The 115,343-nt window shown below is 36.6% G+C and carries 118 protein-coding genes, 2 pseudogenes and 1 other annotated feature (2 of these 121 cut by a window edge); of the genes and pseudogenes, 97 read left to right on the forward strand and 23 right to left on the reverse strand.

Annotated features, from left to right (window positions below; all coding sequences use genetic code 11):
• From MRBLBA3_RS02260 to MRBLBA3_RS02280, 5 genes are all read left to right on the forward strand, one after another.
• A protein-coding gene (locus tag MRBLBA3_RS02260; protein WP_002077049.1) for a LysR family transcriptional regulator crosses the window boundary here: on the forward strand, positions 1-499 show its 3' portion. The gene continues 386 nt to the left of window position 1, outside the view; the window shows 499 of its 885 coding nt (coding positions 387-885); the start codon falls outside the window, past its left edge; the stop codon is at positions 497-499.
• Positions 500-570: 71 nt separating this feature from the next.
• Positions 571-1,293 (forward strand): 2,3,4,5-tetrahydropyridine-2,6-dicarboxylate N-acetyltransferase, encoded by a 723-nt coding sequence (gene dapD / locus MRBLBA3_RS02265; RefSeq protein ID WP_000783246.1) that lies wholly within the window; start codon positions 571-573, stop codon positions 1,291-1,293.
• A gap of 62 nt (positions 1,294-1,355) precedes the next feature.
• Complete coding sequence (locus MRBLBA3_RS02270; RefSeq protein WP_000218685.1) at positions 1,356-2,486, forward strand: N-acetyldiaminopimelate deacetylase; 1,131 nt, start codon at positions 1,356-1,358, stop codon at positions 2,484-2,486.
• 272 nt (positions 2,487-2,758) lie between these two features.
• Entirely contained in the window at positions 2,759-3,625 is an 867-nt protein-coding gene (locus MRBLBA3_RS02275) for a hypothetical protein (protein ID WP_001167316.1), read from the forward strand.
• A gap of 83 nt (positions 3,626-3,708) precedes the next feature.
• The gene (locus MRBLBA3_RS02280) at positions 3,709-4,374 is read left to right on the forward strand and encodes a potassium channel family protein (RefSeq protein ID WP_002160673.1); all 666 of its coding nucleotides are present in this window, start codon (positions 3,709-3,711) and stop codon (positions 4,372-4,374) included.
• Positions 4,375-4,412: 38 nt separating this feature from the next.
• On the opposite strand, the gene rnjA is transcribed toward MRBLBA3_RS02280, so the two are convergent.
• The gene (gene rnjA / locus MRBLBA3_RS02285; RefSeq protein WP_000670372.1) at positions 4,413-6,080 is read right to left on the reverse strand and encodes a ribonuclease J1; all 1,668 of its coding nucleotides are present in this window, start codon (positions 6,078-6,080) and stop codon (positions 4,413-4,415) included.
• 4 nt (positions 6,081-6,084) lie between these two features.
• Complete coding sequence (locus MRBLBA3_RS02290; protein WP_000576437.1) at positions 6,085-6,297, reverse strand: DNA-dependent RNA polymerase subunit epsilon; 213 nt, start codon at positions 6,295-6,297, stop codon at positions 6,085-6,087.
• Between the two features lie 549 nt (positions 6,298-6,846).
• Between MRBLBA3_RS02290 and MRBLBA3_RS02295 the strand changes: the two genes are divergently transcribed.
• Positions 6,847-7,620, forward strand: coding sequence for a Cof-type HAD-IIB family hydrolase (locus MRBLBA3_RS02295; protein ID WP_000998262.1), 774 nt, complete (start codon positions 6,847-6,849; stop codon positions 7,618-7,620).
• A gap of 62 nt (positions 7,621-7,682) precedes the next feature.
• On the opposite strand, the gene def (MRBLBA3_RS02300) is transcribed toward MRBLBA3_RS02295, so the two are convergent.
• Positions 7,683-8,237 (reverse strand): peptide deformylase, encoded by a 555-nt coding sequence (gene def / locus MRBLBA3_RS02300; RefSeq protein ID WP_000957073.1) that lies wholly within the window; start codon positions 8,235-8,237, stop codon positions 7,683-7,685.
• Positions 8,238-8,400: 163 nt separating this feature from the next.
• The gene (locus MRBLBA3_RS02305; RefSeq protein WP_000274565.1) at positions 8,401-8,550 is read right to left on the reverse strand and encodes a YjcZ family sporulation protein; all 150 of its coding nucleotides are present in this window, start codon (positions 8,548-8,550) and stop codon (positions 8,401-8,403) included.
• Between the two features lie 513 nt (positions 8,551-9,063).
• Here MRBLBA3_RS02305 and pdhA point away from each other — a divergent pair.
• From pdhA to MRBLBA3_RS02330, 5 genes are all read left to right on the forward strand, one after another.
• Positions 9,064-10,179, forward strand: a complete 1,116-nt coding sequence (gene pdhA, locus MRBLBA3_RS02310; RefSeq protein WP_000536893.1) for a pyruvate dehydrogenase E1 component subunit alpha — start codon at positions 9,064-9,066, stop codon at positions 10,177-10,179.
• A 3-nt stretch (positions 10,180-10,182) separates the two neighbouring features.
• Positions 10,183-11,160, forward strand: coding sequence for a pyruvate dehydrogenase complex E1 component subunit beta (gene pdhB, locus MRBLBA3_RS02315; protein ID WP_000068162.1), 978 nt, complete (start codon positions 10,183-10,185; stop codon positions 11,158-11,160).
• Positions 11,161-11,253: 93 nt separating this feature from the next.
• On the forward strand, positions 11,254-12,543 hold the full coding sequence (pdhC, locus tag MRBLBA3_RS02320; protein WP_000863416.1) for a pyruvate dehydrogenase complex dihydrolipoyllysine-residue acetyltransferase: 1,290 nt from the start codon (positions 11,254-11,256) through the stop codon (positions 12,541-12,543).
• Between the two features lie 5 nt (positions 12,544-12,548).
• Entirely contained in the window at positions 12,549-13,961 is a 1,413-nt protein-coding gene (gene lpdA, locus MRBLBA3_RS02325; protein ID WP_000260106.1) for a dihydrolipoyl dehydrogenase, read from the forward strand.
• Between the two features lie 237 nt (positions 13,962-14,198).
• Positions 14,199-14,426: a hypothetical protein gene (locus MRBLBA3_RS02330; RefSeq protein WP_001221349.1), complete on the forward strand. Its 228-nt coding sequence runs from the start codon at positions 14,199-14,201 to the stop codon at positions 14,424-14,426.
• 1 nt (position 14,427) lies between these two features.
• On the opposite strand, the gene MRBLBA3_RS02335 is transcribed toward MRBLBA3_RS02330, so the two are convergent.
• The gene (locus MRBLBA3_RS02335) at positions 14,428-14,820 is read right to left on the reverse strand and encodes a DUF1885 family protein (RefSeq protein WP_001163314.1); all 393 of its coding nucleotides are present in this window, start codon (positions 14,818-14,820) and stop codon (positions 14,428-14,430) included.
• Between the two features lie 135 nt (positions 14,821-14,955).
• Between MRBLBA3_RS02335 and MRBLBA3_RS02340 the strand changes: the two genes are divergently transcribed.
• The 4 genes from MRBLBA3_RS02340 to MRBLBA3_RS02355 all read left to right on the forward strand — a co-directional run bounded on the left by MRBLBA3_RS02340 (position 14,956) and on the right by MRBLBA3_RS02355 (position 15,939).
• On the forward strand, positions 14,956-15,252 hold the full coding sequence (locus MRBLBA3_RS02340; RefSeq protein WP_000462036.1) for a DUF3055 domain-containing protein: 297 nt from the start codon (positions 14,956-14,958) through the stop codon (positions 15,250-15,252).
• Between the two features lie 196 nt (positions 15,253-15,448).
• Positions 15,449-15,577, forward strand: a complete 129-nt coding sequence (locus MRBLBA3_RS02345; protein ID WP_000536778.1) for a GapA-binding peptide SR1P — start codon at positions 15,449-15,451, stop codon at positions 15,575-15,577.
• A 59-nt stretch (positions 15,578-15,636) separates the two neighbouring features.
• Positions 15,637-15,765 carry a GapA-binding peptide SR1P gene (locus MRBLBA3_RS02350; RefSeq protein ID WP_000536808.1) on the forward strand — a complete coding sequence of 43 codons (129 nt, stop codon included), beginning with the start codon at positions 15,637-15,639 and terminating at the stop codon, positions 15,763-15,765.
• 45 nt (positions 15,766-15,810) lie between these two features.
• Positions 15,811-15,939, forward strand: a complete 129-nt coding sequence (locus MRBLBA3_RS02355; RefSeq protein ID WP_000536797.1) for a GapA-binding peptide SR1P — start codon at positions 15,811-15,813, stop codon at positions 15,937-15,939.
• A gap of 37 nt (positions 15,940-15,976) precedes the next feature.
• On the opposite strand, the gene MRBLBA3_RS02360 is transcribed toward MRBLBA3_RS02355, so the two are convergent.
• Together MRBLBA3_RS02360 and speA are read right to left on the reverse strand one after the other, a co-directional pair.
• On the reverse strand, positions 15,977-16,807 hold the full coding sequence (locus MRBLBA3_RS02360) for a protein-glutamine gamma-glutamyltransferase (RefSeq protein WP_000635344.1): 831 nt from the start codon (positions 16,805-16,807) through the stop codon (positions 15,977-15,979).
• 75 nt (positions 16,808-16,882) lie between these two features.
• Positions 16,883-18,355: an arginine decarboxylase gene (gene speA / locus MRBLBA3_RS02365; protein WP_000084908.1), complete on the reverse strand. Its 1,473-nt coding sequence runs from the start codon at positions 18,353-18,355 to the stop codon at positions 16,883-16,885.
• Between the two features lie 383 nt (positions 18,356-18,738).
• On the opposite strand from speA, the gene MRBLBA3_RS02370 reads away from it, so the two are divergent.
• Positions 18,739-19,008, forward strand: coding sequence for a UPF0223 family protein (locus tag MRBLBA3_RS02370; protein WP_000456545.1), 270 nt, complete (start codon positions 18,739-18,741; stop codon positions 19,006-19,008).
• An 88-nt stretch (positions 19,009-19,096) separates the two neighbouring features.
• On the opposite strand, the gene MRBLBA3_RS02375 is transcribed toward MRBLBA3_RS02370, so the two are convergent.
• Positions 19,097-19,723 (reverse strand): YktB family protein, encoded by a 627-nt coding sequence (locus MRBLBA3_RS02375; RefSeq protein ID WP_001130993.1) that lies wholly within the window; start codon positions 19,721-19,723, stop codon positions 19,097-19,099.
• Positions 19,724-19,928: 205 nt separating this feature from the next.
• On the opposite strand from MRBLBA3_RS02375, the gene MRBLBA3_RS02380 reads away from it, so the two are divergent.
• Both MRBLBA3_RS02380 and MRBLBA3_RS02385 read left to right on the forward strand, forming a co-directional pair.
• Positions 19,929-20,117: a hypothetical protein gene (locus tag MRBLBA3_RS02380; RefSeq protein WP_001250167.1), complete on the forward strand. Its 189-nt coding sequence runs from the start codon at positions 19,929-19,931 to the stop codon at positions 20,115-20,117.
• 88 nt (positions 20,118-20,205) lie between these two features.
• Entirely contained in the window at positions 20,206-20,997 is a 792-nt protein-coding gene (locus MRBLBA3_RS02385; RefSeq protein WP_000544519.1) for an inositol monophosphatase family protein, read from the forward strand.
• Positions 20,998-21,043: 46 nt separating this feature from the next.
• Here the strand turns inward: MRBLBA3_RS02385 and MRBLBA3_RS02390 are convergent, their stop codons facing one another.
• Positions 21,044-21,223 (reverse strand): DUF5325 family protein, encoded by a 180-nt coding sequence (locus MRBLBA3_RS02390; protein WP_000400129.1) that lies wholly within the window; start codon positions 21,221-21,223, stop codon positions 21,044-21,046.
• A 140-nt stretch (positions 21,224-21,363) separates the two neighbouring features.
• Between MRBLBA3_RS02390 and typA the strand changes: the two genes are divergently transcribed.
• From typA to MRBLBA3_RS02405, 3 genes are all read left to right on the forward strand, one after another.
• Entirely contained in the window at positions 21,364-23,208 is a 1,845-nt protein-coding gene (gene typA, locus MRBLBA3_RS02395; protein WP_000914767.1) for a translational GTPase TypA, read from the forward strand.
• A 159-nt stretch (positions 23,209-23,367) separates the two neighbouring features.
• The gene (locus MRBLBA3_RS02400; protein WP_000893662.1) at positions 23,368-23,670 is read left to right on the forward strand and encodes a YlaH-like family protein; all 303 of its coding nucleotides are present in this window, start codon (positions 23,368-23,370) and stop codon (positions 23,668-23,670) included.
• A gap of 14 nt (positions 23,671-23,684) precedes the next feature.
• The gene (locus MRBLBA3_RS02405) at positions 23,685-23,960 is read left to right on the forward strand and encodes a hypothetical protein (RefSeq protein ID WP_001258153.1); all 276 of its coding nucleotides are present in this window, start codon (positions 23,685-23,687) and stop codon (positions 23,958-23,960) included.
• A 35-nt stretch (positions 23,961-23,995) separates the two neighbouring features.
• On the opposite strand, the gene MRBLBA3_RS02410 is transcribed toward MRBLBA3_RS02405, so the two are convergent.
• Complete coding sequence (locus MRBLBA3_RS02410) at positions 23,996-24,196, reverse strand: YlaI family protein (protein WP_002094429.1); 201 nt, start codon at positions 24,194-24,196, stop codon at positions 23,996-23,998.
• Positions 24,197-24,341: 145 nt separating this feature from the next.
• Between MRBLBA3_RS02410 and MRBLBA3_RS02415 the strand changes: the two genes are divergently transcribed.
• Together MRBLBA3_RS02415 and MRBLBA3_RS02420 are read left to right on the forward strand one after the other, a co-directional pair.
• Positions 24,342-24,797, forward strand: coding sequence for a pyridoxamine 5'-phosphate oxidase family protein (locus MRBLBA3_RS02415; protein WP_000024572.1), 456 nt, complete (start codon positions 24,342-24,344; stop codon positions 24,795-24,797).
• 246 nt (positions 24,798-25,043) lie between these two features.
• Positions 25,044-26,372, forward strand: a complete 1,329-nt coding sequence (locus MRBLBA3_RS02420; RefSeq protein ID WP_000358078.1) for a PhoH family protein — start codon at positions 25,044-25,046, stop codon at positions 26,370-26,372.
• A gap of 49 nt (positions 26,373-26,421) precedes the next feature.
• On the opposite strand, the gene MRBLBA3_RS02425 is transcribed toward MRBLBA3_RS02420, so the two are convergent.
• Entirely contained in the window at positions 26,422-26,919 is a 498-nt protein-coding gene (locus tag MRBLBA3_RS02425; RefSeq protein ID WP_001289780.1) for a hypothetical protein, read from the reverse strand.
• Positions 26,920-27,069: 150 nt separating this feature from the next.
• Here MRBLBA3_RS02425 and MRBLBA3_RS02430 point away from each other — a divergent pair, with 150 nt between their 5' ends.
• The 3 genes from MRBLBA3_RS02430 (at position 27,070) to pyc (ending at position 32,439) form a co-directional block, all read left to right on the forward strand.
• Entirely contained in the window at positions 27,070-27,357 is a 288-nt protein-coding gene (locus tag MRBLBA3_RS02430) for a YlaN family protein (RefSeq protein WP_000135698.1), read from the forward strand.
• A 125-nt stretch (positions 27,358-27,482) separates the two neighbouring features.
• The gene (ftsW, locus tag MRBLBA3_RS02435; RefSeq protein WP_363379665.1) at positions 27,483-28,661 is read left to right on the forward strand and encodes a putative lipid II flippase FtsW; all 1,179 of its coding nucleotides are present in this window, start codon (positions 27,483-27,485) and stop codon (positions 28,659-28,661) included.
• A gap of 331 nt (positions 28,662-28,992) precedes the next feature.
• A complete protein-coding gene (gene pyc, locus MRBLBA3_RS02440) occupies positions 28,993-32,439 on the forward strand; it encodes a pyruvate carboxylase (RefSeq protein WP_363379667.1) in 3,447 nt (1,148 codons plus the stop codon).
• Between the two features lie 79 nt (positions 32,440-32,518).
• On the opposite strand, the gene ctaA is transcribed toward pyc, so the two are convergent.
• The gene (gene ctaA / locus MRBLBA3_RS02445; protein ID WP_001188748.1) at positions 32,519-33,460 is read right to left on the reverse strand and encodes a heme A synthase; all 942 of its coding nucleotides are present in this window, start codon (positions 33,458-33,460) and stop codon (positions 32,519-32,521) included.
• 496 nt (positions 33,461-33,956) lie between these two features.
• Between ctaA and ctaB the strand changes: the two genes are divergently transcribed.
• The 6 genes from ctaB (at position 33,957) to ctaG (ending at position 39,869) form a co-directional block, all read left to right on the forward strand.
• The gene (gene ctaB / locus MRBLBA3_RS02450) at positions 33,957-34,880 is read left to right on the forward strand and encodes a protoheme IX farnesyltransferase (protein WP_001015049.1); all 924 of its coding nucleotides are present in this window, start codon (positions 33,957-33,959) and stop codon (positions 34,878-34,880) included.
• Between the two features lie 93 nt (positions 34,881-34,973).
• Positions 34,974-36,023, forward strand: coding sequence for a cytochrome c oxidase subunit II (coxB, locus tag MRBLBA3_RS02455; RefSeq protein WP_000745263.1), 1,050 nt, complete (start codon positions 34,974-34,976; stop codon positions 36,021-36,023).
• A 60-nt stretch (positions 36,024-36,083) separates the two neighbouring features.
• Entirely contained in the window at positions 36,084-37,919 is a 1,836-nt protein-coding gene (gene ctaD, locus MRBLBA3_RS02460) for a cytochrome c oxidase subunit I (RefSeq protein ID WP_175472357.1), read from the forward strand.
• A complete protein-coding gene (gene ctaE, locus MRBLBA3_RS02465; protein ID WP_000557861.1) occupies positions 37,919-38,542 on the forward strand; it encodes a cytochrome c oxidase subunit III in 624 nt (207 codons plus the stop codon). The genes ctaD and ctaE overlap by 1 nt, the downstream gene beginning before the upstream one ends.
• Before the next feature lie 3 nt (positions 38,543-38,545).
• Positions 38,546-38,878: a cytochrome c oxidase subunit IVB gene (gene ctaF / locus MRBLBA3_RS02470; RefSeq protein WP_000279358.1), complete on the forward strand. Its 333-nt coding sequence runs from the start codon at positions 38,546-38,548 to the stop codon at positions 38,876-38,878.
• Positions 38,879-38,963: 85 nt separating this feature from the next.
• Positions 38,964-39,869 carry a cytochrome c oxidase assembly factor CtaG gene (gene ctaG, locus MRBLBA3_RS02475; protein ID WP_000069008.1) on the forward strand — a complete coding sequence of 302 codons (906 nt, stop codon included), beginning with the start codon at positions 38,964-38,966 and terminating at the stop codon, positions 39,867-39,869.
• Positions 39,870-39,904: 35 nt separating this feature from the next.
• On the opposite strand, the gene MRBLBA3_RS02480 is transcribed toward ctaG, so the two are convergent.
• A complete protein-coding gene (locus tag MRBLBA3_RS02480; RefSeq protein ID WP_001160931.1) occupies positions 39,905-40,270 on the reverse strand; it encodes a YugN family protein in 366 nt (121 codons plus the stop codon).
• A gap of 204 nt (positions 40,271-40,474) precedes the next feature.
• Between MRBLBA3_RS02480 and MRBLBA3_RS02485 the strand changes: the two genes are divergently transcribed.
• The 6 genes from MRBLBA3_RS02485 to MRBLBA3_RS02510 all read left to right on the forward strand — a co-directional run bounded on the left by MRBLBA3_RS02485 (position 40,475) and on the right by MRBLBA3_RS02510 (position 43,919).
• Entirely contained in the window at positions 40,475-41,509 is a 1,035-nt protein-coding gene (locus tag MRBLBA3_RS02485; protein WP_000757182.1) for a CAP domain-containing protein, read from the forward strand.
• Positions 41,510-41,596: 87 nt separating this feature from the next.
• Positions 41,597-42,049 carry a YlbD family protein gene (locus tag MRBLBA3_RS02490; RefSeq protein WP_363379669.1) on the forward strand — a complete coding sequence of 151 codons (453 nt, stop codon included), beginning with the start codon at positions 41,597-41,599 and terminating at the stop codon, positions 42,047-42,049.
• An 11-nt stretch (positions 42,050-42,060) separates the two neighbouring features.
• Positions 42,061-42,306 carry a YlbE-like family protein gene (locus MRBLBA3_RS02495; protein WP_001200915.1) on the forward strand — a complete coding sequence of 82 codons (246 nt, stop codon included), beginning with the start codon at positions 42,061-42,063 and terminating at the stop codon, positions 42,304-42,306.
• A gap of 77 nt (positions 42,307-42,383) precedes the next feature.
• A complete protein-coding gene (locus tag MRBLBA3_RS02500; protein ID WP_363379672.1) occupies positions 42,384-42,956 on the forward strand; it encodes a histidine phosphatase family protein in 573 nt (190 codons plus the stop codon).
• A gap of 116 nt (positions 42,957-43,072) precedes the next feature.
• Positions 43,073-43,525 carry a YlbF family regulator gene (locus MRBLBA3_RS02505; protein ID WP_000634367.1) on the forward strand — a complete coding sequence of 151 codons (453 nt, stop codon included), beginning with the start codon at positions 43,073-43,075 and terminating at the stop codon, positions 43,523-43,525.
• Between the two features lie 127 nt (positions 43,526-43,652).
• Positions 43,653-43,919 carry a YlbG family protein gene (locus MRBLBA3_RS02510; protein WP_002088292.1) on the forward strand — a complete coding sequence of 89 codons (267 nt, stop codon included), beginning with the start codon at positions 43,653-43,655 and terminating at the stop codon, positions 43,917-43,919.
• 55 nt (positions 43,920-43,974) lie between these two features.
• Here the strand turns inward: MRBLBA3_RS02510 and MRBLBA3_RS02515 are convergent, their stop codons facing one another.
• On the reverse strand, positions 43,975-44,364 hold the full coding sequence (locus MRBLBA3_RS02515; RefSeq protein ID WP_000616004.1) for a DUF7147 family protein: 390 nt from the start codon (positions 44,362-44,364) through the stop codon (positions 43,975-43,977).
• 515 nt (positions 44,365-44,879) lie between these two features.
• Here MRBLBA3_RS02515 and rsmD point away from each other — a divergent pair.
• Complete coding sequence (gene rsmD / locus MRBLBA3_RS02520) at positions 44,880-45,446, forward strand: 16S rRNA (guanine(966)-N(2))-methyltransferase RsmD (protein WP_001266992.1); 567 nt, start codon at positions 44,880-44,882, stop codon at positions 45,444-45,446.
• Entirely contained in the window at positions 45,443-45,934 is a 492-nt protein-coding gene (coaD, locus tag MRBLBA3_RS02525; RefSeq protein WP_000200601.1) for a pantetheine-phosphate adenylyltransferase, read from the forward strand. Before rsmD ends, coaD begins: the two co-directional genes overlap by 4 nt.
• Here coaD and ylbJ read toward each other — a convergent pair.
• Positions 45,926-47,155: a sporulation integral membrane protein YlbJ gene (gene ylbJ / locus MRBLBA3_RS02530; protein WP_000273073.1), complete on the reverse strand. Its 1,230-nt coding sequence runs from the start codon at positions 47,153-47,155 to the stop codon at positions 45,926-45,928. The genes coaD and ylbJ overlap by 9 nt on opposite strands.
• 112 nt (positions 47,156-47,267) lie before the next feature.
• Here ylbJ and MRBLBA3_RS02535 point away from each other — a divergent pair, with 112 nt between their 5' ends.
• Positions 47,268-48,059, forward strand: coding sequence for a patatin-like phospholipase family protein (locus MRBLBA3_RS02535; RefSeq protein ID WP_000662592.1), 792 nt, complete (start codon positions 47,268-47,270; stop codon positions 48,057-48,059).
• Positions 48,052-49,077, forward strand: coding sequence for a SepM family pheromone-processing serine protease (locus tag MRBLBA3_RS02540; RefSeq protein WP_000476276.1), 1,026 nt, complete (start codon positions 48,052-48,054; stop codon positions 49,075-49,077). The genes MRBLBA3_RS02535 and MRBLBA3_RS02540 overlap by 8 nt, the downstream gene beginning before the upstream one ends.
• Before the next feature lie 26 nt (positions 49,078-49,103).
• On the opposite strand, the gene MRBLBA3_RS02545 is transcribed toward MRBLBA3_RS02540, so the two are convergent.
• Positions 49,104-50,345 (reverse strand): nucleotidyltransferase, encoded by a 1,242-nt coding sequence (locus MRBLBA3_RS02545; RefSeq protein WP_353764405.1) that lies wholly within the window; start codon positions 50,343-50,345, stop codon positions 49,104-49,106.
• Positions 50,346-50,498: 153 nt separating this feature from the next.
• Here MRBLBA3_RS02545 and MRBLBA3_RS02550 point away from each other — a divergent pair, with 153 nt between their 5' ends.
• The 3 genes from MRBLBA3_RS02550 (at position 50,499) to MRBLBA3_RS02560 (ending at position 51,870) form a co-directional block, all read left to right on the forward strand.
• A complete protein-coding gene (locus tag MRBLBA3_RS02550) occupies positions 50,499-50,999 on the forward strand; it encodes a YceD family protein (RefSeq protein ID WP_000872151.1) in 501 nt (166 codons plus the stop codon).
• Positions 51,000-51,060: 61 nt separating this feature from the next.
• Positions 51,061-51,234 (forward strand): 50S ribosomal protein L32, encoded by a 174-nt coding sequence (gene rpmF / locus MRBLBA3_RS02555; protein ID WP_001984764.1) that lies wholly within the window; start codon positions 51,061-51,063, stop codon positions 51,232-51,234.
• Positions 51,235-51,363: 129 nt separating this feature from the next.
• Complete coding sequence (locus MRBLBA3_RS02560; RefSeq protein ID WP_098323152.1) at positions 51,364-51,870, forward strand: RsfA family transcriptional regulator; 507 nt, start codon at positions 51,364-51,366, stop codon at positions 51,868-51,870.
• Positions 51,871-51,905: 35 nt separating this feature from the next.
• On the opposite strand, the gene MRBLBA3_RS02565 is transcribed toward MRBLBA3_RS02560, so the two are convergent.
• Positions 51,906-52,379, reverse strand: coding sequence for an N-acetyltransferase (locus tag MRBLBA3_RS02565; protein ID WP_071746849.1), 474 nt, complete (start codon positions 52,377-52,379; stop codon positions 51,906-51,908).
• Positions 52,380-52,674: 295 nt separating this feature from the next.
• Between MRBLBA3_RS02565 and panE the strand changes: the two genes are divergently transcribed.
• The 39 genes from panE (at position 52,675) to pyrE (ending at position 96,411) form a co-directional block, all read left to right on the forward strand.
• Positions 52,675-53,562: a 2-dehydropantoate 2-reductase gene (panE, locus tag MRBLBA3_RS02570; protein WP_098323164.1), complete on the forward strand. Its 888-nt coding sequence runs from the start codon at positions 52,675-52,677 to the stop codon at positions 53,560-53,562.
• A gap of 79 nt (positions 53,563-53,641) precedes the next feature.
• A complete protein-coding gene (gene bshC, locus MRBLBA3_RS02575) occupies positions 53,642-55,258 on the forward strand; it encodes a bacillithiol biosynthesis cysteine-adding enzyme BshC (protein ID WP_000403024.1) in 1,617 nt (538 codons plus the stop codon).
• Between the two features lie 366 nt (positions 55,259-55,624).
• Positions 55,625-56,557: a 16S rRNA (cytosine(1402)-N(4))-methyltransferase RsmH gene (rsmH, locus tag MRBLBA3_RS02580; RefSeq protein ID WP_000472513.1), complete on the forward strand. Its 933-nt coding sequence runs from the start codon at positions 55,625-55,627 to the stop codon at positions 56,555-56,557.
• Between the two features lie 15 nt (positions 56,558-56,572).
• A complete protein-coding gene (gene ftsL, locus MRBLBA3_RS02585; RefSeq protein WP_000182807.1) occupies positions 56,573-56,935 on the forward strand; it encodes a cell division protein FtsL in 363 nt (120 codons plus the stop codon).
• 73 nt (positions 56,936-57,008) lie between these two features.
• On the forward strand, positions 57,009-59,108 hold the full coding sequence (locus MRBLBA3_RS02590) for a penicillin-binding protein (protein WP_000575871.1): 2,100 nt from the start codon (positions 57,009-57,011) through the stop codon (positions 59,106-59,108).
• A gap of 81 nt (positions 59,109-59,189) precedes the next feature.
• Entirely contained in the window at positions 59,190-61,106 is a 1,917-nt protein-coding gene (locus MRBLBA3_RS02595) for a stage V sporulation protein D (protein ID WP_001266222.1), read from the forward strand.
• Between the two features lie 210 nt (positions 61,107-61,316).
• Positions 61,317-62,792: a UDP-N-acetylmuramoyl-L-alanyl-D-glutamate--2,6-diaminopimelate ligase gene (gene murE / locus MRBLBA3_RS02600; RefSeq protein WP_000766281.1), complete on the forward strand. Its 1,476-nt coding sequence runs from the start codon at positions 61,317-61,319 to the stop codon at positions 62,790-62,792.
• 22 nt (positions 62,793-62,814) lie between these two features.
• The gene (gene mraY, locus MRBLBA3_RS02605) at positions 62,815-63,789 is read left to right on the forward strand and encodes a phospho-N-acetylmuramoyl-pentapeptide-transferase (protein ID WP_000893068.1); all 975 of its coding nucleotides are present in this window, start codon (positions 62,815-62,817) and stop codon (positions 63,787-63,789) included.
• Positions 63,790-65,142 carry a UDP-N-acetylmuramoyl-L-alanine--D-glutamate ligase gene (murD, locus tag MRBLBA3_RS02610; RefSeq protein ID WP_000849654.1) on the forward strand — a complete coding sequence of 451 codons (1,353 nt, stop codon included), beginning with the start codon at positions 63,790-63,792 and terminating at the stop codon, positions 65,140-65,142.
• A gap of 90 nt (positions 65,143-65,232) precedes the next feature.
• A complete protein-coding gene (gene spoVE, locus MRBLBA3_RS02615; protein ID WP_000753514.1) occupies positions 65,233-66,324 on the forward strand; it encodes a stage V sporulation protein E in 1,092 nt (363 codons plus the stop codon).
• Between the two features lie 101 nt (positions 66,325-66,425).
• Positions 66,426-67,520, forward strand: a complete 1,095-nt coding sequence (gene murG / locus MRBLBA3_RS02620; protein WP_001265412.1) for an undecaprenyldiphospho-muramoylpentapeptide beta-N-acetylglucosaminyltransferase — start codon at positions 66,426-66,428, stop codon at positions 67,518-67,520.
• A 61-nt stretch (positions 67,521-67,581) separates the two neighbouring features.
• On the forward strand, positions 67,582-68,487 hold the full coding sequence (gene murB, locus MRBLBA3_RS02625; RefSeq protein WP_000437016.1) for a UDP-N-acetylmuramate dehydrogenase: 906 nt from the start codon (positions 67,582-67,584) through the stop codon (positions 68,485-68,487).
• A 98-nt stretch (positions 68,488-68,585) separates the two neighbouring features.
• Positions 68,586-69,356 (forward strand): cell division protein DivIB, encoded by a 771-nt coding sequence (divIB, locus tag MRBLBA3_RS02630; protein WP_000798215.1) that lies wholly within the window; start codon positions 68,586-68,588, stop codon positions 69,354-69,356.
• Positions 69,357-69,756: 400 nt separating this feature from the next.
• Positions 69,757-71,058 carry a cell division protein FtsA gene (gene ftsA, locus MRBLBA3_RS02635; protein WP_001087547.1) on the forward strand — a complete coding sequence of 434 codons (1,302 nt, stop codon included), beginning with the start codon at positions 69,757-69,759 and terminating at the stop codon, positions 71,056-71,058.
• 39 nt (positions 71,059-71,097) lie between these two features.
• On the forward strand, positions 71,098-72,252 hold the full coding sequence (gene ftsZ / locus MRBLBA3_RS02640) for a cell division protein FtsZ (protein ID WP_000888980.1): 1,155 nt from the start codon (positions 71,098-71,100) through the stop codon (positions 72,250-72,252).
• 303 nt (positions 72,253-72,555) lie between these two features.
• Positions 72,556-73,473 (forward strand): sigma-E processing peptidase SpoIIGA, encoded by a 918-nt coding sequence (gene spoIIGA, locus MRBLBA3_RS02645; RefSeq protein WP_000261969.1) that lies wholly within the window; start codon positions 72,556-72,558, stop codon positions 73,471-73,473.
• Between the two features lie 19 nt (positions 73,474-73,492).
• On the forward strand, positions 73,493-74,212 hold the full coding sequence (gene sigE, locus MRBLBA3_RS02650) for an RNA polymerase sporulation sigma factor SigE (RefSeq protein WP_000976948.1): 720 nt from the start codon (positions 73,493-73,495) through the stop codon (positions 74,210-74,212).
• Positions 74,213-74,369: 157 nt separating this feature from the next.
• Positions 74,370-75,149: an RNA polymerase sporulation sigma factor SigG gene (gene sigG, locus MRBLBA3_RS02655; RefSeq protein ID WP_000197755.1), complete on the forward strand. Its 780-nt coding sequence runs from the start codon at positions 74,370-74,372 to the stop codon at positions 75,147-75,149.
• Positions 75,150-75,446: 297 nt separating this feature from the next.
• Positions 75,447-75,725, forward strand: coding sequence for a YlmC/YmxH family sporulation protein (locus tag MRBLBA3_RS02660; RefSeq protein ID WP_000619396.1), 279 nt, complete (start codon positions 75,447-75,449; stop codon positions 75,723-75,725).
• Between the two features lie 117 nt (positions 75,726-75,842).
• On the forward strand, positions 75,843-76,652 hold the full coding sequence (pgeF, locus tag MRBLBA3_RS02665) for a peptidoglycan editing factor PgeF (protein ID WP_001209024.1): 810 nt from the start codon (positions 75,843-75,845) through the stop codon (positions 76,650-76,652).
• 5 nt (positions 76,653-76,657) lie between these two features.
• Positions 76,658-77,332 carry a YggS family pyridoxal phosphate-dependent enzyme gene (locus tag MRBLBA3_RS02670; protein WP_363379719.1) on the forward strand — a complete coding sequence of 225 codons (675 nt, stop codon included), beginning with the start codon at positions 76,658-76,660 and terminating at the stop codon, positions 77,330-77,332.
• Positions 77,333-77,351: 19 nt separating this feature from the next.
• On the forward strand, positions 77,352-77,822 hold the full coding sequence (locus MRBLBA3_RS02675) for a cell division protein SepF (RefSeq protein WP_000119132.1): 471 nt from the start codon (positions 77,352-77,354) through the stop codon (positions 77,820-77,822).
• Between the two features lie 6 nt (positions 77,823-77,828).
• Positions 77,829-78,092: a YggT family protein gene (locus tag MRBLBA3_RS02680; protein ID WP_000381910.1), complete on the forward strand. Its 264-nt coding sequence runs from the start codon at positions 77,829-77,831 to the stop codon at positions 78,090-78,092.
• Positions 78,093-78,107: 15 nt separating this feature from the next.
• Complete coding sequence (locus tag MRBLBA3_RS02685; RefSeq protein ID WP_000029718.1) at positions 78,108-78,875, forward strand: RNA-binding protein; 768 nt, start codon at positions 78,108-78,110, stop codon at positions 78,873-78,875.
• 89 nt (positions 78,876-78,964) lie between these two features.
• Complete coding sequence (gene divIVA / locus MRBLBA3_RS02690) at positions 78,965-79,471, forward strand: septum site-determining protein DivIVA (protein ID WP_001131611.1); 507 nt, start codon at positions 78,965-78,967, stop codon at positions 79,469-79,471.
• Positions 79,472-79,522: 51 nt separating this feature from the next.
• Positions 79,523-79,747 (forward strand) — a binding site (T-box leader).
• 71 nt (positions 79,748-79,818) lie between these two features.
• Positions 79,819-82,584: an isoleucine--tRNA ligase gene (gene ileS2, locus MRBLBA3_RS02695; RefSeq protein ID WP_000455968.1), complete on the forward strand. Its 2,766-nt coding sequence runs from the start codon at positions 79,819-79,821 to the stop codon at positions 82,582-82,584.
• 166 nt (positions 82,585-82,750) lie between these two features.
• Complete coding sequence (locus MRBLBA3_RS02700) at positions 82,751-83,080, forward strand: hypothetical protein (RefSeq protein WP_001004662.1); 330 nt, start codon at positions 82,751-82,753, stop codon at positions 83,078-83,080.
• Between the two features lie 124 nt (positions 83,081-83,204).
• Positions 83,205-83,663, forward strand: coding sequence for a lipoprotein signal peptidase LspA (gene lspA / locus MRBLBA3_RS02705; protein ID WP_000642178.1), 459 nt, complete (start codon positions 83,205-83,207; stop codon positions 83,661-83,663).
• A gap of 4 nt (positions 83,664-83,667) precedes the next feature.
• Positions 83,668-84,576, forward strand: a complete 909-nt coding sequence (locus MRBLBA3_RS02710) for an RluA family pseudouridine synthase (RefSeq protein WP_000005850.1) — start codon at positions 83,668-83,670, stop codon at positions 84,574-84,576.
• 203 nt (positions 84,577-84,779) lie between these two features.
• The gene (gene pyrR, locus MRBLBA3_RS02715; RefSeq protein WP_001156490.1) at positions 84,780-85,322 is read left to right on the forward strand and encodes a bifunctional pyrimidine operon transcriptional regulator/uracil phosphoribosyltransferase; all 543 of its coding nucleotides are present in this window, start codon (positions 84,780-84,782) and stop codon (positions 85,320-85,322) included.
• Between the two features lie 146 nt (positions 85,323-85,468).
• Entirely contained in the window at positions 85,469-86,752 is a 1,284-nt protein-coding gene (gene uraA / locus MRBLBA3_RS02720) for a uracil permease (protein WP_000435919.1), read from the forward strand.
• 145 nt (positions 86,753-86,897) lie between these two features.
• Entirely contained in the window at positions 86,898-87,812 is a 915-nt protein-coding gene (pyrB, locus tag MRBLBA3_RS02725; protein WP_363379683.1) for an aspartate carbamoyltransferase, read from the forward strand.
• Complete coding sequence (gene pyrC / locus MRBLBA3_RS02730; protein ID WP_001108376.1) at positions 87,796-89,082, forward strand: dihydroorotase; 1,287 nt, start codon at positions 87,796-87,798, stop codon at positions 89,080-89,082. The genes pyrB and pyrC overlap by 17 nt, the downstream gene beginning before the upstream one ends.
• Positions 89,079-90,176: a carbamoyl phosphate synthase small subunit gene (locus MRBLBA3_RS02735; protein WP_000828671.1), complete on the forward strand. Its 1,098-nt coding sequence runs from the start codon at positions 89,079-89,081 to the stop codon at positions 90,174-90,176. The genes pyrC and MRBLBA3_RS02735 overlap by 4 nt, the downstream gene beginning before the upstream one ends.
• The gene (gene carB / locus MRBLBA3_RS02740; protein WP_001126132.1) at positions 90,161-93,379 is read left to right on the forward strand and encodes a carbamoyl-phosphate synthase large subunit; all 3,219 of its coding nucleotides are present in this window, start codon (positions 90,161-90,163) and stop codon (positions 93,377-93,379) included. Before MRBLBA3_RS02735 ends, carB begins: the two co-directional genes overlap by 16 nt.
• Positions 93,376-94,155, forward strand: a complete 780-nt coding sequence (pyrK, locus tag MRBLBA3_RS02745) for a dihydroorotate oxidase B electron transfer subunit (RefSeq protein WP_000983346.1) — start codon at positions 93,376-93,378, stop codon at positions 94,153-94,155. Before carB ends, pyrK begins: the two co-directional genes overlap by 4 nt.
• The gene (gene pyrD, locus MRBLBA3_RS02750; RefSeq protein WP_001081053.1) at positions 94,152-95,081 is read left to right on the forward strand and encodes a dihydroorotate oxidase B catalytic subunit; all 930 of its coding nucleotides are present in this window, start codon (positions 94,152-94,154) and stop codon (positions 95,079-95,081) included. Before pyrK ends, pyrD begins: the two co-directional genes overlap by 4 nt.
• On the forward strand, positions 95,066-95,782 hold the full coding sequence (gene pyrF, locus MRBLBA3_RS02755; RefSeq protein WP_000083488.1) for an orotidine-5'-phosphate decarboxylase: 717 nt from the start codon (positions 95,066-95,068) through the stop codon (positions 95,780-95,782). The genes pyrD and pyrF overlap by 16 nt, the downstream gene beginning before the upstream one ends.
• Positions 95,779-96,411 carry an orotate phosphoribosyltransferase gene (pyrE, locus tag MRBLBA3_RS02760; RefSeq protein ID WP_000711457.1) on the forward strand — a complete coding sequence of 211 codons (633 nt, stop codon included), beginning with the start codon at positions 95,779-95,781 and terminating at the stop codon, positions 96,409-96,411. Before pyrF ends, pyrE begins: the two co-directional genes overlap by 4 nt.
• A gap of 39 nt (positions 96,412-96,450) precedes the next feature.
• On the opposite strand, the pseudogene MRBLBA3_RS02765 reads toward pyrE, so the two are convergent.
• From MRBLBA3_RS02765 to MRBLBA3_RS02775, 3 genes and pseudogenes are all read right to left on the reverse strand, one after another.
• Positions 96,451-97,124 (reverse strand): annotated as a pseudogene (locus MRBLBA3_RS02765) (HAD family hydrolase).
• Between the two features lie 22 nt (positions 97,125-97,146).
• Positions 97,147-97,401 carry a YbeF family protein gene (locus MRBLBA3_RS02770; protein ID WP_001003931.1) on the reverse strand — a complete coding sequence of 85 codons (255 nt, stop codon included), beginning with the start codon at positions 97,399-97,401 and terminating at the stop codon, positions 97,147-97,149.
• A 166-nt stretch (positions 97,402-97,567) separates the two neighbouring features.
• Positions 97,568-98,953 carry a hypothetical protein gene (locus MRBLBA3_RS02775; RefSeq protein WP_016130191.1) on the reverse strand — a complete coding sequence of 462 codons (1,386 nt, stop codon included), beginning with the start codon at positions 98,951-98,953 and terminating at the stop codon, positions 97,568-97,570.
• Positions 98,954-99,119: 166 nt separating this feature from the next.
• Between MRBLBA3_RS02775 and MRBLBA3_RS02780 the strand changes: the two genes are divergently transcribed.
• Together MRBLBA3_RS02780 and MRBLBA3_RS02785 are read left to right on the forward strand one after the other, a co-directional pair.
• A complete protein-coding gene (locus MRBLBA3_RS02780; RefSeq protein WP_000549055.1) occupies positions 99,120-99,485 on the forward strand; it encodes a YoqO family protein in 366 nt (121 codons plus the stop codon).
• A 15-nt stretch (positions 99,486-99,500) separates the two neighbouring features.
• A pseudogene (locus MRBLBA3_RS02785) lies at positions 99,501-99,869 on the forward strand (YoqO family protein).
• Positions 99,870-99,901: 32 nt separating this feature from the next.
• Here MRBLBA3_RS02785 and MRBLBA3_RS02790 read toward each other — a convergent pair.
• From MRBLBA3_RS02790 to MRBLBA3_RS02800, 3 genes are all read right to left on the reverse strand, one after another.
• Positions 99,902-100,426, reverse strand: coding sequence for a DinB family protein (locus MRBLBA3_RS02790; RefSeq protein ID WP_001012040.1), 525 nt, complete (start codon positions 100,424-100,426; stop codon positions 99,902-99,904).
• A gap of 85 nt (positions 100,427-100,511) precedes the next feature.
• The gene (locus tag MRBLBA3_RS02795; protein ID WP_000175257.1) at positions 100,512-101,582 is read right to left on the reverse strand and encodes a M24 family metallopeptidase; all 1,071 of its coding nucleotides are present in this window, start codon (positions 101,580-101,582) and stop codon (positions 100,512-100,514) included.
• Between the two features lie 368 nt (positions 101,583-101,950).
• Complete coding sequence (locus tag MRBLBA3_RS02800) at positions 101,951-103,660, reverse strand: Rqc2 family fibronectin-binding protein (protein WP_363379688.1); 1,710 nt, start codon at positions 103,658-103,660, stop codon at positions 101,951-101,953.
• A gap of 105 nt (positions 103,661-103,765) precedes the next feature.
• Here MRBLBA3_RS02800 and MRBLBA3_RS02805 point away from each other — a divergent pair, with 105 nt between their 5' ends.
• The 11 genes from MRBLBA3_RS02805 to rlmN form a co-directional block, all read left to right on the forward strand.
• Positions 103,766-106,489 (forward strand): calcium-translocating P-type ATPase, SERCA-type, encoded by a 2,724-nt coding sequence (locus MRBLBA3_RS02805; protein WP_001104738.1) that lies wholly within the window; start codon positions 103,766-103,768, stop codon positions 106,487-106,489.
• A gap of 99 nt (positions 106,490-106,588) precedes the next feature.
• Positions 106,589-107,464, forward strand: a complete 876-nt coding sequence (locus tag MRBLBA3_RS02810) for a YicC/YloC family endoribonuclease (protein WP_000564112.1) — start codon at positions 106,589-106,591, stop codon at positions 107,462-107,464.
• Between the two features lie 68 nt (positions 107,465-107,532).
• Positions 107,533-107,796, forward strand: a complete 264-nt coding sequence (remA, locus tag MRBLBA3_RS02815) for an extracellular matrix/biofilm regulator RemA (RefSeq protein ID WP_001251456.1) — start codon at positions 107,533-107,535, stop codon at positions 107,794-107,796.
• Positions 107,797-107,809: 13 nt separating this feature from the next.
• Complete coding sequence (gene gmk / locus MRBLBA3_RS02820; RefSeq protein WP_033656620.1) at positions 107,810-108,427, forward strand: guanylate kinase; 618 nt, start codon at positions 107,810-107,812, stop codon at positions 108,425-108,427.
• Between the two features lie 2 nt (positions 108,428-108,429).
• Positions 108,430-108,642, forward strand: coding sequence for a DNA-directed RNA polymerase subunit omega (rpoZ, locus tag MRBLBA3_RS02825; protein ID WP_000933968.1), 213 nt, complete (start codon positions 108,430-108,432; stop codon positions 108,640-108,642).
• Positions 108,643-108,838: 196 nt separating this feature from the next.
• Positions 108,839-110,044: a bifunctional phosphopantothenoylcysteine decarboxylase/phosphopantothenate--cysteine ligase CoaBC gene (gene coaBC / locus MRBLBA3_RS02830; RefSeq protein ID WP_000911741.1), complete on the forward strand. Its 1,206-nt coding sequence runs from the start codon at positions 108,839-108,841 to the stop codon at positions 110,042-110,044.
• Positions 110,041-112,446, forward strand: coding sequence for a primosomal protein N' (gene priA, locus MRBLBA3_RS02835; protein ID WP_363379692.1), 2,406 nt, complete (start codon positions 110,041-110,043; stop codon positions 112,444-112,446). The genes coaBC and priA overlap by 4 nt, the downstream gene beginning before the upstream one ends.
• Positions 112,447-112,457: 11 nt before the next feature.
• Positions 112,458-112,928: a peptide deformylase gene (gene def / locus MRBLBA3_RS02840; RefSeq protein WP_000279466.1), complete on the forward strand. Its 471-nt coding sequence runs from the start codon at positions 112,458-112,460 to the stop codon at positions 112,926-112,928.
• A 23-nt stretch (positions 112,929-112,951) separates the two neighbouring features.
• Positions 112,952-113,896, forward strand: a complete 945-nt coding sequence (fmt, locus tag MRBLBA3_RS02845; RefSeq protein ID WP_000598796.1) for a methionyl-tRNA formyltransferase — start codon at positions 112,952-112,954, stop codon at positions 113,894-113,896.
• Entirely contained in the window at positions 113,893-115,227 is a 1,335-nt protein-coding gene (gene rsmB / locus MRBLBA3_RS02850) for a 16S rRNA (cytosine(967)-C(5))-methyltransferase RsmB (protein ID WP_098561574.1), read from the forward strand. Before fmt ends, rsmB begins: the two co-directional genes overlap by 4 nt.
• 4 nt (positions 115,228-115,231) lie before the next feature.
• A protein-coding gene (gene rlmN, locus MRBLBA3_RS02855; protein WP_000450535.1) for a 23S rRNA (adenine(2503)-C(2))-methyltransferase RlmN crosses the window boundary here: on the forward strand, positions 115,232-115,343 show its 5' end (the start). The gene runs 977 nt beyond the window's last position; the window shows 112 of its 1,089 coding nt (coding positions 1-112); its start codon is at positions 115,232-115,234; its stop codon lies beyond the right edge, outside the window.

Raw genomic sequence — 115,343 nt, forward strand, 5'->3', positions numbered from 1 at the left:
GAAGATATCTCTGTTTACTGGCTGGAGTAGTGAAGTGCAAAAGCAATTTTATGAAGGAGACGTTCACGTCGCCATATTAAGAGGGACACAAGAATATAAAGGTCAGAAGCAACAATTATTTGAAGATGAATTATACTTAGTTGATAAAGAAATAAAAGATATTTCAATGTTAAAGGAAACAAATAGACCTTTTATTCAATTTAAAAGTGATTCGACCTACTATGGACAAATACAAAATTGGTGGTATGGATTATTTTCCAATCCACCTAAGCGAACGATTGTAGTTGACCAAATTGAAACGTGCAAACAGCTTGTTTTAAATGGTATAGGCTATGCTCTTTTACCTTCGACTGTTTTAAAAGAAGTGCAGGAAAACATGTATAAAACACCTGTTCAATTAACGAGAGAAACATGGTTATTGACGAGTGACTCGGCAAGGCAGTTGAAGCAAGTGCAAGCATTTTTAGAAATTATAGAAGAAATTCAAATGGAAAAATAAGATTATTGTCTTGCTACTCGCCCTATCGTTTGGTAGAGTAACATTATAAATGGATTTAGGAGGCAACAAGAATGAAAATGATGGACGCTAACGAAATTATTTCGTTTATTCAAAAGAGTGAAAAGAAAACTCCTGTAAAGGTATACATAAAAGGGGATTTAAAAGAAGTAACATTCCCTGAAACAGTACAAGCATTTGTAAATAAAAAATCTGGTGTATTATTCGGAGAATGGTCTGAAATTAAGACAATTCTTGATGAAAATAGCAAGAACATTGTTGACTATGTAGTTGAGAACGATCGTCGTAATTCTGCAATTCCAATGCTTGATTTAAAAGGTATTACAGCTCGTATTGAGCCAGGCGCAATTATTCGTGACAATGTTGAAATTGGTGACAACGCTGTTATCATGATGAATGCAACAATTAATATCGGTGCTGTAATTGGCGAAGGTACTATGATAGACATGAACGCAGTGCTTGGTGGACGTGCAACAGTTGGTAAAAACTGTCACGTAGGTGCAGGTGCTGTACTTGCGGGTGTTATTGAGCCACCTTCTGCAAAACCAGTTATCGTTGAAGACGATGTTGTAATTGGTGCAAATGTAGTTGTTCTAGAAGGTGTTACAGTAGGTAAAGGTGCAGTTGTAGCAGCGGGTGCTGTTGTAACAGAAGATGTGCCTCCATATACAGTTGTTGCGGGAACTCCAGCACGTGTAATTAAAGAAATTGATGAGAAGACAAAGGCAAAAACTGAAATTAAACAAGAGCTTCGTCAATTAAACCCAGGGAAATAAAAAAACAAAAAGCGTAAGAGCATGAATGTGCTCTTACGCTTTTTATAGATGGAGGTGTAAAAATGACAGTAAGTAAGTTTGTCCAAGTTCGTAGAGATTTACATAAAATTCCGGAAATCGGATTTAAAGAGTGGAAAACACAACAGTATATTTTAAATTATATAGGAACGCTCTCTAATGAATATTTGGAAGTGAAAACATGGAAAACAGGTGTAATTGTTAAAGTAAATGGGAAAAATCCGGAAAAAATAATAGGTTATCGTGCAGATATAGACGGTCTACCAATTACAGAGGAAACGGAATATGACTTCTCTTCTATCCATGAAGGAATGATGCATGCGTGTGGGCATGATTTGCATACAACAATTGGTTTAGGCCTTCTAACAGCGGCTGTAAGCGAAAGAATAGACGATGATCTTGTGTTTATATTCCAACCAGCTGAAGAGGGTCCAGGTGGTGCACTTCCTATGTTAGAAAGTGAAGAGTTAAAAGAATGGAAGCCGAATATGATTCTTGGGCTTCATATTGCGCCTGAATACCCTGTGGGAACAATTGCTACAAAAGAAGGTTTATTATTTGCGAATACATCAGAGTTATACGTTGATTTAAAAGGAAAAGGTGGACATGCTGCATATCCGCATACAGCAAATGATATGATTGTTGCAGCGAGTCATCTCGTTACACAACTACAATCAGTTATTAGTCGTAATGTGAACCCTCTTGACAGTGCGGTAATTACAATTGGGAAAATCACTGGTGGCACAGTCCAAAACATCATCGCAGAAAAGTCTCGTTTAGAAGGAACGATTCGAACGTTATCAGTGGATTCAATGAAACGTGTTAAAAGCCGAATTGAGGCAATTGTTGCGGGAATAGAAGCTGCTTTTCAATGTGAAGCTGTTATTGACTACGGAGCGATGTATCATCAAGTGTATAACCATGAAGAGTTAACGAGAGAGTTTATGCAATTTACTCGTGAACAAACGAATATAGATGTAATTACATGTACGGAGGCAATGACAGGTGAAGACTTTGGTTATATGCTTCGAGAGATACCTGGATTTATGTTTTGGCTGGGAGTAAATTCAGAATATGGTTTACATCATGCGAAATTAAAACCAGACGAAGAGGCTATTGAGAAAGCGATTGTATTTTTAGACCAATATGTGAAGTGGAAGGGAAATCGAAAGTGAACTTCCACGCTAATTGTGCAACAGTTTAGAGTGGGAACTTCTTAGTTCCGAGACTAAAATATCTTTCATATTTGTTAGTGTTAGACATTTTCATACAAATGAGTAAAGTTACATTTGGCGTTTTAATAATGAGCAGGGGGTTTTTAGCCACTGCTCATTATTAATTATTGCTAATAGAAAAGATAATTATTTAACTACCTATATATGTTTACTTTTAGTATGAAAAGTGTGTAAAATCAATGTGATACATAGAAAAAAGGGTGGGGAATTACGTGCAAATTAGCAGTGCGATTTTATGTTTCGTCTTATATGCATATGTTATTATTGCGGCGGTTTATTTTGGGATAAGTTTTTACGCCTATCGTTTAGCAAATAATAGTGAATATGAAGAAACATACAAATGGGTGAAAAGATATTTGTCACCTGTACTAGAAATTATGAATGGATTTGTTCTTTTTTTATTTATTGGATTAATTGCTTTCTCAACGAGCTTAGTAGGGAATAAGACTACATTATTTGTGCTAGGTATCATTATTTTTATGCTATTAGGAATTCGGATTGGTAATACGGTATTTTGGAATGAAAGAAAAGTAGATGGTTGGACGGGAATGCTAATTCCATGTATGTTAGCTGCAATCGTGACGAATATAGAACATGAATATTATCAATTACATTTTTGGCTTATCATTGTTTTAACAATCCTTTCTGTTTTGTATATAAGTACTGTCGTGCTAACATACATTGCAAATGAAAAAGGCGATGCAAAAGGTACGCGCTTCTTTAGAGGACGTGCATTATTATGGAGTGTGCCGACGATGGCAGTTATAGGAATTATTGCGATATTAGTAAATGGATATCAATTTACTAATTGGCAACTGTATTTAGAAACTTGGTGGATTTTTATTGTTTCGTTTATAGCTTTTTTAGGCGCAACACATTATTTATTCCATCAACATCATTATATATTGGCATTGTTATTCGCATTTACACAACTATTATTTGCTTTTTTCGGACAAGAAACGTTATTGTTCGTTTTTGAAACATTTAGTTCATTTGGAAATATATTTGTATTCGGTATGTTAATTTTCGGTATCGCATTTTATTTACAACAGTATTTTTATATGCAAAAACAAAAATAAGAATTATATACAGGTTTTTGTAGCGAATCTAAAGTATGTTACAATAAAAGTACATAGTATTTGATGTTATTGGAGGAATTCCTGTGGGCGAAAAAGAGAAAGAATTTGCTGTTATTGGGCTTGGGCGTTTTGGTGGAAGTATTTGCCGAGAACTCGCTCAATTAGGTATGGAAGTAATGGCAATTGATTCAGATGAGGATAAAATTAATGAGTTTGCAAATATAGCTTCGCATGCCGTAATTGCAGATTCAACAGATGAGATGGTATTAAAAAGTCTTGGTATTCGCAATTTTGATCATGTAGTCGTTGCTATTGGAGATAATTTAAATTCAAGTATTTTAACAACGTTAATTTTGAAAGAATTAGGTGTGAAAAATATTACTGTGAAAGCTCAAAATGACTATCATGAAAAAGTGTTAAGTAAAATAGGGGCCGATCATATTGTGCATCCAGAACGGGATATGGGAAAAAGGATTGCAAATAATATTGCATCAAGTAATGTGTTAGATTACCTAGAGCTTTCAGATGAGCATAGTATTGTAGAGATTATTGCAAATAAAAAAATTGATGGGCACTCTTTAATTGAATTAGATATTCGTGCGAAGTTTGGGTTGAACATTGTAGCAATTAAACGTGGAAAAGAAGTTATCGTATCTCCTCGAGCTACAGAAAACATTCAAGTGGGAGATATATTAATTGTAATTGGTCATGACGATGAAGTAGATCGTTTTAAGCATTTTTTAAGATAAGAGAAAAGGACAATGCCGAGGAGGCATTGTCCTTTTTCTTATATTTCCATAATGATTGGTAAAATCATTGGACGGCGTTTCGTTTTTTCGTATAGGAATGGTGCTAATGTGTCTGTAATCTCATTTTTAATTTCAGACCATTGTGTTGTTTTTCGCTCCATTACTTTTTCTAAATGTGTTGTAATTAATGTTTGAGCATCGTTGATTAAATCGCTGCTTTCACGCATATAAACGAAACCACGCGAGATGATATCAGGTCCTGCTGCAACTTTAAATTCTTTCATATCAATGCTTACAACTACAATAACAAGTCCTTCTTCAGAAAGAATGCGACGATCACGTAATACGATATTCCCGATATCTCCAATACCATTTCCATCGATATAGACAGAGCCAGATGGGATTTTCCCAGCTACGCTTGCTTCATCAGAACGTAAAGCAAGAACATCTCCATTATCCATAATGAAACAATTTTCTTCTGGAATACCACAATCATTAGCTAATTTCATATGCATACGCTGCATACGATACTCACCATGAATTGGCATGAAATATTTCGGCTTAATAAGACGTAACATTAACTTTTGTTCTTCTTGTCCACCGTGTCCACTCGTATGAATATTTGAGAGTTTACCATGGATTACATCAGCGCCAGCACGGTACAACATGTTAATTGTACGACTTACACTAATTGTATTGCCTGGGATTGGTGAAGAAGAGAAAACAACTGTATCGCCAGGGATAATTTGAATTTGACGATGTGTACCATTGGCAATACGTGAAAGTGCTGCCATAGGCTCCCCTTGACTACCTGTACATAAAATAACAACTTTATTAGCTGGTAGGCGGTTTAGCTGAGATGTGTCTATGAATGTATCCTTTGGACATCGGATATAACCAAGGTTTTGTCCGATTTCAATAGCTGCTTCCATACTTCGACCAAATACAGCTACTTTACGATTATTTTCAACAGCGGCCTCAACAACTTGTTGTAAGCGATGGATATTCGATGCAAAGGTTGCGAAGATAATACGACCTTCTACTTTGCGGAATATATCTTGAATACTATCACCAACACGGCGCTCAGACATCGTAAAGTTTGGTACTTCACTGTTTGTACTATCAGATAAGAGACAAAGTACACCGTCTTTTCCGATTTCAGCCATTTTTGTTAAATCTGCTGGCTCACCGACTGGTGTGAAATCGAATTTGAAATCACCTGTATGAACGACTTGTCCTTGAGGTGTTTTCACAACAACTCCGTATGAATCTGGAATACTGTGAGTTGTACGGAAGAAGGAAACAGATGTCTTTTTAAATTTAATAACATCATCTTCTTGAATTTCATAAAGTTTTGCTTTACGAAGTAATCCGTGCTCTTCTAATTTGTTTTTTATTAGGGCAATTGCTAATTTTCCGCCGTAAATTGGAATGTTTACTTGACGTAATAGATAAGGAATTCCACCAATATGATCTTCGTGACCATGTGTAATGAATAACCCTTTAATTTTATCTTCGTTTCGCACAAAATAAGTGTAATCTGGTATTACATAATCGATCCCGAGGAGTTCGTCTTCTGGAAATTTAATTCCAGCGTCAATTATAATAATTTCATCTTGAAATTGAACAGCATATGTATTTTTACCGATTTCACCAAGACCACCAAGGGCAAAAACGGCAGCTTGATCATTTTTTAGAAATTTCATATGACTATACGATCTCCGCTAATATTAAATCAGCGTTTTGTTTTTCATATTCAAGATGAGCACCAGTAACAGACTGAACGAACTCGATATTATATGCGAACTTTTGTAATTTTTTACGAACATCCTTTTGAGACGTAGCCTCTAAATATAAAACTTTTGTATTTTCACGTACTGGGACCTCAGTTAATTTTTCTTGATAAAATACTTTAAAAATCATTGGGAAAACCTCTCCTTGTCTATGTTTTGCATTATCTGTTACTTATTATAAAGCAAACAGTCATGATTTTCATGTTTTTTCGAATGAGAATGAAGAAAAAGCCCGAAATGGGCACAATTTAAGCGATTGTCTTCTTACGGACTAAATCGTTTAAATAACGCTTGAGCTTTTTCTTCAGCTTCTTCAGCATGATTACTCCTTCCTTTCCTTATTTTAAACATGCATGTTACTAATGATAACTCCGTCTCCCGTACAAGAAAGAAGATTAGAAGTGAATAGTGAATCTTGTTCTTTTTAGTATAGTGTAAGTTATCCTGTAGTAACGATTAGTAGCCGTTAGTTATAGATATAGTATGAGGAAGAATAGAAAAGAAAATTCATCCGAACAAGTATCCACATTTATTTTCCTAATATTATATGCATATTTCATAAATAAGGTCAGAAAGTGAACGCTTTCTTCACAGATGTTTAATATGTTATACTTTTTTTTGAAATTTGAAAAGTGATAATCAAAATAGGAATATAGAGTGCCAGAAAGGATTTTGACAAATGAACGATAAAATTGTCTTTTTTGATATTGATGGAACATTATTAGATCATGATAAAAAAATTCCGCAATCTACACGTGATGCAGTAAAAGATTTACAAGAAAAAGGTGTGCACGTAGCAATTGCGACAGGGCGTGCGCCATTTATGTTTGAAGATATTCGTAAGGAACTCAATATACATAATTATGTTAGTTTTAATGGACAGTACGTTGTATTTGAAGGTGAGACAATATTTAATAATCCGTTACACCCAGCGGCTCTACATAAGTTTACCCAGTTTGCAAAACAAGAAGGATATCCACTTGTATATCTTGACCATCAAGAGATGAGAGCGTCAGTGGAATATCATGATTATGTAAAAGAAGGTTTTGGAAGCTTACAATTTGATCATCCGGCATATGAACCTGATTTTTATGAGAAACGTGATATTTATCAAACGCTTCTTTTCTGTGAAGTAAATGAAGAGGAAAAGTTTATTAATCAGTATCCAGATTTTCATTTTATTCGTTGGCATGCGTATTCAATGGACATCATTCCAAATGGTGGTTCTAAGGCAAAAGGGATTGAGAAGTTCATTGAAAAATTAGGATTTAACCGTGAACAAGTGTATGCATTTGGGGATGGCTTAAACGATTTAGAAATGATTGAAGCAGTAGGCACAGGTATTGTGATGGGAAATGGTCATGATGACTTGAAAAAGCTTGCAAATCATGTGACAAACGATGTAAGTGAAGACGGTATATATCATGGATTAAAATGGGCTGGATTGTTATAAGTGAATATGGAACCCATTTCAGATAATAAAAAGGCGGAAGGTTAACTTCCGCCTTTTTACTATTATCGCTCTAGAGGTTTTGAATCATCGGGAGCCGCAAATGGATTGTCTTTATTAATATGGTCATAGAACATAACACCGTTTAAATGGTCTATTTCATGTTGGAATACAATTGCTGGTAAACCTTTTAATCGCAGTTTTACGTCTTCACCGTTAATAGTTGTTGCTTTTACTGTAATTCTTGTGTAACGAGGGACATAACCAGGTACTTCACGGTCTACAGATAGACAACCTTCACCATTTTGTAAATATGTACGTTCAACAGAATGACTAATGATTTTTGGATTAAATAATGCGTAGCTATATAACGTACCGTTCGTATCAGTTACATGAACCGCAATCATTTTCTTTGAAATACCGATTTGCGGAGCTGCTAATCCGATTCCGGGGCGTAAATTATATTTTTCAGCCATTTCAGGGTCCTGGCTATTTATTACAAACTCAATCATTTCTTTAAGAGTATTTGTATCTTCCTCGCTAGCAGGTAAGGAGACCTCTTCTGCGACGTCACGCAAAATCGGATTTCCTTCACGAATTACCTCATTCATTGTAAGCATATGTAATCTCTCCTTTCTTCTTTAGTCTACCAAAGGAGATAAAAAAAGTCATCGGCAAGTAAGGAAGAGCTACGTGGAAACAAATCTTCTATAGATAAGTTATATAATAAAAAGAAAAGACGGCAAAGCCGTCCGTTTCTTTCCATAGTTGTTTCATTTTACATTAGCGAATGCAAGCAGCACCAACAATAATTAAAAGGATAAACAACACAACGATTAATGCAAATCCGCGCCCAGATCCGCCACAAGAACCGCCATAACCGTAGGAAGGATATGAGCAAGTTGTTGGATAGCAATATGAGTATCCGTACATGAGATGACCTCCTTTATCATTTCCCGCTAATACTGCGGTTACAATAATGTATGGAAGAATGGTCAGAAATGTATAGGTATTTACCTATAAAAGGAAGAAGTGTTTGTATAATTTTATTGAGAAGAGAGAAAAACTAAAGAGAATTAAATCGTTTACATATTATTCTAAGAGAAAAAATAAGTTAAAAAGGGAATAATATAACAGTAGGTTAATGCCTACTAATACAGATGTGAAAAATAAAAACACGTTTGTGTGGAGGAAACCTGCATATTATTTATAAAAAAACGTATTCAAAGTAATTGACATCGTAATTAGAATAGTTGTAAACTAAAAAACGTGATCAAGATTGTATTAATATGTTTTTGAAAAAACATTAGTACAGATTGTTAGGTACACAAAATTATTCTCAACCGACAGACAAATTTGTTGGTTTACATTGTTGCGTTTTCAGTCTAGCTAATAGATAGTGAAAGCGTTTCAGAATATGGTTCAAGAGAGGAAGAGGTGAACGGAATGGGTACTAAAACAAAAAAGACCCTATTTAATGTTGATGAGCAAATGAAAGCTATCGCAGCTCAATTTGAAACATTACAAATTTTAAATGAAAAAGGCGAAGTTGTGAATGAAGCAGCTATGCCTGAATTATCTGATGATCAATTAAAAGAATTAATGCGCCGTATGGTGTATACTCGCGTACTAGATCAACGTTCTATTTCTTTAAACCGTCAAGGACGTCTAGGTTTCTACGCACCAACTGCTGGACAAGAGGCTTCTCAATTAGCAAGTCATTTCGCACTTGAAGCAGAAGATTTCATCTTACCAGGATATCGTGACGTTCCACAATTAGTGTGGCACGGTCTACCATTATACCAAGCATTCTTATTCTCTCGTGGACATTTCATGGGTAACCAAATGCCTGAGAATGTAAATGCACTTGCTCCACAAATCATTATCGGTGCGCAAATCATCCAAACTGCTGGTGTTGCGTTAGGTATGAAATTACGTGGTAAAAAATCTGTTGCAATTACTTACACTGGTGACGGTGGTGCTTCACAAGGTGACTTCTACGAAGGTATGAACTTTGCGGGTGCATTCAAAGCTCCAGCAATCTTCGTTGTACAAAACAACCGTTATGCAATCTCTACTCCAGTAGAAAAGCAATCTGCAGCTAAAACTGTAGCACAAAAAGCAGTAGCAGCAGGTATTTACGGAATTCAAGTAGACGGTATGGATCCATTAGCTGTATACGCAGCAACTGCTTTCGCTCGTGAGCGTGCAGTAAACGGCGAAGGCCCTACTTTAATCGAGACTTTAACATTCCGTTACGGTCCACATACAATGGCTGGTGATGACCCAACTCGTTACCGTACAAAAGATATCGAGAACGAATGGGAACAAAAAGATCCAATCGTACGCTTCCGTGCATTCTTAGAAAACAAAGGCCTATGGTCTCAAGAAGTTGAAGAGAAAGTAATCGAAGAAGCAAAAGAAGATATCAAACAAGCAATTGCTAAGGCTGACCAAGCTCCAAAACAAAAAGTTACTGATTTAATGGAAATCATGTACGAAAAAATGCCTTACAACTTAGCTGAACAATATGAAATTTACAAAGAAAAGGAGTCGAAGTAAGCCATGGCTCAAATGACAATGATTCAAGCAATCACTGATGCTTTACGCGTTGAAATGAAAAATGACCCTAACGTACTTGTGTTTGGTGAAGATGTTGGTGTAAACGGCGGTGTATTCCGTGCTACTGAAGGTTTACAAGCTGAATTCGGTGAAGATCGTGTAATGGATACTCCACTTGCAGAGTCTGGTATTGGTGGACTTGCAGTTGGACTTGCATTAGAAGGTTTCCGTCCAGTTCCAGAAATCCAATTCTTCGGTTTCATTTATGAAGTAATGGATTCAGTTTCTGGTCAATTAGCTCGTATGCGTTACCGTTCTGGTGGACGTTGGACTGCTCCAGTAACAATTCGTTCTCCATTCGGTGGTGGCGTTCATACTCCTGAACTACATGCTGATAGCTTAGAAGGATTAGTGGCTCAACAACCTGGTCTAAAAGTTGTTATTCCATCTACTCCATACGATGCAAAAGGTCTTTTAATCTCTGCGATTCGTGACAACGATCCAGTTATCTACTTAGAGCATATGAAATTGTACCGTTCATTCCGTCAAGATGTACCAGAAGGCGATTACACAATTGATTTAGGTAAAGCTGATATCAAACGTGAAGGTACAGATGTATCTGTTATCGCTTACGGTGCTATGGTTCATGCTGCATTAAAAGCTGCTGAAGAACTTGAAAAAGAAGGTATCTCTTTAGAGGTTGTTGACTTACGTACAGTTCAACCATTAGATATCGAAACAATCATCGCTTCTGTTGAAAAAACAGGCCGCGTAGTTGTAGTTCAAGAAGCTCAAAAACAAGCTGGTATTGCAGCTAACGTTGTAGCGGAAATTAACGACCGTGCAATCTTAAACTTAGAAGCTCCAGTTGTACGTGTTGCAGCTGCTGATACAGTATTCCCATTCTCTCAAGCTGAGAGCGTATGGTTACCAAACCATAAAGATATTGTTGAAGCTGTTAACAAAGTAATGAACTTCTAATTTTTAGTTTTTCATGTGCAAAAGAAATCAGCACATGCTGGTTTCTTTTGTACATATTCCATAATAATGAAATGAATCAGGGGGCTGAATTCCGTGGCATTTGAATTTAAACTACCAGATATCGGTGAAGGTATCCACGAAGGTGAAATCGTAAAATGGTTTATTAAACCAGGTGACGAAGTAAACGAAGACGATGTACTTCTTGAAGTACAAAATGATAAAGCAGTAGTAGAAATCCCTTCTCCTGTTAAAGGTAAAGTACTTGAAGTACTTGTAGAAGAAGGAACAGTTGCAATTGTAGGAGATACATTAATTAAATTTGATGCTCCTGGATACGAAAACCTTAAATTTAAAGGTGACGATCATGATGAAGCTCCAAAAGCTGAAGAAGCAGCAGTAGAAGCTCCAGCAGCGGAAGCTACTCCAGCAGCAACTGCAGAAGTAGTAAATGAGCGTGTAATCGCTATGCCATCTGTTCGTAAATATGCTCGTGAAAAAGGTGTAGATATTCATAAAGTAGCTGGTTCTGGTAAGAACGGCCGCGTTGTGAAAACTGACATCGATGCATTTGCAAATGGTGGACAAACTGTAGCAGCAACTGAGGCTCCAGCAGCAGTAGAAGCTACTCCAGCAGCAGCGAAAGAAGAAGCACCAAAAGCACAACCAATCCCAGCTGGTGAATATCCAGAAACTCGTGAGAAAATGAGTGGTATCCGTAAAGCGATTGCGAAAGCAATGGTTAACTCTAAGCATACAGCTCCTCACGTAACATTAATGGACGAAGTAGATGTAACAGAACTTGTTGCTCACCGTAAGAAGTTCAAAGCTGTTGCAGCTGACAAAGGTATTAAATTAACTTACCTTCCATACGTTGTAAAAGCTTTAACATCTGCATTACGTGAATTCCCAATGTTGAATACTGCTTTAGACGATGCTTCTCAAGAAATCGTTCATAAACATTACTTCAACATCGGTATCGCAGCTGATACAGACAAAGGTCTATTAGTACCAGTTGTTAAAGATACAGATCGTAAATCTATCTTTACTATCTCTAACGAGATCAATGAACTTGCTGGTAAAGCACGTGACGGTCGTTTAGCTCCAGCTGAAATGAAAGGTGCTTCTTGCACAATTACAAACATTGGTTCTGCAGGTGGACAATGGTTCACTCCAGTTATCAATCACCCAGAAGTAGCAATCCTTGGTATCGGCCGTATCGCTGAGAAACCAGTTGTGAAAAATGGTGAAATCGTTGCAGCTCCAGTATTAGCATTATCTCTAAGCTTTGACCATCGTTTAATTGACGGCGCAACTGCTCAAAAAGCATTAAACCAAATTAAACGTCTATTGAATGACCCACAATTATTAGTAATGGAGGCGTAATAACAATGGTAGTAGGAGATTTCCCAATTGAATTAGATACAGTCGTTGTTGGTGCAGGTCCTGGTGGATACGTTGCGGCAATTCGTGCAGCACAATTAGGTCAAAAGGTAGCAATCATTGAAAAAGCTAACCTTGGTGGCGTATGCTTAAACGTTGGATGTATTCCTTCAAAAGCGTTAATCAATGCAGGTCACCGTTATGAGAATGCAATGCATTCTGATGACATGGGTATCACTGCAGAGAACGTAAAAGTTGACTTTACAAAAGTTCAAGAATGGAAAAACGGCGTAGTTAAGAAATTAACTGGCGGTGTTGAAGGCCTTCTTAAAGGTAACAAAGTTGAAATCATTCGCGGTGAAGCTTACTTCGTAGATGCTAACACATTACGCGTAATGACTGAAGATGCAGCACAAACTTATACGTTTAAAAATGCTGTTCTTGCAACTGGTTCTACACCAATCGAAATTCCTGGATTCAAATACTCTAAACGTGTTATCAACTCTACAGGCGCTTTAAGCTTACCTGAAATTCCTAAAAAACTTGTTGTAATCGGCGGCGGTTACATCGGTATGGAATTAGGTACTGCATATGCTAACTTCGGTACAGAAGTTACTGTAGTAGAAGCTGGCGACGAAATCTTAGCTGGTTTCGAAAAAGCAATGAGCTCTGTTGTTAAACGTGCTCTTCAAAAGAAAGGTAACGTAAATATCCATACAAAAGCTATGGCTAAAGGCGTTGAAGAAACAGAAACTGGCGTAAAAGTTAGCTTCGAAGTTAAAGGTGAAATCCAAACTGTAGAAGCAGATTACGTATTAGTAACTGTAGGTCGTCGTCCAAACACTCAAGAAATCGGTCTTGAGCAAGTTGGAGTTAAAATGACTGACCGTGGCATCATCGAAATCGATGAGCAATGTCGTACAAACGTATCAAACATCTATGCAATCGGTGATATCGTTCCTGGACCTCCATTAGCTCACAAAGCTTCTTACGAAGGTAAAGTAGCTGTTGAAGCAATTAGTGGCCATGCATCAGCAATCGATTACATCGGAATTCCTGCAGTATGCTTCACTGATCCAGAATTAGCATCTGTTGGTTACACTAAGAAACAAGCTGAAGAAGCAGGAATGACAGTAGCTGTATCTAAGTTCCCATTCGCTGCAAACGGTCGTGCGTTATCATTAAACAGCACTGACGGTTTCTTACAACTTGTAACACGTAAAGAAGATGGTCTTCTTGTAGGTGCACAAGTTGCAGGTGCAGGCGCTTCTGATATTATCTCTGAGATTGGTTTAGCTATCGAAGCTGGAATGACAGCAGAAGATATCGCTCAAACAATCCATGCTCACCCAACATTAGGTGAAATCACAATGGAAGCAGCTGAAGTTGCTCTTGGAATGCCAATTCACATTGTAAAATAATTTAAGTAATGTAAATAACCCATCTCTTATTTAAAGAGATGGGTTATTTTTATTTTAATATAATGGCGTGCAAGGTCTTTATATGTACTTGTCGAATGAATATATATAATACTTTAAATGAATCGTTAGAACATACGTTAATCCAAAAGCAGCATATATACTTTCATATAATATGTAATTGATTCAAACTTAATCCCATATATTAATAAAATAGAGCATGTCAAAGGAGAAGGTTCCATGAGAATATTACATGTTATATTTTATCATTTTCTATTATGGAGTGGTTTTTCCATTGTATTAACATTATCGAATGGTGATAAGTTTCATTATAAAGTAATTCTCTTTTTCGTATTTCTTTATTTGGCATATGTAATTGCATGTTTTGTATTACACGCAAGGAAGCAGGCATTATTCCTTACGTGTTCAAATTGCATACTTTTTTTAATCATATTCTCAATTTTTTAAATTAACGTTTATAGAAATACATTGTTCTTCCATTAAATAATTGTAACTCTCCTTCCAATTTCTTCGCTAGAAAACGGCTAAATTCATTTGCTTTTCCTTTATCGCCGAATGTTGCTGTGGTGGGTAAAGAAATCTGTATGAAAGATTGATTCTTTTCTATTCCAATCCCCACATAAATAGAATTATATCGGTCGTGACTCGATTGGAGTTTTAATGTTGTTGCTGATGTATCTAATATTTCATAAGGAAAAGCTGTATTTGTATAGGCGTAATTAATTTGATCACCAGTCTTGGAAGTAACGGTTTTATAGTTATGAAAAAGGTGTTTGACATCCTCTATTGAAACAGATTGTTGATTGGATTTAGGTACAAGTGTGATAAAGGCGTGTTGCATACAAATTTCCCCCCTAGTTTAGTAGAATAATATCATTCTACATCCTACTGAATTTTTTGACAATTAAAAGGAGTATTACTTTTTTTGTTTAATATATTATTGAGTAGGAAGTGTTATTGAGAAAGGTGGAAACTGATGTTTGAAAAATTGTATGATGAGCATGAAAGTGTGAAGGTACGATTTTTAGGATTTATGACGCATGATACACGTTATGATTTTGGAGTTATTTATACAAATATGTTTTTTGGAAAGCCACTTATTGTTTGTATGCAAACAGGGAGATCTACTTTGCTTGGACGAGATGATGTGGAAAATGTTCCTTATATACAAGAAATTTTTAAGTTAGGGTCGGAAGAGGAGGCAGAGGAGTTAGCTCAGTTTTTTAAATTTCTTGTTCCGTCTACTTCTTTGCATGCGGAGTATGAAGAATAATTAACAAGAAACAGTCGTACGTATGATATATGACTGTTTTTTTGTGTTAATATCGCATACTAATTTAATTTTAAAATATTTAATGTGTTATACTAAAAACCTATTGACGTAAAAAGTATAACATATTAAAATAAAGACAGAAAGTTAAGCGGTTACAAAAAGTTTTTGGGATTATAAACTTAGGGGGAAATGAAAAATGGGAACAATCGTATGTCAAGATTGTGAAGGTACAATTGCACACTTCGAAGATGAGAAAGTAACGGTACTTTACGGGAAATGTGGATCTTGCGGATGTGATCACACAGAGCATACAAAAGCCCAATAATTGATAGGAAATGGACAGCTAAAAGTTTTTAGGACCATAAACTTAGGGGGAAATGAAAAATGGGAACAATCGTATGCCAAGTATGTGAAGGAACAATCGGACATTTTGAAGATGAAAAAACGACAGTGCTTTACGGGAAATGTGGTACAAATTGTGAATGTGCTAATAGAGATAATGCGAAAGCTTAATTATAAATAAGTAGATTATTATTAAAACTCAGGGGGAAATGAAAAATGGGAACAATCGTATGCCAAGTATGTGAAGGAACAATCGGACATTTTGAAGATGAAAAATCAACAGTACTTTACGGGAAATGTGGATCTCATTGCGAATGTGACCAAAAGGAACACTCAAAAGCTTAATAATGAAGAAAAAACGCCTACACATGTAGGCGTTTTTTTAATAGATTGTAGTTGTATGTCCGACTGTTGCAACGATTGCATCATCTCTAATTGGAATAAATCCTATTGAGGTTTGTGGTGTGCTAGGCGAACTGTAGTGGCTCATAATACGACTATCGATACGAGTAATAGTATCAGTCAAGAAAGCCGAAATAAATGCATAAGGGACTCGTCGTTCATTTAACGCATATATAATTTCTTCTTTTGTTTTTACACCTACGCCATGTCCGTAAAAAAAGAAATTTCCTAAATAGATTGTGTTTTCTCCTTGCCACTCGATTGTAGCTGGATTCACTTGTGGATTTTTAAAGTAAACGAGATCGCCTGGAACAAGATCGCCACCTGTTTTTGTTATGAGCTTTAAATCATGATCATAGTCCCATGTATAAAGTAAAAGGTTTGCAAATAGCCGGTTGAAAGTTTTTTCCTCATACAATGATAGTAATGCTTTGTAAAAAATAATTATCATAGCGGTTGCGCATTCAGTTCCATATAGTTTTCCATTTTTGAAAATATCTTGGATGGCAATGGAAGGCGGTATGTTTGGAAGTAGTTTAAATCCGCCAAGTGATGTTCTTTCCCAAAACTGAGGGTTGCAAAAAGATTGTTGAAATGTACGAAACTGAAATCCACTTTGAAAAAGTTCTAGCGCGGAAGTAATAATATTAACTCGTAAATTAAGATCAAAGCTGAGTTCATCAGCTGTTCGGAAGGAATAAACTTCTTGATTTCCTGCCATAATGGATAAAATTTGTTGTTTCTCAGCTGCAAATGGCTCATATTCATTTGTGATATAAGGATGTACAATAGAACGGCCTATTACAATCATAATAGTATCCCCACCTATACGTTACATTCTTTAATATCGTATGAGAAAAGGAAAAAAAGGTGAAAGAAAAGCCTATCAACTGATAGGCTTGTACTCTTTAATAACACGTAATGTTTGTAACGTCATATCTTCGGGTCCTTGTACAGGTAACCCTGCTTCTAAATTTTTACGAATATACTCTAAGTTTTCTTGTGTAATAATTTCCCCCGGAGTAAAGATTGGAATCCCTGGCGGATAAACCATAACAAAATCAGCTATTATGCGACCTGCTGCGTTTTCAAACGGAATGACTTCCGTCTCTGAATAAAAAGCATCTCTAGGAGAAAGTGCTAGCACAGGTATTTCTGGAATGTCTACTTGTACTTGAACACCTGTATCTACTCTATTTCTGTATGTTGTTGCTAAATCTTGTAATGCTGTGATAAGTGTATCAGTTTCACTTTCGGTATCTCCAAAAGTGATAAGACAAAGTATGTTATATAGATCAGAGAGTTCTACTTCAATGTTGTAATGTTCTCTAAGCCATACTTCAGCCTCATGGCCAGTAATACCTAAATCTTTTACAGATACAATTATCTTTGTAGGATCATAGTTAAAAGTAGCATCTGTTCCTAGCATTTCTTTTCCAGGACAATAAAGATGCTCAATAGCATTAATAGCATCACGAACATGTTCAGCTAATTGTATTGTTTGTTCTATGAGAACTTTTCCTTCGGTAGCAAGACGTTTTCTAGCAACATCAAGGGATGCTAACAAAATGTAAGAAGTTGATGTTGTCGTAAGCATGCTAATAATGGATTGGACATGCTTTACGTTCACAAGACCTTCTTTTACATTAAGAATAGAGCTTTGGGTTAAAGACCCTCCTAATTTGTGAACACTTGTTGCTGCCATATCTGCACCTGCTTGCATAGCCGAGATTGGTAGTTCATCATGAAAATGGATATGAACACCGTGAGCCTCATCAACAAGTACAGGAATATCATAAGAATGAGCTAATTTTACAATCTGCTCTAAATCTGCAGCAAACCCAAAGTATGTTGGATTAATAACAAGTAAGCCTTTCGCATCTGAGTGCTCTTCGAGAGCTTTTTTGACAGACTGCATTGTGATCCCGTGTGAAATACCAAGCTTCGGATCAATCTCAGGATGCATGAAAATCGGTTTTGCACCTGAGAAAATAATAGCTGACATTACAGATTTATGCACGTTTCGTGGCACGAGGATTTTATCACCAGGGCCGCAAACGCTCATCACCATTGTCATAATTGCACCACTTGTACCTTGAATAGAAAAGAAAGTATGATCTGCACCGAAAGCAGCGGCGGCTAAATCCTGAGCTTCTTTAATCATACCTTTTGGATGATGTAAATCATCGAGCGGCGCAATGTTAATTAAATCAATTGCTAATGCATTATGCCCAATAAATTCGCGAAATGTTGGATCCATGCCCTGTCCTTTTTTATGACCTGGAATATGGAATTGAACTGGATTTCGCTTACTGTGCTCAACTAAAGCGGTAAACAATGGTGTTTCGTATTGGGACAATCTATACACCCCTTCTTCTTCGTAATATTTATTAGAATTTGTTTTATATGATTTCATCTCATTCTAAAAGGAATTTAAGATGACTAACTTTTAGAACATGACTTGTTTTCCTGCCATTCACAAAAGCTTTTTTGGGGATGGTAGTCTCACTTTACTTTCTATAAAACAAAAGCATTATATCACCAATAATTATAGATGTATAGAAAAATCTCATTCTCAAGGTGAGTATGTTTAATAGTTGGATTTTAAATACCACAAAGAGGAAGACAATTCCATTGAAATGGGTAAATGGTGTATAATGCAAAGTGGCTATAGTGAAGAATAAAAGGTTCTTTTAAAGGTAGCATAATGGAAAAAGAAAGAATACTGAATGAGGTGCAAAAATGGAATATCAATATCCACTTGATTACGATTGGTCAAATGAAGAAATGGTAGCAATTGTAAAGTTTTATGAAGCGATTGAAAAGGTATATGAAAAAGGAGTTTTGAGAGAAGACTTGATGGAATTATATCGTCGTTTTAAAGAGATTGTCCCATCGAAGGCAGCGGAGAAAAAAATTGATAAAGAATTTCAAGAAGTAAGTGGATATTCTATATATCGTGCGATTCAAAAGGCAAAAGAAGTAGCAGAAAAAAAGATTGTAAAAATGTAAAAATATTTTGAAAAATAAAATACAAAGTGCTATAATGTGATAACAACTAAAAACGGACAATATAAATTGTCCGTTTTCTACTATCGATTTATCGATTAGAAATCGCATATAAAGGAAGGAGTGATTGCATCGTAGATTCAATCTTAGCAAGGAATTGTTCGTTGGTCATTGCTGAAAACTCCTCTGGTGATATATGAATACCGACTAATAATTCTGCTTTTTTCACAGTAGCTAAACGTTCAATCATCTTTTGTAAGTCTTCCGTTTCAAGCGTTTCATGCAATTTTACACCTGGTTTAGTATGGTCAATGGACCAAACGAAGTCATTTGGAATATTCGTTTTTAAATCATTTAAATGTTCTAAGAAGGCGTGAGCCGTCTCCACTTTTTGTGGACACTCATAGATTAAACCAAAGTATATGAAAGCGTGAGTACCCCATAAACCAATTTGAAAATGTGGTAACATTTTATATCCACGTTTATTTGTTGAAAAAGCAACCCAAGTATCGTTTGGTGGATTGACTTTGCGGCGTGCGTGTTTGGCTACATGGTAGAAAAAGTTTTCATCGGTTTGTTTCGATAAGTATTCTGCAAACTGTTCCCCTAAAGCTTCTAGCTTAGGATGAATATTCGTTTTAATTGCGCTCATTCGTTCTTCAAGACCATCAACAGTAAAAACTTCAAAATCAGTTGATGTGAATGTTTGTAGTGGCATGATTGTTCCTCCAACTCCTATTTTGTTTTATTTTAGCATAGCTTGTACTATTCATAAAAAAAACAGCACAAAAAAATTTTAATAAAAAAATATAATTTTGTTGCATAGATGATTTATCCAACATAGTATAGTATAAAACAAAAAATCAGAAAATTGAATCAATTCTAGTCCGAGGGCAAACGAATATTGGGAGGAGGCAAATAATATGAGACAGGTGATTAATGCGTTAAAGAGAACAGATGCTGAAAAAAGAATTCCGGTGCTACGTTTGGAGCTAGATTATGAATTAGCAACTTTATATGATGCAATGATGGAGAATGACAAACAGAAAAAAGAAGAGTGCGTAGAAAAATTAGAAGTGTTAAGACTTGAAATGATTCGTTTAGAAGCGTAATAATAGTATATGAATAAAAAATTAGTTGGTGCGAACCTTATAAAGGGTTCGTTTTTTCTGTGAACAGTATAGATCGGAGTGTTTAAACATGCACGAGATATGGAAAGATATCGATACACACGCAAAACAGTGGATTCGAGAAGCGGGAGAACGTTTAATGGGATCGCTGAAAAAAGCACTTATTATAGAAACAAAATCTAATGCAGCGGATTTAGTAACAAACATGGATCGAGAGACGGAGCGGTTTTTAATTGGGAGAATTAAAGAAACATTCCCAGCCCATAATATTTTAGGAGAAGAAGGCTATGGAGATGAAATCACTTCTTCTAATGGGGTTGTTTGGTTAATTGATCCAATTGACGGCACGATGAACTTTGTTCACCAAAAAAGAAATTTCGCAATCTCAATTGGAATTTATGAGAACGGTATCGGAAAAATTGGCCTTATTTATGATCCAGTTCATGATGAATTATATCATGCGATAAAGGGAGAAGGGGCCTTTTGTAATGATTTACCTATTCCCATGCTAGAAGAAGGAACAATAGAACAGGGAATTATAGCTCTAAATGCGATATGGCTTACTGATAATCCATTGCTGAATACGAAAAAAATGATGAGGCTTGTTAAGAAAGCGAGAGGAACAAGGTCTTATGGTTGTGCTGCGCTAGAAATGGTATATGTTGCAACGGGAAGATTAGATGCGTATGTAACACCGCGTTTATCGCCATGGGACTTTGGCGGGGGACAGATTATTGTAGAAGAAGTTGGCGGGAGAGTGACAACCTTCTCTGGAACTCCTCTTTCTATCATAGAGAAGAGCAGTGTGTTAGTTGCAAAACCAGGAGTATACGAAGAGGTATTCCTATTTGTATCGCAGTAACAAAAAAAGTAAGAGGCTATATAAAGAAGCTTCTTACTTTTTAACGTTATTGCGATTTACGCATTTTTCTTTTTGTTACAAAACCGTATCCAACTGTAACAAATGTGCCGATAATGCAAATAATAATACCAATGGGACTATTTTCAGCAACCATAATGCCGATACCGATTAAGAAAATAACACCGATAATTGCAGTTAATAAAAAGCGATATTGAATGTGTTCCATTTCTTCACCCTCCAATCTCATTTTACTTTCACAAAAGTAAGAATACAACTATATTTTCATTCTTGATTTTATTTTGATTGCCATAGTATCCCCTTCGCTCTTATAATAGAGAAGGATTAAAAAGACATTAGGAGTTGGACATGTTGAAAAAACGACAAGATTTACGAAATATAGCAATTATTGCCCACGTTGACCATGGTAAAACAACACTTGTTGACCAGTTATTACGTCAAGCGGGGACTTTCCGTGCAAACGAACACGTTGAAGAACGTGCAATGGATTCGAATGATCTAGAAAGAGAACGCGGTATTACAATTTTAGCAAAAAATACAGCGATTCACTATGAAGATAAACGAATTAACATTTTAGATACACCTGGTCACGCTGACTTCGGTGGAGAAGTAGAACGTATCATGAAAATGGTTGATGGTGTTCTACTTGTTGTTGATGCATATGAAGGTTGTATGCCACAAACACGATTTGTTTTAAAGAAAGCTCTTGAGCAAAACTTAACGCCAATCGTTGTTGTAAACAAAATTGACCGTGACTTCGCTCGCCCTGATGAAGTAGTTGATGAAGTAGTTGACTTATTCATCGAACTTGGTGCAAACGAAGATCAATTAGAGTTCCCGGTTGTATTTGCATCAGCAATGAACGGAACAGCAAGCTTAGATTCAAATCCAGCAAACCAAGAAGAGAATATGAAATCATTGTTTGACACAATCATTGAACATATTCCAGCACCAGTTGATAACAGCGAAGAGCCACTTCAATTCCAAGTAGCACTTCTTGATTACAATGACTATGTTGGTCGTATCGGGGTTGGACGTATATTCCGTGGTACAATGAAAGTAGGACAACAAGTTGCATTAATGAAGGTTGACGGAAGTGTGAAACAATTCCGTGTAACTAAATTATTTGGTTATATTGGATTAAAACGTCAAGAAATTGAAGAAGCAAAAGCTGGAGATTTAGTAGCTGTTTCAGGTATGGAAGACATTAACGTAGGTGAAACGGTATGTCCGGTTGAGCATGAAGAGGCTTTACCGTTATTACGTATCGATGAGCCAACATTACAAATGACATTCCTTGTAAATAACAGCCCATTTGCAGGTCGTGAAGGTAAATTCATTACATCTCGTAAAATTGAAGAGCGTCTTCGTTCACAATTAGAAACAGATGTAAGTTTACGTGTAGATAATACAGATTCTCCTGATGCATGGATCGTATCTGGACGCGGAGAATTACATTTATCTATCTTAATTGAAAACATGCGTCGTGAAGGTTATGAACTACAAGTATCTAAGCCTGAAGTAATTATTAAAGAAGTTGATGGCGTAAGATGTGAGCCTGTAGAGCGCGTGCAAATCGATGTACCTGAAGAATACACAGGTTCTATTATGGAATCTATGGGTGCACGTAAAGGTGAAATGTTAGATATGGTGAATAACGGAAACGGTCAAGTTCGCCTTACTTTCATGGTTCCAGCACGTGGTTTAATTGGTTACACAACAGAATTCTTAACATTAACTCGTGGTTACGGTATTTTAAATCACACATTCGATTGCTACCAACCAGTACATGCTGGACAAGTGGGTGGACGTCGTCAAGGTGTTCTAGTTTCACTTGAAGCAGGAAAAGCATCACAATACGGTATTATGCAAGTTGAAGACCGTGGTGTAATCTTCGTTGAACCAGGTACAGAAGTATATGCTGGTATGATTGTCGGAGAACACACTCGTGAGAATGATTTAACAGTTAACGTTGTAAAAATGAAACAACAAACTAACATTCGTTCTGCGACAAAAGATCAAACTTCAACAATGAAAAAACCACGCTTAATGACTTTAGAAGAGTCATTAGAGTACTTAAATGATGATGAGTTCTGTGAAGTAACTCCAGAATCAATTCGTCTACGTAAAAAGATTCTTGATAAGAGCGAGCGCGAAAGAGCTGCTAAGAAAAAGAAATCTGTTGAAGCGTAAAACAGTAAAAGCAGCTACCTTTTATAAAGGTAGCTGTTTTTTTATTTTGTTTATTTTTTAGAATATTTACTCTTTTTTGTGGACAGTATTTTTTTTGCGAGTTACTCTTGTATTAAGTACATAAAGAAAATTTGTTTTTATGAGAAGGGAGGAAAGATAGTGTTAGAAAGAATGTCATTTTTCGCGAAATTGTGCAAAGTTGATGAAAATCCAGAACTAGGGATGTGGTTACTTTATGGGACAATTATTATACTGAGTGCACTTGTATATAATTTAGGATTTGCAAGGAAGCTATCAGTGCTAAAAAATATAGTAATATACATATCTTTAGCAATTGGATGCACGGTATTAACTTTCTTTGCAGTTTTTTTACCAGTTGGAGAGGGGCTCGTTGTAGCGGCGATTGTACTTGGAATTTATAGATTACGTTTACGTCAAGCGAAACAACAAAAAGCAGGATGAAAAGGGGGAGTTTCATGCGCTCGGTACAAGATGCACTATATAATTGGTTAACAATTAAAACTGTTGCGGAAGCGCGTCCAGATGATAGCGCTGCACAAGAAACGTATGTATTATTTCGAAATATGATATATGAAGAGCATAAATTACGAAATGTAGAAGTGGAAAAGAACGAGGAAATGTATTTAATTACATATGAAATTGATGGAGAAATAAGGAGTGCAAGATTTCCAGTAGAAGCAATTGATTGTTTTTTGGATCAGATGAATCGTGAACCAGAAAAATACAAATAAGTCCTTATCTATATGATTAAGGACTTATTTACGGTTTACCAATCGTCTTCTACTTTTTTATCACGATATAATCGGAAATTACCACTTGCATGGCGTTCCATAGTACGCTCTGCAATGCGTTCCGTACATTCCATGCACATATATGTATGAATAGGGCGATTACGCAATTTTTTTGCCATAGGATTTTCGTCATCTAACATATCTTTTTTATCACAAATCATACATCTGACTCTCATTTCGTCACCTCAATACGAATTCTATCAGTATAAGTATATCATGGAAGCATAATGTTTTTGAATAATAGCGGGAAAAAATAATATTTTCGCAATTCGAAAAATAAGTTATGATAGGGGTATAGAAAGATTATTTGGAGGTGGAGATATGGCGAATGTAGTAGAGCCTACATTGACAGATGATTTAGTACAATCGTTACGTAAAGAGTGTATCGTTATGGTAGCAACGACAGATTTCGAAAAACAAATTCCTAACGTAAGTGCTATTTCTTGGGTATATGCAGTGAGTGAAACTAGTATTCGATTTGCGGTAGATCAACGCTCACGTATTGTGGAAAATATACGGCATAGTGCAGGGGTAGTATTGACTATAATGGCGAATGAATCCGTATTTTCCATATGTGGTGAAGGTCAAATTTTAACAGATAGAATGGAAGGGATTCCACTAAAATTAGCTGTAATAGAAGTGAGTGTGCAAGAAGTTCGTGATGTTATGTTTTATGGAGCTAAACTTGCTACAGAACCAGTATATGAAAAAACATATGATCTTCGAGCTGCGAAAAAGCTGGATAATCAAGTGTTGGTAGGAATGAAAGAATTATAAATGGGATGAATAGGAAAGTCGTTCATTAAATTTTGTAATTGAGTATTGTGATTTAATGTGAAAAATAATAATTAAAAGTAATATATTGAATAGAAATGAATAAAAAATAAAGAAAAGGTTTAATTTCTATGAATTTCGATTCTACCTCGTTTATACGTTACATATAATTATAACAATGGTTCGTCCATATTTTATGGATGAAACCCTTGTTCTACAAATTTAAAAGTGGAGTCAGGGGGTAACAGGTTGGATAAAATTTATGTGTTAGATACGAATGTACTTTTGCAGGATCCTTTATCTATTTTTTCATTTGCAACAAATGAAGTAGTGATTCCAGCAGTTGTATTAGAAGAGGTTGATTCGAAAAAACGTTATATGGATGAAGTAGGACGAAATGCTCGTTATGTGTCTAAGTTAATAGATAAATTTCGCGAAATAGGAAAGCTGCATGAAAGTATTCCGCTAGAAAACGGCGGTACATTTCGTATTGAATTAAATCATCGCTCATTTGTTCAACTGCAAGATATTTTTGTAGAAAAAACAAATGATAATCGAATTTTAGCGGTAGCGAAAAACCTATCTTTAGAAGAACAAGAAAAAGAGGACGGGAAGTCTGTTATTTTAGTAAGTAAAGACGTGCTCGTAAGGGTAAAAGCTGACGCAATTGGTTTGAAGGCTGAAGATTATTTAAGTGACCGCGTAATTGAAGTAGACAATATATATTCAGGATTTTTAGAAGGATATATATCAAAAGAACAATTGGATTATTTTTATGAAAAAGGTGAACTGCCTTTATCTGAAATCGCAAATCATCCTTTTTATCCAAATCAGTTTGTTGTAATGAAAGATGCACTAGGGGGCTCTAGTTCAGCACTTGGGATTGTGGATCATTTAGGTAAGAAGGTAAAGAAACTTATTTTTCACAATGAACAAGTATGGGGGATACGCCCACGAAACGTGCAGCAAATTATGGGATTAGAATTGTTGCTTCGTGAAGATATTCCGCTAGTAACGTTAACGGGGAAAGCTGGTACAGGAAAAACATTACTAGCGTTGGCTTCGGGGCTCATGCAAACGGAAGATTTAGGGTTATATAAAAAGCTACTTGTTGCGAGACCAATCGTTCCAGTCGGAAAAGATATCGGTTATTTACCAGGAGAAAAAGAAGAAAAATTAAGACCGTGGATGCAACCGATCTTTGATAATCTAGAGTATTTATTTAATACGAAAAAGCCTGGAGAGCTAGATGCTATTTTAGCTGGAATGGGTTCGATTGAAGTAGAGGCGCTTACCTATATACGTGGGAGAAGTATTCCAGACCAGTTCATTATAATTGATGAGGCACAAAATTTAACGAAGCATGAAGTAAAGACGATATTAACAAGAGTAGGCGAAAAAAGTAAAATTGTATTAATGGGAGATCCTCAGCAAATTGATCACCCGTATTTGGATGAATATAATAACGGTTTAACATATGTTGTAGAGAAGTTTAAAGAGCAACGTATTAGTGGTCATGTAAAGTTTGTTAAAGGGGAGCGGTCTAATTTAGCTCAACTAGCAGCGGATTTATTATAAAAAGGAGTGAGCTTCAGCTCACTCCTTTTTTGTCTTTTAATTATATAATTTAAATGATTGTGAATTTACGGATGTTACGAATCGGATTTTGTCTATTAGATCCATCGTGGAAATATAGATGAACAGGTCCGTCTTCTCTTAATGGTTTACCTTCTTTTGAAAAACCGAGAATTGCTTGATTAGCTGTTTCTAACGGAAGTGTAATCGAATTGTCTGTGGTTTCAATTTCGACTTGAGTAGCACCTTCTAAAATTTCAGCATTTTTAAGAAATGGCTGAAGTGGTATGCCAAATGTTCCGTTAATAAGCTGTTCTTTTTTATATTTCTTTACGCTTTGTTGGATTGGCGGGAAGGCAGCGCCATCACGGATTTCGCGATCCCAATGCTCTGAAGTATGTTTTAAATATGTTTCTAATTCGGATGATTCTTCTCTTGTTTCATCAAAGTAAGTTGTCAAATCTAATTTTCGATCATCAAAAATCCAAACAGTTGGATCGATAGTGATTGGAAAACGTACTTTTCCATTAATAAATAAAATTTCGCTCATTGTTGTTCCCCCATTTGTGTTATACTCCCACTTTTCAGTATAATAGTATTAGACACTGTTGTCACAAAAAATGTTTCTATTGCAATTTATTAAAACTATCGCTAATATTAATAGATAGGAGAGAGTAGGACGGAAACGGAGGGAATCAATTTGGCGTCTGAGACAGTATCAAATCATCAGGAAAAGGCACTAGCCCTTCTACAAGCGGATGCGGAGAAGATTTTAAGACTTATTAAGGTGCAAATGGACAATCTTACAATGCCGCAATGTCCATTATATGAAGAAGTGTTAGACACACAAATGTTTGGACTATCCCGCGAGGTCGATTTTGCAGTTCGCCTTGGTCTTATTGCAGAAGAACAAGGGAAAGCGATGCTAGGAGAGCTCGAACGTGAGTTATCTGCACTTCATGAAGCATTTACAAACAAACAACAATAACGGGTTCAAATAGGAGGGCTCAAACTGAAATAGTTTGGGCTTTTTATTTGTATGATAAAGCAGGAAGAATCTGTATACATATGGAATACAACAATAATTAAATTGAAACAGAAAGAGGAAATGAAATGAAAAAAGTATGGAAATCGATGGATTATTCATTATTACTTCCTCTTATTATTTTATGTGTGTTGGGAGTAATAATGGTATATAGTTCTAGTTCCATTGTTGCGATTTCAAAGCATAACTGGCCAGCAAATTACTTTTTTAAAAAACAATTAGTTGCTCTAGCAATTGGAACGATAATGTTAGCGATTATCGTTGCTATTCCCTATAAGATTTGGAGAAAGCGAATAGTTTTGATTGCAATGGGAACAGGGAGTATTGCTTTATTACTTGCAGCCTTCCTTTTCGGTAAGGAAGTGAATGGTGCAAAAGGATGGATATTAGGTATACAACCAGCTGAGTTTGTGAAAATAACGGTTATTATTACGCTAGCAAACTTTTGTGCCAAGAAACAAGAGACGCAAACAGCTTTTGTACAAGGGATAATTCCTCCTTTAGCTGTTGTCGGTGGAGCGATGGGATTAATTTTACTTCAAAATGACTTAGGGACCGATATACTAATAGGTGGAACTGTACTAATTATGTTCTTTTGTTCGGGAGTTAATGTTAATTTAAGTATAAAACGATTCCTTTTAACGTCTATAATATGGATTCCGGCGTTGTATTTAATTGGGAACTATAAGTTGAATCCATACCAAAAAGCGCGTTTTTCAGTTTTTCTTGACCCATTTAACGATCCTCAAAATGATGGATTCCAATTAATAAATTCTTTTATTGGAATTGCTTCAGGTGGGCTACATGGTCGAGGATTAGGAAACAGTGTACAAAAATATGGCTACTTACCAGAGCCGCAAACAGATTTTATTATGGCAATTATATCTGAAGAGCTCGGTTTTATAGGTGTAGCAGTCATTTTAATCTGTTTATTATTAATTATTATTCGGTCGCTCAGGGTTGCGCAAAAATGTAAAGATCCGTTTGGCAGTTTAATAGTAATAGGGATTGCAGGTTTGTTTGGAGTTCAAACTTTTGTTAATGTCGGTGGGATGTCTGGGTTAATACCGCTTACAGGGGTACCATTACCGTTTGTAAGTTATGGTGGAAGTTCTTTATTGGCTAATTTACTTGCAATGGGTATACTGTTAAATATTGCTAGTCATGTAAAACGACAAGAGAAACTACAGAATGAAACGAATACAGAAATAGGGCAAGGTGGACCACATCTTGTTGTTGTGAAATAAAAAGCACACTGGGACGAAGAGCTCAGTGTGCTTTTTTATTTCGTTTATTTTTAATGTGATATACTATTTTGTTATATCGATTAAAAATATATCACATTAAAATTAATGTGATATACAATAATGTTGTTAGAAAAGGAAGAGGTATGCTATACTGTTTTTGTGAAACAAATTGATCAGAAAACTTATCATTTGTTGAAAAATAAGGTATGATGGATAAAAATAAAGTGAAGCTTTCTAAGTATAATATAATGTGGAAAGTGAAGAACTTCACGCTCTTTAGAGTGTGTATGTATTTTATCTCTAGAGTGGTAGAAAGTAGAGGGGGAAAATCATGACAAAGCTGCAACGTATTCAAAAAGTATTGGTAGCTAACCGTGGAGAGATTGCAATTCGTGTATTTCGAGCATGTTCAGAACTTGGATTAAACACAGTTGCAATTTATTCGAAAGAGGATAGCGGTTCTTATCATCGCTATAAAGCCGATGAGTCCTATTTAGTTGGGGAAGGGAAAAAACCAATTGATGCTTATCTAGATATTGAAGGCATTATTGAGATTGCGAAAAGTAATCATGTAGATGCAATCCACCCTGGATATGGTTTCTTGTCAGAAAATATTCAATTCGCAAAACGTTGTGAAGAAGAAGAAATTATCTTTATTGGTCCAAAAAGTAAGCATTTAGATATGTTTGGAGATAAAGTTAAAGCAAGAACACAAGCGCAGTTAGCACAAATTCCAGTTATTCCTGGTAGTGATGGTCCAGTAAATTCATTAGAAGAAGTCGCAGAATTTGCTGAAAAGTATGATTACCCGATTATTATTAAAGCGTCCCTTGGTGGTGGCGGTCGAGGTATGCGTATAGTACGAGCTAGTGAAGAATTAAGAGAATCGTATAATCGCGCGAAATCAGAAGCAAAAGCAGCCTTTGGTAATGATGAAGTATACGTTGAAAAATTCGTTGAAAAACCTAAACATATAGAAGTACAAATTTTAGCAGATGAAGAAGGCAATGTTGTTCACTTATTCGAGCGTGACTGTTCTGTACAACGTCGCCATCAAAAAGTTGTCGAAATCGCACCGAGTGTATCGCTTTCAGATGATTTGCGTCAACGTATTTGTGATGCTGCTGTTAAGTTAACGAAAAATGTAAACTATTTAAACGCAGGAACGGTAGAATTCCTTGTAAAAGGTGATGAGTTTTACTTCATTGAAGTAAACCCACGTGTTCAAGTTGAACATACAATTACAGAAATGATTACAGGAGTGGATATCGTTCAATCACAAATATTAATAGCTGATGGACATGCATTACATAGTAAAATGGTAGGTGTTCCTAAGCAAGAGGAAGTGGTTGTGCATGGATTTGCAATCCAATCTCGTGTAACGACTGAAGACCCACTAAATAATTTCATGCCAGATACAGGGAAAATTATGGCGTACCGATCAGGCGGTGGTTTTGGTGTTCGTCTTGATACAGGTAATAGTTTCCAAGGTGCAGTTATTACACCGTACTACGATTCTTTACTTGTAAAAGTTACTACTTGGGCACTTACTTTTGAACAAGCCGCTGCAAAAATGGAACGTAACTTAAAAGAATTCCGTATTCGTGGTATTAAAACAAATATTCCATTCCTAGAGAATGTAGTAAAACATAAAAACTTCTTATCAGGAGAATATGACACTTCATTTATTGACGCTTCACCTGAACTATTCTTGTTCCCGAAACGTAAAGACCGCGGAACAAAAATGTTAAATTATATTGGTACAGTAACAGTAAATGGCTTCCCAGGAGTAGGGAAAAAAGAGAAACCAATTTTCCCAGATGCTCGTATACCAAATGTGATACACTCAGAGCCAATCCAAAATGGAACGAAACAAATTTTGGATGAGCGTGGGGCGGATGGATTAGTAAAGTGGGTACAAGATCAAAAGCGTGTACTTTTAACTGATACAACATTCCGTGATGCACATCAGTCATTACTTGCAACTCGTGTTCGTACAAAAGATTTACATCACATTGCAGAGCCGACAGCGAGAATGTTACCAAACTTATTCTCAGCGGAAATGTGGGGCGGTGCAACGTTTGATGTTGCATATCGTTTCTTGAAAGAAGATCCATGGGAACGATTACTAGATCTTCGTGAAAAAACGCCAAACGTTTTATTCCAAATGTTACTTCGCTCTTCAAACGCAGTAGGTTACAAAAACTATCCAGATAATTTAATTCAAAAATTTGTGGAATGTTCTGCTCAAGCTGGAATTGATGTCTTCCGTATTTTTGATAGCTTAAACTGGGTAGAAGGTATGAGAGTTGCGATTGATGCTGTACGAGATACTGGTAAAATTGCAGAAGCGACAATGTGTTACACAGGAGATATTCATGATCCGTTACGTAGTAAATATGATTTAAATTACTATAAAAACTTAGCAAAAGAGTTAGAAGCATCAGGAGCTCACATTTTAGGTATTAAAGATATGGCGGGCTTACTAAAACCAAATGCAGCATATGATCTAGTTTCAGCATTAAAAGAGACGGTATCGATTCCGATTCATCTGCACACACATGATACAAGTGGAAATGGTATATTAACGTATACGAAGGCAATTGAAGCAGGTGTTGACATTGTCGATGTAGCAGTAAGTTCTATGGCTGGTCAAACGTCACAACCAAGTGCGAACACGCTATACTATGCGTTAGGCGGAAACGAAAGACAGCCAGACGTTAATATAGATTCATTAGAAAAACTATCTCATTACTGGGAAGATGTACGTAAATACTACGCACCGTTTGAAAGTGGTATGAATGCACCTCACACAGAGGTATATATGCACGAAATGCCAGGCGGACAGTATAGTAATTTACAACAACAAGCGAAAGCGGTTGGCTTAGGAGATCGCTTCGATGAAGTTAAAGTGATGTATCGCCGTGTTAATGATATGTTTGGTGATATTGTAAAAGTAACACCATCATCTAAAGTTGTCGGTGATATGGCATTATTTATGGTTCAAAACCACTTAACAGAACAAGATATTTTAGAGCGTGGACATTCTATGGACTTCCCAGGATCTGTTGTTGAAATGTTCTCGGGAGATTTAGGACAACCATATGGTGGTTTCCCGAAAAAATTACAAGAAATAATTTTAAAAGGGAAAGAGCCATTAACAGTAAGACCAGGTGAATTATTAGAGCCAGTAGATTTCGATGCTTTACAAGAAGAGTTATTCCATAAACTGGGACGCGAAGTGACGATTTTTGATGTAGTCGCATATGCGTTGTATCCAAAAGTGTTTATGGACTACGAAAAAGTTGCTGAGCTTTATGGAAACGTATCTGTGCTTGATACAACGACATTCTTCTATGGAATGAGACTAGGTGAAGAAATCGATGTGGAAATCGAACAAGGTAAAACATTGATGGTTAAACTAGTATCAATCGGAGAGCCTCAGCCAGATGGAAACCGTGTACTTTACTTGGAGTTTAACGGTCAACCACGTGAGATTGTTGTGAAAGACGAAAGTGTAAAAGCAACAGTTGCACAACGTGTGAAAGGGAATCGTGAAAATCCAAACCATATTAGTGCAACAATGCCAGGGACAGTTATTAAAGTAGTTGTAAAAGAAGGCGATGAAGTGAAAAAAGGCGATTCTATGGCAATTACAGAAGCGATGAAAATGGAAACGACAGTTCAAGCACCGTTCAATGGTAAAGTGAAGAAGGTATATGTTAATGATGGTGATGCAATTCAAACGGGTGACTTACTCATTGAGTTAGATCACTAAAATAAAGAAAAGAGCTGTGTGAAAGCAGCTCTTTTTTAGTACAAATAATCCCTTGCCGAATTGGCAAGGGATTAAAGTATTACTTTGTTTTATTTTGCTTAGAATTCAATTCAGCTTCTTTTGCATTGACCGTACTTCTTGTACCTAACATAACTAAATAGCACAGTACAGCAAACAAGCAAGAAATGAAGAGAGAATGTAATAATGCCATTGATAAACTAGCATTTGTAAATACGACTAAAACTCCCACTACAGCTTGAAGTGTAACAAGGATAAATGAAATAATCCATCCCCAGTATACTACAGGTTGCTGCTTGTAATGGCGAATAGCGATAATCATCGCATATAGTATCCAAGCGAAAATTAACATCGCTGCAACTCTATGTCCCATTTGAACCCACTCATGTAGTTGAGTTGGCATAGGTCTATTTTTGCTACATAAAGGGAAGTCTGGACAGGCTAAGCTTGCTCGTTCGTGACGTACTAGAGCTCCTGTGTAGACAACGATATAACTGTAAATTGTTACACCGTAAATATGAAATTTCATTTTTTTGTCCATAATAAGAGAACGTGCATCGAATTTTTGATCAATTTCAAAAATAAGACACGTTAACAAGATAACAGAAGCAAATGAAATTAAGGAAATACCAAAGTGAATAGCTAATACAGCAGGCATTTGTCCCCAAACAACTGCCGCCGCTCCCATTAGTGCTTGGGCTACTAAAAATACGAAGGATAAAATTGCTAACGTCTTTGTTTCGCGCACATGTTTATAATATTTCCAGGACAAAATACAAAGAAGAGTAACAAGGATTCCTGCTGACCCTGATGTAAGGCGGTGACTTAGCTCAATAATAGTTTCCATTGATAAATTAGATGGAATCAATTCACCGTTACAAAGTGGCCATGATTTACCGCATCCTTGGCCTGACCCTGTTTTTGTAACTAAAGCGCCTCCTAGTAAAACTATTAATAAATCGAGACTTGTAATGACTGCTAACCATTTAATAAAGCGTTGCAATCTCTTTCACCATCTTTCTGCTATGAAGTTATTGCGAAATATTTTCATTCCATTATGTATAGAATAAAACGTGCTACAGTCCTATGATATATAAAAAATAATAAAATAGCAAAGAAATGAAGGGTGAGGGCAATGCACGTATCACGAAGAAAAAAATGGGAATTAACATACATATTTTAGGTAAAAATAAGGAGATTTTAAAAAGAAATAGGGAGAATACATGCTAAATATGACAAAATAGTTTATTATAGAAGATAACATCGTGTTATGATAAGGATAGAGTAGAATAAAGTTTTTTAATATTCGACACAAAAAGTTCATGTTTTCTTCACAAAATGTTCGGGAAATATGATTTAATATATTGGAGTATGGGCGTAGATTAGTAGTAGAATGGGTTAACAATATTTCTACTGTAATAATATTGCTATATAAAGCGAAATATTTCATATGAAATAAAAGCTAAGAAAGATGATAGGTTTAAGAGGGGGTTAAAGTGATGAACCATGCAACAAGTGAGCTGCATGATGAGTCAGCTGTTTCAAGTGTACCGGAAACAACTCGGTTACAAGATTTATCAGCACTCGTTAAAATGGGTATTGTAAACTCAAATACACTTACTGTATTTACAGGATTTTGGCTGGCTTTACATTTTAATGGACTAAGTGTTATGGACCATCTAGATAAGCTGTTTTTCACAATCGTTGGTTCTGCATTAATTATGGCAGGGGTATGTTGTTTAAATAACTACATTGACCGAGATATCGATCCATTAATGGAAAGAACAAAAAACCGTCCAACGGTAACAGGGAAATATAAACCTGGATTTGCACTGGCATTTGGACTTGTAATTTTACTACTTGGATTTGCATTTTTATTACTTACTACACCAATGGCAGTATTCATCTCATTTATTGGTGCCTTCACATACGTTGTTTTATATACGTTATGGACGAAGAGAAAATATACATTAAATACTGTTGTAGGTAGTATATCAGGAGCAGTTCCACCTTTAATTGGATGGGCGGCAATTGATCCGTCTTTAAGTCATCCAATTGCTTGGATGTTATTTTTAATTATGTTTATTTGGCAAATCCCACATTTCCTCGCATTAGCGATGAAACGTGTTGATGAATATCGAAATGCAGGAATCCCAATGCTTCCTGTTGTACAGGGATTTGATATTACGAAACGTCAGATTATGATTTGGACAGTATGTTTATTACCACTACCATTTTATATGAGTGGGCTTGGAATAACATTCATGGTAATTGCAACATTGCTAAACATCGGATGGATCGTACTAGGGTTTTATGGCTTCCGTAAGCAAGATGACATCAAATGGTCCGTAAAAATGTTTGTTTATTCCCTGAATTACTTAACAATCTTATTTGTGTCAATGATTGTAGTTACATTCTTCTAAGACAACGACATGATTGGATTTCTTTACGTTGAGATTTACTTTACTTAACTATAAAGTACAATCTAATTCACAAAGAAAGTGGGGGTTGTTTGTATGAAGAAACAGTGGCGACTGCTTTCGTTCGTTTCACTGCTGGCTTTACTGTTAGGGGGATGCGGTAAAGCCTTTCAATCTACTTTAATTCCGCAAGGAGAAGTAGCAAAAATGCAATATGATTTGCTCTTACTAGCGAGTGCAATCATGATTGGAGTAGTACTTGTAGTTACTATTATTTTCTTATATGTAATTGTGCGTTTCCGACAAAAAAAGGGTGAGGAAGATTTCATTCCAGAGCAAGTTGAAGGAAATCACAAACTAGAAATTATATGGACAGTTATTCCGATTATTCTTTTGTTAATCTTGGCTGTTCCGACTGTTACATATACATTCAAGCTTGCTGATGTAAGTGCGATGGAGAAAAAGAATATTGATAAAGATACTATCGTTGTTGATGTAACAGCGAATCTTTATTGGTGGGAATTTTCTTATAAATCAGAAAAAATAGTAACTTCTCAAGATTTAGTCATCCCCACAGGTAAGAAAGTGTATTTGAATTTGAAGGGTGCCGATATTAAACATTCGTTTTGGGTTCCATCTTTAGCTGGGAAAATGGATACAAATACAGATAATGTAAACAAAATGTGGTTAAAGGCAGATAAATCGGGCACTTATAATGGTTTTTGTACAGAGTTTTGCGGCCCGTCACATTCTTTAATGCAATTTAAAGTGAAAGCTTTAGATGAAAGCGAGTACAAAAAATGGCTTGCTGATATGAAGAAGATTGATGGGAAAAAAGAAGTAGCTTCAACAAAGGCGCAAGAAGGCCAAGAAATATTTAATAAAAGCTGTATTGGTTGTCATGCAGTTGGATCTAATGATAGTAGACCACCTTCCGCTCGTATCGCACCAAACTTAGCAAACTTTGCAGATCGCGATACAGTTGCTGGTATTGCCGAAAACAATGAAGAGAACTTAAAAAAATGGCTGAAAGATCCTGAAAATATGAAGCCAGGTAATAAAATGACTGGTAAATATGGCAACTTAACGGATGATCAAATTAATGCATTAAATGCATATTTACAAACGTTAAAGATTGAAAAGTAAAGAGGGATCATTTGCGAAGGGGAGGTTGAAAACGTGAGTTCTGTAGCAAAAAAACAGGGGATGGGTGCTGTCATATGGGATTATTTAACGACAGTAGACCATAAAAAGATTGCCATTCTCTATTTAATTGCAGGTGGAGTATTTTTTATAATAGGCGGAATAGAAGCGCTATTTATTCGCCTTCAGTTAGCGATTCCTAACAATGCTTTTCTTGTTGGGGATGCTTATAATCAAGTATTAACGATGCACGGTACAACAATGATTTTCCTCGCAGCTATGCCACTCGTGTTTGCATTTATGAACGCCGCAGTACCACTTCAAATTGGAGCACGTGATGTGGCGTTCCCGTTTTTGAATTCACTCGGATTCTGGTTGTTTTTCTTTGGTGGAGTATTTTTAAATTTAAGTTGGTTTTTAGGAGGAGCACCTGATGCAGGTTGGACATCGTATGCATCTTTAGCTTTAGCCTCAAAAGGGCATGGTGTTGACTTTTATGTACTCGGCTTGCAAATATCAGGTATTGGTACATTAATTGGAGGTATTAACTTCCTTGTTACAATTATTAATATGCGAGCGCCAGGAATGACCTATATGCGCATGCCGATGTTTACATGGACAACATTTGTAACATCGTCACTTATATTATTCGCATTTCCTCCATTAACTGTAGGATTAGGTCTTTTAATGCTAGATCGCTTATTTGGCACAAGTTTCTTTAATCCGGCATTAGGTGGGAACACAATTATATGGGAGCATTTATTCTGGATCTTCGGTCACCCAGAAGTATACATTCTTATACTCCCAGCTTTCGGAATATTCTCAGAAATCTTCGCCACATTTTCGAAAAAAAGATTATTTGGTTATTCATCGATGGTGTTCGCGACTGTATTAATCGGATTTTTAGGATTTATGGTATGGGCGCATCATATGTTTACAGTTGGTCTTGGTCCTGTTGCGAACGCTATCTTCTCAGTTGCAACAATGGCGATTGCAGTTCCCACAGGTATTAAAATATTTAACTGGCTCTTTACAATGTGGGGTGGAAGTATTAGGTTTACAACACCAATGATGTGGGCGGTAGCTTTTATTCCATCATTCGTTATGGGTGGAGTTACAGGCGTTATGCTTGCATCTGCACCAGCTGATTATCAATTTCATGATAATTATTTTGTGGTAGCACATTTTCATTATGTAATTGTCGGCGGTGTTGTATTTGGTTTACTTGCAGGTGCACATTATTATTGGCCACTTATGTTTAATAAGGTATTAAATGAAACGCTAGGAAAGATAACATTTTGGTTATTCTTTATCGGTTTCCATTTAACGTTCTTTATTCAGCATTTCCTTGGATTAATTGGTATGCCACGTCGTTATTACACATACCTAGAGGGACAAGGATTAGAAATGGGGAATATGATTAGTTCTATTGGAGCAGTATTTATGGCTCTTGGCACAATCGTTCTTTTATTCAATGTAATTAAAACAACAGTGTCAAAAGAGAAGGCTGGTCGTGACCCATGGGATGCACGTACATTAGAGTGGACAATGCCAGCACCTACACCGGAATATAATTTCAAACAATTACCATTTGTTCGCGGGTTAGATCCGTTTTGGATTGAAAAACGTGAAGGTAATAAAGAGATGACAGCTGCGGAACCAGTTGGTGATATTCATATGCCAAACCCTTCGTTTTCACCGTTTATCATTTCTTTAGGTTTATTTATAGCCGCGTTTGGTGCGATGTATATGCAGGGTGGAAAAGATAAGTTTTGGTTGTTAGTAGCAATTATTGGTTTAATCATTACATTTGGTACAATGTTCCTTCGCTCAGTAGTCGATGATCATGGATATCATATTCATAAAGAAGATTTAGAGGATAAGGGGGGCAAGGCATAATGCATGTAGATGAAAAATTAACGAATGAAACATTTCCAGCAGAGCCTGAAAAAGCAACCCTTGAGGGAAAAAATAAGTTTGTCGGTTTTTGGTTATTTCTTGGAGGCGAAACGGTGTTGTTCGCTTCCTTATTCGGCACATATTTAGCATTAAAGAACTCTACAAATGGCGGACCAACATCTCAAGAGATGTTTCAAATGCCACTCGTTTTCATCATGACGATGCTTTTGTTAACAAGTAGTTTAACGAGTGTATATGCAATGTATCATATGAAAAATTTCAACTTTAAGAAAATGCAACTTTGGTTACTTGTAACAGTGTTGCTGGGATTAGGATTTTTGGGGTTTGAAATATATGAGTTTTATCATTATACGCATGAATTTAAGCATACTATGAGAAGTAGTGCATTTGGTTCTGCATTCTATGCTCTTGTTGGTACACACGGGCTCCACGTGTTGTTTGGATTATGTTGGATTTTAACATTAATCTTTAGAAACGCGAAGAGAGGCTTAAATTTATACAACGCACCAAAGTTTTATGTTGCATCAATTTATTGGCACTTTATTGACGTAGTTTGGGTGTTTATTTTCACTGTAGTATATTTAATGGGAATGGTGGGATAAACAATGGCCGTAAAGCAAACGAATAATCCTAAAGTTGATCTTGTTTATCGGAAGAGAAAAAGTGCGGAGGAGATGAAGCATCAAGTTATTACGTTTGCATTAATGATTTTTTTAACATTAGTTGCATTTGTGGCAGTTGCATTTCCGAAAACTTTTAGTCCGACTTTCTCTGTACCATTTATTTTACTATTAGCAGTGGTACAAGTAATTTTTCAATTGTATTATTTTATGCATATGAGTCATAAAGGACATGAAGCGGCAAGTTTCTTTCTTTATTCTGGTCTGTTAATAGGATTAATTACAATTTTAGCTTTTATGACGATCGTGTGGATCTGAAAAGTGAAAAATAAGGGAGCTTGTGTTGTCACAGCTCCCTCTTCACATTATGTGAAAGGATAACCTTAAGAAGGTGGGTGTGACAATGAGTAACTTGTGGATATTTGGTTTTCAAGCTCTATGGAGTCCGATCTTTTTATTATTTATGTTTTCGATTCTTATTGGGTACTTTTTAATTATTGGACCATATAGAACGCGATTTGAAAATGCGACGAAGGTAAGTAAGAAGCAAATTTTTTATTTTACGACTGGGATTGTCCTCTTGTATTTTGTAAAGGGAGGACCTATTGATTTAATTGGTCATATTATATTTAGCGCACATATGTTTGAAATGGCAATAATGTATATTGCAGTTCCCCCGTTATTACTGCTTGGTATACCTGTATGGCTATATCAATATATTACTTCTTTTAAGTTCGTTCAAATTGTGCTAAAGGTTTTTGCAAAGCCGCTTATTGCGTTGTTCGTATTTAACGGTCTGTTTTCCTTTTATCATTTGCCAGTTGTTTTTGATACAGTAAAACAAAGTCAAATAGCGCATCCTATTTGCCTTGCTATATTGTTTTTTGCAGCAATGATGATGTGGTGGCCGATGCTAAATCCGTTGCCGGAATATCAAACGTTAAGTGATATAAAGAAGCTTGGTTACATGTTTGCTAATGGTATTTTATTAACACCAGCTTGTGCATTAATAATTTTTGCGACTGCCCCATTATTTGCAACATATACGGATTCAGCCGCTTGGATGAAGGCGATGGAACTTTGTGTACCAGCGGGTACTTTATCAGATTTAAATATAACCGGACCAGAATTTTTACATTGGATGCCAGTCGTACAAGACCAGCAAACAGGCGGTATCATTATGAAAATTGTCCAGGAAATAGTGTACGGTACGATTATCGGCTATGTGTTCTTTAAATGGGCACGTAGAGAGCGTGAAAAGGATAAAGAGCAGTTGCAAGAGTTACCCCCTTATTTGCAGACAAAATAAAAACGAGAGCATCTTATTGATGCTCTCGTTTTTTGTTATTCTATAATTTGAAATTCTTTCAATTCTTTTTCAATATTTTGTAGGAGTTGTTCGCTTTTTTGAAGTACATTCGTTGGGAAAATCTCATCATCACCATATTCAACGCCATGAGGATAATAGTGTTTTCCTAATAAGGGAGGTAATAGTTTTACTTGAGCGTGTCTACCGCCGATGTCACCTTCAACAGCAAAACCTTGTACACGTAAATAATAAATATCCGTTAATATTTCAAATTTATAATCATATGTAATGCGTTCATAATCCCATTGTCCAGCGAGTACAAAATGGTTGTTTTCCATGATTTCAGTTAAAAGAGTTAAATCTACGACTGCATCATTAAACTTTGTATTTGTAAATTGCATAAAATACCTCCTTCTTAATGTTATACTGTTATTTTTATAATAGTATGAATAATAAGAAAGTGCAATTCATATTGAGAGAAAAGGGATAATCCAGACTTTTTTCGTGAAAATATGATATAGTGAAAAGAGTACGGTACACACAAAAAGGAAAGAAAAGGATTTGTGTATATCTCAATTTTATGTTTTGTTCAGGAGGTATATCGTTTGAAAAAAGTATTACGTATCGTAATCATTACATTTTTAATTTTAGCTGTGGATTTATACGGGAAATTACTCGTTTCGCAATATATATTAACCCCATCTCACTCTAAGCAAGAAAATAAAATTGTGAAAAAGAAAAAGCAAATAAATGAAGAAACCTCAGACACTGTTTTAAATATGATTGGTGGGGACTCTGAGAATTTATTAGCAAAGTGGGGCGAACCATCTCGAATAGAGCCGTCTGCCTATGGATATGAATGGTGGGTGTATAATCAAGATTTAACTCAGTATGTTCAATTTGGAGTTGCTGAACGTAAAATTGTAACGGCGTATGTTGCTGGTGAACAAGTTAAGGTGACACCTTATTATATAAATGAAAAGTATGAAGAAGTATATAAAAAGAATCCGATTTCACATGAGATTTCATTAAAAAGAGGGAAAAATAATTATCAATTTGAGTTATCTGATACAGAAGTAATGGAACAACCACTAATACCTGTAGAAGATGGATGGGCGCAATTATACTTTGATCATTTTACACATGAGCTTGTTGGTGTTCGTTATATGGATGATGAAACGTTATTACGCCAAAGACCGTATCAGCTTGTTTATTCAGGAGAATTAATAGCGGAACAACCATTGACTCCAGAAAAAATGAAGCAAGTAGAAAATGGAAATATGCAGCAAATTCTAGACTTAACAAATATTATTCGAGGTCGTCATGAATTACCGTTGTTAACATGGGATCAACAAACGGCAGACGTTGCATTTGGCCATAGTAAAGATATGAAGGATAATAATTATTTTTCCCATGACTCGCCTACTTTTGGTACGTTAGGAGATCGTCTGCAACGTGGTCAAGTAGCTTTTCAACTTGCTGGTGAGAATATAGCGGCGCAACATAGTGATGGAATCGCAGCGGTACAAGGCTGGTTAAATAGTGAAGGCCACAGAAAAAATTTATTAAATGAGCAATTTACTGGATTAGGTGTTGGGGTATACGATAAGTTTTATACTCAAAACTTTATTCGAAAATAAAAAGGTGCATGAATCGTCTAAAAATGGGCGAACCATGCGCCTTTTTTTTCTTACAATATAGTAGATATACAAGAAGAGGTGAGGATTATGCCGACAACAAAAGGGCCGTTGCATCCATCGGTTCAGCAGTTTAAAGAATTTGTAAACCATCACCCTAAAATGGTTCATGAGGTTAGAGGTGGCCAAAAAACTTGGCAGCAATTTTATGAAGAATGGTACTTACTTGGTGAAGAGGATCGAATATGGGCAGCGTATAGACCTGATGGAGCACCTGCTTTTTCTTCAGTGAAAAAAAATAAAGAGAAAAAAGAAGATAGAACTGAAGAAGAGAAAACTGAAGAAGAAAAAGCTGCTGATGTGATGGGACAAATGCTTTCTTTTTTTAAAAAGCTAGACGTAGAACAAATGCAGCAACATTTAGCAAATGTAACGAGTGCGATTGGTAGTGTGCAACAAGTTATACAACAATTTCAAGGAAACCGCGCGCAAGAAGAACAAAGTACTTCTGAAAATAATCCATTTTTCTTTCAAAAGGATTAGGGGGAAAGAGGATGAGAGCAGATCTTATGGAGTCTATAAAAGCTGATGAGGATTTAACTCGTTATATCCGGGAACAGCCGTACTGGTATCGGAAATTAACGCGTAATCCAGAAGAAAAAGAAGCCTTTGAGTTAGCTGCTATGCAGCATTTCAAAAAAACAATACCGGATAAAGTGGAAAAATTTCAAAATCAATTAGCGGTGGCTTCAATTATGATTGATATGTTTCAGTATATGAAGCAGCAAAATACGACGTAATTGGAAGGTGAAAACTATGTCCGTCATGCAAAACTTTTGTTACAATAGAATCGGATTATTTAAAAAGGAGTTGCAGCATGACGGAAATTTGTTTAGTACGACATGGACAAACTGATTGGAATTTTCAAGAGATTATTCAAGGGCGCGAAGATATTCCGCTTAACGAAGTTGGGAAAAAGCAAGCGAGTCAAAGTGCAGCTGCCTTGCAAGCGGAATCGTGGGATATTATTATCAGTAGCCCTTTAATTAGAGCTCAAGAAACAGCTAGGGAAATTGCTGAGGCTATTGGGTTGCAATCTATTTTATTAGATGAGCGATTTATGGAACGTAATTTTGGAGAAGCTTCTGGGAAACCAGTTGCGACAGTTAGAGAGTTAATTGCAGAAGGTAATGTAAAAGGTATGGAGCGGGACGAAGAGATTGTAGAACGCTGTTTTACCGCTTTACAAGAGGTTGCAGCAACCCATGGAGATAAGCGTATTATCATTGTTGCGCATTCACATGCAATAAAAGCAATTTTACATGCGATTACACCAGAGGAAATTACATTTAAAACGCCGTTTAAAAACGCATGTATTAGCTATGTGAAAGAAAATAGTGGGAAATGGGATGTTCTTAAATACAATGTTGCGGAGCATATTAGCGTATAGGAGTATAAGAGGATTATATGAAAAGAAGTTAGAAGCATATCTTTCTTTTAGGTGAGAGACTTCAATTAGTAGTTCTGTCCAAAATGTGTTATGATGAATACTCGGAGGTGTCTCTCATGATTGTAGCGACGCTGGAAAGCGTACTGATTTTAGATAAGGCAGAGCAGCTTGCAAAATCAATCATTTGTTCAGATATAGCAGAAGATTATCGTAAGTGTTATAAGGATATACAAGAAGATATAGATGTCCAGACGCTAATTCAACAGTTTACAGCGATGAAAGAGCGATATGAAGAAGTGCAACGCTTTGGTAAATATCATCCTGACTACACTTTCGTTTCAACGAAAATGAGGGAATTAAAGCGTTCTGTAGATTTGCATGATAAAATTGCAGCCTTTAAAAAAGCAGAAACTGCTTTACAAAAGTTATTAGATGAAGTTAGTGTAGCAATCGGTTCGGAGGTATCCTCTTCCATTAAAGTTCCAACAGGAAATCCGTTTTTTGATGCGGGTGGCTGTGGCGGTGGTTGTGGTACCGGAGGCGGTTGTGGTTGTAAAAAAACGGGGTAATTTACCCCGTTTTTTAGAATATGGAAGAAAACGTATACAGAGTTTTTCCTTTAATGTCATAAATTTCTGATTGGTTTTCATAAAAGATAAGAATATAAGTTTTTAAAAGGAGAAGATGGAGAAGATTATGTTCGGGCAACGACAAAGTATGATTGTTTATTTACATTCATTGAAACATGCCAAGATTTTAAGGAAATATGGTAACATTCATTACATATCAAAACGATTGAAATATGCGGTTGTATATTGTGATATGGAACAAATTGAGCATATGATGCAAAAATTGAATAAACTTCCTTTTGTAAAAAAAGTAGAACAGTCGTATCGCCCATTTTTAAAAACGGAATTCGAAAATTCACGTCCTGATCGGGCGAAGGAATACGATTATAGCTAATAAAAAAATCCCCTGCTAAATTTAGTGGGGGATTTTTTTTATTTTAAATAACATGTTACTTCATTGGAGGAATGAAATTGTTCATCCGTAAAATACCAATTAGATGATTGAAAAATAGTTCTTTTTCAGGGAAAGTTGTCGACGGTTTTACAGTAAAGGTAGTAACTTTTTTCCCTATTTGTTCTGCCGTTTCTTCAAATAAAATAACACGTTTGCTTTTTTTATTTTCAAGTACAGGAATGCCTTCACGACATATGTATAATGGCTGAAAATCACCAGTAGTTGTAGGTTTTAGTATTACAACAAGTGAACACACTTTTTTTTCGTTTTTTACAGTTTCAAATTGTAACATATGTGTTATACGTTCTTTGTTTGCTTTGGCAATTTCGAGTAATTCATATAAATCAGAGTAGCCTTCTCCGAGTTCTATAAAGCGTTGAATCATATTTTTTCCTCCTCTTTCTTTTACTGTACCATCTCACTTTTTAAATGAAAAGTAGACAAAGAAAAAAACCCTGCAATGCAGGGCCCTTCTTATACTAGTATGAACTAGTAAGAAGGCAAAGGGAGAGGAGAAACCGGAGGAAGAACTTATGGGGAAACGTAAGTCTTCTCCGCGGTTGGCAACAACATCGAAGGTGATGTTGTTATATTTATTTATGTCCAATCTAAATGAAGATATACATAATGAAATTAAAATTTATGTTAGGTTTTTTATTTTTCTTTTTTTTATTTTATGATAGGATAAAAAAGGTAAAGTGGAACTGATGTACATAGAGGGTTGTTGCTTGCAAAAAGTGAAATGGATATGAAAGAAATAGCGAGCGGTTATTTTAACTGAGGTTTTCAATTTTTTAAATAACAAATTAATGAAAAAATGTATGAATTGGTAGCGGTTACTGAATTGAAAAGAATTTGCTGTAATCGCTCTATAGATTGAAATAAAGGTAGTGACAACAGATGAGAGTAGTTTCAGGAAAATGTAAAGGGCACCCACTTAAAGCGGTACCTGGTAATACAACGCGTCCAACGACAGATAAAGTGAAAGAATCTATTTTTAATATGATAGGTCCTTATTATGATGGTGGTATCGCTCTTGATTTATTTGGTGGTAGCGGTGGTCTTGGAATTGAGGCCATAAGTAGAGGGATTGATAAAGCGATTTTTGTTGATCGAGATAGTAAAGCGATAAAAGTCATTCATCAAAATTTAGAAAGCTGTAGACTACAAGAACAAGCTGAAGTGTATCGAAATGATGCAGAGCGTGCGGTGAAGGCGCTTATAAAGCGTGAAATATCATTCGATCTTATACTAATAGACCCTCCATATAAAGCTCAAAAAATTGTTTCTTTAGTTAGTGTGATGGATCAACATGGATTGTTAAATAAAGATGGAATCATTATGGCAGAGCACGGGGATGACGTGGTTTTACCTGATTCTATAGGAGAACTTGTAAAAGTACGAGCGGAAAACTATGGGATTACAGCAATTTCGATTTATAAGTATGAAGGTGAGGGGACGGAATGACAAGTATAGCTATTTCTTCAGGGAGTTTTGATCCAATTACCCTTGGGCATTTGGATATTATTAAAAGGGGCGCAAAAGTATTTGATGAAGTATATGTAGTTGTTTTAAATAATTCATCAAAAAAACCATTCTTTTCGGTAGAAGAACGCTTAGAGTTAATTCGAGAGGCGACAAAGGATATTCCGAATGTAAAGGTTGATTCACATAGTGGATTATTGGTGGAATATGCAAAAATGCGTAATGCAAATGCAATATTACGTGGTTTGCGAGCGGTTTCTGATTTTGAATATGAGATGCAAATTACTTCAATGAATCGAAAATTAGACGAAAATATAGAAACCTTTTTTATTATGACAAACAATCAATATTCATTTTTAAGTTCAAGTATTGTGAAAGAAGTTGCGAGATATGGAGGAAGTGTAGTAGACCTTGTTCCTCCGATTGTAGAGCGAGCTTTAAAAGAAAAGTTTCAAACCCCGTTAAAGTGAACGGGGTTTTTCTTTATAAATACGTAAAAACAATAAGATAACATATAAATATAAACAAAATAAGGTGAAGATTGGTCCGTAGTGTATAAATGCTGTCCAAATATCATTTAGTGTAAAAGAATGATTCAATAAAAATACGGGAATATCTTCTTGTGTAGGCGAGACAGAATGAACTTTTTCATAAAATGGTTCCCAAAATATAAAAGTGAGAATAGGAGCGATAATACTTTGGATAATTCGAGCTAAAAAATATGGTTTAAAACGGATATCTGTCTCCGCTAATATGCTTGCTACTTGTGCCTGAATAGAAAGACCACTAAATGCTAAAATGAAGCTTGTTACCATTGCTTGTTGAAGAAGTGTTGTTTCATTTATTTGGCTGATCATTTGGCTTCCAAGCGTCATTTCAAAAATACCGGATAATATCGGAATATTAAATTGGGAGGTAAGTTGGAAGAATGATAAAATATGTTGCATAATAAAAGAAAGCGCTTCTGTAATTTCGAAAACAGTAATCATTTTATTTAAAACAGAGAATAAAATAATAAACCCACCAATCATGAGCAGTGTTTGAATAGAAGAAACGATAGCGTCACCAAGTAGTTTTCCGATTGGCCTTTTTTCTTGCATACGCGTTTGGTGGAGAATGGAAAAAGGATTTTGAAAGGCACGTTTTTGATTCGTATGTTTTTCTTTTATGTAAGTATCGTTACTACCATAAAAGCGCATCAGTAACCCGACGGTAAAGTTACTTATATAATGTGCTGCTGCTAATACGAGCCCTAATTTCGGATTATTGAAAAAACCAATAGAAACCGCTCCAAAAATAAAAAGCGGATTAGAAGAATTTGTGAAAGATACGAGTCGTTCCGCTTCAATTTGTGTTAGTTGATTGCTCTTGCGTAGTCTAGCGCTTAATTTGGCGCCAGCGGGGAATCCTGAAGCCATTCCCATTGCCCAAACAAACCCGCCTACCCCTGGAACACGAAACAATGGACGCATTAGTGGTTCTAATATAACACCGATAAATTTTACAACACCAATACTGATTAGAAGTTCCGCAATGATGAAAAACGGTAGTAGTGAAGGGAATACAACTTCCCACCATATATTTAACCCTCGAATTGAAGCTTGCAAAGCAGCTTGGGGGTGGAGTACAAGAGAAAAGGTTAAAAACAACATTGATATGGTAAGAAAAGCAGTTTTCCATTTTTCGTACATGTAAGAAAATCCCCCTTTGTCCCAAAAACGTTCATTTCAGTATACGTGGATATGTGGTGAATTTAGACCATAAGTATGAAAAAGGAATGAAAAAAATTAAAGGGTGAGAAAAATGAAGGAACCAAAAATCGGTTTAGCACTTGGATCCGGAGGTGCAAAAGGTTTTGCTCATATAGGGGTAATAAAAGTGTTAAGGGAAGCTGGCATCCCTATTCATATGGTAGCAGGTAGTAGTATAGGAGCGTTAATTGGTACATTTTATGCAGCGAGTTGTGACGTTGAAAGACTGTATAGATTGGCCGCTGTTTTTAAAAGGAAATATTATTTGGATTTTACAGTTCCTAAAATGGGATTTATTGCTGGAAAACGTATCAAAGATATGATTAAAATGTTTACATATAATAAAAATTTAGAAGAGTTAGATATCCCAACGGCTGTTGTGGCTACTGACATTTTGAAGGGGGAAAAAGTTGTTTTTACAAGCGGTCCGATTGCAGAGGCGGTTCGAGCTAGTATATCTGTGCCAGGGGTGTTTGTTCCAGAGAAAATAGATGGCCGCTTATTAGTGGATGGAGGGGTAATTGACCGTATTCCCGTATCGGTTGTAAAAGATTTAGGGGCTGATATTGTTATTGCTGTTGATGTATCTCCAATTAAGGTGAATGGAGAGGTTACATCGATTTATGATGTGATTATGCAGAGTATTGAAATCATGCAACATGAACTTGTGATGAATCGGCAAATAGCATCAGATTTAATGATGAGGCCAGCAGTAGAACAATTTAGTTCGCGTGCTTTTACACATATTGAAGACATTATTAGGGTCGGAGAAGTGGAAGCAGAAAAACACATTTCAAACATTTATTTACTAATTGAGCAGTGGAAGGAGAAACATAATGTTTAAGCGTTTTCGGTTTATATATGCAATTTTAATAGGGGTTATATTGGCGATGCTACTTGTTTATGTGCGTTTGCCATACTTTGTGACAAAACCAGGTATGGCCGCGAAATTAGCGCCGTACGTGCAAGTTGACGGTGGAACTAAAGAGTCTGGTGATTTTATGCTTGTCACAGTCTCAATGGGGCCTGCAAATGTTGTGAACTTAATAGCCGCGCAATTTAATAAATATACACACGTTTCGAAGGCGGAAGAAATATTGCAAAAAGGTGAGAGTGATGAAGAATATCAATTTCGCCAAAATTATGCAATGAAAGATTCGCAAAACGCTGCAATTTATAATGCATATAAGCGTGCAAATCGTTCCGTATCTTTTGAAAATAAAGGGGTACTAGTTGCTGGTGTGACAAAGGGAATGCCGTCAGAAGGGAAACTTAAGCTTGGAGATGTCATCATAGCTGTCGACGGAAAAACATTCGAAAAGACGGAACAATTTATTGAGTATATGACAGGGAAAAAAGAGGGAGATACAGTAAGTATTGAGTACAAGCGAGGCGGAAAACAGTTTAAAGAAAATTTAAATGTAAAGACAATTCCTAATGGAAATGGCCGCGTTGGTATAGGTGTCTCCATTGTTACAGAAAGAGAGTTAGTGGTGGATCCGAAAGTGAAAATTGATTCCCATGAAATAGGGGGACCATCAGCGGGTTTAATGTTTACGTTAGAAATTTATAATCAGCTCGTTGAAGAAGATTTAACAAACGGACATGAAATAGCTGGAACAGGTACAATCAATGAAAAAGGAGAAATTGGTCCGATTGGTGGTATTCAACAAAAAGTAGTAGCTGCTAGTGATGCGGGAGCTGAAGTGTTCTTTGCGCCAAATGAAAAGGGTGCGGAGAAATCGAATTATAAAGACGCTCTTGAGGCTGCGAAAGATATTAAAACAAAGATGAAAATTGTACCGGTGGATACACTGGACGATGCGTTAACGTATTTGGGGAAAATGGGTGAAACAAAGTAAACCTCTCTGAAAAAGAGAGGTTTTTCTTATAGGAATTTTTTAGTTGTTTCATCATAACGAACTGGATGATGCGTTGCTTCTTGTTTTAGCAGTTGTGTCCGCAAAGGTTCTTGCATTATGGAGAAATATACAGCATTTGATTTTCGCTCTATGTCTAAAGTAGGGTGTTCGAATGTTTTTGTATGAGTAAGGATTGGCAGTTCTATTCTTTTCTTATTTTTAGAAAGATAAGTTTGTCCTTTTTGTGACATTCCGAGTAGACGGATATACGGCGCGTGCTGTTCTATATTTGCTTTATATATTTCTTCCTTCGTTGTATTTGTTAAAATATGTGTACAAGCTCTTTGTAATCTAGTCCATGTATAACGTTTTGTTTTTAATGCTTCCATGAATGAATAGAAAGATGAACTGTCTTGTATTTTGGATAAAATACGATGCTCTAAACCCTCTTCAATTTCATATATATGTTGTAAGTCCCCTGGAGACATCGTCATAAGTTTGTATTTAAAAAATGAAAAGTATTTTTCCCAGTTATGTAACGTCCCATAGTTTTGCTTGTAGTTTTCTAAAAGAGAAGCAGTTGTTTTCGGGATAAAAGGCTCAATAGTTGTAGATGAACCGTGTTCATTAAATAGTTGTTTGCGGATACTTGTTGCACTTGCAATATGTTGATCGTGAAATGTTTCATCATGATAATGAGAGGCGAATCTTTTTATGGTTTGTGCTTGCATGGAGCTATTTTGTAAAAGGATAGCTTTAATGTACTGTAAACCTAAAATGTTATTTGGTTGTGACATATCTACATTTTTTTCAGGTGGTAAGATGTGTTGAAAGGCTTCGGATGTAGCTTTTGCATAACTATTACCCGCATTCATAAATTGCTTCACAAGACGATTAAAAGTCTCTTCTTCATTTTTTTGTACAGAGATGGTATTGTAGAAATTTCCAGTTTCCCCATCTTCACTACCGAAACAAATCTCAGAAACATGAAGGGCGTTTAAAATCGAAATTGCGCCATTTGCGAAAGTTTCGGCCTTTTGTGTTGCAAATGCATAAGGAAGCTCTACAATAAGGTCTACGCCGTTTGTTAAGGCCATTTTAGTACGATACCATTTGGAGATGAGTGCTGGCTCACCACGCTGCAAAAAAGGACCACTCATAACGGCGATAATAATATCAGACTGTGTTAACTTTTTTGTTTGTTGCACATGATAAGCATGACCGTTATGAAAAGGGTTATATTCAACAACAATACCACTGGCTTTTATGGTAATCTCTCCTTTCGATGTAGCATCTTTTTGGAAAACGTGATAATCTATATATTATTTCCTATGATGACTTCATTATAGTGTAAAGAAAAAACATTGACAAATATAAAATGGCTAGCTATAATTTTGTTTGTTGCCTTGAGGTGATATGATATGAAATGGTCCATCCATCAATTGAATAAATTGAGAAATAAAGGATTGACATTGAATGAAATGGTAGATGTAAGTGAGCTAAAAGAGGTCGAGAAAGATATTCGTGAAATTAATCCTGTTCATGTAACAGGAAGAGTTGATTTTGGCTCCGGTAAGTTTACGTTTCATCTACATATAACTGGAAGCATGGTTTTACCATGTTCTCGCTCTTTAGTAGATGTGACATTACCATTTGACATTAAAACAACTGAGGTGTTCCAAACTTCAGAAGAAGAATTTGAAACAGAAGCTGAAATTCATTGTTTAGAAGGAGAAGTACTTGACTTACTGCCCGTAATCAAGGAAAATATACTTTTGGAGATTCCAATGCAAATTTTCAGTGATGATGTTTCTGGTGGAGCACCGATGCAAGGTCAAGACTGGCAAGTGATTTCGGAAGAAAACAAAGAAAAGACTGTTGATCCAAGATTAGCAGGACTTGCAAAGTTTTTTGACAAATAATCGGAAGACTGGTTTAGGCCTTCATATGAAAATAACTATTTCTTTTAAGGAGGTGGGAAGAATGGCTGTACCTTTTAGAAGAACTTCTAAAACAGTAAAAAGAAAGCGTCGTACGCATTTCAAATTATCAGTACCTGGTATGGTAGAGTGCCCAAGCTGTGGTGAAGCGAAATTAGCTCACCGTGTATGTAAAGCATGCGGTACTTACAAAGGTAAAGAAGTAATCAGCAAGTAATTGCGGGAAAATAAACGTAGAAGATATCTTCTGCGTTTATTTTTTTTGTCTTATTCTTTATTTGTTGTATTCTATCTTTTCTAGTAACTGCATATGCTTAATAAAAAATGCATAGGGAGGACTAGAGAGATGGCGACAACAAGACAAGATGCTTGGACTGATGATGAAGATTTGCTTCTGGCAGAAGTAGTACTCCGGCATATTCAAGAAGGTGGAACGCAACTTTCTGCCTTTAAAGAAGTGGGTAGACATTTGTCTCGCACACCAGCAGCATGTGGATTTAGATGGAATTCTTATGTTAGAAAGCAATACAAAGAACGTATTGAAGAAGCAAAGCAACTTCGTAAGGTAGAAAATTATGAAGTGAAAGAGACAAAGGTATTAGAGCCGAAATCTATTACGTTGAATGATGTTATTGATTTCTTACGAAATTATAAAGATGAAAACTCTTTAATGGTGTTGCAACAACAAATTGAATCGTTACAAACAGAGCGAGAACGTCTTCTGGAGCGATTATCAGTATATGAGGAAGAATATAGAACATTACTTGATTATATCGATCAAAAAAGAAGTGTAATGGTAGCGGAAAGAAATGGTGCTCGCTCGAATGGGAAATTGGAGAAGTTAAAGAAATAAAAAAACAGCTGTTACGCAGCTGTTTTTTTTATTTCTTATGCAGATTCTTCATTTGTAACCGCATTCACATTTGTTTCTGGAAGCCAAATATAAAAATCGCCATCCGTTACTGATACTGGTTGGAAACTCAATTTATCCCAAAAACCAGCTGAATGGATACGTGCTATCGTTTTAATTGGGAATTTCAGTTGCTTTGCATAGTTAACAAGTATTTGTCCGAATCCTTGTTTTTGAAAAGTCGGTAACACTTCAAGTTTATAAAGTTCTAGGTAAGGTCCTGTAATTTCAAATGGTTCCCCGCCGTTCCTTTTCATGTATAGACTCATACGTGCGATTAGCGATCCTCCGTAATAAATACCGTAAAATGGAGATTCGCTATCATTTTCAATAATGTTTGCTTCTAATTCTTCCAACATGGATAGTTCTTGAGCTCCGCAACCTTTAAATTTTTTAAATTCATCTAATGTTTTATAATTGATGAGCAAGCGCTCAACTTTTGGGAATCCCATTACATCACATCCTTTTCATATCTTGTTGAATGCAGAAAAGTTAAAATATTTATAATAATATTATAACTCATTTTTTAATTTTTATGAAGAAGATAGAATATTTCTTTCATTATTTTTTTGAGGATTTGCTAAACTAAGAGTAGAACTATGTATATAAGTAGTATATACATAGTGAAAGAAGAGGTTGCATTTGTTAAAAGATAATTGAATCCTTAACTATGCAATTATAATTTAATAAGCCGTAAAGGGGGAAGGGCAAGGGAACGTATATCACTTGTTAATATATGTTCCTTGTGTGAAAATGAAAATTGGAATTGTTGGACCAGGAGCTATTGGTCTACTATATACATTTTATTTACAAAAAAATAATCAAGATGTTACGTTGTTTACAAGGACGGCTAAGCAGGCTGAGGAATTGAATGTAACAGGTGTAACTTGTATTAGAAATGGGGAAAGTGAAACGGTATTCCCAACTATTTTACCAATAGAAAGTATGCGAGATGAGAAGTTGGATTATACATTTATTGCTGTAAAGCAGTATCATATAACTGACATATTACCTTTTGTGCAGGCTGAATCGTCATTAATCTTTTTACAAAATGGAATGTCTCACCTTCACATTATGAAAAAATTAGGGAATGAACGTATAGCGGTTGGGATCGTGGAGCATGGTGCGAAAAAAGAAGGGAAACATACAGTCCATCACACTGGAATAGGTGTTACAAAGTTTGGTGTAGTGCGTGGTCAATCTAATGGTTTTGAAAAGGTATTGAATCATTTTCCTTTACATTATTTTCCGATTCAAATAGAAGATGATTGGAATGGGATTATGCGTAATAAATTAGTGGTGAATGTATGTATTAATCCACTGACCGCATTATTACGGGTTGAGAACGGAGAGTTAATTTCAAATCCGTTTTTTTATCAAATGATGGAGCAAGTATTTCAGGAAGTCGCATTTCTTATTAAAGAAGAGGACAAAAGAATGGTATGGCAAATGGTATGCCAAGTATGTGAAAAAACAGCTCGTAATACATCATCTATGTTAGCGGATGTAAGAGAGAATAGACAAACGGAAATTAATGCGATTGTCGGATATGTATTAGAAGAAGCAAAGGGACGACAACAATCCGTTCCGACACTTCAATTTTTGTATGATGCAATAAAAGGGATGGAATTATAAGTGTTTTTCTTTGCTTTTACATGAAACATTGACTACAATGTGGGTTGGTGAGAGAACAGGATACGAAAGGAAGAATTATATGGAGATAAAAGAAATCTCTGTTCCACTACAAGGTGTTGTAGCGGACTATGTGAACGGTAAAAAAGAGATACAGTCATGTTTTGACTATTTGTTAACAGAAGATGCTTTTAAACAGCGTTTACATGATTTACGTGAGAGAGAGTTTTTCCGTCAAGATTTAGTAACGCATTTATTAGAATATAATACACAATTGCAAGCGGGAGAATCTACAATTCAAAATATAAAAGCGCTTGAAGATGAAAATACATATGTAGTTATAGCTGGACAACAGGCTGGATTGTTAACTGGACCGCTTTATACAGTGCATAAAGTCATTTCGATTTTACAGCTTGCAAAAGAAAAAGAAGAGAGTTTAGGGGTTCGAGTTGTTCCGGTCTTTTGGATTGCCGGTGAAGATCATGATATGGATGAAATTAATCATACATTTGTAACGAAAAATAAAAAAATAAAAAAGACCATTTTTCATGATCGTCATCCGAAAAAGGCGAGTGCTTCTGAGTCAGAGCTTTCTATTGAAGACTGTAGAAAATGGATCGAAGAGATTTTTAAAACATATCCGGAAACGAATTTTACAAAGGATGTATTACAATTTGTTGAGGATGCTTTAGATAAATCGCATACATATGTAGATTTCTTTGCACACCTTATTACAAAAATGTTCGTAAATTCTGGTTTAATTCTTGTAGATTCTCATCACCCTGCCTTAAGAAAATTAGAAGTACCGTTTTTACAACAAATAATAAGTAAATATAAAGAAATTCAAGCAGGCCTTCATAATCAACAGGAAGTAATTAAGGAATTAGGGTTTAAACCGATTATTGAAACGAAGGCAAATGCAGTGCATATATTTATGGAAATTGATAATGAGCGAGTATTGCTTGAAGAGAATCAAGGGAAATTTATTGGAAAAGATGGAGTGCATTCATTTTCGTATGAAGAATTGATGGAAGAGATGGAAAGAAGTCCAGAACGTTTTAGTAATAATGTTGTAACGCGTCCTCTTATGCAAGAGTATGTGTTTCCTACGTTAGCGTTTATTGGTGGTCCGGGGGAGTTAGCTTATTGGAGTGAATTGCAACAAGTGTTTCATACTGTCGGTTTCCAAATGCCACCTGTCGTTCCTCGGCTTACGATTACTTATATGGAGCGAGATATAGCGACAGATTTATACGATTTAGATTTGCAAGAAATTGATCCATTTCTAAATAAAGTAGATAATTTGCGTGACAATTGGCTTTCTAATCAAATAGAGGAACCGATAGACGAACGATTTCTAGAAGCGAAAAAAGAAATAATGGATATTCATACATCATTACAACTATTCGTGAAAAAAATAGATCCAGGGTTAAATGAGTTTGCAGGGAAAAATGAAATGAAAATTAATGAACAAATTGAACTGTTAGAAAAAATGTTGAAAAGAAATGTTGAGAAGAAGCATGAGGTTCAACTAAATAAATTCCGACGTGTGCAATTTGCGCTTCGTCCATTAGGAGCACCGCAAGAACGTGTGTGGAATGTCTGTTATTATTTAAATCAATTCGGTCTTGATTTTGTGGACCAGGTAATGGAACAATCATTTTCGTGGGACGGAAAACATCATGTAATAAAACTATAGAATCTTGCTCTTTTGAGCAGGATTTTATTTTTATCCCGTTGAATTAACTGAGAAGTGAAATGTTTCTGAATTATCTATCTTGTATTGATGTAATGAATCGCTATGTACCAAGTTTATATATATGACAAAATAGCACAAAATGTAAACGGATTAATATCTTTTTCGACAGGTTTTTGTTTAAATTCCCGCAAAAAATGATAAAATTTAGTATATAATAAAATAAAATAGCGATTTGTATAGCAGGCTACCTTGTTGGAAGTTAAATGAGTCGTTCTTTAGTAGCATTTCATCCTCTAGTAGTAAATAATGTTTGTAGAGTGAGAAATGTATTTAACATAATTTATTGGAAAAAGAGTAGGTGCAGCAATGTTCAAACACGTAACAGTACTTTTGAAAGAAACAGTAGATGGCTTAGATATAAAGCCGAGTGGTACATATGTAGATTGTACACTGGGTGGAGGAGGACATAGTTCTTATTTATTATCCCAGCTAACAGATGGTGGAAAATTAATAGCATTTGATCAAGATGAAATAGCGATTCAAAATGCAAAGGAAAAATTTTCTTCTTATGGTGAGCAATTTGTAACAGTGAAGAGCAACTTCCGTTATTTATCTGAAAAACTACATGAATTAGGTATCACAGAAGTAGACGGGATTTTATTCGATTTAGGTGTTTCATCCCCACAATTAGATACACCAGAGCGTGGCTTTAGTTATCATCATGATGCACCGTTAGATATGCGGATGGATCAAGATGCCCCATTAACAGCATATGATGTTGTAAACAGCTGGTCATATGAACAACTCGTAAGAATTTTCTTCCAATACGGCGAAGAAAAATTTTCAAAGCAAATAGTAAGGAAAATCGAAGCGTATCGCGAGAATAAGGCTATTGAAACGACAGGAGAATTAGTAGAATTAATTAAAGAAGGTATTCCAGCTCCGGCACGTAGAACAGGTGGACATCCTGCGAAGCGAGTATTCCAGGCGATTCGTATTGCTGTAAATGATGAATTAAAAGTATTTGAAGAGGCGTTGGAGTCTGCAATTGATATGGTCAAGCCTGGTGGAAGAGTTAGTGTTATAACGTTCCATTCCTTAGAAGATCGTATTTGTAAAACGACGTTTAAGCGAAATAGCACAACGCCACAATTACCACCGGGACTACCAATTATTCCGGATGAATTTAAACCGAAATTAAAGCTTATTACAAGAAAACCGATTTTACCTTCTGACATTGAATTGGAAGAAAATAATCGAGCGCGTTCTGCGAAGTTGAGAATCGCTGAAAAACGATAAAAAGGAGAGAGAGGTATGACTAATTTAGCTGTAAAGTATAAACAACAGGCGCAAGAAGAGGTACAAATTCAAACGCCGCCACAGCAGATGGTTAAGCCAAAAGTTAAAGCGAAAATTACAAGAATTGAAAAGCTATTGTATGTAACGTTTATTGGATTTTTATTATATGCTTGTGTAGCTTTTATTGGGAATAAAGCGGGTCTTTATCAAGTGAATGTAGAAGCAGCGACGATAGAAGAACAAATTGTGAAAAACCAAAAGGAAAATCAGGAATTGCAGGCTGAAGTAGAGAAGTTAAGTCGTTATGAACGTATCGCTGAAGTTGCAAAAAAACACGGGCTAGAAATTAATGCGAATAACGTGAAAGGCCTAAAGTAAGGCAAATAGGTGTGAAGAAAAGATGAAGAGAAATATGACCAAATTTCATACCAATAAGGGAGCAGGTTATTTTATGATATTTTTCCTCCTGCTCTTTTTGCTGTTATTAGCCCGATTTTTTTACATACAAGTAACAGGAACAGTGGACAATCATGATTTAAAGAAACTTGCTGAGCAGAAACATAGTAAAAAGGGAGTCCTCGAAGCGAATCGAGGAACAATTTATGATCAAAATGGTCATGTCCTAGCGCAAGATGCAAATTCTTATAAACTTGTAGCCGAGTTAAAAGGAGCCAACGCCGTTAAGGATAAAGAGGATACTGCAAAGAAAATCGCAGGAGTACTCGGAAAAGATGAAGATAAAATTTTAGCTACTCTAAATAAAGAAGGCAAAAGTCAAGTGGAATTTGGAACATTGGGTAAGGACTTGACGAAAGAAAAGAAAGAACAAATAGAAGCATTGAAATTGCCGGGAATCTCTTTTATTACCGAAAATGCGAGAGTGTATCCAAACGGTGATTTTGCATCTTACGTCATAGGTCATGCGAAACCTGATGAAAATGGAATCTCAGTCGGTCAATTTGGCTTAGAAAAGAGTTTGGATAAATATTTAGGTGCTTCTAATGGTGAGGTAGCTTATACAGGTGACCGTAAAGGAGTATCTCTTGACGGTGGGAAAGTGAATGTAAAGGCACCTAAAAATGGAGATAATGTGTATTTAACGCTTGACCAACGTATTCAAAGTTATTTAGAAGACGCAATGAAAGAAGCGAGTAAACATTATGAACCAGAAAATTTAATAGGGATTGTTGCGGATCCGAAGACAGGGAAAATATTAGCGATGTCTAGTAAACCTAGTTATGACCCTAATGATCGTCAAATTAAATATTTCTTCAACGACGCCATTGCAAATGCGTTTGAACCGGGATCAACAATGAAGATTTTCACATTAGCGGCGGCCATTAATGAAGGTGTATACAATGGGCAAGACTTTTATCAGTCTGGTACATATCAAGTGGGTAATCGCAAAATAAAAGATCATAACGGCGGCGCTGGATGGGGTTCTATTACTTTTGATGAAGGGGTAGAGCGATCTTCAAACGTAGCGTTCGCAATTTTAGGGGATCAAAAACTTGGTGCAGAGCGTTTTCGAAAATATATTCACAGTTTTGGATTAGATGAAAAAACAAACATTGATTTATCTGGTGAAGGATCAAATACAATTTTATTTGATCAACAAATACAACAAGTAACAACGGCATTTGGACAAGGTTCTACAGTTACACCAATTCAACTTGTACAAGCTGCAACAGCGATTGCAAATGATGGTAAAATGATGAAACCTTATACAATTGATAAAATTGTGGATCCAATAACAGGTAAAGTACAGCTAGAGCATAAACCAGAAGAAGTAGGAAAACCTGTTACCAAAGAGACAGCCGCGCAAGTAAGACAATTACTAGAACGTGTTGTTACATCACCGAAAGGAACAGGGACTGCATATAAAATTGATGGCTATTCAGTCGGTGGTAAAACAGGTACAGCACAAATTCCTGATGGGAAAGGTGGCTATATGACAGGAAGAGAGAATTATATATTCTCATTCTTAGGTATGGCACCGATGGACGATCCACAACTTGTTGTGTATGTGGCCGTTAAACAACCAAAATTAAAAGATGATGAAAACGGGGCGAAACCTTTAGCTGATATCTTTAAATATGTAACGAAAAATAGTTTAGAGTATTTAAAGATTAAGCCAAATGAAGTAAAGGATCCGAAGAAATATGTGAAAGAGCAACAAACTGTCGTTCCGGATGTAACAGGAAAAACGATGGATGAAGCGAAAAAAGCAATTGATAAAGCAAAACTTCGTCCAATTGTATTAGGTGAAGGGAAAGTACAGCAGCAAGTGCCAAAAGCAACTGAACAAACATTAAAAGGTGATCGAGTCTTCTTAGTAGGAGATAAGCCTACAATGCCAAATGTACAGGGATGGGCACTGCGTGATGTTATGAATTTAGCAAAAACATTAAAGCTTAACTTAAAACCTTCTGGTACAGGATATGTAACGGAACAAAGTGTGGCGGAAGGAACATTGTTGCAACCTGGTACAGAATTAGGTGTAACACTCGTACCACCACTTGAGCCGCAGCAAGAAGCAGAAAAGCCATAATGGTAATAGGGAAGAAGTTCTAATTAAATAAGTACAAGCATATATTGGAACAAGCTAGGCGTAAGGGAGGCTTGTTCCAATATGCGTGTATCAAATGTAACAGTTAGGAAGCGACTTATTTTTATACTTATATCGGGTATACTCATTTTCACCATCATCGATATTCGTCTTGGATATGTGCAATTTTTTCTTGGAAATATGTTAACAGATCGTGCGAAGGATTCATGGAGTCGTAATATTACTTTTGAACCAGAGCGAGGGAAGATTTTAGATCGAAATGGTGTGGAGCTTGCTACGAATAAAAGTGCACCGACCGTCTTTGTTGTGCCGAGGCAAATTGAAAAACCAGCAGAGACTGCAGAGAAGTTAGCTGCAGTATTAGGTGTGGAAAAAGATGATATTTATACACGGGTTACAAAAAAAGAGTCGATTGTAAGGCTTGATAAAGGCGGAAGGAAAATATCGCATGACAAAGCGAAAGAAGTACGCGGATTAAGTTTAAAGGGTGTGTACATCGCAGAGGATTCTATCCGGTACTATCCATTCGGTAATTTTTTATCACACGTATTAGGATTTGCGGGCAGTGATAATCAAGGGCTTATGGGACTAGAGAAATATTATGATAAAGAGCTAAATGGTGATAAAGGTCATGTGCGATTTTTTGCAGATGCGAAAGGGCAGAGAATGCCTAACGTTGGAGATGATTTCAAAAAACCAGAAGCTGGCTTGAATTTAGGGTTAACAATTGATTCACGCATTACGAGGATTATGGAAAGAGAAATGAATATTGCGGAATCGACGTATAATCCTGACGGTATGATAGCAATAGCAATGAATCCGAAAAATGGTGAGATTTTAGGTATGTCAAGTCGGCCAAGTTTTGATCCAGCAGATTTTCAAAGTGTTTCTCCGGAAGTATATAACAGAAACTTACCTGTATGGAGTACGTATGAGCCAGGGTCAACATTTAAGATTATTACATTAGCTGCAGCCTTGAATGAAAATTTAGTAGACTTAGAGAAAGATACGTTTTATGATGATGGGGCAGCTGAAGTTGGTGGAGCTAGATTGCGATGTTGGAAAGCTGGAGGCCATGGTAGCCAAACGTTTTTAGAGGTAGTTCAAAACTCTTGTAACCCAGGATTTATTGAACTCGGTGATCGTCTTGGTAAAGATCGATTGTTTAAATACATTCGCAATTTCGGGTTTGGACAGAAGACCGGAATTGACTTACAAGGTGAAGGTAGCGGGATTTTATTTAATTTAGATAAAGTTGGTCCAGTCGAGCAAGCGACGACTTCATTTGGGCAAGGTGTTTCTGTTACACCGATTCAACAAGTAGCGGCTGTGGCAGCCGCTGTAAATGGTGGAACTTTGTATCAGCCATATATAGCGAAGGAATTTATTGATCCGAAGAATAATCAAGTTGTCAGCAAAAAGACACCTGTTGCGAAAAGAGAAGTTATTTCCAAGGAAACTTCAGAGAAAGTTCGTTACGCATTAGAGAATGTTGTAGCGAAAGGTTCTGGTAAAGGGGCTTACATTGATGGATATCGTGTAGGTGGAAAAACTGGAACTGCTCAAAAGGTGAAGGATGGAAAATATTTGGATAATAACTACATTGTATCATTTATCGGTTTTGCTCCAGCCGACGATCCGCAAATTGTTGTTTATGTAGCTGTGGATAACCCAAAAGGAGTCACTCAATTTGGTGGAGTTGTAGCAGCACCTATTGTTGGGAATATTCTTCGTGACGCACTTCCTGTAATGGGAGTGGAACCGAGAAAAGAGCAAGTTGAGAAAGAATATAAATGGGGCGATACACCAACTGTGGAAGTTCCGAATTTAATTGGTATGAAAAAGAAAGATTTACAAACGCAACTTGTAGACTTGAAGCTTGATATAAGTGGTGATGGTGGGAAAGTAATTAAGCAATCACCAGAAGCCGGAGCTAAAGTAAAAGAGGGTTCAAAAGTTAGAATTTACTTCGGGAATTAAAGGTAACTGATTGTGTTTTATGGTACAATTGGTGGAAGTGAGTTTTTTATAGGAAAATTGCTTTATTTGAGACGATAAGTGTCTCATTAATAAATAAATCTATTGATTAGACTATAGTAGCACTTACCTCCTATTTTTATATAACTAGGAGGTAAGGTGTTGCTTGCTAAAATAAGAGATAAATAAACAATGTAGAGAGGGTTTAGTGAAATGAAGTTGCATACACTTTTATCATGTTTGCATGATTTTCCAGTTGTTCCAAAAGAAAATCCAGAAATAACATCTATTGAAGCGGATTCACGTAAAGTGAAAGAGGGAAGTTTATTTATATGTATGAAAGGATATACGGTTGATAGCCATGACTTTGCTAAGCAAGCAGCCGCACAAGGAGCGGCTGCTATTGTTGCGGAAAGACCAATTGATGTTGACGTTCCAGTTGTACTTGTGAAAAATACTTTTCGTTCGCTAGCGGTTTTAGCTGATTATTTTTATGGCCAACCAACACACAAGTTACATTTAATCGGTATTACAGGTACAAATGGAAAGACAACAACATCGCATATTATGGATGAAATTATGCGCGCACATGGTCATAAAACAGGGCTAATTGGAACGATTAATATGAAAATCGGTGATGAAACATTTGAGGTGAAAAATACAACACCAGATGCACTAACACTTCAACAGACGTTTTCAAAAATGGTTGAACAAGGTGTGGATAGCACAGTAATGGAAGTTTCGTCTCATGCTTTAGATCTTGGCCGTGTACACGGATGCGATTACGATGTTGCAGTATTTACGAATTTAACACAAGATCATTTAGACTATCATAAAACGATGGAAGAATATAAACATGCGAAAGGGCTGCTTTTTGCACAGCTGGGCAATAGTTATCATCATAATCGTGAAAAATACGCTATATTAAACAGTGATGATCCAGTAGCAGAGGAGTATATGAGAAGTACAGCAGCTACTGTTGTAACATACGGTATAGATGTTGCAAGCGACATTATGGCACGAGATATCGTAATGACGAGTGGCGGTACAACATTTACACTTGTAACACCGTATGAAACTGTCAATGTTACGATGAAATTAATTGGTAAGTTTAATGTATATAACGTGTTAGCTGCTACAGCAGCAGGTCTTGTTTCAGGTGTGAGCTTACAAACAATTATCGATGTGATCAAAGAGCTTGCTGGTGTTCCTGGACGTTTTGAAGTTGTTGATGGTGGACAAAATTACACAGTTATTGTTGACTATGCACATACACCTGATAGCTTAGAGAACGTACTCAAAACAGCAAAACAATTTGCAAAAGGGAATGTATATTGTATCGTTGGTTGCGGTGGTGATAGAGATAGAACGAAAAGACCAATAATGGCAAGTGTCGCAGCAGAATATGCAACGCATGCAATTTATACATCAGATAATCCAAGAAGTGAAGATCCGAAGGCTATTTTAGATGATATGGTAAATGGTGCAAATGGGAATAATTACGAGGTAATTATTGATAGAAAAGAAGCGATACATTGTGCAATTGCTAAAGCAAAAGATGCGGACATCATTATTATTGCTGGTAAAGGGCATGAAACATATCAAATTATTGGTAAGGAAGTTCATCATTTTGACGATCGTGAAGTCGCTAAAGAAGCAATCACGGAGCGTTTAAACAACGAAGAGTAACAGCATGAGAGGAGGACTACATGTGCTTGAACAAGGTTTATTAGTAACGGCCGGGGTAGCATTTTTAATTTCTGTTGCCCTTTCGCCATTATTTATTCCATTTTTAAGAAAGTTAAAGTTCGGACAGAGTATTCGTGACGAAGGACCGAAGTCACACCAAAAGAAATCAGGGACACCAACGATGGGTGGTATTGTCATATATGTATCCATGATGGTAACTACGCTCATTATGGCGATTAAATTTAACAATTTAGGTGCAGAAGTATCATTATTATTATTAGTTACATTTGGATACGGATTAATCGGATTTTTAGATGACTATATAAAAGTAGTTAAGAAAAGAAATCTTGGTTTAACATCAAAACAAAAATTGGTTGGTCAGCTTGTAATTGCTATTGCGTTCTTTTTAATTGGAAAAGGGCAAGCATTTCACACTTATATTATGATTCCAGGAACGGATGTTGAATTCGAATTAGGATGGGCATACTTTGTTCTTGTATTATTTATGCTTATTGGTGGATCGAATGCGGTTAACTTAACAGATGGTTTAGATGGTTTATTATCAGGAACAGCTGCTATTGCATTCGGGGCATTTAGTATTATTGCTGTGGCTCAAGAACAATTTGGTGTAGCGATTTTCTGTATGGCAGTTGTAGGAGCTGTACTTGGCTTTTTAGTATTCAATGCGAATCCAGCGAAAGTATTTATGGGCGATACAGGATCTCTAGCTTTAGGGGGAGCAATTGCAGCTGTAGCGATTTTGTTAAAACAAGAATTGTTACTCGTTATTATTGGCGGTGTATTCGTAGCAGAAACTTTATCTGTTATTATCCAAGTTATTTCGTTCAAAACAACAGGAAAGCGTGTCTTTAAAATGAGTCCATTACATCATCATTATGAATTATGTGGTTGGTCAGAATGGCGCGTTGTTGTAACGTTTTGGTCTGTAGGATTTTTACTAGCTGTGTTAGGAATTTATATCGGGGTGTGGATGTAATTGAAAACTATAACTGAATTTAAAAATAAAAATGTTCTTGTATTAGGTATTGCTAAAAGTGGTTATGCAGCAGCTACTTTATTAAACGAATTAGGTGCAAACGTTATTGTAAATGATGGGAAACCATTGGCGGGTAACGTGCCTGCAGCTGAATTGCAAGCGAAGGGAATGGATGTTGTTTGTGGTGGACATCCGTTAGAATTGTTGGAAAGAAACATTTCACTTGTCGTAAAAAATCCAGGGATTCCATATTCTAATCCACTACTAGTGGCGGCGAAAGAAAAGCAAATTCCGATTGTCACTGAAGTTGAATTAGCATATCGTATTTCAGAAGCTCCATTTGTTGGAATTACGGGATCTAACGGTAAAACAACAACGACAATGCTTGCGTTTGAAATGTTAAAAGAAGGCAAAAAGCACCCTGTTATTGCGGGGAATATCGGAACAGTAGCTTGTGAAGTTGCACAAGATGCAAAAGAAAATGAAGTTGTAGTTACAGAACTTTCATCATTCCAGTTGATGGGAGTAGAGATGTTCCAACCTAAAATTGCTGCATTTTTAAATTTATTTGAAGCGCATTTAGATTACCATGGAACGAAGGAAGAGTATGGTTTGGCAAAAGCGAATATTTTCAAAAACCAAACTGAAACAGATTATAGTGTAATTAATGCGGATGATGCAGATGTAATGACGTTATCGGCACAAAGTAAAGGACAAAAAGTACTATTTTCGACTACGAAAGAAATTGAAGATGGTGCATATATAAAAGAAAACGCTCTTTATTTTAAAGGCGAAAAAGTGGTTGAAGTAAGCGATATTGTTTTACCTGGTAAGCACAATTTAGAAAATATTTTAGCAGCGATGAGTATTGCGAAGTTACTAGGTGTTTCTAATGAAGCAATTACTGTTGTGTTAAAAAGTTTTACAGGTGTAAAGCATCGCTTAGAATATGTAACAACGATTAATAATCGTAAGTTTTATAATGATTCAAAAGCGACGAATATGCTAGCGACAGAAAAAGCATTGTCTGCATTTACACAACCGATTGTGTTATTAGCTGGCGGACTTGATCGCGGAAATGAATTTGACGATTTAATTCCATACTTTAAACATGTCAAAGCGATTGTAACATTTGGACAAACTGCGCCAAAATTAGTAAGAGCGGCTGAAAAAGCAGGATTAGATGTAATTGAAAGTGTCGATACTTTAGGTGAGGCAGTAGTGAAAGCTTACGCTCATTCTACGGATGGCGATGTAATTCTTCTTTCACCAGCATGTGCAAGCTGGGATCAATTTAAAACATTTGAAGAAAGAGGAGACATTTTTATACAAGCTGTGCATAAACTTATATAAAGTAAATCAAAACATCAGTAGGCTAACACCTACTGATGTTTTGTTACATAGGGCAAAAGGTTCTGCCTAAAGAGGTGGTGTTCATGGGTAATGAAGAAAACGCCTGATTTTATTCTCATCATCGTTACACTTGCGTTGTTAACAATCGGAATGATTATGGTTTATAGTGCGAGTGCGGTTTGGGCCTCTTATAAAATGGGGGATTCATTCTTTTTTGCAAAAAGACAATTGTTGTTTGCGAGTATTGGTGTAGTGGCTATGTTTTTTATAATGAAAATTGATTATTGGGTGTGGCGCACGTATTCAAAAGTAATTTTGCTAGTTTGTTTCGTTCTTCTTATTCTCGTTTTAATTCCAGGAGTAGGTCTCGTTCGCGGGGGAGCACGAAGTTGGATTGGAATCGGGGCATTCTCCATTCAACCGTCAGAGTTTATGAAATTCGCGATGATTATTTTCTTAGCAAAATTTTTAGCGGAACGACAAAAATTAATTACATCCTTTAAACGTGGATTACTACCTGCTCTAAGTTTTGTATTTCTTGCTTTTGGGATGATTATGTTACAGCCAGATCTTGGTACGGGAACGGTAATGGTTGGGACATGTATTATTATGATATTTATATCGGGAGCAAGGGTCTTTCACTTTGCAATGTTTGGTTTGCTTGGTGCAGCGGGATTTGTAGGGTTAATTGCATCAGCACCATATCGAATGAAACGCATCACATCATATTTAGATCCGTGGTCGGATCCGCTCGGAAGTGGATTTCAAATTATTCAATCGTTACTCGCAATTGGACCTGGTGGTTTATTTGGGCTTGGACTTGGACAAAGTAGACAAAAGTTTCTTTATTTACCTGAACCACAAACAGACTTTATATTTGCAATCTTATCCGAGGAATTAGGTTTTATTGGCGGTTCATTTGTGTTATTATTATTTAGTCTATTACTATGGCGCGGGATTCGTATAGCATTAGGAGCGCCAGATTTATATGGTACGTTTTTAGCAGTAGGTATTGTGGCGATGATTGCGATTCAAGTAATGATTAATGTTGGTGTTGTAACAGGACTGATGCCTGTTACGGGTATTACTTTGCCATTTTTAAGTTATGGTGGATCAAGTTTGACCTTAATGTTAATGGCAGTAGGTGTATTATTGAATATAAGTCGCCATTCTCGCTATTAAACCCTGTTTAAAAGACAGGGTTTTTCGTATGTGTGGAAAATACAATATGTATATAGAAATAAATACGATTGAATAAGAACAGGGAAGTGGAGGAATTAGTAGTGCGAGTATTAGTAAGTGGTGGGGGTACTGGAGGACATATTTATCCAGCTCTTGCTTTAATTAGAGAAATAAAAAAATTAAATCCGGAAGCAAGGTTTTTATACATTGGTACAGAGAATGGATTAGAGAGTACCATCGTACCGAAAGCGGGTATTCCGTTCCAATCTATTGTTATAAGTGGATTTAAACGGAAAATATCTCTTGATAATGTAAAAACGGTGATGCGTTTCCTAAAAGGTGTTCAAGATAGTAAACGATATATTCGTCGTTTTAACCCTGATATTGTTATCGGTACGGGTGGATACGTATGTGGGCCAGTTGTATATGCTGCGGCTAAATTAGGTATTCCGACTATTGTACATGAACAAAATAGTGTACCTGGTGTAACGAATAAATTTTTAAGTCGTTATGTCGATAAAGTTGCAGTTTGCTTTGAAGCAGCTGCAGAACATTTCCCACAGTCAAAAGTGGTTATGACAGGTAATCCACGTGCATCAGAAGTATTGGACCAAAATGGAATGAAAGGAAAACGTTCGGTAGGACTATCTCTTTCTAAAAAATCCGTGCTTATTTTTGGTGGAAGTCGCGGGGCTAGACCGATTAACGATGCTTTTGTAGAAGCGATTGAGCAGTTTGGAAATAAAAGTTACGAAATATTGTACGTAACAGGTGAAGTACATTATGACAAAGTGATGGAAGCAGTGAAGCAAAAAGGGAATCCGAATAATGTTATTATTAAACCTTTTATTCATAATATGCCAGAGGTACTGACTGGTGTAGATCTTGTTGTTTCAAGAGCGGGGGCAACAACACTTGCAGAATTAACAGCGTTAGGTAAACCAAGTGTGTTAATTCCGAGTCCTTACGTAACAAATAACCATCAGGAAAAGAATGCACGTTCTGTTGTCGATAAAGGAGCAGCAAAAATGTTGCTTGAAAAAGATTTATCAGCTGAAACGCTGATTCGTGATATTGATGAAATTTTATTGGATACACAAACATTACAAAACATGAAACTGGCTGCTAAGCAACTTGGTATTCCAGATGCAGCAAATAAGCTATATGAGGTAATGAACAAGCTTATTAAAAAATAACATTAGGTGAACGCCCTGCATATTACTGTAATAAGGAGACTTAATATGGGGGAGATTGTCTATGGAACAATTAGTAAAAGAGCTTTTAGAAGCAAATGTTGGTCGCGTGTTAGTTAATGAACCGTTAGCGCGTTACACGACTATGAAAATAGGTGGACCAGCTGATATTTTAATTGTGCCAAAGCATGTTGCTGATATTGAGAAAACGCTAAAGTTAGTAAAGAAGTACAAGGCAGGGTGGACTGTAATTGGTCGTGGTTCAAATCTTCTTGTATCTGATCAAGGTATAGAAGGTGTGGTTATTCGTTTAGGAGAAGGATTAGACCACTTAGAAGTCGAAAAACATAAAGTAAGAGTTGGTGCTGGATATCCCCTTATTAAATTGTCAACTTTACTTAGTCGACAGGGATTAGCTGGCTTGGAATTTGCAAGTGGTATTCCAGGAAGTGTCGGTGGTGCAGTGTATATGAATGCAGGCGCTCATAAGTCCGACATATCGAGTGTACTAACGAAAGCTCGTATTTTGTTTGAAAATGGAACAATTAATTGGTTGACGAATACCGAAATGGGGTTTTCTTATCGTACATCTGTATTGCAAAAGAAACGCCCTGGTATTGTTTTGGAAGCTGAATTCCAATTGGAGGTAGGCGAACGCAAGGAAATTGTAAGAAGCATGCAAAAGAATAAAGATTATCGCCGTGAAACGCAGCCTTGGAATCACCCTTGTGCAGGAAGTATATTTCGAAATCCAGTCCCATATTTTGCAGGAGATTTAATAGAAAAAGCAGGGCTTCGTGGTTATACAATAGGTGGAGCTCAAATTTCTGAAATGCATGGGAATTTTATTGTTAATACTGGTGTGGCCTCAGCGCAAGATGTATTAGACTTGATTGCATTGATAAAGCGCACAATTAAGGATAAATTTGGTGTTGATATGCATACCGAAGTAGAAATAATTGGAAGATAACGGTTATTCGTTCCGCTCATTATCATTTATGTTATAATAAGAAGATAAGAACGGCATGAGGAACATGCCGTTTTTTATGTTACATAGGGGGATCGTACATGAAAAATAGTAAAGTGATTAAACTACAAGATCGTGTACCAAAGCTAAAGAATCAAAAGAAAAAGGATAAAAAACCTGTTAATCATCGGTTAATTTTATACATATCGATTTTATTTTTATTAGTACTCTTTTTAATTTACTTTCGGTCTCCACTTAGTAATATAAAAAAGATAAGTGTGTTTGGAAATCATTATATGACAGATGAACAAGTTATGAAGGAATCAGGTGTGACATATGACACGAGTTATTTCCGAGTAACAGCACATAAAGCAGAAGAAAACTTAACGAAACGAAAAGAAATTAAAGCGGTAAATGTAAAAAAGCGTTTCCCAAACAAAATTGATGTTCATATAGAAGAATATTTAACCATCGGCTATATAAACAAAGATGGAAAATTACAACCGTTATTAGAAAATGGGAAAACACTAGATGTACTTCCGAATGGGAAACTTCCAGTTGCAGCACCAATTTTTGAACCGTTTAAAGAGGAAAAAATGAAGGAGTTAATTGCAGAACTAGAAAAATTAACGCCGACTATTTTAAGGTCTATTTCTGAAATTCGTTATACACCAACGAACGCAAATGAAGATCATCTTACTTTATATATGAATGAAGGATATGAAGTGAGCACTACTATTCAAAATTTCGCGAAGCGAATGGAAGCTTATCCACTTATTATAAAAACAATTGAACCTGGTAAGAAGGTGTTAATTGACTTAGAAGTAGGGGCTTATACGAAGGAACTAGGTGCTGAAGAAAAGAAAGAATAGAATGATAGTTTTCACTGCGTTATTACGTATAAAATGAAACAAACGTTCTTTTATATGAATGCTAATTTGCAAGAATGCTTAATTTGATGAAAAATATGTAAAAATTATTAGATTCATACTAGGATTGGTACAAGTTTCACTTTTCTATGAGTACATCTTAGTGTAGACTTATACTTGGCGGTAATCTTTACACTTGAAATAGAATTATTTCAAGATAAGCAGTTATTCACAGTTTACTGCGATATTCTTAAATGAATGTTAAATAAAAATAAGAAAAATATAGGGTTAAAAAAGGGAAACGTATAAAGACGTTGAATATTTTTCTTATAAATAGTAAAGTTGCGATTGTTGTTCCATATATTGAGTTGTATGGTATAAATAAAGAAGGAGGTGCCAAAGAATGAACAGCAATGAAATATATGTTAGTCTTGACATCGGTACATCCAATGTTAAAGTCATCATTGGTGAAATGGTTAATGACAGCTTAAACATAATTGGTGTTGGAAATGTAAAATCAAATGGTTTAAAGAAGGGATCGATAGTCGATATAGATGAGACTGTTCGATCAATTAAAAAAGCAATTGAACAAGCTGAGCGCATGGTGGGAATCCACATTGAGCAAGTTGTAGTGGGTGTCAATGCAAACCAGGTACAGCTACTTCCTTGTCATGGAGTAGTCGCTGTTTCAAATGAAGATCGTGAAATCGGAAATGAAGATGTCTTACGCGTTCTAGATGCAGCACAAGTTGTGTCAATTGCTCCTGAACGTGAATTTATTGATGTGGTACCTCGACAGTTCATTGTAGACGGTCTTGACGAGATTAACGATCCACGCGGGATGATCGGTGTAAGATTAGAAATGGAAGGTACACTTATTACAGGCTCGAGAACTTTACTACATAACCTACTTCGTTGTGTAGAAAAAGCAGGTCTTGAAATTGTTGATATTTGTCTTCAACCTTTAGCGGCTGCAACAGTTGCTATATCTTCAGATGAAAAAAATAGAGGAGTGGCCCTTGTTGATATTGGGGGAGGCTCTACAACTTTATCTATTTTTAAAGATGGAGAGTTACAAACAACGAGCGTATTGCCATTAGGTGGAGACCATATAACGAAGGATATTGCGATTGGGTTGAAAACTTCAACTGAAAATGCAGATCAAATTAAGTTGAAATATGGACATGCTTTTTACGATACAGCATCTGAAGAAGAAATGTTTACGGTTCCTATTATGGGAAGCGATCAGACAGAACAGTATTCACAATTGGAATTATCGGATATTATCGAGGCTCGTGTAGAGGAAATTTTAATGTTTGTTCAAGATGAAGTGCATAAGTTAGGAATAAAGCAAGTTGCTTCTGGCTATGTATTAACTGGCGGAATTGCTTCTATGCCAGGTGTTCTTGATCTTGCATATGATATCTTACATGAAAATGTTCGTATAGCAACTCCTGATTATATTGGTGTGCGTGAGCCACAATATACAATTGGAGTAGGTTTAATTAAACACTCATATCAAAAAGCTAAATTACGTGGGAAAAACGTGCAGGAAAAGCAAGAGCATTTTGAATCAGTACCAGCACCAATGCCGGTACAACAGCAACCTGCGAAACAAAAAACTCGTAATCAAAACAATAATAATCAAAATGATGACCGTATGATGTCAAAAGTAAAACGTGCATTCCGTTATTTATGGGATTAAAATTGGACACGAAAAATGAGGTTCTAGGGGGATTTCGACATGTTAGAGTTTGATACTACTCAAGATCAATTAGCGAATATAAAAGTTATCGGTGTCGGCGGCGGCGGAAACAATGCTGTAAACCGTATGATTGAACACGGTGTACAAGGTGTAGACTTTATCGCTGTGAATACTGATGCACAAGCATTAAATCTATCAAAAGCTGAAACAAAAATGCAAATTGGTGGAAAATTAACGCGTGGACTTGGTGCAGGCGCAAACCCTGAAGTAGGGAAAAAAGCGGCAGAAGAAAGTAAAGAACAGATCCAAGAAGCACTTCGTGGTGCAGATATGGTATTCGTAACTGCTGGTATGGGTGGCGGAACTGGAACTGGTGCAGCTCCAGTTGTTGCTCAAGTTGCAAAAGAATTAGGTGCGTTAACAGTTGGTGTTGTAACACGTCCATTTACATTTGAAGGACGTAAGCGTGCGACGCAAGCTGCATCTGGTATTGCGGCATTTAAAGAAAATGTAGATACGCTTATTGTAATTCCAAACGATCGCTTATTAGAGATTGTTGATAAAAATACGCCGATGTTAGAAGCATTCCGTGAAGCTGATAACGTATTACGCCAAGGTGTTCAAGGTATTTCTGATTTAATTGCAACACCAGGTTTAATTAACTTAGACTTTGCAGACGTAAAGACAATTATGTCTAATAGAGGTTCTGCTTTAATGGGTATTGGTTCTGGTAATGGTGAAAATCGTGCTGCTGAAGCTGCGAAGAAAGCTATTTCTAGTCCATTACTAGAAACATCTATTGATGGAGCTCAAGGTGTTATTATGAACATTACGGGCGGCGCGAACTTAAGCTTATATGAAGTACAAGAAGCAGCAGACATTGTAGCTTCAGCTTCAGATCCAGAAGTAAATATGATCTTCGGTTCTGTTATTAATGAAGGATTAAAAGATGATATTGTTGTCACTGTAATTGCAACTGGTTTTGATGATAGTGCTGCGACGCAGCCGCCAAAACCAATTATTCGTCCGACTGCGAATCACACGCAACAGCAACAACAACCAGTAGCTCAACCTACAAAACAACGTGAAGTTAAGCGTGAAATGAAACGTGAAGAGCCGGTTGTGCATGATCGTCATACAGATTCAGATGACATCGATATTCCAGCATTCTTACGTAACCGTCGTAGACGATAAAAGAAAAGGAGCTTTCATGCTCCTTTTTTGTTATTGGAATGAAAAAGATCTGCTTAGCAGGTCTTTTTTTTATTTGTAGATGAAGTTGTGAGAAAGAGGATGTAAATTTGCTTACATATAATTCAATTATTATGTATATAAGTAAGAAATTCATATTATTCTATGAAAAATACACTTTTATTTTTTACCGACAGATTATGTCTAGAAATCACAAAATAACAAAAAAACCCCTCCACCAATTGACACACTTTCCTATTGGATATGCATTATACTAGTCTCAACTTAAAAAAAGAGGTGAATTGTTTGGTTGTTTACGCCGACATTGTTTGGTTGTTAAACGCCTGCATTGATTTTCTTTTACTTTTATTAACAGCCACCGTGTTAAAAAAGAGAATCAAAAGATGGAGGCTTGTGTTAGGAGCATTTATAGGTTCAACTATTGTTATTTTCGCCTTTACTCCTTTTGCTTCTATGATGACACATCCAATTATGAAACTGTTGTACTCGTTACTTATTGTGTATACAGCATTTGGGTTTTCAACATTTAGAAATTATGCACAAACTGTTTTTACTTTTTATTTTGTAACCTTTATGGTTGGTGGAGGATTAATTGGAACGCATTTCTTTTTGCAAACGAACGAAATGGTAAATGGATTAGTTCAATCTAAATCAGTCTCTTACGGTGATCCAATTAGTTGGTTGTTTGTGATTTTGGGTTTTCCAGTGATTTATTACTTTTCTAAAAAGCGTATAGAAAGCGTAGAAGTCACAAAGATACACTATGATCAAATCGTGAAAGTAAAAATTCAATTAGTTGGAGAGGAATTAGAACTAGCAGGTCTAATTGATAGTGGGAACCAACTTTATGATCCGTTAACAAAAACACCCGTTATGATTATGCATATTTCATCATTAGAGCATTGTTTGCCAGTTTGGTTAACAGAACAAATTTATTCCAAAACAGAAATTCCTCAAATACCAGAAAATGATTCCGGATGGGCGACGAAACTGCGTTTAATTCCTTTCCGAGCAGTAGGAGTAGAGAATCAATTTTTATGGGCAATTAAGCCAGATTGTGTGCAAGTTTATCATGAAGGTAGTTCGATTGTTGTAAATAAAGTATTGATTGGATTAAATACACAACAATTATCTAGCAATGGAGAGTATCAATGCATTGTACATCCGAAAATGTTGATTTCGCAAAAGATGGTAATAGCTTAATTATGAGAGGCGGGATAATATGATGAAATTAAAATTTTATTTGGTATACCTTTGGTATAAAGTATTGCTGAAATTAGGAATTAAGACCGATGAAATTTATTATATTGGTGGAAGTGAAGCGTTGCCACCACCGTTAACGAAAGAAGAAGAGGAAGTTCTTTTGAATAAATTGCCAAAGGGAGATCAAGCTGCGCGGTCACTGCTTATTGAACGTAACTTACGGCTTGTTGTATATATAGCAAGAAAGTTTGAAAATACAGGGATAAATATTGAGGATTTAATTAGTATAGGAACAATTGGTCTTATAAAAGCAGTGAATACATTTAATCCAGAAAAGAAAATTAAATTAGCCACATATGCATCTCGTTGTATAGAAAATGAGATTTTAATGCATTTGCGTCGAAATAATAAAAATCGTTCGGAAGTTTCGTTTGATGAACCTCTTAACATTGATTGGGACGGAAATGAACTGTTATTATCAGATGTTTTAGGTACAGATGATGACATTATTACAAAAGATTTAGAAGCCACAGTAGATCGTCATCTTTTAATGAAAGCATTGCATCAATTAAATGATCGTGAAAAACAAATTATGGAGCTTCGGTTTGGACTCGCTGGTGGCGAAGAGAAGACACAAAAAGATGTGGCTGATATGCTTGGAATTTCACAGTCTTATATTTCTCGTTTGGAAAAAAGAATTATAAAAAGATTACGAAAAGAATTTAATAAAATGGTGTGAAGAATAAGACCAGTCGGTATTTAGACTGGTCTTATTCTTTTTTTGTGCATTAGGAAATATGATGTTTGTGAAAAATGACGGGAAAACCACATGCATAAAATCCCCTTCAAAGGAAATACTTTACACTGTACAGCAACTCCCGATAGGAGGGAACACTTTGACGAGAAACAAAGTAGAAATTTGCGGTGTTGATACAGCTAAACTTCCAGTACTAAAAAATGAAGAGATGCGTAAATTATTTCGTGAAATGCAAAGTGGAGAGATAAGCGCAAGAGAGAAATTAGTGAATGGAAACTTACGTCTTGTACTGAGCGTCATCCAAAGATTTAATAACAGAGGAGAATATGTTGATGATTTATTTCAAGTTGGCTGCATTGGACTTATGAAATCCATTGATAATTTTGATTTAGGCCAAAATGTAAAATTTTCAACGTATGCTGTGCCGATGATTATTGGGGAAATACGCAGATATTTGCGTGATAACAATCCAATTCGCGTATCTCGCTCGTTACGAGATATTGCGTATAAAGCATTACAAGTAAGAGAGAAATTGATTGCTGAAAACTCGAAAGAACCGACAGCAATGGATATTGCAAAAGTTCTTGAAGTGACGCATGAAGAAATTGTTTTTGCGTTAGATGCTATTCAAGACCCAGTTTCACTATTTGAACCGATTTATAATGATGGGGGAGATCCTATTTTTGTTATGGATCAGTTAAGTGATGAAAAACAAAAGGACGAGCAGTGGGTTGAAGAACTAGCGTTGAAAGAGGGGATGAAGCGTTTAAATGATCGTGAGAAAATGATTATTCGAAAACGTTTCTTCCAAGGAAAGACACAGATGGAAGTTGCCGAAGAAATTGGGATTTCTCAGGCGCAAGTATCACGTTTGGAGAAGTCTGCTATTAAGCAAATGAATAAGACGATTCAAGGATAAGAGGCCCTCACCAGTTATGGTGTGGGCTTTTTTTATGTGTAATATTTTGCGCTCATAGTAAAGTAGGTCGGTTCATATAATGAAAATAAAATGGATGTTCTATTAGTAGAAGTTAAATACTGTTTATCTACTTTAAAATTCGGCTGAAGTAAAGAAGTTAGGTGGAAGTCTGCGGTCCGTAAAAGTCCGATTAGCATGGGGGAATAGTCAGTAGGGAGGAACAAAATCTCCACTGATTAAGGTTACACTTTATTTGAGAGCGTACTTACAATTCATGATATAAGGGAGAGGATGAATATGATAAGAATTTCGGAGTTTCAAATGAAGGACGTTGTGAATATTTCAGATGGAAAAAGACTTGGAAATATTGGAGATATTGATTTTGATATAGACACAGGAAAGATTAGGGCAGTTATTATTTCCAAGCAGACACGAATGCTTGGACTATTTGGAAAGGAAGTAGAATTTGTAATTCCTTGGGAGAAAATTATGAAAATTGGGGAAGATGTCATACTTGTGAGAGTGGATAATATTAATTCTGTAACAGAATCAATACAAACACCGACAATTTCTTAAAGAATATTACAAATTCCTCTTTTTTTTCAGTTGTCATTATGAAAAAATAAAAGTATGGTAAAATAGACAGGAAGTACCATGCTTTTTTATGTTATTTTAATTAAAAGGAGCCGCTTTATGAGAGAACCATTTAAATATGTGGACGGTATACTGTATTTACAAGCGTGGAAAGAACTTGGAAACATTACTGTTGGATTTACGACAAAAGATGGTGGAGTAAGTACAGGCTCCTTTCATGCGATGAATTTAGGATTACATGTGAATGATATCGTGGAGAATGTTCATGAAAATAGACGCATTTTAGCGAATAAGTTACAAAAACCATTAGAAAAATGGATTTGCTCTGAACAAGTTCATGACCATCATGTTGAGAAAGTAGGATTGCAAGAAAAAGGGAAAGGCGTTTATTCATATGAAGACGGTATTCCAAAAACGGATGGCATTTATACGACGAACAAAGATGTTCTCTTAACATCTTGTTACGCTGATTGTGTTCCGCTCTATTTTTATGCACCATCACATGATATGATAGGACTTGCGCATGCTGGATGGAAAGGGACTGTAACAGAGATTGCGAAAGAAATGATTCAAAAGTGGAATGCAGAAGGTGTTTCAAGTGATGAAATTCATGTCGCAATTGGGCCGGCAATCGGATCATGTTGTTATGTTGTTGATGATCGTGTATTAACAGCAGCACAGCAAGTAGTAAACGGATCTGTTCCTCATAAAGTAATTTCTGATGGTCAGTATGCAATTAATTTAAAAGAAGTTAATCGTATATTATGTGTACAAGCAGGCATAAAAGAAGAACATATTGTAATGTCATCTCTTTGTACAAGCTGTGAAGAACAATTATTTTTCTCTCATCGTCGTGATCAGGGTAAGACGGGGAGAATGTTGAGTTTCATAGGTTTTAAGGAGGAGTGAAGCAAGTGACAGTGCAAGGGAATTTAGCAGGTGTAAACGAAGCAATTAAAGAATCTTGTGCACGAGCTGGACGTTCGATGAAAGATATTAAGCTCGTTGCAGTTACAAAAACTGTAGGAATTGAAAAAACAAGCGAAGTAATTGAAGCAGGAATTATTGATTTAGGTGAAAATAGAAATGAAGGTTTCTCACAAAAATACGAGCATTTCGGTTCAAAAGTAAATTGGCATTTTATTGGCTCATTGCAAACGAGAAAAGTAAAAGAAATCATTAATGAGATTGATTATTTACACTCATTAGATCGTCTCTCACTTGCAAAAGAAATTCAAAAACGTGCTGATAAGAAAATTAAATGCTTTATTCAAGTGAAAACATCATCTGAAGAATCAAAGCAAGGATTGGCGATAGAAGAAACAATTTCTTTTATTCAAAGTTTGCAAGAATTGGATAAGATTGAAGTGGTAGGATTAATGACAATGGCTCCGTTTACAGGAGAAGAAGAAGAGATTCGTCGCTGCTTTAAGGAATTGCGCATGCTACAAACAGAGGTGCAAGAGCTAGAATTATTACATGCACCATGTAAAGAATTATCAATGGGAATGTCAAATGATTACACGATTGCAATTGAGGAAGGCGCTACATATATTCGTTTGGGAACGGTTTTAGTAGGAAAAGCGTAAGAGGAAGGAGAAAGTTATTATGAGTTGGTCAAAAGTAAAATACTTCTTTTTTGACACACCGGAAGAAAAAGAAGCAGCTCAATATAGTTATGAAAAGGAGCAAACAGACATGAAAAAGCAACAAGATCCCCCAGAACAACAAGATGTTCCGTTTGCGAAAGTGCAACCGAAGCAAAATGTAGTGAGTATTGAAAAAGCGAAGCAATCTTCAAAAGTTGTTTTACTAGAGCCACGTACATATTCGGAAGCGCAAGGCATTTCGGATCACTTAAAAGGTAGACGAGCTGTTGTAATTAATTTGCAAAGAATGTCTACAGATCAAGCGGTGCGTATCGTTGACTTTTTAAGTGGTACTGTATACGCTATAGGCGGGGATATTCAAAAAATAGGCCCGAAAACATTTATGTGTACACCTGAAAATGTAGATATTGTTGGTGCAATTTCAGAGTTATTCGGTGAAGAAGAAGACACAAATATAAAGAGGTGGTAATACGCCATGGATACAGTTTTAACAGTTTTACTTTCTGCTTTCGAGATTTACTCGTGGGCACTTATTATTTACATTCTCCTATCATGGTTCCCTGGTGCAAAGGAATCAACTTTTGGAGAGTTTCTTGCGCGTATTTGTGAACCGTATTTAGAACCATTTCGCAGATTTATTCCGCCGCTTGGTATGATTGACATCTCTCCACTCGTTGCGATTTTTGCGTTGAAACTTGCTACAAGTGGTTTAGTAAGTTTATTCCGCTATTTCTTATAGTAAGAGGTTATATGCATGAGCATCTACGAGCATTTTAGACCTGATGAAGTGGTCTTTGTGGATAAAGTATTAGAGTGGAAACAGGCGGCTGAGTATCATCAAGTCAAGTTAACAGATTTTCTTGATCCAAGACAGCAACAAATTGTCTCTATGGTAATAGGGCAAGGAGAGGTTGCTGTACGCTTTGATGGTGCGATGCCTGAATCTGAACGAAAAAGAGCACTAATTTATCCAGACTATCTAGAATTAAATGAAGAGGAATTTCAAGTAGAAGTATTAGAAATTGACTATCCTTCCAAATTTTACACGCTAGAACACAGGCAAATATTAGGTGCATTTATGTCACTTGGTTTAACAAGGGAAAAATGTGGTGATATTTTGCTTCAAGAAAATCGTGCCCAAATTGCAGTTGCAAAAGAAGTTGCATCGTATATTGAAATGAACTTACAATCAATAGGGAAAGTGAAAGTATCTCTCACGCCTGTACAAGCAGAACAAATTTTGCGTGTCGGTGAAAAGTGGGGAGAGAAATCTGGAACAGTTTCGTCACTTCGTCTAGATGTTTTGTTGGCTGAAATGTTACATATATCCAGGCAGAAAGTACAGCCTCTTATAAAAGGTGGCTTAGTAAAAGTCAATTGGAAAACAGTAGAGCAAACTGCATATGAATGTTTTCCAGGGGATGTATTCTCGATTAGAGGATACGGAAGAAGTAAAATATTTTCTGTAGAAGGTAAAACGAAGCGCGACAAATGGAGAATTTTGTATGGTATACTAAAATGATTGGTTTTTTAGAAGGAAATCCTCCTATTTTGTCGAAGAAAAGATATAATTAAAAGAGGAAATTTAGATAAATACTTGGAGGTGGCGTTGTGCCGTTAACACCATTAGATATTCATAACAAAGAATTTGGTCGCGGATTCCGTGGCTATGATGAAGATCAAGTAAATGAGTTTCTTGATCAAATTATCAAAGATTATGAATTAGTCATTCGTGAGAAAAAAGCTTTAGAAGAAAAGGTTGCGCAATTAGAAGGAAAGTTAGATCATTTTTCTAATATTGAAGATACGCTAAACAAATCTATCGTTGTTGCACAAGAGGCAGCGGAAGAAGTGAAACGTAATGCGCAAAAAGAAGCGAAATTAATCGTACGTGAAGCTGAAAAGAATGCAGACCGTATTATTAACGAAGCGTTAGTAAAATCAAGAAAAGTTGCTTTTGATATTGAAGAGCTAAAGAAACAAGCGAAAGTATTCCGCACTCGTTTCCGTATGTTATTAGAAACGCAGCTTGAAATGTTAAACAACGATGATTGGGATAAACTAATTGAGTTAGAAGACGAAGTAGATGAACTGTTGAAAAAAGAAGAAACAGTGTAAGCTTGACGTTTTTCTCATTATTACATATAATTTTAAACAACATATTTATTAAGAAAAACGAAGATAGGGATAAGTACCTTTTTCATACCTTATATAGCGAACTGAGGATGGTGTAAGCTCAGGATAAGGAGATTATGGGAATATCACCCTGGAGTTCCGCGCTGAACAAATGGAGTAAGCGTAGGCGTATATTCGCGTTAAGAATATAAAGAGGATTGTATACATACGTATAGGATCTACTAGGGTGGTACCGCGGGAGACTTTCTCGTCCCTTTTTGGGATGAGAAGGTCTCTTTTTTATTCCGTTTTTTAAGTGTTTCTTTTATACATGTAAGGAGGAATTGAGCATGGAGTACAAAAATACATTACTAATGCCAAAAACAGAGTTCCCAATGCGTGGGAATTTACCAAAACGTGAGCCTGCAATGCAAGAACAGTGGGCTGAAATGAATATTTATGAAAAGGTACAAGAACATACGAAAGGTCGTCCTTTATTTGTACTGCATGATGGACCTCCATATGCGAATGGTGACATTCATATGGGACATGCATTAAATAAAGTGTTAAAAGACTTTATTGTTCGTTATAAATCAATGACGGGTTACTGCGCACCATATGTACCAGGTTGGGATACACACGGTTTACCAATTGAGCAAGCTTTAACAAATAAAGGTGTAAAGCGTAAAGAAATGACAGTTGCTGAGTTCCGTAAGTTATGTGCAGAGTATGCATATGAGCAAGTGGAACGTCAACGTGAACAATTTAAGCGTTTAGGTGTACGTGCAGATTGGGATAATCCATATATTACTTTAGAGCCAGCTTATGAAGCACAACAAATTAAAGTGTTTGGTGACATGGCGAAAAAAGGTTATATCTATAAAGGACAGAAACCAGTTTACTGGTCTCCAACAAGTGAATCAGCTTTAGCAGAAGCTGAAATTGAATATCAAGATAAAAAATCAGCATCTATTTACGTAGCATTCCCTGTAAAAGACGGAAAGAACGTATTAGAAGGTGATGAGAAATACATTATCTGGACAACAACGCCTTGGACGTTACCTGCAAACTTAGGTATTTCTGTTCACCCAGAACTTGAATATGCTATTGTGAAAGTAAATGATGAGAAATATATCATCGCTTCTGAACTATTTGAGACAGTTGCAAAAACGTTAGAGTGGGAAAATGCTGAAGTTGTGAAAACGGTAAAAGGTAGCGAACTTGAGTATACAGTTGCAAAACATCCATTCTACGATCGTGACTCATTAGTTATGCTAGGAGAGCACGTAACAACAGATGCAGGTACAGGTTGTGTTCATACAGCACCAGGACACGGGGAAGATGACTTCGTTGTTGGTAAAAAGTATGGCTTAGAAGTACTTTGCCCAGTTGATGATAAAGGTGTATTAACAAATGAAGCACCTGGATTTGAAGGCTTATTCTATGATAAAGCTAACAAGCCAATTACAGAAAAATTAGAAGAAGTAGGCGCGTTACTGAAACTAACATTCATTACGCATTCATACCCACATGATTGGAGAACGAAAAAACCAATTATTTTCCGTGCGACAGCACAGTGGTTTGCATCTATTGAAGCGTTCCGTAAAGAGTTATTAGAAGCTGTTGCGGAAACAAAATGGGTACCAGCATGGGGAGAAACTCGTCTTCATAATATGGTTCGTGACCGTGGTGACTGGTGTATTTCTCGTCAGCGTGCATGGGGTGTGCCAATTCCTGTATTCTATGCAGAAAATGGTGATCCAATTATTACAGATGAAACAATTAACCATGTAGCAGATTTATTCCGTGAGCACGGTTCTAACGTATGGTTCGAGCGTGAAGCGAAAGATTTATTACCAGAAGGATTTACACATACAGGTAGCCCAAATGGTGAATTCCGTAAAGAAACAGACATCATGGATGTATGGTTCGATTCAGGTTCTTCTCACCAAGCGGTATTAGAAGAGCGCGAAGACTTACAACGTCCAGCTGATTTATATTTAGAAGGATCTGACCAGTATCGTGGTTGGTTTAACTCTTCATTATCAACAGCAGTTGCTGTAACTGGTAAAGCTCCATATAAAGGCGTACTAAGCCATGGTTTCGTACTAGATGGTGAAGGACGTAAAATGAGTAAGTCGATTGGAAACATCGTCGTACCGAAGAAAATTATGGATCAATTAGGCGGAGACATTTTACGCTTATGGGTATCTTCTGTTGACTATCAATCTGATGTACGTATTTCAGATGATATTTTAAAACAAGTAGCAGAAGTGTATCGTAAAATCCGTAACACATTCCGTTTCTTATTAGGAAACTTAGATGACTTTAATCCAAGTGAAAATACAGTAGCGGTAGCTGAACTTCGTGAAGTAGATCGTTACATGTTAGTGAAGTTAAATGACTTAATTACAAAAGTAAAAGATGCATATGAAACATATGACTTTGCTGCTGTATATCATGCAATTCACAACTTCTGTACAATTGATCTAAGTTCATTCTACTTAGACTTTGCAAAAGACATTTTATACATTGAAGGTGCAGATCACGCGGATCGTCGTGCGATTCAAACTGTATTATATGATGTTCTTGTTGCATTAACGAAACTTGTAACGCCAATCTTACCTCATACAGCTGATGAAGTATGGCCATATGTTCCTGGTGCAGAAGAAGAAAGCGTACAGTTAACTAATATGCCAGAAGCTACAGAAGTAGAGGGTTCAGAAGCGTTAAGAGCAAAATGGGATGCATTTATGACATTACGTGATGACGTTTTAAAAGCGTTAGAAGTAGCTCGTAATGAGAAAGTAATTGGTAAGTCATTAAATGCGAGCATTACGCTATATCCGACTGCAGAAATGAAGGCTACGTTAGAGTCTATTAGCGAAGACTTAAAGCAATTATTCATCGTCTCTGAGTATAAACTTGGTGGTACAATTGAAGAAGCACCAACAGAAGCACCAAAGTATGAGCATACAGCTGTAGTTGTAGCACAGGCGACAGGTGAGACGTGTGAACGTTGTTGGGTTGTTTCAGAAACAATTGGTAAAGATGCAGAACATGAAACATTATGTGAGCGTTGTGCAACAGTTGTTAAAGAAAACTATGTAAAATAATAAAAAACTGACTGCGCATAAGTGCAGTCAGTTTTTTTGTTTTTTTTCGTTGATGATATATTAAAATGATTTTCACTCTCTTTCCTATGAAGGAAAAATGTGTGTGAGGTAAGCATGAGAATTTCGGACACACTAATTGTACATTGCAGCTGGGAGGAATGTACACGTGAATGAAATGTATATGGAAATAAAAGAAGAATTGCAATTGATGAGAAAAGAATTGCAAGAGAGACTAGCTAAAGAAGTCATGCACAAATATGATACAGAGTTCAGCCAAGAACTTGGATATGAAATAAAGGAAGAGATAAAGAAAAAATTGCTATTACATGATATAAAAGAGGATTTAAAAGATGTAGAACGTGCATTATTTAAAATGGAAATAGATATGTACGGTATTTGTGAAGAAACTGGGAGAGCAATTTCTACAAAACAAATGAAAACAATGCCGACTGCCCGTACGATTCATGAATTTTTCTATGAAAAGGTAAATGTATGAATACGCACAACGATATTATGTTACCTTTTTTTAATTTATTTTATTCTTCTATAAAGGTTCATTGTGAAAAGGTAGCAGCTATGCTAAAATTTTGAGGTACACTGTCTTTGTGGGGGAAATGAAAATGATATATTATGTAATAGCGTTATTTGTCATTGCCATCGATCAAATATCGAAGTGGCTAATTGTAAAGAACATGGAATTGGGTACAAGCATTCCGATTATCGATAATGTATTATACATAACATCACATCGAAATAGAGGAGCTGCCTGGGGTATTTTAGAAAATAAAATGTGGTTCTTCTACATTATTACAGTCGTTTTCGTAGCGTTTATCGTATTTTATATGAAAAAGTATGCGAAAACAGACAAGCTTCTAGGTATTTCATTAGGTCTAATTTTAGGCGGAGCAATTGGCAATTTTATTGATCGTGTATTTAGACAAGAAGTAGTGGATTTCATTCACGTGTATATTTTCTCGTACAACTATCCAGTATTCAATATAGCTGACTCAGCATTGTGTATTGGCGTTGTGTTAATTATTATTCAAACAGTATTAGAAGGAAAGAAAACGAAGGAGTAATTGAATGAGTGAAGTAGTACAAGTAACAGTTGCAGAAGAACAAAAAAGTGAGCGAATTGATAAATTCGTTGCAGAAATAAACAGTGAATGGTCACGTTCACAAGTACAACAATGGATTAAAGATGATGTTGTTACAGTTAATGGAAAGTCAGTTAAAGTGAATTATAAAGTAAAAGGAAATGATGAAATTACAGTAACAATTCCTGACCCAGAAGAGTTAGATATTCAACCAGAAGATATGAATTTAGAAATTTATTATGAAGATGCAGATGTACTCGTTGTAAATAAGCCACGTGGTATGGTTGTGCATCCGGCACCAGGACACACAAGCGGTACGCTTGTAAACGGACTTATGCATCATTGTACAGACCTATCAGGTATTAACGGTGTAATGCGTCCTGGTATCGTGCATCGTATTGATAAAGATACATCTGGACTATTAATGGTTGCTAAAAATGATATGGCGCACGAATCACTTGTAAATCAACTTGTAGCAAAAACAGTAACAAGACGCTACAAAGCGATTGTACACGGTGTGATTCCGCATGATAAAGGAACGATCGATGCGCCAATTGGTCGCGATAAGAAAGAACGTCAAAGCATGACAGTTGATGAAAATGGTAAGAATGCTGTTACACACTTCCAGGTGTTAGAACGCTTTAAAGATTTTACACTTGTAGAATGTCGCTTAGAAACGGGACGTACGCACCAAATTCGTGTTCATATGAAATATATTGGCTATCCACTTGCAGGAGATCCGAAGTATGGTCCGAAGAAAACATTAGACATGAATGGACAAGCACTTCACGCAGGTATTTTAGGGTTTGACCATCCTCGTACTGGTGAATATATTCAGTTTGAGGCACCGATTCCAGAAGTATTTGAAGACGCATTAAATATTTTACGGAAATAGTATTGACAAATCATAAGAAAACTGAGATACTGACAACAGTTAAATAATGATCCTTTAACACAGCCCCGTGAGGTTGAGAAGGTAACGGTTTGAAATACATAGGGTATGCTGTACCCTTTTTTCAAAAGTCCTCTCGCACACGCTGAGAGGACTTTTTTTATACCATTACTCTCACGCAAGAAAAAAGCTTGGAGGTGTAGAGCATGCAAGAGAAAGCTGTCGTTTTAGATGACCAAATGATTCGCCGCGCTTTAACACGAATTAGTCATGAGATCGTGGAACGAAATAAAGGTGTCGATAATTGTGTTCTTGTCGGAATTAAAACTCGTGGAATTTTTATTGCACAACGTTTGGCAGAACGAATTGGTCAAATTGAAGGAAAAGAAATGGAAGTTGGAGAGCTAGATATTACGTTATATCGTGATGACCTAACACTACAATCGAAAAATGAAGAACCACTTGTAAAAGGTTCTGATATCCCTGTAGATATTACGAAGAAAAAAGTTATCCTGGTGGATGATGTATTATATACAGGAAGAACAGTTCGAGCAGCAATGGATGCTCTTATGGATTTAGGTAGACCATCACAAATCCAACTGGCGGTTCTTGTTGATAGAGGTCATCGTGAACTACCAATTCGCGCTGATTATGTAGGAAAGAACATTCCAACATCAAGTGAAGAGCGTATCGAAGTTGATTTGCAAGAGACAGATCAACAAGATCGAGTAAGCATATACGATAAGTAAAGCCCTTTTAAATGTAGTCCTGTGAGGCTGCCAAAGGGTCTTGGCTTTCATATGTCAAATTTGGCATACGAAAGTGTAGGACTCTTTGTGCACAGGCACAAAGAGTTTTTTTATTGCAAAGATTTAAACTGAAGGAGGATGTAACAATGGAACAAAAGCCAGTGTTAGACGTTAATGAAGTACCGAAACCGGGAAAATGGTTATTTTTAAGTATACAACATTTGTTCGCGATGTTTGGATCAACAGTGCTTGTTCCGTTTTTAACAGGATTGAATCCGTCAGTAGCATTAATATCAAGTGGATTAGGAACGCTAGCGTTTCTTCTTATAACGAAAGGTCAAGTACCTGCCTATCTAGGATCATCATTCGCCTTTATCGCACCGATTATAACAGCGAAAACAGCAGGTGGACCTGGAGCAGCAATGCTCGGTGGTTTGTTTGCTGGACTTGTGTACATCTTAATCTCACTCGGAATTAAGAAGTCAGGATCAGAGTGGATTATGAAATTACTTCCGCCAATCGTAGTTGGTCCAGTCGTAATGGTAATCGGTCTAGCTTTAGCACATACAGCAGTTAACATGGCGATGAACGGTGCGGATGGCAAATATAGCTTTACACACTTTTCAGTAGCGTTAGTAACATTAGCAATTACAATTATCTGCTCTATATTCGGAAGAGGGTTTTTCAGTATCATACCAGTGTTACTGGGCATTATCGGCGGATATATCTTCGCTTACTTCCAAGGGCTAGTAAACTTAAAGCCGGTAGCTGAGGCAAAATGGTTTGTTGTACCAGATTTCACAGTACCATTTGTAACATATACTCCGGAGTTTTCGTGGAAGATTGTACTCTTGATGGTACCAGTTGCACTAGTAACAATTTCAGAACATATCGGACATCAAATTGTACTTGGAAATGTTATTAAAAGAGATTTAATTGAAAAACCAGGTTTACATCGCTCAATCTTCGGTGATGGAATAGCAACATTGATTGCATCACTAATAGGTGGACCACCGAATACGACGTATGGTGAAAACATCGGTGTGCTAGCAATTACGAGAGCTTACAGTGTATACTTATTCATCGGATCAGCAGTATTCGCAATCATGTTTGGTTTTATCGGTAAGATTTCCGCGCTGATTCACTCCATACCAACACCGGTTATGGGCGGAGTATCAATCTTACTATTCGGTGTAATCGCATCAAGCGGATTACGCATGATGGTAGATGATAAAACAGACCTAAGTGACAAACGAAACTTAATGATTGCATCAGTAATACTAGTAATCGGTATTGGTGGAGCGGTACTTCATGTAGGAGAATCGTTCCAAGTAGAAGGAATGGCACTAGCAGCAATTGTAGGTGTACTATTAAATCTACTACTACCGGAAACGAAACAAATAAAACAATCTAAGCAGATTGCTTCATAATAACCTTTTAATTCAGTCCTGTGAGACCGGAAAGGGTGGCTTCTTCCTTGCACCCTAGTCTCAAATGACTAGGGTATTTTTATACAAAAGTTGTTATAAAAATACAAAAGTGGTAACATAAAAATCAGAAAGATGAGGGATGACGATGAGCCATTTGTTAACGATGAGTGAATTATCGGAAGTAGAAATTTCAGAAATCCTAAAAGACGCAGAAGATTTCGCGAATGGAAAAGAGAGCAAAACGACAGAGCAAACTTTTGTTGCGAACTTGTTCTTTGAGAATAGTACGAGAACGAGATTTAGCTTTGAAGTTGCTGAGAAGAGATTAGGACTTGAAGTTTTAAACTTTTCAGCTGATGCATCTAGCGTACAAAAAGGAGAAACTTTATACGATACGATAAGAACACTAGAATCAATCGGAACAAAAGCGGTGATCGTCCGCCATGAGCAAGATCGCTACTTCGATGAACTAAAAGATCAGGTGAATATCCCAATCTTAAACGCTGGAGATGGATGTGGAAACCACCCAACGCAGTGCCTACTCGATCTTCTTACAATTAAACAAGAGTTTGGAAGATTTGAAGGATTAAAGATTGCGATAGTAGGAGATGTTCGTCATAGCCGAGTAGCACGTTCTAATGCAGAAGCATTAACGAAACTGGGTGCAACAATTTACTTTGCAAGTCCAGAAGAGTGGAAAGATGAAGACAGCACATTTGGAACATACAAACCATTAGATGAACTTGTTCCAGAAGTGGATGTAATGATGTTACTTCGTGTACAACATGAGCGTCATGATCATTATGAAACAGACATTATGAAAGAGTATCATGAGAAACACGGATTAACAGTGGAAAGAGAAAAGCGTATGAAAGAGGGAAGCATTATTATGCATCCAGCTCCTGTAAACCGTGATGTTGAAATTGCAAGTGAACTTGTTGAGTGTGAGCGTTCACGCATATTTAAACAAATGGAAAATGGAGTTTACGTAAGAATGGCTGTACTAAAACGCGCCTTACCAAATGTATTAGGAGGAACGAAACATGAATTACTTGTTTAAAAATGGTCGTTATATGAATGAAGAAGGAAAAATCGTAGCAACAGATCTTCTCGTACAAGACGGTAAAATCGCTAAGGTAGCAGAAAATATTACGGCAGATAATGCTGAAGTAATCGATGTGAACGGAAAGTTAATCGCACCTGGATTAGTAGATGTACACGTACATCTTCGTGAACCAGGTGGTGAACATAAAGAAACAATTGAAACAGGTACACTAGCAGCGGCAAAAGGTGGATTCACTACAATTTGTGCAATGCCAAATACACGCCCAGTACCAGATTGCAGAGAACATATGGAAGACTTGCAAAATCGTATTAAAGAAAAAGCGCATGTCAACGTACTACCATACGGAGCAATTACAGTACGCCAAGCTGGTTCTGAAATGACAGATTTCGAAACATTAAAAGAACTTGGAGCATTTGCTTTCACTGATGACGGTGTAGGCGTACAAGATGCTAGCATGATGTTAGCTGCTATGAAGCGTGCAGCGAAATTAAATATGGCAGTGGTTGCGCACTGTGAAGAGAATACTCTTATTAATAAAGGTTGTGTACATGAAGGGAAGTTTTCTGAGAAACACGGATTAAACGGTATCCCATCAGTATGTGAATCTGTACATATTGCAAGGGATATACTGCTTGCTGAAGCGGCAGATTGTCACTATCACGTATGTCACGTTAGTACGAAAGGTTCTGTACGTGTAATTCGAGATGCGAAACGCGCTGGAATTAAAGTAACAGCAGAAGTAACACCGCATCACTTAGTGTTATGTGAGGATGATATCCCGTCAGCTGATCCTAACTTTAAAATGAATCCACCGCTTCGTGGAAAAGAAGATCATGCAGCACTAATTGAAGGTTTATTAGATGGGACGATCGATATGATCGCAACTGATCATGCACCGCATACAGCGGAAGAGAAAGCGCAAGGAATTGAAAGAGCACCATTCGGAATTACTGGTTTTGAAACAGCATTCCCGCTTCTATACACAAACCTTGTGAAAAAAGGAATTATCACACTAGAGCAGTTAATTCAATTCTTAACAGAAAAGCCAGCTGATACATTCAGCTTAGAAGCAGGTCGCCTGAAAGAAGGTAGAACAGCTGATATTACAATCATTGATTTAGAACAAGAAGAAGAGATTGACCCAACAACATTCTTATCAAAAGGAAAAAATACACCATTCGCAGGTTGGAAATGCCAAGGATGGCCGGTAATGACAATCGTTGGTGGTAAGATCGCATGGCAAAAGGAGAGTGCATTAGTATGAAAAGACAACTTATCTTAGAAGATGGAACAGTATTAATTGGAAAAGGTTTCGGAGGAGAAATTGAAAAGTCAGGTGAGGTTGTATTCACAACAGGAATGACTGGATATCAAGAAACATTATCTGATCCATCATATTGCGGTCAAATCGTAACATTCACGTACCCATTAATCGGAAACTACGGCATCAACCGTGACGATTTTGAATCGATTCACCCATCTGTAAATGGTTTAATCGTAAACGAAATTTGTGATCACCCATCAAACTTCCGTAATGAAATTTCGTTAAATGATTACTTAAAAGAAAGAAACATCCCAGGGTTAGCAGGAATTGATACAAGAAAATTAACGAGAAAAATTCGTCAATACGGTACATTACGCGGCCGCCTTTGTAACATGGATGCAGATGTAGAATACATCGTGAGCCAATTAAAAGCGACAGTATTTACAGATCACGTGAAACGCGTATCAACGAAAGATCCATACCCAAGCCCAGGCCGTGGACACCGAGTTGTACTTGTAGACTTCGGAATGAAACATGGTATTTTACGAGAATTAAATAAACGTGACTGTGATGTAATTGTAGTACCTTACAATACAACAGCAGAAGAAATTTTACGCCTTAGCCCAGATGGAATTATGTTAAGTAACGGACCTGGAGATCCAAAAGATGTGCCAGAAGCGATTGAAATGCTAAAAGACATTATCGGTAAAGTTCCTTTATTCGGAATTTGCTTAGGACATCAATTGTTCGCACTAGCATCTGGTGCGAATACAAGTAAGTTAAAATTCGGTCACCGTGGTTTAAATCATCCAGTAAAAAATCTTGCAACTGGAAAAGTAGCAATTACATCTCAAAACCATGGTTACGCAGTAGAAGAAGAATCAGTTGAAAATACAGAACTTGAAATTACACATGTTGCTTTAAATGATGGAACAGTAGAAGGTCTTCGTCATACGAAGTTCCCAGCATTTACAGTACAATATCATCCAGAAGCTTCAGCAGGACCAGAAGATGCAAATGATTTATTCGAAGATTTCTTAGAAATGATTGAAAACTTCAAGAAAGAAGGGGAAGAGTTATGCCAAAACGCCTAGACATTAACACAATTTTAGTAATCGGATCAGGACCAATTGTAATTGGGCAAGCAGCAGAGTTTGATTACTCTGGTACACAAGCTTGTCAATCTCTTAGAGAAGAAGGTTACAAAGTAATCCTTGTTAACTCTAACCCAGCAACAATTATGACAGATACTGCAACAGCAGATAAAGTATATATAGAACCATTAACACTAGAATTCGTAAGCCGTATCATTCGTAAAGAACGTCCAGATGCAATCTTACCAACATTAGGTGGTCAAACAGGCCTGAATATGGCTGTTGAACTTGCGAAATCAGGCATACTTGAAGAGTGCGGAGTTGAAATTTTAGGAACAAAATTATCAGCAATCGAGCAAGCGGAGGATCGTGATTTATTCCGTACCTTAATGCAGGAATTAAATGAACCAATTCCATCTAGTACGATTATTCATACGCTAGAAGAAGCACATGAATTTGTAAAAGAAATTGGATATCCAGTTATTGTTCGCCCAGCATTTACGATGGGGGGAACAGGTGGCGGAATCTGTAGTAATGAAGAAGAACTAATTGAGATCGTATCAGGTGGATTAAAACATAGTCCAGTGACACAATGTTTATTAGAAAAGAGCATTGCTGGTTGTAAGGAAATTGAATATGAAGTAATGCGTGACTCGAATGATAACGCGATTGTAGTTTGTAACATGGAAAATATCGATCCAGTTGGGGTTCATACAGGTGATTCTATCGTTGTAGCGCCGAGCCAAACATTAAGTGACCGTGAGTATCAAATGTTACGAAACACTTCATTACGAATTATTCGTGCATTAGGAATTGAAGGCGGATGTAACGTTCAGCTTGCACTTGATCCACATAGCTTCCAATACTATGTAATTGAAGTAAACCCACGTGTAAGTCGTTCATCTGCACTAGCATCTAAAGCAACTGGATATCCAATTGCAAAGCTAGCGGCAAAAATTGCAGTCGGTTTAACATTAGATGAAATTATAAACCCAGTAACACAAAAAACATACGCTTGCTTCGAGCCAGCATTAGACTATGTTGTTTCAAAAATTCCGCGTTGGCCATTTGATAAGTTTGAATCGGCAAACAGAACACTTGGTACGCAAATGAAGGCAACTGGTGAAGTTATGTCAATCGGACGTAACTTAGAGCAATCATTATTAAAAGCGATTCGTTCTTTAGAACTTGGTGTTTATCACTTAGAGTTAGAGCATTTAAAAGAGCTTGATAAAGAGACAATGAAAAAACGCATTATAAAAGCTGATGATGAGCGACTGTTTATTGTAGCGGAAGCAATTCGTCAAGGTGTAACGAAAGAAGAAATCAACGATTGGTGTGAAATGGACTTCTTCTTCTTACAAAAAGTTGAAAATATCGTAAACATGGAACGCGAAGTAAAAGCAAATGCAGGAAATATGGAAGTATTACAATCAGCGAAAGAAATGGGCTTCAGTGACCATTACATCGCCAATGCTTGGAACAAAACAGAGCGTGAAATTTACGATATGCGTAAAGAAAGCAATATAACTCCTGTTTATAAAATGGTAGATACTTGTGCGGCAGAGTTTGAATCTGCAACACCATACTATTACAGCACATATGGTGACGAGAATGAATCGGTTAGAACAGATCGTAAGAGTGTTGTTGTACTAGGGTCTGGGCCAATCCGTATCGGTCAAGGGGTTGAGTTTGACTATGCAACAGTTCACTCTGTATGGGCAATTAAAGAAGCTGGATATGAGGCAATCATTGTTAATAACAATCCAGAAACAGTTTCAACAGACTTCAGTATTTCTGATAAATTATACTTTGAACCATTAACGATTGAAGATGTAATGCACATCATCGATTTAGAAAAACCAGAAGGTGTTATCGTTCAGTTCGGTGGACAAACGGCAATTAACTTAGCTGCTAAACTAGAGGCTCACGGTGTGAAAATCTTAGGGACATCACTTGAAGATTTAGACCGTGCAGAAGATCGTGATAAGTTTGAAGCAGCTTTAACACAGCTTGGTATCCCGCAACCAGTTGGTAAAACAGCAACGACTGTAGAGCAAGCAGTAGCAATCGCTGACAAAATTGGTTACCCAGTATTAGTAAGACCATCTTACGTACTAGGTGGACGCGCGATGGAAATCGTATATCGTCAAGAAGAACTGCTGCACTACATGAAAAATGCGGTTAAAGTTCACGCAGATCACCCAGTATTAATCGACCGTTACATGGTTGGTAAAGAAATTGAAGTAGATGCAATTTCAGACGGTGAGAATGTATTCATTCCAGGTATTATGGAACATATTGAACGCGCTGGAGTTCACTCTGGTGACTCAATCGGAGTATATCCACCACAAAGCTTATCTGCAAAACTGAAAGAACAAATTATTGAACATACAATTGCACTTGGAAAAGGTTTAAACATTGTTGGATTACTAAACATTCAGTTTGTAGTATTCAAAGATGAAGTGTATGTAATTGAAGTAAATCCACGTGCGAGCCGTACAGTACCATTCTTAAGTAAAATTACAGGCGTACCGATGGCGAATGTTGCAACGAAAGTTATTTTAGGGCAAAACCTTGTAGAACAAGGATATGGAACTGGCTACCACCCAGAAGAGAAAGAAGTGTATGTAAAAGCACCGGTATTCTCATTTGCGAAACTACGATCAGTTGATACAACATTAGGACCTGAAATGAAGTCAACAGGGGAAGTAATGGGGAAAGACTTAACACTTGAAAAAGCCTTATACAAAGGGTTAGTTGCTTCTGGAATTAACATCCCAACGCACGGATCAGTAATCATCACTGTAGCGGATAAAGATAAAGAAGAGGCGATGGAAATTGCAAAACGTTTCCACGAAATCGGTTATAACTTATTAGCAACAGCTGGAACAGCACAAACATTAGCAGAGCAAAACATTCCAGTACAAGTTGTAAACAAAATTGATTCTGAAGACTACAACTTACTAGATATTATTCGTCAAGGAAAAGCACAGTTTGTAATCAATACATTAACAAAAGGCAAACAACCAGCGCGTGATGGTTTCCGCATTCGCCGTGAATCAGTAGAAAATGGTGTGGCTTGCTTAACATCACTTGATACAACGAGAGCAATCTTAGGAGTATTAGAATCTATGACATTCTCAGCTCATTCAATGAAAGAAATTACGCAAACGAAGCGTCACGAGGTGGTACATGCATGATGCAAAAGCAAAATATGATCGTCGTTAACCAAAAAGAAATCGCAAAAAACATTTACGAATTAGTGCTTCAAGGGGATCTTGTGCAGCAAATGAACGATCCAGGGCAGTTTGTACACATTAAGGTAGCAGAGGGCATTACGCCCCTTCTGCGCCGCCCAATTAGTATTTGTAATGTCGATCAAGACAAGAACGAATTTACAATGCTATATCGTGCGGAAGGACAAGGAACAAAAACATTAGCGAAAAGAAAACAAGGCGAACTTGTAGATGTGTTAGGACCACTTGGACATGGTTTTCCTGTAGAAGAAGCGGAAGCTGGACAAACGGCTCTATTAGTTGGAGGGGGAATTGGTGTACCACCACTATATGAATTGTCACAGCGTCTTGTAGCAAAGGGAGTACGCGTTATTCACATCTTAGGTTTCCAAACGAAAGATGTTGTCTTCTATGAAGAGAAATTCGCAGAGCTTGGTGATACGTATGTTGCAACAGTTGATGGTACGCATGGTACAGAAGGCTTTGTAACAGATGTAATTGATAGCTATGGAATTGACTTTGACATTCTATACTCATGTGGACCTTTAGCGATGCTTCGTGCATTAGAAGGACGCTATAAAGAGAGAAAAGCCTACATTTCATTAGAAGAGCGTATGGGCTGTGGCATTGGAGCATGTTTCGCATGTGTATGCCATCTGCAAGCAGATCCGAGTGGGCATTCTTACAAGAAGGTGTGTAGCGACGGACCAGTATTTCCAATCGGGGAGGTTGTACTATGAACAGATTGCAAGTTGAATTACCAGGGTTATCGTTAAAAAATCCAATCATCCCAGCATCTGGTTGCTTCGGATTTGGTCGTGAGTATGCACAGTTCTATGATTTAAGTGTACTTGGATCAATTATGATTAAAGCGACGACAGAACAACCACGCTATGGAAATCCGACGCCTCGTGTTGCTGAAACACCAGGCGGAATGCTAAATGCAATCGGGCTTCAAAATCCTGGATTAGAAAAGGTAATGAATTCTGAATTACCTTTTCTCGAGCAATTTGATCTTCCGATTATTGCAAATGTTGCTGGCTCACAAGCTGAGGATTATGTAGCAGTTGCGAAGGAAATTTCAAAGGCACCTAATGTTCATGCGCTAGAATTAAATATTTCTTGTCCAAACGTAAAAACGGGTGGTATCGCTTTTGGTACGAATCCTGAAATTGCTGCTGATTTAACGAAGCGAGTAAAAGAGGTTTCTGAAGTACCGGTATATGTGAAATTGTCACCGAACGTGGCAAACATTGTGGAGATTGCAAAAGCAATTGAAAATGCGGGTGCGGACGGTTTAACGATGATTAATACATTGCTTGGTATGCGTCTAGATTTAAAAACTGCAAAACCAATTTTAGCAAACCGTACGGGCGGACTATCAGGGCCAGCGATTAAGCCAGTAGCAATTCGTATGGTACATGAAGTAAGTCAAGCGGTTAACATTCCGATTATCGGAATGGGTGGTATTGAAACTGCGGAAGATGTAATTGAATTCTTCTATGCTGGCGCAAGCGCGGTTGCAGTAGGTACAGCGAACTTCATAGACCCGTTCGTATGTCCGACAATTATTGAGGAGTTACCAGCATTACTAGATGAATTAGGATTTGATCACATTTCGGAGTGTCAAGGAAGGAGCTGGAAGCAAACATGTCACAGTCGTTAATTGTTGCACTAGATTTTCCAGGGAAACAAGATGTAGAACAATTCTTACACCACTTTGAAGGGGAAGAATTATTTGTCAAAGTTGGTATGGAGTTATTTTACAAAGAAGGCCCTGCGATTATTACGTATTTAAAAGAAAAAGGGCATAAGATCTTCCTAGATTTAAAACTTCATGATATTCCGAATACAGTAAAAAGCGCTATGCGTAGCCTAGCTAGTCTAGATGTTGATATGGTAAATGTTCATGCTGCTGGGGGAAGCAGTATGATGAAAGCTGCGATTGAGGGATTAGAGGAAGGTAAGCAAGAAGGAAAAGAGAGACCGATTTGTATTGCAGTTACACAACTAACAAGCACTTCGGAAGCTATGATGAAAAAAGAGATCGGCATTGAGAAAACGTTAGAAGAAGCGGTTGCTCATTATGCAAAACTAACGAAAGAAAGTGGACTTGATGGCGTTGTTTGTTCAACACTTGAAGTTCCCAAATTACGTGAAGTATGCGGAAATGAATTTGTAACAGTAACACCAGGGATTCGTCTTGCAAGCGATGATGTAAATGACCAGGTGCGCGTAGCAACACCAAAACGTGCGAGGGAACTTGGCTCAAGCTACATCGTAGTTGGACGTAGTATTACAAAAGCAGAAAATCCGCTTGAAGCGTATAAAACAGTAAAACAACAGTGGGAAGGTGTAACAGTATGAAAAAAGAAATCGCATCGCATTTATTAGAAATTGGAGCAGTATTTTTACAACCGAATGATCCATTCACTTGGTCTTCTGGTATGAAATCACCAATTTATTGTGATAATCGTTTAACTTTATCTTATCCAAAAGTACGTCAAGCGATTGCAGCTGGATTAGAAGAGTTAATTAAAGAGCACTTCCCAACTGTAGAAGTTATTGCAGGAACAGCAACTGCTGGTATTGCGCACGCTGCATGGGTAAGCGATCGTATGGATTTACCAATGTGCTACGTACGTAGTAAAGCAAAAGGTCACGGTAAAGGGAACCAAATCGAAGGAAAAGCTGAAAAAGGTCAAAAAGTAGTAGTAGTAGAAGACTTAATTTCAACTGGCGGTAGTGCAATTACATGTGTAGAAGCACTTCGCGAAGCTGGATGTGAAGTGTTAGGAATCGTATCAATCTTCACATACGAGCTAGAATCAGGAAAAGAAAAATTAGAAGCAGCTAACGTAGCGTCATATTCTTTAAGTGATTACAGTGCATTAACTGAAGTTGCAGCAGAAAAAGGTATGATTGGACAAGCTGAAACGAAAAAATTACAAGAGTGGCGTAAAAATCCAGCTAATGAAGCTTGGATCACAGCGTAACATGAAAAAAGACGACGGCGGGGGAACGCGGTCGTCTTTTTATATCATTGTTAAAATTTCATGTAAAGAACAGATATTAGGAACATCACACTTGAGTTGCAAGTTATCCCGATTTAACCATATCCCTTGCATTCCAGCTGCTGTACTACTAATTGCATCTGTTTCTAATCGATCGCCAATATAATAGCAATCTTTCATTTCAAGATTCGATTGTAATACAGTTCTTTGAAAAATTTCAGGGTCTGGTTTCGATATACCAATTTCACTAGAAGTAAATATGTATTTGAAATGTTGTAGAATGTTTAGAGCAGTTAATTTTTCGACTTGTTGCTCATAGTCACCATTGCTAATGATACCTAATGAGTGTCCTTCTTGCTGCAAGGTCTGTAATGTATAGTGTACATCTTCAAACGCGGCCCAGTTGTTCTTATATAGTTTTATATATTGATTGAATTTGTGCTGAGATTCCCCGGGTGATAAGTTTACTCCATATGTTTTAAATAAATGATACATTCGCATACATTGTTGTTCTTGAAAAGATAATTCTTTGGATAAAAATTTGTTGAAATATTGTTCGGATAATTCATGCCATAGTTTCGTGGCCTCTAATTCATTACCTGAAAAAATATATATATTTGAAAGAAATCTATAATACCATTTCTTTCAGCGGTCTCATAATCAAGTAAAGTTCCATCGACATCAAAGAAAATCATATTACAATCTCCTCGCTAATAACTATTTAGCGTTTTCTACAACTTCATATCCTCTTACAAACAATAGAGTCATATAAGAAACAATAAATGAGAAGATGCTATACATGCCAACCCAAAAGAAAAATTTTGGAGTAAAGGCGATAACACCTATTATTAAAAAACTAGCAAACGTTACAATCGGCATTACGTAATGCGTTTTCGTCTTGCGCGTTCCAATAACAGAAACGATAAAGATAAGTAATGGACAAATTAATAAGACGAAAATCAATTCATTCATAGTTATGTCCCCTTTTCTAATTGAAGTAATCTGTTGCTCGTAAACGTTTTGAAATAAATACTCTCCTAATATAACTTCGCTAACGTATAAATAATCCCTTTTGAAAGTCAGTAATAAATGATGGATTTCACAATAAAAAACGTAAGCAAGAGAACACTTGCTTACGTTATAGAATAAACATCGCAACGATAGTGGTGACGATTAAGCCAATCACAACCGGTAAAAAGTTTCGGCGTGCAAGTTCAAACGGATCTACTTTGCATATGGCAGCGGCAGGAATAAGCGCCCAAGGAATTAAAGTCCCGCCCCCGGTCCAGATTGCTGCAATTTGCCCGAGTGCTGTTAATGTAGCTGTTCCATGCCCAAGTGCTGTTCCGAAAAGATTGGCAATCGAACCAGCAAGTGATATACCGGAAAAGCCAGATCCATCTAAGCCTGTTATGACACCAACGATAGTTAATGTTCCTGCCGATACATATTGGTTTAAAGGAACAGTTTGAGATAAGGCGATTCCTAAGTCGTTAATGATTCCATGTGAACCTTTCGGTAAATAGTCCCCGATAATTTTCACAAAGCCGCTATCTCCTAAATAAAAGAGTGCAGCAATTGGGATAACTGGACCAAAGATTTTAAATCCAAATTGGAGTCCTTCTATAAAATAATCGGTCGTTTTATTTAGTCCATTACCTTTGTAGGCGATGAGAGAAATGATAATAATCATAATAACAGTCGTCCCGCCGATAAGTGCAGTTGCGTCGCTTCCTTGTAGTTTAAATTGAATCATGCAAAGAATATCTATGGCATATACGATCGGAATACAAATAGCGAGCCATTTTTTTGTCTGAGGAGATAATGAAGTGAGCGTTTTAGAAGACTCAGTTGATGGAGTAGATTCTTGTATAGATAAGCCTGTATGAAATTCTTTTCGTAAGAAGAAAAATGCAACGGAAGTTGTCACAATACCCATAACAATAACGAGGGGAACACTGGCTGAAACAACGCTGGAAACAGGAAGACCAGCAGCGTCTGCAGTTAATTTCGGTGCACCTTGAATTACGAAGTCACCAGATAAGGCGATGCCGTGTCCGAATAAGTTCATAGCAATGGCAACCCCAATTGGTGGAAGACCGACGCGTACAGCGACGGGTAATAAAATAGCCCCCATTAAAGCGACAGCGGGAGAGGGCCAAAAGAAGAAAGAAATTGTCATCATTAAAAGGCCGATAATCCAATAGGCGAGGGTAGGTGTACGAATCATTTTTGTAAATGGTGAAATCATCGTATCATTTATGCCGGTATGAACGAGTAGATTGCTCATTGATACGATAATGGAGATGATCAATATAGTTGGTAATAGTTCAGTAATGGCGTAAATGAAACTTTGAAAAATACCGCTTATGGCAAGAGGGATAGAACTTGTAGCGGTTAATGCTAATAAAAAGATAAAAACGATGCAAATGATCGTCGTATCTTTTCGCAGAATAAAAAAGGTAATAATAGTGAGTAAACAAAGAATATAGAGAGCATGTAAAAGCGTTAATTCAACTCCCATAACATTCACATCCTTTAGGCATTCGTGTAGTTCATTGTATGAAAGCGGTGAAGGTATGTGAGTATAGGAAAAAGAAAAAAGTGAAATTTCATGTACTGTAATGGTAAGAATGGAAGATGGATGTTACAATACAATTAATCCTAAAAATGGAATTTAAGGAAGGGCTATGCACAAAAAAATTGGGTTTTGGGGATTCATCATATCTTGCAGTCTATTAATCATTTTAAGTCAATTTACAAACAATGCATGGGTAAGTATCATACCTGTTTTCGGGTTTGTTTTTGTACTGTTATATAACTGGGATGATATGAAACAATATAGCAAGAAAAGTATTGGAATTATGATAGGTATCACTGTTGTTTGCTCATTTTTCGTAGGGTTTATTTTAATAGAAGGGCAGAAACAGATGGAGAAAATGTCTATTTTTCAAGAATGGATGTCTTCTGCAAAAGGTCTTTATATTGTACTTGTAGTTGTTATTTTTCTAAGAATTGTTATAAGCATAGCAAGTTACATATTAAAGGCGAAGTAGAATGGGGGAGTACGAATGAGAGAGAAAATAGGGTATTTTGGTGTGCTCGTTTGTTTACTATTATCAGTTATTTCAGGGCAATTTCTTAAAAGTGAATGGGTACCATTTATATTATGTATAGGAGTATTGATTTTTGCTCCTATGTATCGCTGGGATGAATGGAAAGCATATAGTCGAAAAAAGAAAATTGTTTTCAGTATCGAGTTTGTTATTATAATTAGCACGATTCCGTTTTTGTTATTGAAAGGAAATGAGATAATCGATGGAATTGTAATGTTTCAAGGGTGGTTGTTTATTGCGAAATTGCTATAGTTAATATGCATTTTAATGTCGGTAGCGGTAGTCGCTAAAAAAGTAAATGAAAAGTTATTCGTTAATGAATAAAAGAAAATGCCACCTTATTCGGTGGCATTTTCTCATTTTACTGAATGTGCTTTTTGCATCTTTTTAATTAAACGAATTTGTCCGCGATGATTGATTTCATCTTCAAATACGTGAAACCATTTAAAGTAGTTATTTGCTGGTTTGTCATGCCAAAAGTCTGTCGTTTTAAATAGCCATTCATCAGGTAACGATTGAAAAGTTTCAATCGTTTTGGAACGTACTTCTTGTAACGTATGTATGTAAAATTCTATTGAGTTTCCTTTTATTTTCTCACGTCCAAGATTTCCTAACTCAACAGCAGGTAACCAGTGTTCTAATTCAGCCTCCGTTGGTTCACGATCTTCAAAAGTATGAATTTGGTAGTAAAATTCAATAGCAGCCATATGGTACAATAACATGCCAATTGAATTTGCTTCCTCATCATATAAATAATCAAGTTCTTCAATTGTTAAGCCTTCGACAGCCTGCATTGTTGTATAGCGAGCGTAATTCATCATGGAAACAAGTTTTGAAAATTCAGGCTGTAAACCATCTATTTTATCGATTACAAAGTTCAATTAAAATTCCCCCTCTTTAAACAATTACTCCAGAGAAGGAATTCTATGTGTAAAGAAAAAACCCCTGTTAAAAAGTACATGATTTTTAACAAGGAATAACAATTAGTTCCCGATTCGCTTTTGTAATAACTTCATATCCGTCTTTTGTAATGACGATATCGTCTTCAATTCTACAACCGCCCCAGTTCGGAATGTAAATACCAGGTTCAACGGTAACAACCATACCTTCTTCTAAAGTAGCCTTACTTTCTTGGGATAGGCGAAGAGGTTCATGAATTTCTAATCCAAGGCCATGACCAGTAGAGTGTCCAAAATATTGACCGTATCCATGTTCTGTAATGTAATCTCTCGTTATATCATCGATACTTTTCGCAGTTTCTCCAGGCTTAATTGCTTCAGTTCCACGTTTTAATGCTTCTCGTACAACGTTGTATATCTTTTTGAATTCTTCTGATGGTTCCCCGATTGCTACAGTACGTGTTATATCGGAACAATATCCGTCGTAAAGTGCACCGAAATCTAATGTAACAACGTCGCCTCGTTCGATTATTTTATTTGATGCAACTCCATGGGGAAGTGAAGAGCGAACGCCAGAAGCTACAATAATTTGAAATGATGAGGATGTAGCCCCTTTTTTTCGCATGAAAAATTCTAATTCATCTCGGACATCAGTTTCACTTATTCCTGGTTTTAGAAATGTAAGGATGTGGTGAAATGCTTCGTCAGCAATATTAGCTGCAATTTTCATTGTTTCTATTTCAGGTGTGTCTTTAATAATACGAATATTTTCGATGATTTCGCACACTTGCACCATTTCCGCATGTATGTATTTTTGTAAGTTTTTATATTGTTGTAATGTCATGTTATTTTCTTCAATTCCAAGTTTTTGAATGTTTAATTTCGATACTTGATTTGCAACTTCTTTCTCTAAATTTCCTTTATGCATAACAATTTCAGCGTCTTTTATTTGTGATTTCGCTTGATCTACGTAGCGAAAATCAGTTATAAAAACCGCTTTATCCGCAGAGATTAAGACGACGCCAGCGCTGCCTGTAAAGCCTGTTGCATATTGGCGATTTTCTTTTTTGGTAATAAGTAATCCGTCAATTTCATATTTTTGTAGTTGATTTTGGATTTTATTAATTCTTAAAGTCATGTTAATTTCCCCCTTTTCACAGTATTGAATAAAGCAAATAGCGTGCCAAAATGTATATTTGAAGAAAAGATAGTAGGAACTACATATATTTTAGGGGAGATAAAAAATTAGCCGGTTATTTGTGAGAGGCGGTTTGTTCATAAAATCAGGATTACTTCAATAATCAGTGGGGGGATGAAAAAATATTGATTGGAGGTGCACTTTATATACATACTGTAAAAAAATTTATACAGATGTGAAATGACACTGTCAATTTTTTTGACAATATTGAAGGGAAGAAAGATGTTATGAATGAGTAAATGGATATATGAACTGAATTGAAACCGTATAAAAAATGCGTCGCTTGCAAGCAACGCATTTTTTAATATTTACGCTTTTAATTTCATTACAGTATCAGCATCAGGTGTTACATATACGGTTTGCTGATTGTCGTACGTAACAAAGCCAAGTTTTGCGCCACTCGGTTTTTTGACATGACGTATTTTCGTGAAATCAACAGGTACAGAGCTAGACTCTTTTGCTTTACTGAAATAAGCGGCGATTTTTGCAGCCTCTAGTAAAGTTTCTTCAGCAGGTTCTAAAGAACGAATGACAACATGAGAGCCAGGTATGTCTTTCGTATGTAACCAAATTTCATCACGACGGGCAAATTTCGTTGTTAAATAATCATTTTGTTTATTGTTTTTGCCGACGAAAATTTCTGTTCCATCACTAGCTAAATATTTGTCCAATACCGGTTTAGTTGGTTTCTTCTTAGCATTTTTTGCTTTGCGATTGCGCATATAACCTTCTTCGGCTAATTCCTCGCGAATTTCTTCGATATCTTTTGAAGAAGCAGCTTCCATTTGTTGAAGTAAGCTATCAAAATAAAGAATTTCTTCATTTGTTTTTTCGATTTGTTCTTCTACAACAACAACTGAATTTTTTGCTTTTTGATACTTTTGGAAATAGCGTTGTGCATTGTCGGATGGTGTTCTTAAAGGATCTAATGTGATTTTTACAGTCCCACCATTTTCGTCGTAATAGTTAACGACTTCAATATTTTTATCACCTTTTTTCAAAGCATACATATTGGCTGTAAGTAGCTCTCCAAAAAGTTGATATTTATCTGCTTTCCCGGCATCTTGTAATGTTTTTTCTAGTTTAATGAGTTTTTTCTCGTTTTTATTTTTTTCGTTTTGCATAAAGCGCTCTAAATCATGCGCTTGTTGTTTTACACGGTCGCGCTCTGCTTTACCGAAAAAGAAGCGATCTAACAATTCGCTTACTGATGAGAATGTTTTTTCTTCTCCTTGCAAGTGCGTAAGAGGGAAAAGATAAAAGAATTCTTTCCCGTTTGCAGTACTCATTGTTGGTGAATATGTATGAGTTAGTAATGGCTTTTGTATGGAGAAAAATGCTTCAGATAATGCTTTTTCATTTACCATACCTGCTTTTTTCACTACTTCTTTTGCGAATAACGGTGATATTCCCGTAAAAGTGCCGACAAGCTGTTTATCCATGTTTCCAGATAGAAAGTCTAGCGGTCTAATAAATTCATCATCTGTTTCAATCTGAAGCGGGTTAATTTTATGTTGTGCTGGTGGTGCAATATATTCAGCTCCAGCGTATACAGTTCGATGTCGGTTTACTGCTAAAGAAACGTGTTTTAAGCTATCTAAAATATTGTTTGTTTTTGTGTCTACTAAAATGATGTTACTATGTCGTCCCATGATTTCAATTACTAATGTCTTTAGCGATTCATCACCAATTTCATTTCTGCTGCGAACTGTAATTTGAATAATGCGCTCTAAATCAATTTGTTCAATCTTTTCAATGAAACCACCTTCTAAATGCTTGCGGAGAAGCATACAAAACATTGGTGGAAGTGCAGGTGAATCGTAATTTTGGTTTGTTAAGTGTAAACGTGCATATGTCGGATGAGCGGAGAGAATCAGTTTTTGATTCTTTCCGTTTGCGCGAATATGTAATAAAATCTCGTATTTTGAAGGTTGATATATTTTGGAAATTCTTCCCGTGTAAAGAGAATTTGCAATTTCATGTGTAATCGCTCTTGTAAATAATCCATCGAATGCCATAAATGAACACTCCTTTCTAACTAAAAGTTAATTATAGCATTTTTTTGGACGAGGCTGAATAAGCTTTCATTAGAGTATGTCTGGAATCAGGAGGTCGATGGCAGGATGAATTGGTATGAAATGCGTGCACATGAAGTGGAGGAAAGGACGAATACGAATGTGGAGGTAGGTCTTACAGAGCAAGAAGCAGAGGGGCGATTAAGGAAATTTGGTACAAATGAATTGCAAGAAGCAAAGCGGCCTTCTGCACTTATGGTGTTTTTAGCGCAATTTAAAGATTTTATGGTACTTGTTTTATTTGGTGCAACAATTATTTCAGCTTTTTTAGGAGAATACATCGATTCAATTGCAATTGTTGCGATCGTTATTATCAATGGTATCCTCGGTTTCTTTCAAGAAAGGAAAGCTGAAAAATCGTTGGAAGCTTTAAAAGAGTTGGCAGCTCCTCAAGTTACGGTACTAAGAAATGGGAAGTGGATAAAGGCACCGTCTAAAGCGCTTGTCTTAGGTGATATTATTAAGTTTTCTAGTGGCGATCGTATTGGCGCGGATGTTCGTCTTGTGGAATCTTCAAGTTTATATATCGAAGAGTCTGCTCTTACAGGGGAATCAGTGCCGGTACAAAAGAAGGTAGAAGCATTACAAGGCCAAGATGTTTCAATTGGTGATCAAAAAAACATGGCATTTATGGGGACGATGATAACGAGAGGTGCTGGAACAGGGGTAGTCATAGCGACTGGAATGAATACAGCTATGGGCCAAATTGCAAATATGTTGCAAAATGCTGAGCAAATGGAAACACCATTACAAAGAAGGTTAGAACAGCTAGGGAAAATTTTAATTATTGTCGCTCTTATTTTGACAGCTCTTGTAGTATTAGCTGGTGTATATCAGGGGAATGAAGTGTATCACATGTTTTTGGCTGGGGTTTCGCTCGCAGTTGCGGCTATTCCGGAAGGATTACCAGCTATCGTTACAGTTGCGCTATCACTTGGTGTACAACGCATGATTAAAAAGAGAGCGATTGTGCGAAAGTTGCCAGCTGTAGAAACGTTAGGGTGTGCTTCTGTTATTTGCTCAGATAAAACAGGAACAATGACACAAAACAAAATGATGGTAACGCATATGTGGTCAAGCGGAGAATTGTGGAAAGTAACTGGTCAAGGCTATGAGCCAACGGGTTCGTTTATGAAAGGTGAAGAAGTAATTGACCCTACTAAGACGAAATCACTGTATCAACTACTCACATTTGGCTGTTTATGTAATAATGCGAATGTTATTCAAAAGAAAAAGACGTATGTGTTAGATGGAGATCCAACAGAGGGAGCTCTCGTAGCTGCTGCAATGAAGGCGGGAATATCACGTGAAGCTCTTAAAGGAAAGTTTGAAGTCATTCGTGAATTTCCTTTTGATTCAACTAGAAAAATGATGAGCGTTATCGTTCGTGATCGTGAAGGGAAAAAATTTGTTATTACAAAAGGAGCGCCAGATGTTCTATTGCAAATGAGCCAAACGATTTTATGGGGGAATAAACAGCAGCCTTTAAGTGAAATGTATCGAAAAGAAGTGCAGGCAGCGATTCATAGTTTAGGAAGTCAAGCTTTACGAACGATTGCGGTGGCATTTAAACCGTTAAAAGCTACAGATTCAATTGAGCATGAAAGAGAAGTAGAGCAGGATTTTATGCTTGTTGGAATACAAGGAATGATAGATCCGCCAAGACCAGAAGTGGCGCAAGCGGTGAGGGAGTGTAAGGAAGCTGGTATTAGAACGGTAATGATTACGGGAGATCATAAAGTGACAGCAATGGCAATTGCGGAACAGTTAGGGGTTTTACCACCGGGTGGACGCGTTGTTGAAGGTGTAGAACTTGCGAATATGGATGTAGAGGCATTAGAAGATATTGTAGAAGATACGTATGTATTCGCTCGAGTGTCTCCTGAGCATAAATTGAAAATCGTTAAGGCGCTGCAAAATAAGGGGCATATAGTAGCTATGACGGGTGATGGAGTGAACGATGCTCCAGCTATTAAAACAGCTGATATAGGGATTGCGATGGGAATTACAGGGACAGATGTTGCAAAAGAAGCTTCTTCACTTGTTTTGTTAGATGATAACTTCGCTACGATTAAATCGGCAATTAAAGAAGGTAGAAACATATATGAAAATATTCGGAAGTTTATTCGGTATTTGCTAGCATCTAACGTTGGTGAAATTTTAGTTATGTTATTTGCGATGTTACTTGCACTGCCATTGCCGATGGTTCCAATTCAAATTTTATGGGTGAACTTAGTTACTGACGGTTTACCAGCGATGGCATTAGGTTTGGATAAGGCTGAAGGAGATGTCATGAAGAGAACACCACGCCATCCGAAAGAAGGGGTGTTCGCTAGAGGGCTTGCGTGGAAAATTATAAGTCGTGGTTTTCTAATCGGAGCAGTGACATTAGTAGCGTTTATTATTGCATTTAACCAGCATCCAAATGAATTAAAGTATGCACAAACGGTAGCCTTCGCAACATTAGTACTTGCTCAGCTTATTCATGTATTTGATTGTCGTAGTGAACATTCTATATTTCATCGTAACCCGTTTGGAAATGTATATTTAGTAGGGGCGGTTATTATTTCTTTACTGTTAATGCTTGTAGTTATATATTATCCACCATTACAGCCGATTTTTAGCACAATGCCGATACAAGCACGAGATTGGTTGTTAATTGGAGGATTATCATCTATTCCGACTTTCTTATTAGTAGGATCTTTATTAACAAGAAAAAAGGATAAAAAGAAAAAGCCACTGTTATATAAGAAGGGATTAAACTTGAAATAGTCAATGATATGAAAATATGATATAATTTACAGAAGGTAGTAGAGCCTTGTCTCTATTACCTTTTTCATTGAGTTATTTCATGGCTTGGATGTGATAAAGATGATTTGTAGTATGACAGGATTTGGAAGGTCGAAAGTAGAAAATGATACTTTTCAAATAACAGTAGAAATGAAGTCGGTGAACCATCGCTTTTTAGAAATGAGTATTCGACTTCCGAAGCAAATGATGGTGTTTGAAGACAAAATTCGTAAAATAATTGCAGAACAAGTTCGCCGTGGACGTATTGAAGTGTCTATTAGTATAACAGGTGAAGGGCTTGTTGAAAGAAAATTAAGTGTGAATTGGGAGCTTCTCAAGCAGTACCAATCCATTATGGAAGATATAAAAGGGAAATTTCAATTACAAGATTCTATTACAATCGGGCAACTAATGGGAATGCCAGAAGTAACGGCAATTGAAGAAATAGAAAATGTAAATGAACAATTTGAAAACAGTTTATATGAGGCTGTTCGCCAAGCTGCTCATATGTTAAAAATGATGAGAGATGGCGAAGGAGAACGATTACATAAAGATATAGCGTATCGTTTGCAAGAGATTCACAATTGTGTAAATGCAATTATTCCACATGCGCCAATTGTTACACAAAAATATCGTGAACGATTAGAAAATCGCTTAAAAGAATTACATAATCAAGATTTAGATGAACAAAGATTGCTAACAGAAGTCGCAATGTTTGCAGAGCGTTGTGATATTCACGAGGAGTTAGTTCGTTTACAAAGTCATTTAGATCAATTTCGTGAAACACTGCAGATTGAAGAGCCTGTTGGAAGGAAAATGGACTTCATCGTGCAAGAGATGCATAGAGAAATTAATACGATTGGTTCTAAGGCAAATGACTTAACAATATCAAAATATGTTGTAGAAATGAAAAATAACCTTGAAAAAATTCGTGAACAAGTACAAAATATTGAGTAGCTTTCAAAAAAATATATAAAGTTATACGTGGTGGAGAAATCGGATAGACTTACTAGGAGGCGCAAACTATGGCCATGCGGTTTTTAAATATTGGATACGGAAATATTGTATCTGCTCATCGAATTATTGCTATTGTAAGTCCGGAGTCAGCTCCTATTAAACGAACAGTACAGGAAGCACGTGAACATAATGCTTTGCTTGATGCTACGTATGGGAGAAAAACAAGGGCGGTTATTGTGATGGATGATGGGCATGTTGTATTAAGTCCAATTCAGCCAGAGACGATTGCACATCGTTTGAATAATAAAGAAGATTTAAGTGAGGAAGGGTAGGTTTTACATATTTATGAGAAGTAGAAGAGGATTGCTCATCGTGCTTTCAGGACCTTCTGGGGTTGGAAAAGGAACGGTTCGCAAAGAGCTATTTAGCCAGGAGGATACACGTTTTCAGTACTCTATTTCAGTAACGACGCGTAAACCGCGTGAAGGTGAAGTAGATGGTGTGGATTATTTCTTTAAAGAGAGAGAAGAATTTGAAGAAATGATTCGTAATGAAAAATTACTTGAGTGGGCTGAGTTCGTAGGTAATTATTACGGAACACCGATTGATTATGTTGAAAAAACATTACAAGAAGGAAAAGACGTGTTTCTAGAAATTGAAGTACAAGGAGCAATTCAAGTTAAGAAAGCCTTCCCTGAAGGTGTATTTATTTTCTTAGCACCTCCAAGTTTATCTGAACTAAAGAACCGAATTGTCGGTCGTGGTACAGAAACTGAAGATGTTATTGAAAATCGTTTAACTGTAGCGAAAGAAGAAATCGAAATGATGGACGCTTATGACTATGTTGTAGAAAACGATCAAGTTGAATTAGCTTGCGACAGAATTAAAGCAATTGTGGTTGGCGAACATTGCCGCCGCGAAAGAGTAGCAAAATATTATAAAGAAATGACGGAGGGTCTATAATTATGTTAAATCCATCAATTGATTCATTATTAACAAAAATCGATTCTAAATATACGCTTGTAACAGTAGCTGCAAAGCGTGCGCGTGAAATGCAACTTGCGAACAATTGTGTTATTGAGCAACCTGTTTCTCATAAATGTGTAGGTAAATCATTAGAAGAAATCGATGCAGAAGTATTAAAATATGTACCAAGCGAAGACAAAATCATCGATTAAGACATTCTTTTCGACAAATTAAAACATAGACTTTATAATTTTCTATGTAACGGTAACAACCTATTTACAAGTAGGTTGTTATTTTTTTACGATAGGAAAGAAATAATCGTAAAAAGGTGGAACAACATATTGGTACTGACGAGCTGAAAATTCTATTTCAGTAGAATAAGTTTGAAAAAGAAAGAGGACGAGTCATATGCTAAAAGGGAAAAAGATACTTCTATGTGTAACAGGAGGCATTGCAGTTTTTAAGGCAGCTGCGTTAACGAGTAAATTGACACAGGCGGGTGCTACTGTAAAAGTAATGATGAGTGAATCGGCAATGAAGTTTGTTACACCTCTTACATTTCAAGCGCTTTCTCGCCACGATGTATATACGGATACGTTTGATGAAAAAGACTCAGCGGTTATCGCTCACATTGATTTAGCGGATTGGGCAGATGTTGTACTTGTGGCACCTGCTACAGCGAATTGCATTGGGAAGTTAGCGAATGGTATTGCGGATGATATGATAACGACTACGTTGTTGGCTACTACAGCTCCAGTTTGGATTGCGCCTGCTATGAATGTGCATATGTATGAAAATAAAATTGTTCAAAAAAATATGATGACGTTAAAAGCGTTAGGATATACATTTATTGAGCCTGGCGAAGGCTTTTTAGCATGTGGTTATGTAGCTAAGGGAAGACTGGAAGAACCTGAGGTGATTATTGGAAGATTAGAAGAGGTTTTCTCAGAACAAAAACCATTGCAAGGAAAGCGAATATTAATAACGGCTGGCCCGACACGTGAAAAGATTGACCCAGTCCGTTTTATGACGAATTTTTCTTCTGGAAAGATGGGGTATGCAATTGCAGAAGTTGCAGCAAGCTTAGGTGCTGATGTCATACTTGTGTCAGGACCGACAGCATTAAATCCGCCATTACATGTAACAACAATACAAGTAGAATCTGCACAAAATATGTTAGAGGCAGTTCTTCAACATTATCAGAATGTAGATGTTGTTATCAAGACAGCGGCAGTTGCAGATTATCGCCCAAAATATGTTCACGATAATAAAATGAAAAAGCAAAATGGCGATGCTGTTATTGAATTGGAAAGAACAGTAGATATTTTAAGAACATTAGGTGAGAAAAAAGAGCGACAGTTACTTATCGGATTTGCAGCTGAAACGACGAATATAGAGGAATATGCGACGAGAAAATTACGTGAGAAAAATGCAAATATGATTGTTGCGAACGATGTGAAAGCGCAAGGAGCTGGCTTTGGTACAGATACGAATATTGTAACAATGTATAGAAAAGATGGAGAGATTATTGAGTTACCACTTTTAACGAAGAAAGAAGTGGCTCGTGAAATATTAAAGCAAATCGAAATGATGTTAGAAGATGATTGTGTATGAAGTTTGCAAGTGTAATTGTTGATGTACCAGCACGTCAAACAGATCGGCCGTTTGATTATATCATCCCTAAAAAATGGGAAGATATCGTGCAAACAGGAATGCGTGTAGTAGTTCCATTCGGTCCAAGAAAATTGCAAGGTTTTATTATTGGCATAAAAGACTCGGCTGAGGTAGAAAGTAAAAAATTAAAGGCACTCCATGAAATATTAGATGTTACTCCGGTTTTAAATGAGGAATTATTAAGGCTTGGATATTGGCTTACAAGTGAAACGTTATGTTATATGATTTCAGCTTTTCAAGTGATGCTTCCGACAGCGATAAAAGCGACGTATAAAAAACGGATACAACTTCGTAAACAAGAAGAAGTAGCACCTGAACTACTGTTTTTATTTCAAGACAAAGAGGCGATAGATTGGGAAGTGATTGAGACGGAACCACATCTATACCGCACTATTCAACAAGAAATTAAAAATGGCACGATTGAAGTTGTTTATCAGGTAAAGGATAAAGTGCAAAAGAAAAAACAAAGAGTAGTACAGCCGGAGTTGCCAGAAGATAAATTAGAATTAGCGGCATTTGAACTGAAAAGTAAAAAACAACAAGATGTACTCTATTATTTTGTGGAAAATTATAAAAGTGTACCGTTGAAAGTGATAACAGAAGAGTTGCAAATAACAGATGCTCCAATAAAAGCACTTGTTAAAAAGGGGCTAATCTCAGAAAAGTATGTGGAAGTATATCGGAATCCATATGACGATGATGATTTTGAACAAACGAAACCATTTCCGCTTACTGAAGAGCAAAAGCAAGTTATTACACCGATCTTATCATCAATTGCAAATGAAACTTATAATCCATTTTTACTATATGGTGTTACAGGAAGTGGGAAGACAGAAGTATATTTACAATCTATAGCAGCGGTGTTGAAAAAGGGAAAAGAAGCTATTGTACTTGTTCCGGAAATCGCGTTAACGCCTCAGATGGTAGATCGTTTCAAAGGTAGGTTTGGTTCGCAAGTTGCGGTTCTTCATAGTGCGCTTTCAGTTGGTGAAAAATATGATGAATGGCGAAAGATTTTAAGAAAAGAAGTGAAAGTTGTAGTTGGTGCACGCTCAGCTATTTTTGCTCCTTTTGAAAATTTAGGAATTATCATTATAGATGAAGAGCATGAATCGAGTTATAAGCAAGAAGATAATCCGAGATATCATGCAAGAGATGTAGCGGTGTGGAGAGGGCAATATCATAAGTGCCCAATCGTTCTTGGAAGTGCAACCCCAACACTTGAATCATTTGCTAGAGCAAAAAAGGGTGTCTATGAGCTGCTGACGATGGAGAAACGTATGAATGAACAAGCTTTGCCGACCGTAGAAATTGTGGATATGCGTGAAGAACTTCGTGATGGAAATCGCTCAATGTTTTCAAAGGCACTACATGAGAAAATAGCAGATCGATTAGAAAAGAAAGAACAGATGGTTCTCTTTTTAAATAGAAGGGGGCATTCTACGTTTGTGATGTGCCGTGATTGTGGATATGTCGTACAATGTCCGCATTGTGATATTTCGTTGACATACCACAAAATGAATCATCGTTTAAAATGTCATTATTGTAGCCATGAGGAAAATATGCCAACAGAGTGTCCGGCTTGTAATAGTACATATATTCGTTTCTTTGGTACTGGTACACAAAAGGTAGAAGAAGAAATCACAAAACTATTTCCACAGGCGCGAGTCATTCGAATGGACGTAGATACAACAAGCCGTAAAGGAATGCATGAAAAATTATTAAAGGCATTTGGAGAAGAGAAAGCAGATATATTACTGGGAACACAAATGATTGCAAAAGGACTTGATTTTCCGAAAGTGACGCTTGTAGGTGTATTAACGGCAGATACGATGCTTCACTTACCTGATTTTCGAGCGAGTGAAAAGACCTATCAGCTATTGACGCAAGTGAGTGGACGTGCTGGAAGGCATGAATTGCCAGGGGAAGTTGTAATTCAAACGTATACACCGGAACATTACAGTGTAGAATTAGCAAAGAATCAGCAATATGATGTTTTTTTTGAACATGAAATGCAAATGAGACGAACAAGACAATATCCGCCGTATTATTACGTTGTGCTTGTAACCGTATCTCATCCAGAATTATTAAAGGCAGTCCAAGTGACGGAAAAAATTGTCGGTCATTTACGAACGCATTGCTCACAGCAAACAATGGTGTTAGGCCCAGTTGCTTCAGCGATTCCAAGGATAAAAGATAGATATCGTTACCAATGCATGATAAAATACAAACGGGAACCAAACTTAAAGAACGTGCTCAAAATGGTAAATGAACATTATCAAGCAGAAATGCAAAAAGAGCTACAAATCTCAATTGATTTTAATCCAACAATGTTAATGTAGCGGAGGGAAATATGGCAGTTTTAGAAATTGTAAAGCATCCAAATGAAGTATTAGAAACACCATGCGAAAGAGTAATTAACTTTGATAAAAAGTTAGTGAAATTGTTAAAAGATATGCATGAAACAATGTTAATTGCAGACGGCGTTGGTTTAGCTGCGCCACAAGTAGGTGTGAGCTTACAAGTTGCTGTTGTTGATATCGATGATGATACGGGTAAAATAGAATTAATAAATCCGGTTATTTTAGAAAAACGTGGTGAACAAGTAGGTCCCGAAGGCTGCTTAAGCTTTCCGGGACTTTATGGTGAAGTGGAGCGTGCAGATTACATTAAAGTGCGTGCGCAAAATCGTCGTGGGAAAATATTCTTATTAGAAGCAAAAGACTTCTTAGCGCGTGCGATTCAACATGAAATCGATCATTTACATGGTGTTTTATTTACATCTAAAGTGACGAGATATTATGAAGAAAACGAATTAGAATAGGTGTTAAAAGGAGCGGTTTTTGAATGATAAAAGTAGTATTTATGGGAACACCGGACTTTTCTGTACCGGTGCTTCGTCGTCTTATCGAGGATGGATATGACGTAGTGGGTGTTGTAACACAACCTGATCGTCCAGTGGGTAGAAAAAAGGTTTTAACGCCTACTCCAGTTAAAGTTGAAGCGGAGAAACATGGCATTCCGGTGCTACAGCCACTGAAAATTCGTGAAAAAGACGAATATGAAAAAGTATTAGCACTAGAGGCGGATTTAATTGTAACAGCTGCGTTCGGTCAGATTGTACCAAACGAAATTCTAGAAGCACCAAAGTACGGATGTATTAATGTCCATGCATCATTACTTCCAGAGCTTCGCGGTGGTGCACCGATTCATTATGCGATCATGGAAGGGAAAGAGAAAACAGGCATTACAATTATGTATATGGTAGAAAAATTAGATGCTGGTGATATCTTAACGCAAGTAGAAGTGGAAATTGACGAGCGTGAAACGACGGGCTCGTTATTTGATAAGTTAAGTGAAGCCGGTGCACATCTTCTATCTAAAACAGTACCTTTATTAATTCAAGGTAAGCTAGAACCAATTAAACAAAATGAAGATGAAGTAACGTTTGCATATAATATAAAACGTGAGCAAGAGAAAATTGATTGGACAAAAACAGGTGAAGAAGTATACAATCACATTCGCGGATTGAATCCATGGCCAGTTGCTTATACAACTTTAGCAGGACAAGTTGTAAAAGTATGGTGGGGAGAGAAAGTTTCTATGGCAGAGAAAGCTGAACCAGGTACAATAGTAGCTTATGAAGAAGATGGATTTGTTGTTGCAACAGGTAATGAGACAGGTGTTAAAATTACTGAATTACAACCGTCTGGTAAAAAGCGCATGAGTTGTTCACAGTTTTTACGTGGAACAAAACCTGAAATTGGTACGAAGTTAGGAGAAAATGCATGAGACAAAATGTTCGTGAGTTAGCTCTTGATGGTTTAATTCAAGTAGAAAAAAGTGGCGCATATAGCAACTTACTTTTAAATAACCTGATTGAAAAAAGTGCAATTGATAGAAAAGATATAGGCTTATTAACTGAAATTGTATATGGAACAATTCAACGTCGTGACACATTGGACTACTATTTACAACCATTTTTAAGAAAGAAGGTTGAGGCTTGGGTAAGAGTGTTGCTTCGCCTATCTTTATATCAAATGTTATATTTAGACCGAGTTCCAGAAAGAGCGGCTATTCATGAAGCTGTTGAGATTGCGAAACGTCGTGGGCATAAAGGGATTTCAGGCATGGTGAACGGAGTGTTACGTTCAATTCAGCGAGAAGGTGTACCATCGTTAGAAGAAATCAAGGATCCGGTAGAACGTCTTGCGATTACAACGAGTCATCCAGCTTGGCTTGTACAAGACTGGGTATCTGAATACGGTTTAGAGACAGCAGGGAAAATGTGTGAAGTAAATATGTTACCACCTGTACCGACAGCACGTGTGAATGTTGATAAGGTTACGGTGGAAGAAGCGATTGGGCTATTAGCAAACGAGGGTATAGAAGCGAAACGTGGCGATTTGTCAGATGATGCAATTCAAATTGAAAGAGGGAATGTAGCGCATACAGAAGCGTTTAAAAAAGGATTTCTCTCTATTCAAGATGAAAGCTCTATGCTGGTGGCACGTGCTTTAGAACCAAATGAGGGCGATGAAGTCCTTGATAGTTGTGCTGCCCCAGGCGGGAAAACAACGCATATTGCAGAGCGATTAAAGGGAACTGGTAAGGTAATGTCCCTTGATTTACATGCACATAAAGTGCGTTTAATTAGACAACAAGCAGATCGACTTGGTCTAGAAAATGTAGAAACAAAGGCATTAGATGCTAGAAAAGTTCAAGAGCATTTTGAAAATGAAACCTTTGATAAAATATTAGTAGATGCGCCATGTTCAGGATTCGGTGTTATAAGACGTAAACCTGATATTAAGTTAGGGAAAGATAAGGGCGATAGTGAACGATTATCAACGATTCAATTTGCGATATTAGAAAAAATAGCACCATTATTAAAACAAGGTGGTCGCCTTGTTTATAGTACATGTACAATTGAAAAAATAGAAAATGAACAAGTAATAGAACGGTTTTTACAAGAGCATCGTGAATTTGAGTGGGATACTACGATAAAAGAACGTATGCCAGAAAAATTAAGTCCGTACATTGATGAAGGTCAAGTACAAATTTTACCGCATTATTTTGCGACAGATGGCTTTTATATTGCTTGTTTAAGAAAGAAGGTGTAGCATCATGGAAACAACTGTAAAAAAACAAAAGAAAAATCTAGAAACAAAGAAACCATCAATTTACTCTTTACAACTTCATGAAATGCAAGATTGGTTAAAGGAACAAGGGGAACCTA

The organism is Bacillus sp. LBA3-1-1.1, assembly GCF_040676495.1.
GTDB classification, from domain to species: domain Bacteria; phylum Bacillota; class Bacilli; order Bacillales; family Bacillaceae_G; genus Bacillus_A; species Bacillus_A nitratireducens.

Bases quoted from the DNA above. Each gene is read 5' to 3' on its own strand.
- MRBLBA3_RS02660 (WP_000619396.1), top strand. From the start codon at position 75,447: ATGATAAGAATTTCGGAGTTTCAAATGAAGGACGTTGTGAATATTTCA.
- MRBLBA3_RS02560 (WP_098323152.1), top strand. From the start codon at position 51,364: ATGGCGACAACAAGACAAGATGCTTGGACTGATGATGAAGATTTGCTT.
- MRBLBA3_RS02515 (WP_000616004.1), bottom strand. From the start codon at position 44,364: ATGATTCAACGCTTTATAGAACTCGGAGAAGGCTACTCTGATTTATAT.
- MRBLBA3_RS02535 (WP_000662592.1), top strand. From the start codon at position 47,268: ATGAAGGAACCAAAAATCGGTTTAGCACTTGGATCCGGAGGTGCAAAA.
- fmt (WP_000598796.1), top strand. From the start codon at position 112,952: ATGATAAAAGTAGTATTTATGGGAACACCGGACTTTTCTGTACCGGTG.
- pyrK (WP_000983346.1), top strand. From the start codon at position 93,376: ATGATGCAAAAGCAAAATATGATCGTCGTTAACCAAAAAGAAATCGCA.
- MRBLBA3_RS02770 (WP_001003931.1), bottom strand. From the start codon at position 97,401: ATGAATGAATTGATTTTCGTCTTATTAATTTGTCCATTACTTATCTTT.
- MRBLBA3_RS02800 (WP_363379688.1), bottom strand. From the start codon at position 103,660: ATGGCATTCGATGGATTATTTACAAGAGCGATTACACATGAAATTGCA.
- lspA (WP_000642178.1), top strand. From the start codon at position 83,205: ATGATATATTATGTAATAGCGTTATTTGTCATTGCCATCGATCAAATA.
- uraA (WP_000435919.1), top strand. From the start codon at position 85,469: ATGGAACAAAAGCCAGTGTTAGACGTTAATGAAGTACCGAAACCGGGA.
- pyrE (WP_000711457.1), top strand. From the start codon at position 95,779: ATGAAAAAAGAAATCGCATCGCATTTATTAGAAATTGGAGCAGTATTT.
- MRBLBA3_RS02775 (WP_016130191.1), bottom strand. From the start codon at position 98,953: ATGGGAGTTGAATTAACGCTTTTACATGCTCTCTATATTCTTTGTTTA.
- rpmF (WP_001984764.1), top strand. From the start codon at position 51,061: ATGGCTGTACCTTTTAGAAGAACTTCTAAAACAGTAAAAAGAAAGCGT.
- pyrC (WP_001108376.1), top strand. From the start codon at position 87,796: ATGAATTACTTGTTTAAAAATGGTCGTTATATGAATGAAGAAGGAAAA.
- priA (WP_363379692.1), top strand. From the start codon at position 110,041: ATGAAGTTTGCAAGTGTAATTGTTGATGTACCAGCACGTCAAACAGAT.
- MRBLBA3_RS02805 (WP_001104738.1), top strand. From the start codon at position 103,766: ATGAATTGGTATGAAATGCGTGCACATGAAGTGGAGGAAAGGACGAAT.
- MRBLBA3_RS02385 (WP_000544519.1), top strand. From the start codon at position 20,206: ATGCACGAGATATGGAAAGATATCGATACACACGCAAAACAGTGGATT.
- ftsA (WP_001087547.1), top strand. From the start codon at position 69,757: ATGAACAGCAATGAAATATATGTTAGTCTTGACATCGGTACATCCAAT.
- def (WP_000957073.1), bottom strand. From the start codon at position 8,237: ATGCTTACAATGAATGAGGTAATTCGTGAAGGAAATCCGATTTTGCGT.
- ftsL (WP_000182807.1), top strand. From the start codon at position 56,573: ATGACTAATTTAGCTGTAAAGTATAAACAACAGGCGCAAGAAGAGGTA.
- ctaD (WP_175472357.1), top strand. From the start codon at position 36,084: ATGGGTGCTGTCATATGGGATTATTTAACGACAGTAGACCATAAAAAG.
- carB (WP_001126132.1), top strand. From the start codon at position 90,161: ATGCCAAAACGCCTAGACATTAACACAATTTTAGTAATCGGATCAGGA.
- MRBLBA3_RS02290 (WP_000576437.1), bottom strand. From the start codon at position 6,297: ATGATTTTTAAAGTATTTTATCAAGAAAAATTAACTGAGGTCCCAGTA.
- pyrF (WP_000083488.1), top strand. From the start codon at position 95,066: ATGTCACAGTCGTTAATTGTTGCACTAGATTTTCCAGGGAAACAAGAT.
- MRBLBA3_RS02795 (WP_000175257.1), bottom strand. From the start codon at position 101,582: ATGACTTTAAGAATTAATAAAATCCAAAATCAACTACAAAAATATGAA.
- MRBLBA3_RS02335 (WP_001163314.1), bottom strand. From the start codon at position 14,820: ATGCAACACGCCTTTATCACACTTGTACCTAAATCCAATCAACAATCT.
- MRBLBA3_RS02305 (WP_000274565.1), bottom strand. From the start codon at position 8,550: ATGTACGGATACTCATATTGCTATCCAACAACTTGCTCATATCCTTCC.
- MRBLBA3_RS02685 (WP_000029718.1), top strand. From the start codon at position 78,108: ATGAGCATCTACGAGCATTTTAGACCTGATGAAGTGGTCTTTGTGGAT.
- MRBLBA3_RS02370 (WP_000456545.1), top strand. From the start codon at position 18,739: ATGGAATATCAATATCCACTTGATTACGATTGGTCAAATGAAGAAATG.
- pyrB (WP_363379683.1), top strand. From the start codon at position 86,898: ATGAGCCATTTGTTAACGATGAGTGAATTATCGGAAGTAGAAATTTCA.
- coaBC (WP_000911741.1), top strand. From the start codon at position 108,839: ATGCTAAAAGGGAAAAAGATACTTCTATGTGTAACAGGAGGCATTGCA.
- MRBLBA3_RS02780 (WP_000549055.1), top strand. From the start codon at position 99,120: ATGCACAAAAAAATTGGGTTTTGGGGATTCATCATATCTTGCAGTCTA.
- MRBLBA3_RS02380 (WP_001250167.1), top strand. From the start codon at position 19,929: ATGAGACAGGTGATTAATGCGTTAAAGAGAACAGATGCTGAAAAAAGA.
- pyc (WP_363379667.1), top strand. From the start codon at position 28,993: ATGACAAAGCTGCAACGTATTCAAAAAGTATTGGTAGCTAACCGTGGA.
- MRBLBA3_RS02495 (WP_001200915.1), top strand. From the start codon at position 42,061: ATGAGAGCAGATCTTATGGAGTCTATAAAAGCTGATGAGGATTTAACT.
- sigE (WP_000976948.1), top strand. From the start codon at position 73,493: ATGATGAAATTAAAATTTTATTTGGTATACCTTTGGTATAAAGTATTG.
- MRBLBA3_RS02810 (WP_000564112.1), top strand. From the start codon at position 106,589: ATGATTTGTAGTATGACAGGATTTGGAAGGTCGAAAGTAGAAAATGAT.
- rsmB (WP_098561574.1), top strand. From the start codon at position 113,893: ATGAGACAAAATGTTCGTGAGTTAGCTCTTGATGGTTTAATTCAAGTA.
- gmk (WP_033656620.1), top strand. From the start codon at position 107,810: ATGAGAAGTAGAAGAGGATTGCTCATCGTGCTTTCAGGACCTTCTGGG.
- rsmH (WP_000472513.1), top strand. From the start codon at position 55,625: ATGTTCAAACACGTAACAGTACTTTTGAAAGAAACAGTAGATGGCTTA.
- MRBLBA3_RS02595 (WP_001266222.1), top strand. From the start codon at position 59,190: ATGCGTGTATCAAATGTAACAGTTAGGAAGCGACTTATTTTTATACTT.
- ctaE (WP_000557861.1), top strand. From the start codon at position 37,919: ATGCATGTAGATGAAAAATTAACGAATGAAACATTTCCAGCAGAGCCT.
- rnjA (WP_000670372.1), bottom strand. From the start codon at position 6,080: ATGAAATTTCTAAAAAATGATCAAGCTGCCGTTTTTGCCCTTGGTGGT.
- MRBLBA3_RS02390 (WP_000400129.1), bottom strand. From the start codon at position 21,223: ATGGAACACATTCAATATCGCTTTTTATTAACTGCAATTATCGGTGTT.
- rsmD (WP_001266992.1), top strand. From the start codon at position 44,880: ATGAGAGTAGTTTCAGGAAAATGTAAAGGGCACCCACTTAAAGCGGTA.
- MRBLBA3_RS02340 (WP_000462036.1), top strand. From the start codon at position 14,956: ATGTTTGAAAAATTGTATGATGAGCATGAAAGTGTGAAGGTACGATTT.
- dapD (WP_000783246.1), top strand. From the start codon at position 571: ATGAAAATGATGGACGCTAACGAAATTATTTCGTTTATTCAAAAGAGT.
- MRBLBA3_RS02550 (WP_000872151.1), top strand. From the start codon at position 50,499: ATGAAATGGTCCATCCATCAATTGAATAAATTGAGAAATAAAGGATTG.
- ylbJ (WP_000273073.1), bottom strand. From the start codon at position 47,155: ATGTACGAAAAATGGAAAACTGCTTTTCTTACCATATCAATGTTGTTT.
- lpdA (WP_000260106.1), top strand. From the start codon at position 12,549: ATGGTAGTAGGAGATTTCCCAATTGAATTAGATACAGTCGTTGTTGGT.
- ctaG (WP_000069008.1), top strand. From the start codon at position 38,964: ATGAGTAACTTGTGGATATTTGGTTTTCAAGCTCTATGGAGTCCGATC.
- MRBLBA3_RS02355 (WP_000536797.1), top strand. From the start codon at position 15,811: ATGGGAACAATCGTATGCCAAGTATGTGAAGGAACAATCGGACATTTT.
- ctaF (WP_000279358.1), top strand. From the start codon at position 38,546: ATGGCCGTAAAGCAAACGAATAATCCTAAAGTTGATCTTGTTTATCGG.
- rpoZ (WP_000933968.1), top strand. From the start codon at position 108,430: ATGTTAAATCCATCAATTGATTCATTATTAACAAAAATCGATTCTAAA.
- MRBLBA3_RS02405 (WP_001258153.1), top strand. From the start codon at position 23,685: ATGCGCTCGGTACAAGATGCACTATATAATTGGTTAACAATTAAAACT.
- MRBLBA3_RS02295 (WP_000998262.1), top strand. From the start codon at position 6,847: ATGAACGATAAAATTGTCTTTTTTGATATTGATGGAACATTATTAGAT.
- ileS2 (WP_000455968.1), top strand. From the start codon at position 79,819: ATGGAGTACAAAAATACATTACTAATGCCAAAAACAGAGTTCCCAATG.
- MRBLBA3_RS02350 (WP_000536808.1), top strand. From the start codon at position 15,637: ATGGGAACAATCGTATGCCAAGTATGTGAAGGAACAATCGGACATTTT.
- pgeF (WP_001209024.1), top strand. From the start codon at position 75,843: ATGAGAGAACCATTTAAATATGTGGACGGTATACTGTATTTACAAGCG.
- pdhA (WP_000536893.1), top strand. From the start codon at position 9,064: ATGGGTACTAAAACAAAAAAGACCCTATTTAATGTTGATGAGCAAATG.
- MRBLBA3_RS02345 (WP_000536778.1), top strand. From the start codon at position 15,449: ATGGGAACAATCGTATGTCAAGATTGTGAAGGTACAATTGCACACTTC.
- MRBLBA3_RS02500 (WP_363379672.1), top strand. From the start codon at position 42,384: ATGACGGAAATTTGTTTAGTACGACATGGACAAACTGATTGGAATTTT.
- coaD (WP_000200601.1), top strand. From the start codon at position 45,443: ATGACAAGTATAGCTATTTCTTCAGGGAGTTTTGATCCAATTACCCTT.
- MRBLBA3_RS02505 (WP_000634367.1), top strand. From the start codon at position 43,073: ATGATTGTAGCGACGCTGGAAAGCGTACTGATTTTAGATAAGGCAGAG.
- MRBLBA3_RS02590 (WP_000575871.1), top strand. From the start codon at position 57,009: ATGATATTTTTCCTCCTGCTCTTTTTGCTGTTATTAGCCCGATTTTTT.
- MRBLBA3_RS02565 (WP_071746849.1), bottom strand. From the start codon at position 52,379: ATGGGATTCCCAAAAGTTGAGCGCTTGCTCATCAATTATAAAACATTA.
- ftsW (WP_363379665.1), top strand. From the start codon at position 27,483: ATGAAAAAAGTATGGAAATCGATGGATTATTCATTATTACTTCCTCTT.
- remA (WP_001251456.1), top strand. From the start codon at position 107,533: ATGGCCATGCGGTTTTTAAATATTGGATACGGAAATATTGTATCTGCT.
- MRBLBA3_RS02410 (WP_002094429.1), bottom strand. From the start codon at position 24,196: ATGAGAGTCAGATGTATGATTTGTGATAAAAAAGATATGTTAGATGAC.
- pdhB (WP_000068162.1), top strand. From the start codon at position 10,183: ATGGCTCAAATGACAATGATTCAAGCAATCACTGATGCTTTACGCGTT.
- MRBLBA3_RS02425 (WP_001289780.1), bottom strand. From the start codon at position 26,919: ATGAGCGAAATTTTATTTATTAATGGAAAAGTACGTTTTCCAATCACT.
- MRBLBA3_RS02510 (WP_002088292.1), top strand. From the start codon at position 43,653: ATGTTCGGGCAACGACAAAGTATGATTGTTTATTTACATTCATTGAAA.
- MRBLBA3_RS02360 (WP_000635344.1), bottom strand. From the start codon at position 16,807: ATGATTGTAATAGGCCGTTCTATTGTACATCCTTATATCACAAATGAA.
- MRBLBA3_RS02540 (WP_000476276.1), top strand. From the start codon at position 48,052: ATGTTTAAGCGTTTTCGGTTTATATATGCAATTTTAATAGGGGTTATA.
- def (WP_000279466.1), top strand. From the start codon at position 112,458: ATGGCAGTTTTAGAAATTGTAAAGCATCCAAATGAAGTATTAGAAACA.
- spoVE (WP_000753514.1), top strand. From the start codon at position 65,233: ATGAAGAAAACGCCTGATTTTATTCTCATCATCGTTACACTTGCGTTG.
- MRBLBA3_RS02680 (WP_000381910.1), top strand. From the start codon at position 77,829: ATGGATACAGTTTTAACAGTTTTACTTTCTGCTTTCGAGATTTACTCG.
- typA (WP_000914767.1), top strand. From the start codon at position 21,364: ATGTTGAAAAAACGACAAGATTTACGAAATATAGCAATTATTGCCCAC.
- MRBLBA3_RS02480 (WP_001160931.1), bottom strand. From the start codon at position 40,270: ATGCAATTTACAAATACAAAGTTTAATGATGCAGTCGTAGATTTAACT.
- divIB (WP_000798215.1), top strand. From the start codon at position 68,586: ATGAAAAATAGTAAAGTGATTAAACTACAAGATCGTGTACCAAAGCTA.
- murB (WP_000437016.1), top strand. From the start codon at position 67,582: ATGGAACAATTAGTAAAAGAGCTTTTAGAAGCAAATGTTGGTCGCGTG.
- ctaB (WP_001015049.1), top strand. From the start codon at position 33,957: ATGAACCATGCAACAAGTGAGCTGCATGATGAGTCAGCTGTTTCAAGT.
- MRBLBA3_RS02490 (WP_363379669.1), top strand. From the start codon at position 41,597: ATGCCGACAACAAAAGGGCCGTTGCATCCATCGGTTCAGCAGTTTAAA.
- MRBLBA3_RS02270 (WP_000218685.1), top strand. From the start codon at position 1,356: ATGACAGTAAGTAAGTTTGTCCAAGTTCGTAGAGATTTACATAAAATT.
- MRBLBA3_RS02675 (WP_000119132.1), top strand. From the start codon at position 77,352: ATGAGTTGGTCAAAAGTAAAATACTTCTTTTTTGACACACCGGAAGAA.
- pyrR (WP_001156490.1), top strand. From the start codon at position 84,780: ATGCAAGAGAAAGCTGTCGTTTTAGATGACCAAATGATTCGCCGCGCT.
- MRBLBA3_RS02330 (WP_001221349.1), top strand. From the start codon at position 14,199: ATGAGAATATTACATGTTATATTTTATCATTTTCTATTATGGAGTGGT.
- MRBLBA3_RS02710 (WP_000005850.1), top strand. From the start codon at position 83,668: ATGAGTGAAGTAGTACAAGTAACAGTTGCAGAAGAACAAAAAAGTGAG.
- MRBLBA3_RS02375 (WP_001130993.1), bottom strand. From the start codon at position 19,723: ATGCCACTACAAACATTCACATCAACTGATTTTGAAGTTTTTACTGTT.
- ftsZ (WP_000888980.1), top strand. From the start codon at position 71,098: ATGTTAGAGTTTGATACTACTCAAGATCAATTAGCGAATATAAAAGTT.
- bshC (WP_000403024.1), top strand. From the start codon at position 53,642: ATGGAGATAAAAGAAATCTCTGTTCCACTACAAGGTGTTGTAGCGGAC.
- MRBLBA3_RS02415 (WP_000024572.1), top strand. From the start codon at position 24,342: ATGGCGAATGTAGTAGAGCCTACATTGACAGATGATTTAGTACAATCG.
- murE (WP_000766281.1), top strand. From the start codon at position 61,317: ATGAAGTTGCATACACTTTTATCATGTTTGCATGATTTTCCAGTTGTT.
- MRBLBA3_RS02735 (WP_000828671.1), top strand. From the start codon at position 89,079: ATGAAAAGACAACTTATCTTAGAAGATGGAACAGTATTAATTGGAAAA.
- coxB (WP_000745263.1), top strand. From the start codon at position 34,974: ATGAAGAAACAGTGGCGACTGCTTTCGTTCGTTTCACTGCTGGCTTTA.
- pyrD (WP_001081053.1), top strand. From the start codon at position 94,152: ATGAACAGATTGCAAGTTGAATTACCAGGGTTATCGTTAAAAAATCCA.